At 69.9% G+C, this 115,343-nt stretch carries 87 protein-coding genes (1 of these 87 running past the window's edge); 43 read left to right on the forward strand and 44 right to left on the reverse strand.

Translation table 11 applies throughout. The features are described from left to right. Positions 1 to 106: the end of a hypothetical protein gene (locus C8E96_RS29655; protein ID WP_091377557.1), read on the forward strand. Its footprint begins 3,746 nt before the window's first position; 106 of the gene's 3,852 nt are visible here — the last part of the coding sequence; its start codon lies beyond the left edge, outside the window; its stop codon occupies positions 104 to 106. A 3-nt stretch (positions 107 to 109) separates the two neighbouring features. Next, positions 110 to 4,666 (forward strand): hypothetical protein, encoded by a 4,557-nt coding sequence (locus C8E96_RS29660; RefSeq protein ID WP_091377553.1) that lies wholly within the window; start codon positions 110 to 112, stop codon positions 4,664 to 4,666. A 137-nt stretch (positions 4,667 to 4,803) separates the two neighbouring features. Here C8E96_RS29660 and C8E96_RS29665 read toward each other — a convergent pair whose 3' ends face one another. From C8E96_RS29665 to C8E96_RS29675, 3 genes are all read right to left on the reverse strand, one after another. Beyond that, complete coding sequence (locus C8E96_RS29665) at positions 4,804 to 5,355, reverse strand: M23 family metallopeptidase (RefSeq protein ID WP_091377549.1); 552 nt, start codon at positions 5,353 to 5,355, stop codon at positions 4,804 to 4,806. Positions 5,356 to 5,473: 118 nt separating this feature from the next. Next, positions 5,474 to 6,103 (reverse strand): response regulator, encoded by a 630-nt coding sequence (locus C8E96_RS29670; RefSeq protein ID WP_091377546.1) that lies wholly within the window; start codon positions 6,101 to 6,103, stop codon positions 5,474 to 5,476. After that, positions 6,100 to 7,299 (reverse strand): sensor histidine kinase, encoded by a 1,200-nt coding sequence (locus C8E96_RS29675; RefSeq protein ID WP_166658157.1) that lies wholly within the window; start codon positions 7,297 to 7,299, stop codon positions 6,100 to 6,102. Before C8E96_RS29675 ends, C8E96_RS29670 begins: the two co-directional genes overlap by 4 nt. A 139-nt stretch (positions 7,300 to 7,438) precedes the next feature. Between C8E96_RS29675 and C8E96_RS29680 the strand changes: the two genes are divergently transcribed. The 4 genes from C8E96_RS29680 (at position 7,439) to C8E96_RS29695 (ending at position 12,599) form a co-directional block, all read left to right on the forward strand. Further along, complete coding sequence (locus tag C8E96_RS29680) at positions 7,439 to 8,374, forward strand: SMP-30/gluconolactonase/LRE family protein (RefSeq protein ID WP_091377544.1); 936 nt, start codon at positions 7,439 to 7,441, stop codon at positions 8,372 to 8,374. Between the two features lie 131 nt (positions 8,375 to 8,505). Continuing rightward, entirely contained in the window at positions 8,506 to 8,925 is a 420-nt protein-coding gene (locus tag C8E96_RS29685) for a YciI family protein (RefSeq protein WP_091377540.1), read from the forward strand. A gap of 42 nt (positions 8,926 to 8,967) precedes the next feature. Continuing rightward, positions 8,968 to 10,212 carry an RNA polymerase sigma factor gene (locus C8E96_RS29690; protein ID WP_091377538.1) on the forward strand — a complete coding sequence of 415 codons (1,245 nt, stop codon included), beginning with the start codon at positions 8,968 to 8,970 and terminating at the stop codon, positions 10,210 to 10,212. Positions 10,213 to 10,283: 71 nt separating this feature from the next. Then, entirely contained in the window at positions 10,284 to 12,599 is a 2,316-nt protein-coding gene (locus C8E96_RS29695; protein WP_324187072.1) for an ATP-binding protein, read from the forward strand. A gap of 3 nt (positions 12,600 to 12,602) precedes the next feature. Here C8E96_RS29695 and C8E96_RS29700 read toward each other — a convergent pair whose 3' ends face one another. Continuing rightward, on the reverse strand, positions 12,603 to 13,151 hold the full coding sequence (locus C8E96_RS29700) for an MOSC domain-containing protein (RefSeq protein ID WP_091377531.1): 549 nt from the start codon (positions 13,149 to 13,151) through the stop codon (positions 12,603 to 12,605). Positions 13,152 to 13,337: 186 nt separating this feature from the next. Between C8E96_RS29700 and C8E96_RS33590 the strand changes: the two genes are divergently transcribed. Then, a complete protein-coding gene (locus C8E96_RS33590) occupies positions 13,338 to 13,478 on the forward strand; it encodes a hypothetical protein (RefSeq protein ID WP_166658158.1) in 141 nt (46 codons plus the stop codon). 56 nt (positions 13,479 to 13,534) lie between these two features. Continuing rightward, complete coding sequence (locus C8E96_RS29705) at positions 13,535 to 13,870, forward strand: STAS domain-containing protein (RefSeq protein WP_166658159.1); 336 nt, start codon at positions 13,535 to 13,537, stop codon at positions 13,868 to 13,870. A 332-nt stretch (positions 13,871 to 14,202) separates the two neighbouring features. On the opposite strand, the gene C8E96_RS29710 is transcribed toward C8E96_RS29705, so the two are convergent. The 7 genes from C8E96_RS29710 to C8E96_RS29740 all read right to left on the reverse strand — a co-directional run bounded on the left by C8E96_RS29710 (position 14,203) and on the right by C8E96_RS29740 (position 23,104). Beyond that, complete coding sequence (locus C8E96_RS29710) at positions 14,203 to 16,758, reverse strand: phosphocholine-specific phospholipase C (RefSeq protein ID WP_091377524.1); 2,556 nt, start codon at positions 16,756 to 16,758, stop codon at positions 14,203 to 14,205. Positions 16,759 to 16,799: 41 nt separating this feature from the next. Then, the gene (locus C8E96_RS29715; protein ID WP_091377521.1) at positions 16,800 to 18,047 is read right to left on the reverse strand and encodes a haloacid dehalogenase-like hydrolase; all 1,248 of its coding nucleotides are present in this window, start codon (positions 18,045 to 18,047) and stop codon (positions 16,800 to 16,802) included. A gap of 141 nt (positions 18,048 to 18,188) precedes the next feature. Then, on the reverse strand, positions 18,189 to 18,896 hold the full coding sequence (locus tag C8E96_RS29720) for a FadR/GntR family transcriptional regulator (protein ID WP_091377518.1): 708 nt from the start codon (positions 18,894 to 18,896) through the stop codon (positions 18,189 to 18,191). Between the two features lie 8 nt (positions 18,897 to 18,904). Continuing rightward, positions 18,905 to 19,669 carry a 3-oxoacyl-ACP reductase gene (locus C8E96_RS29725; RefSeq protein WP_091377516.1) on the reverse strand — a complete coding sequence of 255 codons (765 nt, stop codon included), beginning with the start codon at positions 19,667 to 19,669 and terminating at the stop codon, positions 18,905 to 18,907. Positions 19,670 to 19,675: 6 nt separating this feature from the next. Continuing rightward, positions 19,676 to 21,043, reverse strand: coding sequence for an aldehyde dehydrogenase family protein (locus C8E96_RS29730; protein ID WP_091377513.1), 1,368 nt, complete (start codon positions 21,041 to 21,043; stop codon positions 19,676 to 19,678). Further along, positions 21,040 to 21,759, reverse strand: a complete 720-nt coding sequence (locus C8E96_RS29735; protein WP_091377511.1) for a gamma-glutamyl-gamma-aminobutyrate hydrolase family protein — start codon at positions 21,757 to 21,759, stop codon at positions 21,040 to 21,042. Before C8E96_RS29735 ends, C8E96_RS29730 begins: the two co-directional genes overlap by 4 nt. Further along, entirely contained in the window at positions 21,740 to 23,104 is a 1,365-nt protein-coding gene (locus tag C8E96_RS29740) for a glutamine synthetase family protein (protein ID WP_228770003.1), read from the reverse strand. The genes C8E96_RS29735 and C8E96_RS29740 overlap by 20 nt, the downstream gene beginning before the upstream one ends. 182 nt (positions 23,105 to 23,286) lie before the next feature. Here C8E96_RS29740 and eat point away from each other — a divergent pair, with 182 nt between their 5' ends. Continuing rightward, on the forward strand, positions 23,287 to 24,750 hold the full coding sequence (gene eat / locus C8E96_RS29745; RefSeq protein ID WP_228770002.1) for an ethanolamine permease: 1,464 nt from the start codon (positions 23,287 to 23,289) through the stop codon (positions 24,748 to 24,750). 5 nt (positions 24,751 to 24,755) lie between these two features. Here eat and C8E96_RS29750 read toward each other — a convergent pair whose 3' ends face one another. Then, positions 24,756 to 25,298 carry a hypothetical protein gene (locus C8E96_RS29750; protein WP_133794872.1) on the reverse strand — a complete coding sequence of 181 codons (543 nt, stop codon included), beginning with the start codon at positions 25,296 to 25,298 and terminating at the stop codon, positions 24,756 to 24,758. A 258-nt stretch (positions 25,299 to 25,556) separates the two neighbouring features. Here C8E96_RS29750 and C8E96_RS29755 point away from each other — a divergent pair, with 258 nt between their 5' ends. Next, positions 25,557 to 26,297 (forward strand): carbonic anhydrase family protein, encoded by a 741-nt coding sequence (locus C8E96_RS29755; RefSeq protein WP_133794874.1) that lies wholly within the window; start codon positions 25,557 to 25,559, stop codon positions 26,295 to 26,297. Between the two features lie 140 nt (positions 26,298 to 26,437). Continuing rightward, positions 26,438 to 27,154 carry a hypothetical protein gene (locus C8E96_RS29760; RefSeq protein ID WP_133794876.1) on the forward strand — a complete coding sequence of 239 codons (717 nt, stop codon included), beginning with the start codon at positions 26,438 to 26,440 and terminating at the stop codon, positions 27,152 to 27,154. A gap of 4 nt (positions 27,155 to 27,158) precedes the next feature. On the opposite strand, the gene C8E96_RS29765 is transcribed toward C8E96_RS29760, so the two are convergent. Further along, positions 27,159 to 27,569 (reverse strand): nuclear transport factor 2 family protein, encoded by a 411-nt coding sequence (locus C8E96_RS29765; RefSeq protein WP_091377498.1) that lies wholly within the window; start codon positions 27,567 to 27,569, stop codon positions 27,159 to 27,161. A 93-nt stretch (positions 27,570 to 27,662) separates the two neighbouring features. Continuing rightward, positions 27,663 to 28,076 (reverse strand): VOC family protein, encoded by a 414-nt coding sequence (locus C8E96_RS29770; RefSeq protein ID WP_091377495.1) that lies wholly within the window; start codon positions 28,074 to 28,076, stop codon positions 27,663 to 27,665. A gap of 59 nt (positions 28,077 to 28,135) precedes the next feature. On the opposite strand from C8E96_RS29770, the gene C8E96_RS29775 reads away from it, so the two are divergent. After that, positions 28,136 to 28,783: a TetR/AcrR family transcriptional regulator gene (locus C8E96_RS29775; protein ID WP_166658160.1), complete on the forward strand. Its 648-nt coding sequence runs from the start codon at positions 28,136 to 28,138 to the stop codon at positions 28,781 to 28,783. Here the strand turns inward: C8E96_RS29775 and C8E96_RS29780 are convergent. Then, a complete protein-coding gene (locus C8E96_RS29780; RefSeq protein WP_091377488.1) occupies positions 28,780 to 29,790 on the reverse strand; it encodes an AraC family transcriptional regulator in 1,011 nt (336 codons plus the stop codon). The genes C8E96_RS29775 and C8E96_RS29780 overlap by 4 nt on opposite strands. 44 nt (positions 29,791 to 29,834) lie before the next feature. Between C8E96_RS29780 and C8E96_RS29785 the strand changes: the two genes are divergently transcribed. After that, the gene (locus tag C8E96_RS29785) at positions 29,835 to 30,089 is read left to right on the forward strand and encodes a DUF4242 domain-containing protein (protein ID WP_133794877.1); all 255 of its coding nucleotides are present in this window, start codon (positions 29,835 to 29,837) and stop codon (positions 30,087 to 30,089) included. Between the two features lie 62 nt (positions 30,090 to 30,151). Here C8E96_RS29785 and C8E96_RS29790 read toward each other — a convergent pair whose 3' ends face one another. Beyond that, positions 30,152 to 31,261, reverse strand: a complete 1,110-nt coding sequence (locus C8E96_RS29790) for a PIG-L family deacetylase (protein WP_091377485.1) — start codon at positions 31,259 to 31,261, stop codon at positions 30,152 to 30,154. 87 nt (positions 31,262 to 31,348) lie between these two features. Between C8E96_RS29790 and C8E96_RS29795 the strand changes: the two genes are divergently transcribed. Next, a complete protein-coding gene (locus C8E96_RS29795) occupies positions 31,349 to 32,287 on the forward strand; it encodes a flavoprotein (protein ID WP_091377482.1) in 939 nt (312 codons plus the stop codon). 289 nt (positions 32,288 to 32,576) lie between these two features. Here the strand turns inward: C8E96_RS29795 and C8E96_RS29800 are convergent, their stop codons facing one another. Next, positions 32,577 to 34,202: a patatin-like phospholipase family protein gene (locus tag C8E96_RS29800; RefSeq protein ID WP_166658161.1), complete on the reverse strand. Its 1,626-nt coding sequence runs from the start codon at positions 34,200 to 34,202 to the stop codon at positions 32,577 to 32,579. A 29-nt stretch (positions 34,203 to 34,231) separates the two neighbouring features. On the opposite strand from C8E96_RS29800, the gene C8E96_RS29805 reads away from it, so the two are divergent. The 4 genes from C8E96_RS29805 to C8E96_RS29820 all read left to right on the forward strand — a co-directional run bounded on the left by C8E96_RS29805 (position 34,232) and on the right by C8E96_RS29820 (position 41,647). Then, positions 34,232 to 38,215 carry a non-ribosomal peptide synthetase gene (locus C8E96_RS29805; RefSeq protein WP_091377476.1) on the forward strand — a complete coding sequence of 1,328 codons (3,984 nt, stop codon included), beginning with the start codon at positions 34,232 to 34,234 and terminating at the stop codon, positions 38,213 to 38,215. Between the two features lie 424 nt (positions 38,216 to 38,639). Then, positions 38,640 to 40,664: an adenylate/guanylate cyclase domain-containing protein gene (locus C8E96_RS29810; RefSeq protein ID WP_228770001.1), complete on the forward strand. Its 2,025-nt coding sequence runs from the start codon at positions 38,640 to 38,642 to the stop codon at positions 40,662 to 40,664. 81 nt (positions 40,665 to 40,745) lie between these two features. Then, positions 40,746 to 41,135, forward strand: coding sequence for a DoxX family protein (locus C8E96_RS29815; RefSeq protein WP_091377472.1), 390 nt, complete (start codon positions 40,746 to 40,748; stop codon positions 41,133 to 41,135). A 200-nt stretch (positions 41,136 to 41,335) separates the two neighbouring features. After that, entirely contained in the window at positions 41,336 to 41,647 is a 312-nt protein-coding gene (locus tag C8E96_RS29820; RefSeq protein WP_133794880.1) for a hypothetical protein, read from the forward strand. A 32-nt stretch (positions 41,648 to 41,679) separates the two neighbouring features. Here the strand turns inward: C8E96_RS29820 and C8E96_RS29825 are convergent, their stop codons facing one another. The 4 genes from C8E96_RS29825 to C8E96_RS29840 all read right to left on the reverse strand — a co-directional run bounded on the left by C8E96_RS29825 (position 41,680) and on the right by C8E96_RS29840 (position 46,788). Further along, positions 41,680 to 41,946 carry a DUF1876 domain-containing protein gene (locus C8E96_RS29825; protein ID WP_091377465.1) on the reverse strand — a complete coding sequence of 89 codons (267 nt, stop codon included), beginning with the start codon at positions 41,944 to 41,946 and terminating at the stop codon, positions 41,680 to 41,682. A gap of 182 nt (positions 41,947 to 42,128) precedes the next feature. Beyond that, positions 42,129 to 43,232 carry a serine hydrolase domain-containing protein gene (locus C8E96_RS29830; protein WP_091377462.1) on the reverse strand — a complete coding sequence of 368 codons (1,104 nt, stop codon included), beginning with the start codon at positions 43,230 to 43,232 and terminating at the stop codon, positions 42,129 to 42,131. A gap of 124 nt (positions 43,233 to 43,356) precedes the next feature. Next, positions 43,357 to 44,211, reverse strand: a complete 855-nt coding sequence (locus C8E96_RS29835) for an NAD(P)-binding domain-containing protein (RefSeq protein WP_091377459.1) — start codon at positions 44,209 to 44,211, stop codon at positions 43,357 to 43,359. Between the two features lie 33 nt (positions 44,212 to 44,244). Next, the gene (locus tag C8E96_RS29840; RefSeq protein ID WP_091377456.1) at positions 44,245 to 46,788 is read right to left on the reverse strand and encodes a tetratricopeptide repeat protein; all 2,544 of its coding nucleotides are present in this window, start codon (positions 46,786 to 46,788) and stop codon (positions 44,245 to 44,247) included. Between the two features lie 249 nt (positions 46,789 to 47,037). Between C8E96_RS29840 and C8E96_RS29845 the strand changes: the two genes are divergently transcribed. Next, complete coding sequence (locus tag C8E96_RS29845; RefSeq protein WP_133794882.1) at positions 47,038 to 48,999, forward strand: ABC transporter ATP-binding protein; 1,962 nt, start codon at positions 47,038 to 47,040, stop codon at positions 48,997 to 48,999. 71 nt (positions 49,000 to 49,070) lie between these two features. Here C8E96_RS29845 and C8E96_RS29850 read toward each other — a convergent pair whose 3' ends face one another. Further along, positions 49,071 to 50,039 carry a TauD/TfdA dioxygenase family protein gene (locus tag C8E96_RS29850; protein WP_091377449.1) on the reverse strand — a complete coding sequence of 323 codons (969 nt, stop codon included), beginning with the start codon at positions 50,037 to 50,039 and terminating at the stop codon, positions 49,071 to 49,073. A 448-nt stretch (positions 50,040 to 50,487) separates the two neighbouring features. On the opposite strand from C8E96_RS29850, the gene C8E96_RS29855 reads away from it, so the two are divergent. The 8 genes from C8E96_RS29855 (at position 50,488) to C8E96_RS29890 (ending at position 62,079) form a co-directional block, all read left to right on the forward strand. Continuing rightward, positions 50,488 to 51,654, forward strand: coding sequence for an MFS transporter (locus C8E96_RS29855; RefSeq protein WP_228769999.1), 1,167 nt, complete (start codon positions 50,488 to 50,490; stop codon positions 51,652 to 51,654). Between the two features lie 199 nt (positions 51,655 to 51,853). Next, a complete protein-coding gene (locus C8E96_RS29860) occupies positions 51,854 to 55,408 on the forward strand; it encodes an amino acid adenylation domain-containing protein (RefSeq protein ID WP_228769998.1) in 3,555 nt (1,184 codons plus the stop codon). Next, complete coding sequence (locus C8E96_RS29865; RefSeq protein WP_091377443.1) at positions 55,405 to 56,658, forward strand: ATP-grasp domain-containing protein; 1,254 nt, start codon at positions 55,405 to 55,407, stop codon at positions 56,656 to 56,658. The genes C8E96_RS29860 and C8E96_RS29865 overlap by 4 nt, the downstream gene beginning before the upstream one ends. A gap of 11 nt (positions 56,659 to 56,669) precedes the next feature. Then, positions 56,670 to 57,605 carry a U32 family peptidase gene (locus C8E96_RS29870; RefSeq protein ID WP_228769997.1) on the forward strand — a complete coding sequence of 312 codons (936 nt, stop codon included), beginning with the start codon at positions 56,670 to 56,672 and terminating at the stop codon, positions 57,603 to 57,605. Further along, a complete protein-coding gene (gene asnB, locus C8E96_RS29875; RefSeq protein ID WP_091377436.1) occupies positions 57,605 to 59,422 on the forward strand; it encodes an asparagine synthase (glutamine-hydrolyzing) in 1,818 nt (605 codons plus the stop codon). The genes C8E96_RS29870 and asnB overlap by 1 nt, the downstream gene beginning before the upstream one ends. Before the next feature lie 13 nt (positions 59,423 to 59,435). Further along, positions 59,436 to 60,251 (forward strand): hypothetical protein, encoded by an 816-nt coding sequence (locus C8E96_RS29880; RefSeq protein WP_091377433.1) that lies wholly within the window; start codon positions 59,436 to 59,438, stop codon positions 60,249 to 60,251. A 5-nt stretch (positions 60,252 to 60,256) separates the two neighbouring features. Then, positions 60,257 to 61,141 carry a branched-chain-amino-acid transaminase gene (ilvE, locus tag C8E96_RS29885; protein WP_091377430.1) on the forward strand — a complete coding sequence of 295 codons (885 nt, stop codon included), beginning with the start codon at positions 60,257 to 60,259 and terminating at the stop codon, positions 61,139 to 61,141. Further along, positions 61,141 to 62,079: an AEC family transporter gene (locus tag C8E96_RS29890; protein ID WP_091377426.1), complete on the forward strand. Its 939-nt coding sequence runs from the start codon at positions 61,141 to 61,143 to the stop codon at positions 62,077 to 62,079. The genes ilvE and C8E96_RS29890 overlap by 1 nt, the downstream gene beginning before the upstream one ends. A 31-nt stretch (positions 62,080 to 62,110) precedes the next feature. Here the strand turns inward: C8E96_RS29890 and C8E96_RS29895 are convergent, their stop codons facing one another. Further along, on the reverse strand, positions 62,111 to 62,551 hold the full coding sequence (locus tag C8E96_RS29895; protein WP_228769996.1) for a histidine triad (HIT) protein: 441 nt from the start codon (positions 62,549 to 62,551) through the stop codon (positions 62,111 to 62,113). Positions 62,552 to 62,611: 60 nt separating this feature from the next. Continuing rightward, positions 62,612 to 63,052: a hypothetical protein gene (locus C8E96_RS29900; RefSeq protein WP_091377421.1), complete on the reverse strand. Its 441-nt coding sequence runs from the start codon at positions 63,050 to 63,052 to the stop codon at positions 62,612 to 62,614. Positions 63,053 to 63,144: 92 nt separating this feature from the next. On the opposite strand from C8E96_RS29900, the gene C8E96_RS29905 reads away from it, so the two are divergent. Beyond that, positions 63,145 to 65,880, forward strand: coding sequence for an ATP-binding protein (locus C8E96_RS29905; protein WP_091378189.1), 2,736 nt, complete (start codon positions 63,145 to 63,147; stop codon positions 65,878 to 65,880). Positions 65,881 to 66,007: 127 nt separating this feature from the next. Continuing rightward, entirely contained in the window at positions 66,008 to 66,376 is a 369-nt protein-coding gene (locus tag C8E96_RS29910; RefSeq protein WP_091377417.1) for a YciI family protein, read from the forward strand. 45 nt (positions 66,377 to 66,421) lie between these two features. Here C8E96_RS29910 and C8E96_RS29915 read toward each other — a convergent pair whose 3' ends face one another. Further along, positions 66,422 to 68,761, reverse strand: a complete 2,340-nt coding sequence (locus C8E96_RS29915) for an ATP-binding protein (protein WP_228769995.1) — start codon at positions 68,759 to 68,761, stop codon at positions 66,422 to 66,424. Between the two features lie 4 nt (positions 68,762 to 68,765). Next, positions 68,766 to 69,308, reverse strand: coding sequence for a cupin domain-containing protein (locus C8E96_RS33595; protein WP_166658162.1), 543 nt, complete (start codon positions 69,306 to 69,308; stop codon positions 68,766 to 68,768). 126 nt (positions 69,309 to 69,434) lie between these two features. Between C8E96_RS33595 and C8E96_RS29925 the strand changes: the two genes are divergently transcribed. Beyond that, the gene (locus C8E96_RS29925) at positions 69,435 to 70,496 is read left to right on the forward strand and encodes a response regulator transcription factor (protein ID WP_166658163.1); all 1,062 of its coding nucleotides are present in this window, start codon (positions 69,435 to 69,437) and stop codon (positions 70,494 to 70,496) included. 20 nt (positions 70,497 to 70,516) lie between these two features. On the opposite strand, the gene C8E96_RS29930 is transcribed toward C8E96_RS29925, so the two are convergent. Continuing rightward, positions 70,517 to 71,398 carry a hypothetical protein gene (locus C8E96_RS29930; RefSeq protein WP_133794886.1) on the reverse strand — a complete coding sequence of 294 codons (882 nt, stop codon included), beginning with the start codon at positions 71,396 to 71,398 and terminating at the stop codon, positions 70,517 to 70,519. A gap of 427 nt (positions 71,399 to 71,825) precedes the next feature. Here C8E96_RS29930 and C8E96_RS29935 point away from each other — a divergent pair, with 427 nt between their 5' ends. Then, on the forward strand, positions 71,826 to 72,119 hold the full coding sequence (locus C8E96_RS29935) for a hypothetical protein (protein WP_091377403.1): 294 nt from the start codon (positions 71,826 to 71,828) through the stop codon (positions 72,117 to 72,119). Positions 72,120 to 72,231: 112 nt separating this feature from the next. On the opposite strand, the gene C8E96_RS29940 is transcribed toward C8E96_RS29935, so the two are convergent. The 6 genes from C8E96_RS29940 to C8E96_RS29965 form a co-directional block, all read right to left on the reverse strand. Then, positions 72,232 to 74,451: an alpha-amylase family glycosyl hydrolase gene (locus C8E96_RS29940; protein WP_091377399.1), complete on the reverse strand. Its 2,220-nt coding sequence runs from the start codon at positions 74,449 to 74,451 to the stop codon at positions 72,232 to 72,234. Positions 74,452 to 74,467: 16 nt separating this feature from the next. Next, entirely contained in the window at positions 74,468 to 76,951 is a 2,484-nt protein-coding gene (locus tag C8E96_RS29945; protein ID WP_166658164.1) for a glycoside hydrolase family 31 protein, read from the reverse strand. Between the two features lie 225 nt (positions 76,952 to 77,176). Beyond that, entirely contained in the window at positions 77,177 to 78,214 is a 1,038-nt protein-coding gene (locus C8E96_RS29950; RefSeq protein WP_166658165.1) for a LacI family DNA-binding transcriptional regulator, read from the reverse strand. Next, a complete protein-coding gene (locus tag C8E96_RS29955) occupies positions 78,211 to 79,284 on the reverse strand; it encodes an ABC transporter ATP-binding protein (RefSeq protein WP_091377387.1) in 1,074 nt (357 codons plus the stop codon). The genes C8E96_RS29950 and C8E96_RS29955 overlap by 4 nt, the downstream gene beginning before the upstream one ends. A 10-nt stretch (positions 79,285 to 79,294) precedes the next feature. Next, positions 79,295 to 82,912 (reverse strand): TIM-barrel domain-containing protein, encoded by a 3,618-nt coding sequence (locus C8E96_RS29960; RefSeq protein ID WP_133794888.1) that lies wholly within the window; start codon positions 82,910 to 82,912, stop codon positions 79,295 to 79,297. Positions 82,913 to 82,924: 12 nt separating this feature from the next. After that, positions 82,925 to 85,561, reverse strand: a complete 2,637-nt coding sequence (locus C8E96_RS29965; protein ID WP_091377384.1) for a glycoside hydrolase family 66 protein — start codon at positions 85,559 to 85,561, stop codon at positions 82,925 to 82,927. Positions 85,562 to 85,726: 165 nt separating this feature from the next. Here C8E96_RS29965 and C8E96_RS29970 point away from each other — a divergent pair, with 165 nt between their 5' ends. From C8E96_RS29970 to C8E96_RS30000, 7 genes are all read left to right on the forward strand, one after another. After that, positions 85,727 to 87,010, forward strand: coding sequence for an ROK family transcriptional regulator (locus C8E96_RS29970; RefSeq protein ID WP_166658166.1), 1,284 nt, complete (start codon positions 85,727 to 85,729; stop codon positions 87,008 to 87,010). Between the two features lie 38 nt (positions 87,011 to 87,048). After that, the gene (locus C8E96_RS29975) at positions 87,049 to 88,305 is read left to right on the forward strand and encodes an extracellular solute-binding protein (RefSeq protein WP_091377378.1); all 1,257 of its coding nucleotides are present in this window, start codon (positions 87,049 to 87,051) and stop codon (positions 88,303 to 88,305) included. A gap of 4 nt (positions 88,306 to 88,309) precedes the next feature. Then, positions 88,310 to 89,275 (forward strand): carbohydrate ABC transporter permease, encoded by a 966-nt coding sequence (locus C8E96_RS29980; protein WP_133794890.1) that lies wholly within the window; start codon positions 88,310 to 88,312, stop codon positions 89,273 to 89,275. A gap of 1 nt (position 89,276) precedes the next feature. Continuing rightward, positions 89,277 to 90,119: a carbohydrate ABC transporter permease gene (locus tag C8E96_RS29985; protein WP_228769994.1), complete on the forward strand. Its 843-nt coding sequence runs from the start codon at positions 89,277 to 89,279 to the stop codon at positions 90,117 to 90,119. A 9-nt stretch (positions 90,120 to 90,128) separates the two neighbouring features. Further along, the gene (locus C8E96_RS29990; RefSeq protein ID WP_091377368.1) at positions 90,129 to 91,217 is read left to right on the forward strand and encodes a glycoside hydrolase family 15 protein; all 1,089 of its coding nucleotides are present in this window, start codon (positions 90,129 to 90,131) and stop codon (positions 91,215 to 91,217) included. A 2-nt stretch (positions 91,218 to 91,219) separates the two neighbouring features. Beyond that, positions 91,220 to 92,800, forward strand: a complete 1,581-nt coding sequence (locus C8E96_RS29995; RefSeq protein WP_091377364.1) for a glycoside hydrolase family 66 protein — start codon at positions 91,220 to 91,222, stop codon at positions 92,798 to 92,800. Positions 92,801 to 92,945: 145 nt separating this feature from the next. Then, complete coding sequence (locus C8E96_RS30000) at positions 92,946 to 95,243, forward strand: ATP-binding protein (RefSeq protein ID WP_228769993.1); 2,298 nt, start codon at positions 92,946 to 92,948, stop codon at positions 95,241 to 95,243. A 15-nt stretch (positions 95,244 to 95,258) separates the two neighbouring features. On the opposite strand, the gene C8E96_RS30005 is transcribed toward C8E96_RS30000, so the two are convergent. From C8E96_RS30005 to C8E96_RS30020, 4 genes are all read right to left on the reverse strand, one after another. Further along, a complete protein-coding gene (locus C8E96_RS30005; protein ID WP_133794892.1) occupies positions 95,259 to 96,983 on the reverse strand; it encodes a hypothetical protein in 1,725 nt (574 codons plus the stop codon). A gap of 53 nt (positions 96,984 to 97,036) precedes the next feature. Then, the gene (locus C8E96_RS30010) at positions 97,037 to 97,432 is read right to left on the reverse strand and encodes a hypothetical protein (RefSeq protein WP_091377355.1); all 396 of its coding nucleotides are present in this window, start codon (positions 97,430 to 97,432) and stop codon (positions 97,037 to 97,039) included. After that, positions 97,429 to 97,863 (reverse strand): hypothetical protein, encoded by a 435-nt coding sequence (locus tag C8E96_RS30015; RefSeq protein WP_091377353.1) that lies wholly within the window; start codon positions 97,861 to 97,863, stop codon positions 97,429 to 97,431. The genes C8E96_RS30010 and C8E96_RS30015 overlap by 4 nt, the downstream gene beginning before the upstream one ends. 437 nt (positions 97,864 to 98,300) lie before the next feature. Then, entirely contained in the window at positions 98,301 to 99,263 is a 963-nt protein-coding gene (locus C8E96_RS30020) for a LuxR C-terminal-related transcriptional regulator (RefSeq protein WP_091377350.1), read from the reverse strand. A 47-nt stretch (positions 99,264 to 99,310) separates the two neighbouring features. On the opposite strand from C8E96_RS30020, the gene C8E96_RS34290 reads away from it, so the two are divergent. Next, positions 99,311 to 99,517, forward strand: coding sequence for a hypothetical protein (locus C8E96_RS34290; RefSeq protein WP_091377348.1), 207 nt, complete (start codon positions 99,311 to 99,313; stop codon positions 99,515 to 99,517). A gap of 85 nt (positions 99,518 to 99,602) precedes the next feature. After that, positions 99,603 to 100,466, forward strand: a complete 864-nt coding sequence (locus tag C8E96_RS30030) for a CPBP family intramembrane glutamic endopeptidase (RefSeq protein WP_091377345.1) — start codon at positions 99,603 to 99,605, stop codon at positions 100,464 to 100,466. Between the two features lie 12 nt (positions 100,467 to 100,478). Here C8E96_RS30030 and C8E96_RS30035 read toward each other — a convergent pair whose 3' ends face one another. From C8E96_RS30035 to C8E96_RS30060, 6 genes are all read right to left on the reverse strand, one after another. Next, entirely contained in the window at positions 100,479 to 101,114 is a 636-nt protein-coding gene (locus tag C8E96_RS30035) for an NUDIX domain-containing protein (protein ID WP_091377341.1), read from the reverse strand. A 19-nt stretch (positions 101,115 to 101,133) separates the two neighbouring features. After that, on the reverse strand, positions 101,134 to 102,363 hold the full coding sequence (locus C8E96_RS30040) for an adenylosuccinate synthetase (RefSeq protein WP_091377339.1): 1,230 nt from the start codon (positions 102,361 to 102,363) through the stop codon (positions 101,134 to 101,136). Further along, positions 102,363 to 103,343, reverse strand: a complete 981-nt coding sequence (locus tag C8E96_RS30045; protein ID WP_091377336.1) for a hypothetical protein — start codon at positions 103,341 to 103,343, stop codon at positions 102,363 to 102,365. The genes C8E96_RS30040 and C8E96_RS30045 overlap by 1 nt, the downstream gene beginning before the upstream one ends. A gap of 1 nt (position 103,344) precedes the next feature. Further along, positions 103,345 to 104,346, reverse strand: a complete 1,002-nt coding sequence (locus C8E96_RS30050) for a protein kinase family protein (RefSeq protein ID WP_091377334.1) — start codon at positions 104,344 to 104,346, stop codon at positions 103,345 to 103,347. A 789-nt stretch (positions 104,347 to 105,135) separates the two neighbouring features. After that, a complete protein-coding gene (locus C8E96_RS30055; protein WP_091377332.1) occupies positions 105,136 to 108,207 on the reverse strand; it encodes an ATP-binding protein in 3,072 nt (1,023 codons plus the stop codon). After that, a complete protein-coding gene (locus tag C8E96_RS30060; RefSeq protein WP_228769992.1) occupies positions 108,204 to 108,842 on the reverse strand; it encodes a hypothetical protein in 639 nt (212 codons plus the stop codon). The genes C8E96_RS30055 and C8E96_RS30060 overlap by 4 nt, the downstream gene beginning before the upstream one ends. A gap of 272 nt (positions 108,843 to 109,114) precedes the next feature. Between C8E96_RS30060 and C8E96_RS30065 the strand changes: the two genes are divergently transcribed. Continuing rightward, positions 109,115 to 110,116, forward strand: coding sequence for an SEFIR domain-containing protein (locus tag C8E96_RS30065; RefSeq protein WP_166658167.1), 1,002 nt, complete (start codon positions 109,115 to 109,117; stop codon positions 110,114 to 110,116). Here C8E96_RS30065 and C8E96_RS30070 read toward each other — a convergent pair. Continuing rightward, complete coding sequence (locus C8E96_RS30070; RefSeq protein WP_091377328.1) at positions 110,113 to 111,087, reverse strand: hypothetical protein; 975 nt, start codon at positions 111,085 to 111,087, stop codon at positions 110,113 to 110,115. The two genes, C8E96_RS30065 and C8E96_RS30070, sit on opposite strands and share 4 nt — an antisense overlap. A gap of 411 nt (positions 111,088 to 111,498) precedes the next feature. Here C8E96_RS30070 and C8E96_RS30075 point away from each other — a divergent pair, with 411 nt between their 5' ends. Next, entirely contained in the window at positions 111,499 to 113,676 is a 2,178-nt protein-coding gene (locus C8E96_RS30075; protein WP_091377325.1) for a helix-turn-helix domain-containing protein, read from the forward strand. Positions 113,677 to 113,681: 5 nt separating this feature from the next. Next, a complete protein-coding gene (locus C8E96_RS30080; protein WP_091377321.1) occupies positions 113,682 to 115,331 on the forward strand; it encodes a DUF6119 family protein in 1,650 nt (549 codons plus the stop codon). Positions 115,332 to 115,343: the final 12 nt, after the last annotated feature.

Raw genomic sequence — 115,343 nt, forward strand, 5'->3', positions numbered from 1 at the left:
CGCGGGCTCCAACGGGGATCCGACCTTCAAGCAGATCATGGGCGTGGCCGGGGACGGGTCGTCGCCCGCCTGGTCGGCCTACTGCCTCGCCTTCGCCGAGGAGTGACCGATGGAGACCGAGCTCTTCATGCTGTGCGCGCTGCCCCACTCGGTGTCCGCGCTGAACCACTTCCACGTCTCGCTGTTCGTCGCGCCCAAGATCAGCCCGGCGGACGACCGCGTGCTCGGCGACTTCCGGATCTTCCCGGACTGGGCCCAGACGGCGAAGACGGCGCTGCGGATCGAGCTGTTCGACCAGGCGGGCGTGATCGAGGCCGAGCCGCTGCTCGACCCGATCCAGCCCCAGGTGTGGCGGGCGGCGTTCCCGGCGGATACGCCGGTCAAGGGCAACCGGGTGCCCGAGTGGGACGACCGGCGCTGGCGCAGCTTCTCCGCCCGCGCCACCCACGACATCGCCAAGGCCCTGCACATGGCGACCATCTACGCCGACCCGACCAGTCCGCCCGCGCCGTCCGCGCACCCCCTCGCCGGTCCGCTCACGGAGCTGGCGGCGAAGTACCACCGGGTCAAGAAGTTCGGCAGCGAGCGGCGTCAGGTGTACGACGAGTCGCTGATGACGGCGGACCTCGACGGCCTGATCGAGAGCCCCGAGCGGCTGGCCGTCATCGAGCGGCTCGTCGCGGCCGAGGGCAACTGGCTGCGCAAGATCGCCTTGGAACTGCACCGCTGCCGCCGGTTCTACGAGCGTCCCGAGTCGCAGGACGACTACCGGGAACGGCCGGTCCCCGGCGCGGTGTCGCCCACGCTTCCGCAGCAGCAGCCGGAGTTCCACGAGCGCTGCGCGATGGCGGGCGACCACCCGGCGCTGCTACGCGCGCTCGGACTCGTGATCGACCTGAAGGTCGCCGACCCGGACCGGTTGCGCCGGTCGCGCTGGCTGTCCGCGCGGGCGGCGATCGACGACGACTTCAGCCACGGCCGGAGCAACGAGGTGCGGTGCCAGGTCACCGCCGAGGACGCGTTCGTCACCGTCGCCGGAACTCCCGACTGGTCAGACGGCGCGCTGCGGCTCGGCGACGAGGACCGGTTCGCGGTGCTGGAACTCGACACCGACGGCAGCGCGATCAAGACCGAGCGCTTCCTCTGGACGCTGCCGCGGCTGCTGGCGTCGCAGGCGAACGGTGACCCGGTGAACGCGGCCACCCCGGCCCACCGGTCGGGCGGGTTCACCGTCGCCCGGACCGGCCAGGCGCTCAACACCCAGGACCGGTTGGCGCGTCAGCTGGAAGTGCAGTCCTCGCTCGCGGGCGGCGACCCGCCGCGGCTGCTGACCGAGGACGTGTGCCGGGGCCTGCGGATCGAGGTGTGGGACGACACGGTGCGCCGGTGGCGGTCGCTGCACCAGCGGCTCACCGACGTGACCGTGCTGGGCCACGGCATGCTGCTCGACGACCTGGAGGAGGACGGGTTCATCCAGGGCACGTCCGCGCACGAGACCCCGGGCAAGGCGAAGTCGCCTATCCACGTGCACGAGGCGATGTTCGGCTGGGAGGGATGGAGCCTGTCGGCGGGCAGGCCGGGCAAGCGGGTGCGCAACGAGGGCGCGGACGAGATCGTCGAGGACACCCCCTCGGCGCCGGACGTGTCGCCGACGCACCCGATCCTGATCACCAACGAGGTCCGGCCGGGATCACTGCCCCGGCTGCGGTTCGGCCGGTCGTACGCGTTCCGGGCCTGGGCGGTCGACCTGGCAGGCAACTCCCGGCCGCACGAGCTCGACCCGCCGCCCGCGGCGCCCGCGGACGCCGTCGCCGCCGCGCTCGCCGGGACGCTCGGCGTCGAGGACCCGGCGCGGGACGCGTCGGCTCGACTGGGGGTCGGGTTGCGCGTGGCCACCAACGCCGCGCTGCAGGCGAACCGGTTCACCGAGGAAACCGTTGAGGGCCAAGGGGATCTCGGGCATCCCGAGCTTGAACCGATCCTGGCGGGCAGGCTGCGCGAACGCCGCGCCGCCGTCGACCCGACGCGGGCACCGCTGCTGTCCCGGCGGGCTTTGGTCGCCGAGGCGGTGGCCGCGGCGGTCAACGACCCGCACGAGCCGTTCGTCACCGACGTGGCCGTGCGGTCCGCGGCGGGACTCGCGCACCTGATCTCCACCCACCTCACCCCGGGCGCGCCGTTGGCCGAGGCCGCGGCCGCCGCACTGGACACCGTCACCGCGCTGCGCCCGTACCTGCGCTGGGACCCGGTGCCGAGCCCGGCGCTGGTCCCCCGCGACCGCTACACCGAGGGCGAGTCCCTGCGCGTGCTCGTCGTGCGCTCCGGCGTCACCCAGGACCTCACCACGCTGGCCATCACGGTCACCGATCCGGCGGCCTACGCCGCGGCCGTCGCGACCGCGCATCCCGGCCTGGACCTGCGCTACCACGATCGCTCCGAGCGGCATCTCGCGCCGCCGAAGACCAGCCAGAGCCAGGCCGAGCAGCACGGCATGTTCGACCTCGCCATCGGCAGCACGACGCCTGCCGACCATCTCAAGATGCTCGGTTGGGCGCTGCGGGAGGACGGGTCGTTCCTGGACCTCGACATCGCCGACGTGGACAACCCGCCGAGCCGGGTCGACCAGCTGAACGTGCGACTCGAACACCAAGCCGGTCCCCCGCACGCGGACCGCACGACGCTGCCGCTCGCCAAGCCCGGGGATCCGCTGCCGCCCGGCCAGTATGTCGTGCACGACGTCGACGACCTGGTGCTGCCGTACCTGCCGGACCCGCTCGCCCGCGGGATCTCGCTGGTGTTCCCCGAAGCGGGCCGCGACCGGCCGATCCCGTTCCCGTTCGGCACCGAGGGATTCACCGCGCGCTACAGCGGCCAGTGGCCGGTGGTGGAGCCGTTCCGGCTGGTGCTCGACGGCGGCGGCGAACTGAACGGCGCGGTGTCCGGTCGGGTGCTGACGCTGAGCCTGCCGCCCGGTGACCTGCAGCGGTTCCGGCTCGCCAGTTCGCTGGACCGGGCCGACCTCGACCTGTTCGGCCCGTGGCGCGGCCTGCCGCCGTCGGTGCGGGCCAACCCGGACGTCGCCGAGGCCGCGGCCGACGGCTGGCTGTGGGGGCTGACGCCGTTCGAGGACGTTCTGCTGGTGCACGCGGTGCCGAGGCCGCTGGAAGCGCCGCGGCCGACGAAGATCCTCCCCGTGCGGGGCATCGGCACGACGTCGGTGGTGCTGTTCGGCGGGCTGGACGTGCACGGGCCGAGCACCGACAGCGTCGCCGCCGAGGCGCGCTGGGTCGACCGGGTCGACGACCTGACGCTGCCCCGCGACGAGGAGCGCCGGGCCAACGGGGTCGCGTTCACCACGCCCGTCCAGTCCTATGAGGACATCGCCGTGCTGTCGTCGACGGACGGCGAGGTCACCGTGCCGAACCTCGGGAAAGTACGGCTGCACAAGGCTTCGCACGAGTTCGGCGACACCCGGCACCGAGTGGTCACCTACCGGTTCCGGGCGTCGACCCGGTTCCGCGAGTACTTCCACCCGGAGCTGCTGAAGCCCACCGACGGTGACCCGATCGACGACGGGCGCAGCGTGGTCGGGCCCGAGGTGGTCGTGTCGGTGCCGTCGTCGGCCCCGCCCGCGGCGCCGGTCGTGCACTCGGTCATCCCGCTGTTCCGCTGGTCGGACGGCACCGAGCCGGAGCAGCCGATGGCGCGGCGGCACGGCAGGCGGGCCGGTGTGCGGATCTACCTGGAGCGGCCGTGGTGGAGCAGCGGCGACGGCGAACTGCTCGGCGTCCTGCTCGCGACCGGCGGCTCCGACGAGTTCGGCCCGCCCGCGCCGGACGACTCGGGATTCCCGTTCGTCAGCAAGTGGGGCCAGGACCCGGCGTGGATCAGCGCGCCCGTCCGGCGTCGCGCGCTGGAACTGGTCACCTTGGACAACCTGTTGCACACCAGTGGTTTCGACGACCGCCCGGCACCTGGCAGGCCGGTGACCGCGCCGGTGCGGCTGCCGCTCGCCACGCTGCCGGACCGGCCGGAGGTGACCGTGGTCGGCTACAAGCCGCGGTTCAACCTCGACCGCGGGCTCTGGTACGTCGACGTGGCGCTGGACCCGGGGAACGCGTTCTGGCCGTTCGTCCGCCTCGCGGTGTGCCGGTACCAGCCGAACAGCGTCGACGGCTGCCACCTGTCCGCGCCGGTGCGCTGCGACTACGTGCAGCTGCCCGCCGAGCGGACCACCAGCGTGAGCCGCACCGACGAGACGCACGTGCGGGTCGTGGTCAGCGGCCCGATCGGCCTGCGCCGCCAGCCAGGACGCGGCGGCATCGACACCTTGGCCGCGGCGGTCGACGAGAACCGCCGGGTGATCGCCCGCCTGCAGCGCCGCGACCCTGCCATCGACACCGACCTCGGCTGGTCGACCGTGGCGGCGGACCGGCTGACTGTCCGCGGCGCCGGCGACGGCGAGGTCGCCTGGGTCGGCGAACTCGACGCGGGCGCCAAGCTCCCGCTGCGCCGCCCGGGGACCGCGTCGGACTGGCGGATCATGGTGGAGGAATGGGAGATGCTGCCCGGCGACCCACCCGCCCCCGCCGACACCGGCCCAGTGATCGGCGTCTTCCCGATCTGGGAACGCCGCCTCACCTACGCCGACGAAATCCCCCTATAACCCGCGAGTCCCACGTTCAGAACAGTGAGTTCCCCGTTCCCGACACCGAGTTCGTCGTTCCCGACACTGAGTTCTCAGTTCGAGAGCGCGGCCCCGCGCACGGCCTGGCACAGGACCGTGCGCGGGGACGCCGGGACTCAGGCGTAGTAGTTCACACTGACCGGCCAGGACCCCGTGGGCGGGCTCCAGCCCTGCAGGGACGCCGGGATGCCGACCCGGTTGTAGCAGTTGATCACCTGGAAGTGCAGGTGCGGCGCGGTGGCGGCCCCGGTGCCGCCCGACCAGCCGATGACCCGGCCCTGCGGAACCCAGGTGCCCGCGTTGTAGATGGCCCGGTTCAGGTGCGCGTAGTGGGTGCAGGTGCCGTTGGAGTGCCGGATGATCACCTCAATGCCGTTCTGCCAGTACTGCGACCAGTTCGACACGAGGATCTGGCCGCCCTGCGCGGCGGAGACCTCGTAGTTCGCGGGAAGCCCGAAGTCCCACGCGTACTCGTTGTACGGGCCGACGTGGGAGTAGGTGCCCTCCGGCCCCTGGGTCACCCGGTACGCCTCACCCGCCGGGTACGGCAGTTCGTAGTAGTAGTTCGCGGCCGAGGCCTGACCCGCCCCGGCGACCAGCATTCCCGCCGCCAGCAGCGCGCTCACCATGGTCAGGATCGTGCGCCGCGGCCTGGCTAATCGGTTCATCGAACGTCCTCTCGTCGCGAAGTCCCTGCTGCGGCAGGGTTATCGAGAGTCGCAGGCCGATTCACGAAGCGTCAACGGATGCGGTGAAATAATCACCGCGGCCGCGACCCTTGAGGGGTCACGTGGCCCGGATGATCCGGCGGTCGATCGCCGCCGCCACCGCGCCCGCCCGGGTGTCGACGCCGAGCTTCGTGTAGATGTGCGACAGGTGCGACTTCACCGTCGCCTCGGACACGAACAGCTCGCGGGCCATCTCCTTGTTTCCCAAGCCGCGCGAGAGCAGTTCGAGGACTTCGACCTCGCGCTCGGTGATCGTCGGCCCCGGCCGGGCGGTCCGGCGGACCAGGGTGGCCGCGACGGACGGGGCCAGCACCGTCTCCCCGCGCGCCGTCGCCCGGATGCCCGCGAACAACTCCGGGGGCGGGGCGTCCTTGAGCAGGTAGCCGCGGGCGCCTGCGTCGAGTGCGCGCAGGATGTCGGACTCGGTGTCGTAAGTGGTCAGCACCAGCACTTCCGGCGGCTCGGGCAGACCCCGCAGCCGCGCGGTGATCTCGGCGCCCCCGGCGGCGGCCGCACCGAGGCTGAGGTCCATCAGCACCACGTCCGGCCGCTGCGATGCCACCGCGCCCAGCGCCGCGTCGAGCCCGTCGGCCTCGCCGACGACGGACAGGTCGTCCTGCCCGTCGATGAGCGCGCGCAGGCCTGCCCGCACGACGGGATGGTCGTCCACCAGCACGATCCTGATCACCTGGCCACCTCCAGCGGGAACCGCACCGACACCGTGGTGCCCTCCCCCATCGCGCTCTCCACGTCCGCCCGCCCGCCGAGTTGCTCGGCCCGCTCGCGGATGCCGCGCAGCCCGCGACCACGCAGCGGGCCGGACGGCGGCTGCCCGGGCTGGAAGCCGCGCCCGTCGTCGCGGATGTCGAGCAGCACCTCGTCGTCGTGGTAGGTCAGGGTGACCGCCACCCGCGCCGCGCCCGCGTGCTCGCGGACGTTGGCGAGCGCGCCCCGGGCGGTGCTCACCAGCGCGGCGGCGACCTCGGGCCGCAGCGGCACCGGCGTGCCGTGAACCCGTACCTCGACGTCGAGTCCGGGCGCGGCCTGGGCGGCGGCCCGGCGCAGCGCGGCGGGAAGCGCGGTCCCGGAGCTGTCCCCGGTCAGCTCGGCCGGGGCCAAGTCCCGCACGACGCGGCGGACCTCGTCGAGACCGTCGCGCGCGGTCGCGGCCGCGGTGCGGACATGGTCGCGCGCCGTCGCGGGTTCCCTGGTCCAGGACTGCTCGGCGGCCTGCAGCAGCAGGTTGATGCTGGACAACCCCTGTCCGACGGAGTCGTGGATGTCCCGCGAGAGCCGGGTCCGCTCGGCGAGCGCGCCGGAGCGGCGCTGCTCCTCAGCGAGTTCGGCCTGCGCCTCGGTGAGGTCGTCGAGCAGCCGCTGCCGGGCCCGCGACTCGCGCTCCAAAGTCCGGTAGGCGATCACGGTGACCAACGCGATCCCGACCGGCCCGGCGACCAGGGTCGGGTCCGGCGCCTCGACGACCCGCCACCACGCCCCGGCGACGACCAGGGTCATCAGCACCGTCGTGGCGGCCGCCCATCCGAACGGCAGCACCCGCAGCACGGCGAACGCGACCGGCACCGCGCACCAGGCGAACGACGGCGCGACCAGGGTGAGCGCGGTCCAAATCGCCACCATCCCGGCAACCCAGGCCGTCGGCCACCACGAGCGGCCGGGCAACAGCGTGCGGGTGGCGTACGCGAGAGCCAGCACCGCGGCGCCGAGCAGGACGAGCACACCGGTGACGCCCAGGCCGTGCCGGTCGACGTAGCGCACCGCGCCGGTCGCCACCAGGACGACCAGCACCACCTGCAGCCAGCGGTCGAGCCTGGCCGCGGGGGCGAGGATGCCGTGTATCCCGTGCGTCGCGCTCTGAGCAGCCATGATCCGGCCAGCGTAAGGACTGCGGCGGCTGTCGGCATCATCCGATCGGCTATCCGGGAGTGGCCCGCTGCCCGACGCCGGACGCCCGCGGGCACAGCAGGCTGGAGGCACACCTTCCCCGAGTCGAGGAGAACTGACGATGAAGCGTCCGGTCCTGATCGCCACCACCCTGCTCCTGCTGACCGGAGCAGGCGTCGCCGACGCCGACGCCCGGCCGGACCGCTACCAGCTGCCGGGCGACGCGGGCGGCTCCAAATTCGAGGGCATCGGCGCCGACGAGCGGCGCGGGCTGTTCTACGTCAGCGAGGTCACCGGCGGCGAGATCCACCGCGGCTCGTCCGGGTCCGCGCAGGCCGCCGAGTGGCTGACCGGCGACGGCACCGACGGCCGCTTCACCGCCCGCGGGATCACCGTCGACGCCTTGGGCCGGGTGTACGTCGCCGGCGGCCCGAACGGCATCGGCACCGGCAGGCCGGACCTGTGGGTGTACTCCCCCGACGGCGTCCTGCTGGCCGCCCTGCGCGCGCCGGGCGCGGACGTGTTCCTCAACGACGTCGCGATCGGCCCGGACGGCGCCGCGTACTTCACCAACTCCAATGACCCCCAGATCTACCGCGTCGCGGACGACGGCACCGGCTGGACTGCGACCCGCTGGGCCGACGCGTCCGGTGTGGTCGAGCGGCAGCCGGGATTCAACCTCGGCGGCATCGTGCTCACCGCAGACCGCGGCGCGTTTGTGGTGGCCCAGGGCAACACGGGCAAGCTGTGGCGGTTCGACGCGGCCACCGGCGCGGTGAGCGCGATCGCGACCGGCGCCGACCTCGTCAACGCCGACGGCCTGCTCCGCCAGGGCGAGACCCTGACCGTGGTGCGGAACTTCTCCCGGATGCTCGCGACCCTGCGCCTGTCCGCCGACGGCCGGTCCGCGACCCTGGTGCGCCAGCAGGCGACCGACCCGACCCGGGTGCTCACCACCGCGAAGGCATTGCGCGGGCAGGTGCTTTACGTCGACAGCAAGTTCGACGAGCCCACCGCGACGCCGCCGTACGAGATCGTCACCGAGCCGGTCAGCTGACCTGGGTCGACCTCCCGGTCGGAAGGTCTGGAAAAACTTTGGAGCGCGTGTCGATCCGAGGGTCGGCTCGATCGTCGCTTCAGTACAGGCCAGGATGGACCCGGCCGAAGGACCCGAACCGGGAGAACACAATGCGTTTCATGGTGCTCGTGAAGGCGACCGCGGAATCCGAAGCAGGCGTGCAGCCCAGCGACGAGATGCTGCGCGAGATGATGGCGTTCAACGAGGAGCTGGTCAAGGCGGGTGTGCTGCTCGCCGGTGAGGGGCTGCACCCGAGCGCGAAGGGCGCCCGGGTCCAGTTCTCCGGGGACAAGCGCACCGTGGTGGACGGCCCGTTCGCCGAGACCAAGGAGCTGATCGGCGGGTTCTGGCTGCTGGAGGTCAAGTCGCTGGAGGAAGCCGTCGAGTGGGTCAAGCGGGTGCCGAACACCGACGGCGGCGAGTCGGAGATCGAGATCCGCCAGGTGTTCACCGTCGAGGACTTCGAGAACGCGTCGCCCGAGGTCAAGGCGCACGAGCAGGAGCTGCGGGCGGTCATCGGGAACGGCTGACCTGCCTTGCTCGCGCGCATCGGTAGCTGATTTGATCCCGGAGTGACGGCTACCGACGCGCGGCGGGCAGTGGAAGCGGTGTGGCGGATCGAATCCGCCCGCCTGATCGCCGGGCTGGCACGGCAGGTGCGCGACATCGGGCTGGCCGAGGAACTCGCCCAGGACGCCTTGGTCACCGCCCTGGAGAAGTGGCCGGACACGGGAATCCCGCGCAATCCCGGCGCGTGGCTGATGACCACGGCGAAGAACCGCGCGGTCGACCTGAGCAGGCGCGACCAGAACTACCAGCGCAAGCTCGAACAGATCGGCCGCGACACCGATAACGACCACACGCCCGACGCGAGCACGGGTGTCGGCGATATCAACGATGACCTGCTGCGCCTGGTCTTCACCGCCTGCCACCCGGTGCTGAGCACCGAGGCCCAGGTCGCGTTGACGCTGCGGATGCTCGGCGGGCTCACCACCGACGAGATCGCCCGGGCGTTCCTGGTCGCCGAGTCGACCATCGCCCAGCGGATCGTGCGGGCCAAGAAGACCCTCGCCAAGGCGGGTGTCCCGTTCGAAGTCCCGCCCGAGGACGAACGCGACGCCCGCCTGGCGGCCGTGCTCGGCGTGATCTACCTGATCTTCAACGAGGGGTACTCCGCCACCGCGGGCCAGGACCTGATGCGGCCCGCGCTCTGCGCGGACGCGCTGCGCCTGGCCAGGGTCCTCGCCGGTCTCATGCCGCGCGAGGCCGAGGTGCACGGGTTGGTGGCACTGCTGGAGATCCAGGCGTCGCGCGCGAAGTCCCGGGTCGGCTCCGACGGCGAGCCCGTGCTGCTGCTGGCGCAGGACCGCGCCCGCTGGGACCAGCTGCTGATCCGGCGCGGCCTCGCCGCGCTGAAGACCGCCGAAACCCTCGGCGGCCTGGGCCGCCCGTACACGCTGCAGGCGTCGATCGCCGCCTGCCACGCCAACGCCCGCACCCCCGAGGACACCAACTGGCTGCGGATCGCCGGCCTCTACGAAGCGTTGGCCTTGGTCGCGCCGTCACCCATCGTGGAGCTCAACCACGCCGTCGCGATCGGCATGGCCTTCGGCCCGGCCGTCGGGCTCGAGCTGCTCGACGAGCTGCGGGACGAGCCCACCCTGAAGGACTACCACCTGCTGCCCAGCACCCGCGGCGACCTGCTGGCCAAACTCGGCCGCACCGACGAGGCCCGCGCCGAATTCGAACGCGCCGCCGGGCTCACCCGCAACGAACGCGAGCGCGCGCTCCTGCTCAGCCGAGTCGCCGCGCAGTGACCCAGCCAGACCGCTTGTGACCTGGGTTACACTGCGTGACTCTCATCGAGTCGACGGGCCACGGTGGAATATTGAGCGCAGCGATGGTGGTTGAGGGCGTGCCGGCGGGCAGACCCGTCGACCTCACCAGCTATTTCGGCAGGCGGCACGAGATCGCCGAGGCACGGCGGCTGCTGGGCACGGTCCGGCTGGTCACGCTCACCGGTCCGGGCGGCGTGGGCAAGACCCGGCTGGCGGGCCGGATCGCCGCGGGCGCCCAGAAACAGTTCCGCGACGGGGTCACCTTCGTCGAGCTGGCCGAGCTGCGCGATCCCGCCCTGCTGGCCAACCTGGTCGCCGACCGGCTCGGCCTGCGCGACCAGTCGGCGCGGGCGGCGGCCGACACCCTCATCGAGCATCTGCGCACCCGGTCCACGCTGCTGGTGCTGGACAACTGCGAACACCTGGTGGGCGCCTGCGCCGATCTCGTCGACAAGCTGATCGTGTCCTGCCCGAAGCTGGTGATCCTGGCGACCAGCAGGCAGTCGCTCAGCGTCGAGGGCGAACACCTGCTGATGGTGCCGCCGCTCTCGGTGCCGCGCGGCGAGGATGTGCGCTCCCCCGACGAACTGGCGAAATACGACGCCGCGCGGCTGTTCGTCGACCGGGCGACCGCGGTGCTGCCATCGTTCGCGGTCACCGACGAGAACTGCGCCGACCTCGCGCGATTATGCGAGCGCCTCGAGGGCCTGCCGCTGGCCATCGAGCTGGCCGCCGTGCGGTGCCGGTCGATGTCGGTGCGCCAGATGGTCGAGCGGCTCTCGAAGCGACTTTCCCTGCTCACCGTGGGCACGCGCACGGCCCCTCGCCGCCAGCAGACGTTGCGCGCCATGATCGACTGGAGCTACTCGCTCTGCTCCCGCCCCGAGCAACTGGTATGGGAGCGCGCCTCGGTTTTCTCCGGGACCTTCGACCTCGAAGCGGCCGAGCACGTGTGCGGCGGTCCGGGGGTCGAGCGGACCCAGGTGCTCGACCTGGTCGACGGGCTGCTGGACAAGTCGGTGCTGGTCCGCGACGAGCACGGCGGGGTCGCCCGCTTCCGGATGTTGGAAACGCTGCGGGAGTACGCCCAGGACTGCCTCGACCGCGCGGGCGACCGGGCACGGGTGTCGCGGCTGCACCGCGACTGGTACGCCGGGCTGACCGCGAGGTTCGAGGCCGAGTGGCACGGCCCGCGGCAGGTGGCCTGGGTGGACCGGCTGCGCCAGGATCACGCGAACCTGCGCGTGGCGCTCGACTTCTGCGTCAACGACCCCGCCGACGCGGTGGTGGGCCTGCGAATGGCCACCCGCGTCGACGACTACTGGGGCATCCGCGGCTTCCACACCGAGGCCCGCCTGTGGCTCGACCGCGCACTGGCCGCGGCGGCCCCTGACGCACCGCAACGCGTTGCGGCGCTTCGGATGTCCGGCTGGTTCGCGCTCCTGCAGGGCGACATCCCGACCGGGATCGACCGGCTGACACAGGCGGGCGAACTCGTGGCGGCCACCGGCGACCCGGTCCAGGAGGCGTACCTGGCCCACGCCTGGGGCATGGCGGCGCTGTTCAGCGGCGACCTGACCAAGGCCGCCGAGGCGTTCGCGCGGGTGCTGCCCACCTTCCGCGAACACGGCGAACTGCGCGGTGAGCTGTTCACGCTGTTCATCTACGGGTACACGCTCGGCCTCGCAGGCGACCCGGCCGCGGGTCGGACGATGCTCCAGGAGGCCATCGACCGCAGCACGGCGATCGGCGAGAGTTTCTGGCGGGCCTGGGCGCTGTGGGGCCTGTCGCAGGTCGAGATCACCTATGGCGACGTGGAGGCGGCGGACCAGGCGGCCAAGGAGGCGCTGCGGCTGGAACGGGAGTTCGGCAACCGCCTCGGCGAGGCGTTCAGCACCGACCTGCTCGCCTGGGTCGCGCAGCGGCAGGGCAGGCCGGTGCGGGCCGCGATGCTGCTGGGCGCGGCCAGCGCGATCTGGTCGGCGATCGGCAGTTCACCGAGCCTGTCCGCGGTGTTCGACCAGCCGCACCGCGAGTACCTGGAACTGAACCGGCAGTGCCTCGGCGCACCCGCGTTCCAGAAGGCGTTCGCCGAGGGGAGCGCACTGCCCAGCGACCTCGCGATGCACTACGCGCTGGAAGAGGACACGAGCGAGCCCACGGCCGACTCCGACCGGTCGACCCTGTTGACCAAGCGTGAGGTCGAGATCGCCCGGCTGGTCGCGGAGGGCCTGACCAACCGGGAGATCGCCGCGCGGCTCACCATCGCCCAGCGCACCGCCGAATCGCATGTCGCGCACATCCTGACCAAACTCGAATTCACCACCCGCACCCAGATCGCCGTGTGGGTCGCGAGCGGCGGCTGAGGGCTACACCCGTTCGAGCGGCAGATGCGGCGGCGGGGGCGGCTCGACCTGGATCGGGTCGCCCGCCTCGATCCGGCCGCCGTGCCGCACGATGGCCATGATCCCCGATTTGCGCACCAGGCGACCGTCGGCGCCCAGGTAGGCGACCTGCTTGAGCAGTCCGGGCTGGAATACGTTGATCTGGGCGCACGGGTTGCGCAACCCGGTCACCTCGACCACGGCGTCGGCGCCGAGCCGCAGGATCGTGTGCCGGGGCAGGCCCAGCAGATCGATCCCACGGGTGGTGACGTTCTCCCCGAGCTGCCCGGGGTCGACCCGAAAGCCGTCGCGGGCCAACTCCTCGAACAGTTCCTCGTGGATGAGGTGGACTTGGCGCAGGTTGGGCTGGGTCGGATCGACGGCGACCCGCGATCGGTGTTGGACCGTCACTCCCGCGTGCGCGTCACCCTCGACCCCGAGCCCGGCGAGCAGGGTGATAGATGGGATGACCGGCTTGCTGAAGCGGTGCCCACCATCCCGACAGACAGCGACGACCGTGCCGAGGTCAGACACCCGAGTGACTCCTTTGGTCGCTTCACCGTGGACCTCCAGGATGCCCGACCCGACGAACCGGTCGGGTTAACCCATTCGGCCTAATTCAGGAGAGGCGTGGCAGAACCGCGTCACAGTCGCGGGGTTCGCGACTTCCACAGGTGAGACCGGGAGTAACACCCGGACCTGACGAAGGGGTGAACCCTGATGACCTCGACCGAGCTGCTGACCAGCCCTGAAGCGCCCACCGCCGAAACCGCACCCAGCGGACGAGACGAGTCGGGGTGGACCCCCCTGTTCGACGCACTGTGCGCCGAACTGGGCCATCCGATCGGAACTCCCGCATGACGCCCACGCGGTCAGCGTGGCCCACCCGGGGGCGAACGGCAGGAAGGACGCGACAGGTGGACGTACAGACCTGGCGACACCCCGGTGGCGTCGTCCTCGTGGTGACCGGCGAACTCGACCTGGGCACCGCCCCGCGCTTCGAGGAAGCACTCGAACAGGCGCAGCGAGCCGAGTCCGACCGGGTGGTGCTGGACCTGACGGCGGTGACGTTCCTGGGCTCGTCCGGGCTGAGCGCTCTGGTGCGCGCGAACGCGCGGAGCGCGGGGAACGGCCTGGGTGTGGTGATGACCGCGGACACCTCGATCCGCAGACCACTGGAGGTGACCGGCCTGGACACCGTGCTGCCGCTGTACGAAACGGTCGACGCGGCATTCGACGCAAGGCCACTATGACTTGGGCACCCACTCACCCACCCACCCACCCAAGATGAGCCCATCAACACCACTGCAGCTTCGGGTGGTTGGGCTTTATTCGGGGCGGAGATGGCCCTACCCTCGCGGGGGCGGGGCTTCCCTTTCCCCACGCTCTTGACCCGCAGGGCCATCTCAGGGGTCCCCGAATCAAGCCCAACCACCCGAAGGTGCACACCACCCAAGCCCGGTGTGGATCAGCCCAACCACCCGAAGGTGCACCACCCACAAAGCCCTGGGTCCGGAAGGCGAACGGGGTGCACACCGAAGCGCGCACCCCGTCCACAGCGGTCGTCAGTATCCGAAGGGAAAGCTCAGTATCCGAGAGGGAACAGCTCAGCCGCCGAAGCCCACGGCCCCCGCCCACCCGCCTCACTCAACACCCGTACCCGCACATACCGAGCCGACGTCGGCCAGAACCGCACAGTTTTGGTAGTCGCGTCGTCCGGGAAAGAACCTGAGGTGACCTTGGACCAGACCGTCCCATCCGTGCTGAGCTCGACCTCGTAGCCACCGAAGCGCCCGTTTGCGCCGCCATCCTGACGGGGCACGTAGGTCAGTCCGGTGACGGTCCGCGCGCTGCCGATGTCCAGCCGGATCTCGTGTGGCGGCTGCGCGGGCGACGCCGACCACCGCGTGTGCCAGATCGTCGACGTGGTGCCGTCCACGGCGTTGCGGGCCGCGCCGTTCTCCCCCGCCGTCTCCTCGCTGCTGACGTAGGAGACCACTGTGGACAGTCGGCCGGAGCCCATCACCGGGTCGCTCTTGCTCGCCGTCCCCGTCTCCACGTGTCCCGCGAACCTCCGCAGGAAGCCGTCGGTGGTGTCCGCGGTGGCCGTCAGGTCGTACCAGTAGTCGGTTCCGGCCACCGAGAAGAAGTCCTCGACCACAGCGTTCACCGCGACCGGGTAGGTCCACGGCCCGCCCGACCGGTTGCCCGCGACGACCTTGACCACGCACGCCGCGGAACCGGTGTTGGTCATCCGCAGGTACACCCGGCCCTCGGCGGGCGCGTACCGCAAGGTGACCTCCGGGTTGGCCTTGCCCGCCGACGTCGCGGTGACCCGGTTGCCCGCGAACCGCCGGACGAACCCGTTCGGGCCGTACGCCGTCAGGTCGTAGGCCCCCGTCGGCGTGCCCGCGGTGAACGAGTCGGACAGCGACTTGCCCGCCTCCACCGTGTACCGCCAGGGTCCATCGGTGCGGAACCGGTTGGCATAGACGGAGAAGTGCGCGCCCGCGGTCCCGTTGTTGACGAAAGCGAAGGCCACCGAGCCCGCGGTCACCGTCGAGTTGACGGCAAGGTTGTAGGGCAGCGGCCGGGCTGGCCGGACGCCGGGCTCCTGCAACGGGAACGCCTGCGTCGACGGCGGGGTGCGGAACGTGCCGCGCGGTCCGCTGGACGGCGCGGGCACCGGCAGTGTCGGGTAGGTGGGCACGGCGGTGTTCAAGTCCAAAGTGGACGTGAGGTCACCGCACACCGCGCGCCGCCACGGGGTGATGTTCGGCTCGGCCACGCCGGTGATCCGCTCCAGGAACTTGAGCACCGAGGTGTGGTCGAACACCTCGGAACACACGTAGCCGCCCCGACTCCACGGCGAGACGACGAGCAACGGCACCCGCGCGCCGAGGCCGATCGGGGCGCCCAGCGCGATCTCGTCGGCGAACGCCACAGTCGACTTGCCGTCCGAGCCGTCGCCGACCACCGGCGGCGCGGGCGCGGGCATGTGGTCGAAGAAGCCGTCGTTCTCGTCGTAGTTCAGGATGAAGACGGTCTTGTTCCACATCGTCTGGTTCGACGCGAGGACGTCGAGCAGCTTGCTGGTGAGCACGGCCCCGTTGGCGGGCCCGTTGGTCGAGTGCTCGCTTTCAGCGGTATTGGGCACGAGCCAGGAGACCTTGGGCAGTGTGCCGCGGTCGACGTCGGCCTTGAACGCCGCGAGCAGGCCGCCGCTGCGTTCGCGCCGCAACGCGCCGTCGTAGAGCGCGCGCTCGGTGGGCGTCAGCGTGGCCACACCTTCCGCCAGCTGGGCGAGCATGGTGTTCTGGGTCGTGCTCGACGCCGCGCGGAGCGCGTCGTAGAACGCCTCCACCTTCTTGTAGCCGGTCTTGGCCAGCGCCTTCAGCGCGACGTCCACAAAGGTCTTGAAGTATTCCAAGGAGTTGTCGGTGAAGTTGTCCCACTCCTGGTAGACCCGCCAGGAGATGCCCGCGGTCCGCAGCCGCTCGGCGTAGGTGGTCCAGGTGTAGCCGGTGTGGTTCGCGTTGCCGTAGGGCGCGTTGCCGGTCGCCCGCGTGGTGGAGCCGGGTTCGTAGCCGATCATCCCGCTGAACAGGTGGTTGCGGTTGGGGTTGGTCGGGCCCATCTCCGAGCAGTGGTAGGCGTCGCAGATGGTGAACGCCTCGGAGAGCGCGTAGTAGAACGGCAGGTGCTCACGCCGGTAACCCGACATCGTGTTGGTCTGCTTGTGGGGCACCCAGGCGTCGTTGCGGCCCTTGTTCCACGCGGCGTGGCCGTCCGACCAGTTGTGCGGGGTTCCGGCCATGTGGTAGTCGCTGACCGCGTAGGGCAGGACGTATCCGTTGGGATGGCCCACTTTCAGGTCGGTGGTCACCGCGGCGGGCTGGTGGAAAACCGAGCGGCCGGTCGAGAGCGTGAGGGCGTTAGGGTCGTTGAAGCCGCGGATACCGCGCAGCGAACCGTAGTAGTGGTCGAACGAGCGGTTCTCCTGCATCAGGATCACCACGTGTTCGATCAGTTCGAGCCCGCCGGTCGGCGCGGCGGCGGCCATCGCGGTGCGCACGCTCAGCGGCAGCAGGGAGAATGCCGCTGCGCCCGCGCCCAGTCCTAAGAAACTACGGCGATCCATGATCTTCCTATCTGCAGGGGTGACAGGGAAGAAGACCGTCCCTAGTGGACGGTGTCGAGCTGGTCGGGGATCACGTGTCCGGCGTCGTCGACAACCGGCACAGGAGTGCCCGCGGCGTCGGTCGCACCCGTGGTGGCACAGGGATAGGGCTTCGCCTGCGCGGGTTTGGACTGGATGAACATCGGGTTGACGATCCAGCGGCCGTCGAGGTCGTGGTAGGCGTGGCACATCAGCTCGGTCTTGTTCCGGTTGATCACCAGGCGCAGCGCGGTGGCGTCGCGGACGAACGTGAGGTCGGTCGTCGAGTCGCCCGCGGCGAACACCGGCCGCTTGTCGTCGGCCTGTCGCTCGAACGCCTTGGCGCCGCGCACGCCGTAGATCTCCTGGTTGACCCAGCAGCGTTTGCCGTCAAGGTAGGTGATCACACTGTCCGCGCCGTCGGGCACGTCGCCGCACCCGGTCAGCCGGTGGGTGAGCACGCCCGCCCGCGTGACCGAGCGGATGCCGACGACCCGGTTCGCCGCGACGCCGACGCCCGCGGCCCACACCTCGACCACGTCCTGCGGTGACGCGGAGACAACCCAGACGTCGAAACCGTTGCGCCGCAACGTCCGGAGCAGATCACGCTGCTGGTCGTAGTAGCGCACCCAGCCCGTCACCCGCTGGGTGCCGACAAGCTGGGTGGCCCCCACCGGAGCCGCCAGATTCTCCCGCCGCGCGGCCGCGGCGAACCCACGGACCTGGGCGGGCGTCCACCCGGCCAGCAGCTGAGGGAGCCAGGCGTAGGCCGGTTCCATCCGCCGGTGGTCGAAGCCCGCGAACGCGGACGCGCCCGCGGTGGTCGCCGCCGTGGAGTAGACGGCCAGGATCTCGTCGGCGCACCGCGTGTCAGTGCTGGTGGGCAATGGCTTGCCGGGCGCGACGGTGCCACACGCCGCCCGCAGAGCTGTCGCGGCGGCGGGTGTCAGGTACCGGCTGGTGGCGGCCCAGTCGGCGGGTTGGCGCACGACGTCGTTGCGCAGCGCCCAGAACAGGGTGGCGTCGCCGACGTCGTTGCGGATCACGGTGTTGTCCCAGTCGAACACGGCGACCGGAGGCCGCCCAGGGCTGCCGCAACGGCCGTGCTCGGCGATCATGGCGTCGAGCCGCTGGCGGTTCTCGCCGTACCAGGCCTGGCCCGGGTCGAGGGTGGCGCACGCGGGGGGCGCGGCGGCGACGGACGGGGTCGGCGCCCAGCTCAGCGCACCGACCACAAGGGCCGTAATGGGGATGAGGAGCGGTACTCGCATGAGCAGTCCTTCCAGGGTTTAATGGATCAAATGTGACCCATTAGACTCGCCTGGACAGGAAGCTTGACGCACAAAGATGAGCGCGTCAAGGCTCAAATAGCCGAAAACCAACCATTACACGCAACTTCGCGCACTCGACACTCAGCGGAGGAAACCGCGCAGCAGCGACGCCGTGCCCTCGGTGTGCTCGGCCATCGCCTGGCGCGCGGTCGCCGGGTCGCCGCCGAGGATGGCGTCGACGATCGTCGCGTGCTGGGTGTTGGAGTGGTCCAGGTTCGGCTGCAGCAGGGGGATGCGGTCGAGGAGGGCGTCCACCCGCATCCGCACGTCGGCCACCGCGCTGGTGAGCGACGTCGAGCCGCTGGACTCCGCGATCGCCAGGTGCAGCCGGGCGTCGCGGCGGCGGTAGTCGTCCAGGTCGGCCACCGAGGCCTCGGTGAGCGCGTCCTTGAGGTGGCGCCGCTCGTCGGGCGTGAGCGAGCGCATCGCGGCCTGTTCGGCGGTCCCGGTCTCGAGCACGTGCCGCAGGCAGAGCACGTCCTCCAGCTCTTCGGCGTCGATGATCCCGTCGCCGGCGGGTTTCGGGGGCAGCACCGCGTTGACGAAGGTGCCGCCGTAGCGACCGCGGCGCGACTCGACGTAGCCCGCGTCGGACAGCGCGCGGATCGCCTCGCGCACGGTCACCCGGCTGACCCCGAGGCGTTCGGACAGCTCGCGCTCGGGCGGGAGCCGGCCGCCTGCCTCGACGACGCCGAGGCGGACGGCCTGGAGCAGGCGTTCCACGGTCTCTTCGAACGCGTTCCCCGCACGGACCGGTCGGAAGAGTGCCGCACTCGCCTGCACACTCATCTGCTCTCCTACACCGGGGTCACGTATGCGCCTGAGATCCCACCATCCACAAGGAACTGGGACGCGGTGATGAACGACGCGTCGTCACTGGCAAGGAATGCTACCGCAGCGGCGATCTCGCCGGGTTCGGCGAAGCGCCCGACCGGCACGTGCACCAGCCTGCGCGCGGCCCGCTCCGGGTCCTTGGCGAACAGTTCCCGCAGCAGCGGCGTGTTCACCGGACCCGGACACAGGGCGTTGACCCGGATGCCCTCGCGGGCGAACTGCACACCCAACTCCCGGCTCATCGCCAGCACCCCGCCCTTGGACGCGGTGTAGGAGATCTGCGAGGTGGCCGCGCCCATCACCGCCACGAACGACGCGGTGTTGACGATGGACCCCTTCCCCTGCCGCTGCATGTGCGGGATCGCGTACTTGCAGCACAGGTACACCGAGGTCAGATTGACCTGCTGGACCCGCTGCCAGGCGTCGAGCCCGGTAGTGAGGATCGAGTCGTCGTCGGGCGGGGAGATGCCCGCGTTGTTGAACGCCACGTCGACCGAGCCGAACTCAGCGACCGCCGTGTCGAACAGCGACCGCACCTGCTCCTCGTCGGTCACGTCCGTGTGCACGAACAGGCCGCCGACCTCGTCGGCCACCGCCTTGCCCGCCGCGTCGGACACATCCGCCACCACGATCGTGGCGCCCTCGTCGGCCAGCCGGTGCGCCGTGGCCAGTCCCACGCCGCTCGCGCCGCCGGTGATGACCGCCACCCTGCCCTCGAAACGTCGCATAGCCGATCATCCCTCCGTGTCGATGAAGACGTTCTTGGTCTCGGTGAACGCCGCGAGGGCGTCCGGGCCGAGTTCCCGGCCGAGGCCGGACTGCTTGAAGCCGCCGAACGGTGTCCAGTACCGCACCGACGAATGCGAGTTGACCGACAGGTTCCCGGCCTCGACCGCCCGGGACACCCGCAGCGCGCGGCCGACATCGCGGGTCCAGATCGAGGCGGACAGGCCGTAGTCGGTGTCGTTGGCCATGGCGATCGCGTCGGCCTCGTCGGCGAACGGGAGCACGGCGACGATGGGCCCGAAGATCTCGTCCGCGGCCAGCGGGTCGCGCACGCCCGACGGGGTGACCACGGTCGGCGGGAACCAGTAGCCCGGCCCGTCGGGGGCCTTGCCCTGGAAGGCGATCGGGGCGCCTTCGGGCAGGTATGACCGCACCTTCGCCCGGTGCCCGTGGGAGATCAGCGGGCCCATCTCGGTCTTCTCGTCGCCGGGGTCGCCGACGACGACGCCGAGCACGGCGGGTTCGAGCAGTTCCATGAACCGGTCGTAGACCGACTTCTGCACCAGGATGCGCGACCGGGCGCAGCAGTCCTGGCCCGCGTTGTCGAACACCCCGTACGGCGCCGCCGCCGCGGCCTTCTCCAGGTCGGCGTCGGCGAAGACGATGTTCGCGTTCTTCCCGCCCAGTTCCAGCGTCACCCGCTTCACCTGGTCCGCGCAGCCCGCCATGATCTGCTTTCCGACCTCTGTGGACCCGGTGAAGACCACCTTGCGCACCAACGGATGCGTGACGAACCGCTGCCCGACCACCGAACCCTTGCCGGGCAAGACCTGGAACACGTCCTCAGGAATCCCGGCTTGGTGCGCCAACTCCGCCAGTCGCACCGCGGTCAGCGGGGTGAGTTCGGCGGGCTTGAGCACGACTGTGTTGCCCGCCGCGAGCGCTGGCGCGAAACCCCAGGACGCAATCGGCATCGGGAAGTTCCACGGCACGATCACGCCGACCACGCCCAGCGGCTCGGCGAAGGTGAGGTCCACTCCCCCGGGCACCGGGATCTGCCTGCCGGTGAGCCGCTCCGGGGCCGCCGCGTAGTAGTGCAGCACGTCGCGAACGTTGCCCGCCTCCCAGCGCGCGTTGCCGATCGTGTGCCCGGCGTTCAACACCTCTAGCCGGGCAAGGTTCTCCAGGTCGGCGTCGACCGCGTCGGCGAAGCGACGCAGCAACCGCGCCCGGTCTCCCGGCGCGACCGCCCGCCAGGCCGGGAACGCTTTGGCCGCGCGGGCGATCGCGGCGTCGGTCTCCTCGGCCGTGACCAGCCGGACCGAGTCCACGACCTGTTCGGTGGCCGGGTTGATCACGTCGAACGTGGCTGTCATGCCCTCTCCTCGCGGTGGCGGCGCGCGGCGGCGACCAGGGCCGCGAAGAGCCGCACATCATCGGACTGTTGCTCGGGGTGCCACTGCACGCCGAGGACGAACTGGTCGCCGGGTCGCTCGACAGCCTCGACCGTGCCGTCCTCGGCCCAACCGGCCGCGCGCAGTTCCGGGCCGAGCGTGGCGATCGCCTGGTGGTGGTAGCAGTGCGCGGTCGTGTGCGCGCCGAGGATCGCGGCGGCCCGGCTGCCCTCGGCGAGCCGGACCTCGCACTTGCCGAAGGTCGCGGTCGCGGGCTGGTGGTCGGCCGTGCCGGTCACCTCCGGCAGGTGCTGGGTCAGCGTCCCGCCGAGCGCGACGTTGAGCACCTGCATGCCCCGGCAGACGCCGAGGACGGGCACGCCCGCCGCCATCGCGGCGTCGAGCAGGGCGAACTCGAAGGCGTCGCGGCCCGGCCTGCTGACGGTCGTCCCGTGCGGGGACGCGCCGTAGCGCGCCGGGTCGACGTCGGCGCCACCGGTGAGGACGAGGCCGTCGACGATCCCGGCCAGGTCCGGCACACCGATGGGCGGCAACAGGACCGGCACGCCGCACGCCGCCACCGTCGCGTCGACATACTCGCGGTGCAGGACGGCGGACTCGGTGTCCCACACGCCGAACCGGGCAGGCTCAAGGTATGCGGTGAGCCCGATGACGGGCCTAGAGGCGTTCGAAGGCACGGACCTTCTCCCAGTCGGTCACCGCGGCGTCGTAGGCGGTCACTTCGACCTTGGCCGCGTTGAGGTAGTGCTCGACCACATCGTCGCCGAAGGCGAGCCGGGCGGCTTTGCTGTTCGCCAGCACCTCGGCCGCTTCCCGCAGCGTCGTGGGCACAGTGGGCCTGCCCGAGGTGTAGGCGTTGCCGGTCAGCGCGGGCTCCAGCGGCAGTTCGTTGTCGATGCCGTGCAGCCCGGCCGCGATCATCGCCGCCACCGCGAGATACGGGTTGACGTCGCCGCCCGGCACCCGGTTCTCCACCCGCAGCGACTCGCCGTGCCCGACCACGCGCAGCGCGCAGGTGCGGTTGTCCACCCCCCAGGCGATCGCGGTGGGCGCGAAACTCCCCGGCACATAACGCTTGTAGGAGTTGATGTTGGGCGCGTAGAAGTAGGTGAACTCGCGCAGGCAGGCCAGTTGGCCTGCGAGGAAGTGCTCCATCAGCGGCGAGAAGCCCGCTTCGGACTCACCGGCGAGTACGGCCTCGCCGTCGGTGGCGCGCAGGCTCAGGTGGATATGACAGGAGTTGCCTTCGCGCTGGTCGTACTTGGCCATGAAGGTCAGGCTCTTGCCCTCCTGGGCCGCGATCTCCTTCGCGCCGGTCTTGTAGATGCTGTGATTGTCGCAAGTGGACAGCGCGTCGGTGTAGCGGAACGCGATCTCGTGCTGGCCGGGCGCGCATTCGCCCTTGGCCGACTCCACATACATCCCGGCGGCGGTCATCTCGTTGCGGATGCGGCGCAGCAGCGGCTCGACGCGGCCGGTCCCGATCATCGAGTAGTCGACGTTGTACTGGTTCGACGGCGTCAGGTCGCGGTAGCCGCGCTGCCAGGCCTGCTCGTAGGTGTCGTCGAAGACGACGAACTCCAGTTCGGTGCCGACATAGGCGCCCAGGCCGCGCTCGGCGAGCCGGTCGAGCTGGCGGCGCAGCACCTGCCGGGGCGACGGCGCGACGTCGCCGCCGCCGACCCACTCGACGTCGGCGAGGACCAGGGCGGTGCCCTCCTGCCAGGGAACCAGGCGCAGGGTGTCCAGGTCGGGCCGCAGGACGCAGTCGCCGTATCCCCTTTCCCACGAGGAGATCTCGAAACCGTCGACGGTGTTCATGTCGACGTCCACCGCCAGCAGGTAGTTGCAGGCCTCGGTGGCGTGCGGGACGACCTCGGCGAGGAAGTACTCCGCCCCGCACCGCTTGCCCTGCAGTCGGCCCTGCATGTCGGTGATCGCCACCAGCACGGTGTCGACCGTGCCCGCGTCGACCAGCGCCCGCAGCTCCGCCACGGTGAGCATGCCCTTGCGTCGCCCCATCGCCGTCCACCTCCCGCTCGTTCAATGGAGCATTTGTAGCCCATTAAACCTTGGGTGTCCACAGCCGGTTCTGGTCAAAACGGGTTCGCGCAGTAACACTTGACAAGAACGTGAGAGCGGCGGAACCTCTAGCACACTTTAAAGGACCGCCCACGGCCCATTGACCCATCTCGGGAGGCACCGTGTCCGTGCACCGGAACCGCGAGCACGTCGAATACAGCGAAGTCGACGCGGACTATCTGCGGCAGCGGCAGCTCAAACGGGGAGCCGCGGGGTGGCTGCTGCTGGCCGGACTCGGGGTCTCCTATGTCATCTCCGGCGACTTCGCCGGCTGGAACTTCGGCCTGGCCAAGGGCGGCTGGGGCGGGCTGCTCATCGCGACCGTGCTGATGGCGGTCATGTACGGCTGCATGGTGTTCGGGCTCGCGGAGATGTCCTCGGCCCTGCCCGTCGCGGGCGCGGGATACGGCTTCGCGCGCCGCGCGCTCGGCCCGCTCGGCGGGTTCGCGACTGGTGTGGCCATTCTGATCGAGTACTCGATAGCCCCGGCCGCCATCGCGGTGTTCATCGGCGGCTACGTCGAGGCGCTCGGGTTGTTCGGGCTGACGAACAGCTGGCCGGTGTACCTGGCGTGCTACCTGATCTTCATCGGCATCCACCTGCGTGGCGTCGGCGAGGCGCTGCGGGTGATGTTCGCGATCACCGCGGTCGCGGTTGTGGCGCTGGTGGCCTTCGTGGTCGGCATGGTGCCGAAGTTCGACGCGGGCAAGCTGCTCGACATCCCCGCCACCGACGCGTTCGGCGCCAGCGCCTTCCTGCCGTTCGGTATCACCGGTGTGCTGGCCGCGCTCGTCTACGGCATCTGGTTCTTCCTTGCGGTGGAAGGGGTCCCGCTCGCCGCGGAGGAGGCGCGCGACCCGAAGCGGGACATGCCGCGCGGCATCATCGCCGCGATGGGCGCGCTGACCGTGTTCGCCGCGCTGATCCTGCTGGTCGCCCCCGGCGGCTCCGGCTCGGCCGCGATCGCCAACTCGAACAACCCGTTGGTGGACTCGGTGAAGCTCGCCTACGGCGGGCAGAACGCGCTGAGCCAGATCATCAACTACGTCGGCCTCGCGGGCCTGGTCGCCAGCTTCTTCTCCATCATCTACGCGTACTCACGCCAGCTGTTCGCCCTGTCCCGGGCGGGTTACGTGCCGCGCTGGCTGTCGAAGACGGGCTCGCGCAAGACCCCGGTGCTCGCCCTGATCGTTCCCGGCACCATCGGCTTCGTCCTGGCCACCGTCCTGGCCGCGAAGGACCCGGCGGCCGCGGGCGCGCTGCTCATCAACATCGCCGTCTTCGGCGCCACGGTGTCCTATGTCCTGCTGAACCTGTCCCACATCGTCCTGCGCAAGCGCGAACCGGACCTGGAGCGGCCGTACCGCACGCCCGGCGGCGCCATCACCACCGGCGTGGCCTTGGTGCTCGCGGTGGCCGCGGTGGTCGCCACCTTCCTGGTCGACCTGGTCGCCGCCGCGATCACCGGCGGCATCTTCCTCGCCGCCCTTGCTTACTTCTGGTTCTACAGCCGCCACCGCCTGGTCGCGAACGCACCCGAGGAGGAGTTCGCCGCGATCAAGCGCGCCGAAGCCGAACTGAGCTGAGCTAGTCAGCAAGCTGGGGGTAGCCAGGCCGGGTCGGTGACGACCTGGTCTGGCGCCACCGTCATGACGTTGGGGTCCTGTGGCGTTCCCACGCCGAAGCTGAACCCGACCAGGGCGCCCGCGCACGTGCGCACCGCGCCCGGTCCGCCGTCGGTCATCGCGCCGCGCCAGGAGAGCGGGTCGACGCCGACCCGCCACACCTTCCAGTACGGCTGACCGTCGGCGTGCCCGGCACACGGGTCGGACGCCGGCAGCCCGTCGACACGGCAGACGTAGTCGTTGTCCTGATACGCGCCGAGCTGCTGACCGGCGTGCACCGGCACTCCCGCGCCTTCGAGGGCGGCTCGCGCGTCGCCATGGTGGCCGTGGGCGCAGCGGACGACGACCTCCGGGCGACCCGCGCCGGTGAGGTCGACCGCGACGGTGACCCCATCACTCCCGTCGCACGGTCCCGGTGTCCACACCGGACCCGCCGTCGCCGCCTGGGTCGTCGAGGCGACCGCGGACACGGCAAGGGCGAGGGCGGCGAGATGACTACGTAGGGACACGGTCCGAACGTATGGGCATCGTCCCCGTGGCGCAGGCCCAGCGGCGTGATCAACCGGAAAGTAGTCCAAATCACCCTATATAGCGGCGCGAATTCAGCCTGTTTGCCGGATTCGACGGCATATGCCCGTTTCCAGGAACTTGCGAATGGGTTAACACAGGTCAAAGATCGAGCTCATTCTCTTGTGCGTCATCCACCTGGGTGATCACTCCGGACGGGCGTATCGACGCCCGTCCGGGACCCGAAAGGTTCTGAGCCCGTGGCACGTCGTGGCCTCATCATCGTTCCTCTCGTGCTCGCCGCAACCATGGTCACCGCCACCGGCGGGGCCGCGCACTCGCGGGAGCCAACCCAAAGCCCGATCGACGTCACCTTCGACGCGATCAGATTCGACCCCGCCCAGCCCAAGCTCTCGGTCTCCTACGGGCGCACGGATGTGGAGCTGGAGTACGTCCGCAAGGACCTGTCCAGCCCGACCGGATGCGCCACGCGCCATGCGGAGGAGACCGAGGAAGCCGCGGTCGAACCGGGTTCGGGACACGTCACGCTGGCAGGCGTGCGCTACGACCTGGTCCAGTTCCACTTCCACACGCCCGCCGAGCACCGCGTCGGCGGACGAGCGGATCCGCTCGAGATGCACCTGGTCCACCGCTCCGCCGATGGCAAGCTGGTGGTCATCGGGGTGCCGCTGCGCCCGGGCGCGCGGTCCACTGTCGACACGGTGTTGTCCAGACTGGCGCCGGAATGCGGCGAACCGGTCGACGTGCCCGACATCGATCTCGCAACCCTGCTGCCCGCCAACCGCCTCATGCTGGGCTACACCGGTTCGCTCACCACCGCGCCGTTCACCGAAGGGGTGCGGTGGTACCTGACGACGCCCCTGACCGTGTCGCCGGCGACGATCGCGCGCTTTCAGGGGATGTTCACCAGTGGCAACGCCCGGTCGGTGCAGCCGCTCAATGGCCGAAACCTGGTGCTGACTCCGCGACTCGGCGGCTGAGCGGCACTTGGCCGTTCCGCCGACGCGTCCCGCGTTCGGCCGGTACGCTCGCCTCCGCGTCGATGCCGCTATGTCGGTCGCTGGGGATGACACGCGCAGCTGGGATGTCTCCACGTCCGGTCACCAGATTGGAGCTGTTCGTGGGTTTCCCTCGATCCGTGTTGTCCCTGGCCGTGATCGCCTCGACCGTGCTGGTGGCGGGCTGCCAAAGCGGCGGCGACACCGGAACAGGCGCCACACCCGAGCAGCGGGCTGACCAGTCCACTGGGAAGCCCGCCGAGCCCGCCGAGCCCGCCGCGGACATCGAGGTGGTCGAGACGGGTGCGGCGACCGGCCGGATGTTCGCCGTGGTGCGCAACAACGAGTCCCGCGTCGTGGTGGCCCGACTCGAGTTCCACCCGGTGGACGCGGCGGGCGCTCCCGTTTCCGCGATCGGGGATTCCGCGGTCGTGGTGCTGCCCGCGTCGAGCACGATCCCGGTGGCCATGGATCTCGGCTCGAAGGTGCCCGCCAAGGTCACCGTCGACCTCAAACCGACCGACGCGAAGGTGAAGCCCGCGGGCGACGGCGATTTCGCGGACAAGTCGGCGACGCTCACCGGCGACGGCACCCGGACGCCGTGGCAGGTGAAGACCTCGTTCACGAACGGCTACGCCGAAGCCATCGAGAACCATTTCTCCGTGCTGATCTGCCGAGACGCAGCGAGCAAAGTGGTCGCGGCGGTGACCTGGGGCTTTTCCGCTGCCCCTGGTGAAACGGTCACCAAGGACCACGACTTCCAGTACGGCGTGATGGAAATCAAGGGGACGCCCACGAAGTGCGAGGTGTTTCCCCGGCTCGCGGCCGACTTCGAGTAACCACTCAGGTTGCTTGCCGGGGTGTGTCGAGCGCGTCGCCGTGTCGGTGCACGACTTTCCACTCGCCGTCTTCCCGGCGGTAGATCTGGGTGGCGCGGAGCGTGTACTTGGAGAGTTCGCCGTTGGTGAGGCACTCGATGTGCTCGTACCCGACGGTGTACGCCAGATCGCCGACCACGTCGGCGGCGAGCAGCTCGAACTCATAGGACTGGGCTCCCGAGAAGCGCTCGGCGAGCCAGTCGAACGTGGCGTCCACCTCCGCGCGACCGACGGCCACCCACGCGGCCCCGAGAATGCTGACCGGCTCCCGGCGCGACCAGATCTCGCGCCGGGGGTCCGCGTCGCCGTCGTGGACGGCGATCTCGGCGGCGCGCAGCCGCGTGTTCACCCACTTGAGGAATTCCGGATCGTCCATTGTGGCCTCTCAGGGGAGCCGATCGGGTGATTCAGGACCCACAACCAGGGTAGCGACGCTGAGCCTGCCGGGCAGCGCGTCGGCGTGGACAGCTCAGGCGCCATTCGGCAGTTCGAGGGGCACGGTGTAGAACCGGATCTCGTGTCCGTCCGGGTCGTGCGCACCCAGAAGGACCCAGCCGACCGGCGTGCGGTGCACGCCGTCGTGCGTCTCCCCCATCGACGTCAGATGGTCCGCCAGCGCGTCGATGGCGTCTTTGCCGGGGACGCCGATCGCGAAGTAGTCGAACCCCGCAGCCGCCGCGGCTCGCGCCGGGTCGAGTCGGATCGCCATGCCAGGCCCGCCGTTGGGGTGGCCCATGGCGATTCCCATGAGGACGCCGTCCTCCACGAACTCGGTCATCGTCGCGTAGCCGAGGCGGCTCTCGTACCACGCCAGCGACCGCTGGATGTCGGTGACGGGCAGCTTGAGGTGGTGAATGCCGTCGAGCAGCGGGGCCTGCGCCATGGTCGCCTCCTTGGACCTAAATGCAGTGACACTGCACTTATGCAGTTATGCTGCATCTCATGGCTGAGACTGTCAAGAAGGACCTCCGGGCGGCCCGCCGGGCCGAGACCGAGGCCCGGGTGGTGGCGGCGGCGACCGAGCTGTTCCTCGAACAGGGCTACGCGGCGACCACCCTGGCGGAGGTGACGCGGCGAGCCGGACTCGCCGAGCGCACGGTCTACGTCCGGTTCGCGACCAAGGCCGCGGTGCTCGTCCGCTGCCTTGAGGTGGCGATCGCGGGCGGGCCCGAGCGGGTCGCGGTCGCCGAGAGCGACTCGTTCGCCGCGGCGATGTCCGCGCCGAGCGTCGAGAAGCGGGTCCGGGCGATGGCCGAGCTCAGCGGCGAGCTGATGGAGCGCACCGGGCCGCTGTTGGCGGTCGCGCGGCAGGCCGAGGCCACCGAGGCCGTCATCGCCGAGATGGCGCGCGCCGGACGCGACGACACCCGCCGCGCGCTGACCGGCTTCGTCCGGGCGATGGCCGCCGACGGCTTGCTGCCCCCCGACCGCGACCTCGACTGGCTCGCCGAAACGGTCGCGGTCACCGGCCAGGCCGAGACCTACCTCCTCCTCGCGGGCACGACCGGCTGGACCGCCGCCGCCTACCGCGACTGGCTCACCACGACCTGGTCCCATCTCCTCGGCCAACCCTCGACACCGCGGGGCTAACCGCTCGTGCGCCACACACTCGGGGCGTAGCCGTGCCTGCGCTTGAAGGCGCGGCTGAACGCCTCCTCCGACTCGTATCCGACGCGCCGGGCGATCGTCGCGACCCCGAGGTCGGACCCGGCGAGCAGGTCCTCGGCGACGTGCATCCGCCAGCCGGTGAGGTACCGGATCGGCGCGATGCCAAGAACCTCCCGGAACCGCTCGTCGAGCACAGTGGCCGACACGCGGGCGATCCGGGCAAGGTCGGCGACCGTCCACTTGCGCTCAGGTGACTCGTGGATCGCGGCCAGCGGCGGCGCGAGCACCGGGTCGCGCAGGGCCGCCATCCAGCCGGTCGGGGCCGCGGGCGCGCCCGCCAGGTGCAGTTTCAGCACCTCGCGCAACAACACCTCGGGCAGCTCCGGCGGCGCCGCGATGCGGTGCGCCGTGACCGGGGAGGTCTGGTCGGCGGCGTACTCGATGCTCGCGCGCACCCAGTCCCGGGCCCGCCCCTGCGGCGGGCGGACCACGAACACCGGCGGGAAAGCGCGCAGCCGCGGGTCGAACAGGGGGTCGTCGCAGGCGAGGTACCCGCACACCAGGTCGGTGCGCTCACCGCCGCGCCCGTGTCGGATCACCGGCATGCTCGCCCACGGCGGCGGGTCGATCAGGGTCAGCACCGAGACCGGCTCGACCTCGGTGGCCCCACCCATCCGGTGCTCGTCGCCGTAGGGCAGCACGATCACGTCGCCCGCCTCGGCCCAGTGCCGGTCGTGCCCGGCCTCGATCCAGCACCGCCCGCGGGCGACGACGTGGAACAGGATCACCCGCGGACTCCCCGGGTGCAGCAGCGACGCGGCGTCGCGGGCGGGCAGCGATTCGTAGCTCCAGCCCTCGGTGTACTCCCCGCGCAGGAAAATCGCGCCCCGCAGCCGCAGCCGAGCGAGCGCGTCGGCCGAAGCCACCACGGCGGCGTCCCGGTCAGGTACGGCGGGCGCGCGGTCATGGGTCTGGGTGCGACCCCGCATGAGACTCATGGTGACAGAACGGCATCCCGACACAAGGAGGAGAAATGCCCCTCTTCATGGACGTCCACGAACAGCTCCCCGACGGCGCCTCGGCGTCCGACGTGGCGGGCGCGCACAAGGCCGATCTCGAGACCCAGGCCCAGTACGGCGTCAACTACAAGAGCTACTGGGTCGACGACGTGAACGGCAAGGTGTTCTGCCTCGTCGAGGCGCCGGACGCGGAATCCGCGGTCCGGGTGCACCGTGAGGCCCACGGCCTGGTGGCCGACCACATCTACGAGGTGGTCGAGGGCAGCTGACCCGCCCGACCACGACTGCGGCGGCCACGAGCGAACGGGCCGCCGCTGTCGTATCGCGATTCCTAGCCTGCGAAGAGATCGGTCTCCGGCTCGACCGGCGGGTGCACCCGGATGAAGTACTCGCGGCCCAGCATCTCCCGCGCGATCGCGGGCGGAAACATCCCGGGCTCGATCGGGTATTGCGTGCGGTGCGCCGCGATGGCGGCGAGTTTGCGGTCGACGTGGTCGGAGACGTCGATGACCGTGGTGGCCCCGGAGAGGTCGAGTCCGTTCCCACCGGCGAAGGCAGGCAAGCCCGCCCCCGCGCCGCGACCGCCGAACAGGGTCGGGGAGCCGGGTGAGAACACCAGGCAGGTGACGCTGTCCTTGGCGACCACTGTCGCCGTGCGGGCGCTTCCCTGCGCGAGCGCGACCTCGCCGAAGAACTGGCCCTGCCGCATGGCGCGCAGGTGCTCGACAACCCCGTCGGGTTGCTCCTGCAGCACGTCGACCTCACCGGAGAGGATCAGGTAGAGGCTGCTCGGCTGCTCTCCCTGCTCCACGATCGCCGTGCCCGCCGGGAACCACCCCACCTCGATGTGGTCGCCCGCGAAGCCCATCGTCGTCGATTCACGGGTGAACAGGGAGAACGCGCGGACGAAGTCGCCTTGGCCCTGGAACCGGAAGTCGAACTCCCGCAGCCAGTGCGCGAGCCGGTCGAGCAGCAACAGCCTGCTGCGCGGGAAGTGGCTGTGGAACAGCCGTGGCGCGGCACCACCCAACCGGGCCACCGCCTCGGTGGTTGCGACGCCGATCGCCTGGTGGTCCGGGTGCCCGTAGCCGCCGTCGGCGCCGAAGGTGATGACCGCGTCCGGGGCGAACTCGGAGATCAGGCCGGACACCTCGCCGGTCAGCTGCTCGGCGTCGACGTCCGCCAGCGTTCCGTCCACATAGTCCAGCAGGCGCACCCGCCCGACACCGAGTTCGGCGCACGCGGCCCGCAGTTCACGTTCCCGGGCCTCGGCGATCGTGCGCCGGGTGGCCGCGGCGGCGTCGCGGATCTGGCCCGCCTCGCCGCGGGTGGCGGACACGACGACGGCGTCGCCACCCGCCGCGGTGTGTCGGGCGAACGTGCCGCCCGCGCAGAACACCTCGTCGTCGGGGTGGGCGAACACGCCGAGCAGCCGCCTCATCCGCACCCACCTCAGCTCGACTCGGGGTTTGACCGTCCCGGGCGTATCGTCACCCAACAGCAGTCACCTCGCTCGCGGGAGGCACCCGTGGATCCCGAGAAGTTCTATCTGCGCCATCCGGCGACGGCCGCGGTCGGCTCGAAGAACACCTTCCTGCTCCGCGACGCCACCACCCAATCAGTGGTCACCACCGACGACCCACCCGCGCTCTCACGGATGCTGCAACTGCTCGCCACCCCGCTCTCGGGCCGAGACCTGCTGAACCACCTCGACGGCGAGGCCCAAGGCGCGCGCTCGGCGGTGGAGGCCCTGCTGGCTGACGGAATGCTGCACGAGGCCGACACCCCGGAAACCCTGCTGGCCCTACGCGACGAGGTGTTCGGCGACAACCAGGGCTACTGCTTCCAACCCGGCCCGGTGCGCTGCCGCCACCTCGTCCTCGCGATGACCGGCAGCGTGGTCGCCGGGCTGATGGGGCCGGTGATCCTGAGCCTGGCGTACTCCCGGTTCCACGAGCGGATCGACCTGATCGTCACCGAGTCGGCGAAGGCGTTCGTCCAGCCGGAGATGTACGAGTACTACGGCATCCGAACCTTCACCGACCCCTTCGAACGGCGTGAGGGAATGACCGTCCCGCATATCGGCTTGGCGAAGTCGGCCGACCTGATCGCCGTAGTCCCGGCAAGCGCGCGGTCAATAGCACGACTGGCAGCGGCGGAATGCTCCGACCTGCTTTCCTTGGTGGCGGCGGCGACGACCGCACCCATCGTGGTCGCCCCGACGATGAACACCGCGATGTGGGACAACCAGGGCGTCCGCCGCAACGTCGACCGCCTACGCGCGGACGGCATCTACGTCATCGAACCAACGATCTTCTTCGAGGCAGCCGAACTGGCCAAAGGAGTACCCCCGGCCTACGGCATGGCAGGCACCTTCTGGGGCGGCCCAGAAGGCCTGATGCGCACCCTCACAGCAGTCCTGGACCTGCACAAAGCACCGAACCATGCGATCGAGCAGCCCGTGTAACCCCCCACAGAACGCAACGAGCCAAGACCAACGGCCTGTTTGGGTGTGACGACCCGTCATCCCGACCACCCCCGACCACCCCGATTCGTGAGGGGCCCATCCCGACGGCCTGTTTGGGTGGTTCGCCTTGATTTGGGGTTGAAATGGGCCAAACTCGCGGCGCGGGTGGGCCCTTCATGCCCCACCTTTTTGACCCGCGCGGCCCATTTCAAAGGGGTCCCCAAATCAAGGCGAACCACCCAAACAGGCACCCGCCCACAAGCCCGCCACAGCCGGCGAACAGGCCCAGCTAAAGCAGCCCAGCCAACCCGGGCAAAGCCGATTCAGCAGAACGCCGCCCAGCATCGACAATCTCCCCCATCCGCCGAAAGTCGAACATCCCCATCGTGTCCAACCCCGGCGTGATCAACGTATGCGCGAGAAGCCGCCCAGAAGCGGCCCGCTGCCAACTCGCCAACACCATCGCCCGAGCGATCGTGTCCACCGCGGTCGGCACCGTCTCATCACCAGGAACAGGCTGGAACGGCCGCATCACGTCCACCGCCACCACCGGCCCCTCCCCATCCGAAGCCATCACCCCGATGGGCAGGTTGTCCAGCACCCCACCGTCGATATGCAGCCGCCCATCCACCCACGCGGGCGGCGCCACCCCAGGCAGCCGCACCGACAACCCGATCGCGTCCACGAACCGCCCCCGCCGGTGCACCACCACCTCCGCCCCCACCAGATCGACGCTGACAGCGAAGAACGACCGCCGCTGCGCCTCGATCGCCAAATCCCCGAACACCCGCTCCAGCATCGCGGCCCCCCGCTTCGCCCGGATCAGCCCGTAACGCGAAACCGTGTAGTCGCTGAACGGCTTCCGCTCGACCAACTCATGCCGAACCACCCGCAGCATCTCGTCGATGTCGAGCCCCACCGCCACCAACCCGGCCATGAGCGCGCCCATGCTGGTCCCGCCGACCCGGTCGATTCGCGCCCCCGCCCGCAGCAACACGTCGATCACCCCGAGGTGGGCGAGACCGCGGGCGCCGCCACCGGACAGCACGAGCCCAAGAGCACGTCCCGACACCCGTCGGGCAAGCCGTGCGATGTCCGAATGCGACGCCGGGTCCACCAGGTGGTGCGCGGCCGGCTCGATGGCGTCCAACCAGCCCGCCAGCCCGGCGGTCCCGAGGGCCACCAGGTGCGCCCCGGGCAGCGTGGTGGGCACCGGATCGGACGCCGCCGGATCGACCACGACCAGCGCTCGATCGGTCTGTCGAGCGCAGAACTCCCACCACGGGCCCGCACGCCGGGCCGCGACCAGCAGCACCACCTCGTGCGCGGCTTCCAGCGCGTCCAGCCGCTCGCCCCAGGACTCCCGCGGTTCGCCGCCGTCGACGCGGGCGACCGTGGCGTGCCGGGCCAGCTCCACCGTCAGCCGGTCGGCGAGGCCGAGCACGACGGACTCGGGAAGCTCCTGCACCGTCAGCAGCGACAGCACGGTGCTCGACTGTGGCCTGGCGACCGGCACGTCCCCGCGCCGCAGCCGGGCGCCGAGCTCATGGATGAGCGCGCGGGAGAACGCGGGTTCGGTGTCGAGCAGGCGGTCGAACTCCGCGCGGTGCAGGGCCAGCAGGTCGCTGTCGCGGCGGGCCCGCACGGAGGCGGTCCGCACGCCGCCCGAGAGCAGGGCCAGTTCGCCGAACGCCTCGCCGCGGCCGTGAACCCGGACGATCTCGTCGTCCACCAGGACTTCCAGCCTGCCCGACCGTACGATGTAGAGCGTTTCACCGCGGTCGCCCTGCCGGAAGAGCAGCTCGCCCGCCCCGACCGCGACCGTCTCCGCGGCCTGCGCCACCTGGGTCAGCAGGTCGACGGGGAGAGCGCCGAACAGCGGTACGCCGCCCAGTAACGCGACATCGTCGTCCATCGACTTCATAGTGCCGGAAGGGACGCACTATGGCCTCGTTTCCGCTCTCGCACAACCAGCTGTCGGTCTGGTATCTCCACGCTTTCGCGCCCGACAGCTCGGCCTACCACGTCCAGTTCTGCGCCCGCATCACCTCGCCGCTCGACGTCGACCGGCTGGCCGCCGCACTGGACACACTGGTCGAGCACTCACCGATGCTGCGCACGACCATCAGCGCCGAATCGGGCACGCCGCTGCAGACCGTCCACGAACACTGGCCGGTGACCCTGGAACGGCACGACACGGCGGGACTGTCCGATGAGGAACTGCGGGAGCGGCTCAACGCCGACTACGAGCGCCCGTTCGACCTCGCCGCGCACCCCGGCTTCCGCGCGTCGCTCTACGAGCGGGGTCCTGGTGACAACACGCTGCTGCTGACGTGGCACCACGCGTTCATGGACGGCGGGTCGCTGCACCCGCTGCTCGACCGGCTCACCCGGGCCTACGCCGGGCAGCCGCTCGCCCCCGCGTCCGGGGAGTACACCGACTTCGTCGGCTGGCAACGCGACCTGATGGACAGTGCGGAGGGACAGCGGCAGCGGGCGTTCTGGGAGGAGACGCTCGGCGCCGCCCCGCCGGTGCTGGACCTGCCGCCGGACAAGCAGCGGCCCCCGGTGCAGTCGCTGCGCGGCGACTCGGTGCCGTTCACCGTCGACGCCGAGACCACCCGGGCGCTGTCCGCGCTGGCCCGGGCCGAGGGCTCCAGCATGTTCCGGGTGGTCCTCGCGGCCTGTCACCTGGCGCTGTTCCGGGCCACCGAGCAGCAGGACATCCTCATCGGCGCACCGGTCGCGGGCCGCACCAGCCCCGAGTTCGCCGACGTCATCGGGCACTTCGTCAACATGATCGTGGTGCGCGGCGACCTGTCCGGCGAGCCCACCTTCCGTGAGCTGCTGCGCCGGGTGGACGCCGCGGTGCGCGCGGCGATGTCCAACCAGGACTACCCGTTCGCCGCCCTGGTCGAGCGGCTGCAGCCGACCCGCGACGCCAGCCGGTCGCCGCTGTTCCAGGTCGCCCTGGTCTTCCAGCGGATGCCGATCGAGGAACTGGCGCACTTCGCGCTGCGCGCGCCCGGCCGGGCCGGGTTCGAGCTCAACGGCACGCGCTTCGAGCCGACCGGGCTGAGCCAGCAGCAGGGGGCGTTCGACATCTCCCTGGTCATGGCCCGCTCCGGCGAGGAACTGATCGGGGAGCTGAAGTACGGCTCCGACCTGTTCGAGCGGCGCACCGGGGAGCGGATGGCCTTCCTGCTGGGCAGCATGCTGCGCCAGATCGTCGCCGACCCGGACCGGCCGGTGAACCGGATCCCGCTGCTCGACGCCGCGCAGCAGCACCAGCTGGTCGAGGGCTGGAATGACACCGTCCGACCGGTCCGCACCGACGCCTGCCTGCACCAGCTCTTCGAGGAGCAGGTCGTGCGGACCCCGGACGCTCCCGCCGTGGTGTGCGGCGACCGGCAGCTGAGCTACGCCGAGCTGGACGCCGAGGCGAACCGGATCGCCCACCACCTGCGTTCGCGGGGCGTGGGCAGGCACGGTCTGGTGGGTGTCTATTTGGAACGGTCACTGGAGATGGTGGCCGCACTGCTCGGGGTGCTCAAGGCGGGGGCGGGGTACATCCCGCTGGAGACCTCGCACCCGTTGGCGCGCACCGACGTCATCCTGTCCTCGTTGCCGGTGTCGTGCACCCTCACCCAGGCCCGGCTGGTGCCGAAACTGCAGGACCTCGCCGCCCCTGCGCTCAAACACCTCATCTGCGTCGACGCCCCGGCGCCCTCGTCGGACGGGCCGCGCACGGTCGCCGGGACCGACGACCTGGCCTTGTCGGACCCTGGAGCTTTGGCGAACGTGTCCGAGCCGGGGGACACGGCGTACATCATCTTCACCTCCGGCTCGACCGGGACGCCGAAGGGCGTGGAGGTGGCGCACCAGCCGGGGGTGAACCTGATCGACTGGGTCAACCGCACCTACGAAGTCGGCGGGGACGACCGGATCCTGCAGGTGACCTCGCTGTGCTTCGACTTGTCGGTCTACGACATCTTCGGCGGGTTGGCGGCGGGCGCGTCCCTGCTGATCGCGACGTCGGACGACCTGCGGGACCCGCGCAGGCTCCTCGCGCTGCTCACCGAGCAGCCGGTGACGTTCTGGAACTCCGCGCCGCCCGCGTTGCAGCAACTGGTGTCGTTCCTGCCGGACCGCGCGCCCGAGGCGAAGCTGCGACTCGTGTTCCTCTCCGGCGACTGGATTCCGCTGCCGCTGCCCGACGGGATCCGCGCGGTGTTCCCGCGGGCGCACGTGGTGAGCCTGGGCGGGGCGACCGAGGCGACGGTGTGGTCGAACTACTACGACATCGGCGAGATCGAGCGGCGCTGGGTGTCCATTCCGTACGGCAGACCCATTCAGAACGCGCGCTACTACGTCCTCGACGCGCAGGGAATCCCTTGCCCGGTAGGCATTCCGGGTGAGCTGTACATCGGCGGCGACGTCTTGGCGAAGGGGTACGTCAACGATCCCGTGCTGACCGCGGGCAAATTCGTGCCCGACCCCTTCCGCCCGGGCGGGCGGATGTACCGCACCGGAGACCGGGCCCGGTTCTACAGCGACAGCAACATCGAGTTCCTGGGGCGCAAGGACTTCCAGGTCAAGATCCGCGGCTACCGGATCGAACTCGGCGAGATCGAGTCGGTCCTGCTGCAACACGACGGCATCGCCGAGTGTCTCGTCCTCGCCCGCGACGACGCCGGACCGGAGCGGGTGCTCGTCGCCTACGCCGTGGCCGCCGGGCCGTTGAACCCCAGCGAGGTGCGCGCGTTCGTCGCCGAGAAACTGCCGAGTTACATGGTCCCCGCTCACGTCGTGGTCCTCGACGCGATGCCGATGACCGCCAACGGCAAGATCGACCGCAAAGCCCTACCCCCACCCGACCGCAAACGCGAGGCGTCCGCGGCGTTCGTCGAACCCCGCGACGAGGCCGAGCGGCTGATCGCCCGAACCTGGGCCGCGGTGCTCGGCCTCGACCGCATCGGCGCTTCGGACAACTTCTTCGAACTCGGCGGCCACTCGCTGCAGGCGGTCGAGATCGCGCGGGCGTTGGAGGAGGCGTTGGGGATGCGGTTGCCGCTGTCGGTGCTGTTGACCGCGCCCACAGTCGCCGAACTGGCCGCGCAACTGGCGGGCCCGCGGACGGCGTCGCTGGTGGTGCCGCTGCGGGAGGGGTCGGGGAAGACCCTGTTCTGCTTCCACCCGGCAGGCGGTGAGGTGCTGCCGTACCGGGCGGCTGTCGACCAGCTGCCCGCCGAATGGTCGGTCCTCGGCATCCAGTCTCAGGCGCTCACCGGAATCCCGGAACACCCGACCTTGGACGCGATGGCCGATGCGTACGCGGAGGTCCTGGTGGCGGCTCAGCCCAGCGGGGCATTCGTGCTCGCGGGCTGGTCGATGGGCGGAGTCATCGCGCACGCCGTCGCCGCCCGCCTCCGCGCGACGGAACGTGACGTCGCGTTCGTCGCCCTGATCGACGCCACCCTGCCCGGCAGTCACCCGGAACTCAAGCGGCATCCGATGTGGCTGTTGTCCACCGCCTTCGGGCCGCTCGCACCGGTGTTCGCGGAGACCGGCTCGTGGGAGGCGGCTGTCGAGGAGGTGCTGTCCCTTCCGGCGGAGGAACGCCCCGGGGCGGCGTTGCGGATGGCGGTGGAGCGGGGGCTGGTTCCGGAGGGCAGCACGTTGTCGGCGTTCGATGTTGCCCGGGAGGTGGGGGAAGTCCATACGCGGTTGTTGTTGGCACACAAGCCTTCTGTTGTTGATGTGCCGCTAAGTGTGTTGTGGGCTCAGGACTCTCTTGTCGACGGCGAACCTCCTACGGACTGGGGATGCTGGACGACGGCGGCTGTGGAGACGCGGGTCGTGCCGGGTAACCATTACACCGTGCTGCGATCGCCGTTGGCTCTGTCGGTCGTTGGGATGGGGCCGTGATGGCGGGCCGCGGGTGGGTGCCTGTTTGGGTGGTTCGCCTTGATTTGGGGCCCCTCGAAATGGGGCTGCGCGGGCAAAGAGGGTGGGGAGGTGAAGCCCACCCGCGCCGAAAGTTTAGCCCCATTTCCCCCAAATCAAGGCGAACCACCCAAACAGGCCGTTGGGATCTGCCCGTCACCTTCCGGCCGAAGACGGTCACTCTCCCAAGCCGACCGCCCCAACCCACCACCACCAACCGTTGGGACCCACCCGTCACCTTCCAGCCGAAGACGGTCACTCTCCCAAGCCGCCCGCCCCAACCCACCACCACCAACCGTTGGGACCCACCCGCCGAATGCGGCCCACGAACCACTCCACCCCAACCGGTGGTGGCCCAGCACTCCCCCGAGTCGATCACCGGGCCGATCAACAGGCGGATCCGCTGATGGCCCGCGCCGAGCAGCTCCGCCGGCCCGTGCTGTTGCCGTTCGCCGTGTGGCTGCTGCACATGGCCCTCCCCTTGCTCGGCCTCTGGCTGCTCATCGCGAAGCCGTCCATCGATGTGAAGTGGGAGAACCACCAAGCCCACTTCTGGCTGGTCGTCGGCGCGGCGGCCATCAACGTCGGGCTTGCGGCGCGGGTCAATGAGGATGCTCGGCGGCGGGCCGACGCGCGGCTTTTCCTGGTTTCACTGGCGTTCGTGACCGCCGCGGGGTTTCTCGGGCTGCACGCCCTCGCCACGCCCGGGGTGTTGCTCGCGGGCAAGAACACCGGGTTCGTCATCGCCACCCCGGTGGGGCTGTTCGTCGCGGGCGCGCTGGCCTTGCTGTCCTCTTTGGACTACTCACCGGCCGCGGCGAGCTGGGTGATCGCCCACCAGCGCCTCGGCAGGCTCATGGTGGTGGCGATCCTGGGCGGCTGGGCGGCCGTGTCACTGTCCGGGGCATCGCTGCTGGGACGTGACCTGCCGCCCACCGAGGCGCAAGGTCCGCTGTTGCTGGCCGCCGCGGCGGGCTCGCTGCTCTATGTCATGGCCGCGGTTCGCTACTACCTGCTGCACCGGCGCAGGCCCGCCGCCGTGCTGCTGAGCGTGATCACCTCGTTCGTCCTGCTCGCCGAGTCCATGGTGGCCATCGCCTACGCCCGCAACTGGCAGACGTCGTGGTGGGAATGGCACGTGCTCATGGTCCTGGCCTTCGGTTTCGTCGCCTACAGCGCACACCAGCAGTACCGCAGGGAAGGCACCCGTTCCGGCCTGTTCACCAGCATCGCCCTGGAGCAGACCCTGGCCGAGGTCCGCCAGGAACACACCGCGGCGCTGGAGGCGCTGGTCGACGCGATGGAACACGGCGAGCGGACCGGGCCGGTCACCGCCCGGCTGGCCGACCGGTTCGACCTCACCGAACGCCAGGTCCAGGTCCTCGAACGCGGCGCCGAGGCGCTCGCCCACGAACGCGAACAGCTCCGCAGGCTCGGCGCCCTGGTCGCCATCGGCCGCGAGGCGAGCGTCATCCGCGCCGAAGACGACCTTCTCGACAAGGCGACACACGTCATCCGGCAGGCTTTCGGCCGCGAGTCGATCCGCCTGGGTGTGGTGCGCTCCGGCGCCCTCGTCTTCCCCGAAGGCGACACGGACTCGACGCACCAGCGGGCGCTCGACCCGGGCGAGCCAGTCGAAACCGGCGGAACCCTCCTGCTGCCCCTGGCCGTGAAAGGCCACCCGGCAGGCCTCCTGGAAGTGCGCTCCCCCACCGGCGGCTTCGCCGAACGCGACCGCTCGGTTCTGCTGTCGTTGGCGGCCCAACTGTCGATCGCGATCGAGAACGCCCGTCTCTACCAACAACTCGACGGCCTCTTCCGCTCCTACATGTCCCCCGACGTCGCGACCTCCCTGCTCGCCGACCCCACCCAGGCCCGCCTGGGCGGAGCCGTCGCGGAGGTCACCGTGCTGATGGCCGACCTGCAGGGCTTCACCCCGTTCGCCGAACGCACCGACCCGGCCGCCGTGGTCTCCATGCTCAACGCCTACTACGGCCAGGTCGTCCCGCAAATCCTCGACAGCGGCGGCACCGTCGTCCAGTTCGTCGGCGACGCCGTCATGGCCCTGTTCAACGCCCCAGTCCCGCAGCCCGACCACGCCCTGCGCGCCTGCCGCGCCGGCCTGGCCATCCAAGCCACCACGAAAGCGATAGCGCAGCCGGACTGGCCCCCGTTCCGCGTCGGCGTCAACACCGGCCCCGCCCTCGTCGGCAACATCGGCAGCGAGCACATGCGCAACTTCACCGCCATCGGCGACACCACAAACCTGGCCGCGCGCCTGCAAACCGCCGCCCCACCCGGCGAAGTCGTCATCAGTGCGACAACCCACCGGGCCCTGGGCTCGACCGGCCACGTGCGACCGCTCGGCCACCTGACGGTCAAAGGCAAGGCCGACCCCGTCGACGCTTTCATCCTGACTGCCTTGGCGTAGCTCCAGGCGACCGGCGGGTCCAACGGCGGGTCGGAGATGATGATGCCGCCGACACGCGACCCTCGATCCTGGAGTGACTCCATGCACGACGATGAGTCCGCCCGCCCGGCCGCCGCTCTGGCGCTGTTCCTGGGCGTCGCCGGGATGGCGCACTTCCTCCAGCCGCGCTTCTTCGACAGCATGATCCCCCGCGAACTGCCCGGCGAGCCGCGCCTGTGGACCTACGGGTCCGGCGCCGCCGAACTGGGCGTGGCGGCCGCCGTCGCCATTCCACGCACGCGGAGGGTCGGCGGCCTGCTCGCCGCGCTGCTGTTCGTCGCGGTGTTGCCCGGCAACATCAAGATGGCTGTCGACTACCACCGGTCAGGCAAGCCACTCCACCTGCGGGTCGGCGCCGTTCTGCGGTTGCCCGCGCAGCTGCCGCTGATCGCCTGGGCCCTGCGCGTGCGTTCCAAGAGCCCGGCCAAGTAGGGACTCACCAGGTCCCGTCGGCCGCTCCCGAACCACACGTCGTCGCCCACGACCGTGTCGACTCCAGGTCGGATCGGCTCAAGGCTCGCGCGCCGCGAACGACGTCAAGGTCCACTTTATCGAACCGAAATGGACACGTTCGGCTTACGCGGGCGTGAACCCGTCGTTTCCGGGTATTGCCGGATTTCCGGAGGTGTCGGGTGGGACCACATCGGCAAGCGCGCGCCCGGTTCATCGTCTGCGGACGACGGCCCCGCCGCTCCCGGGCGCCCACCCGACGCCGAGTCCTGGCCGAACTGCAAGTGATCGTGTCCGAACGTTGGCCCGCCACCATCCTCACCGCCTACGCCCTGTCCCCCGACCTGGTCCTCCTCAGCCTCGACATCGCCGTCGACCTGTCCTGCCCTGGCTGCGGCACGGACCGGGAAGCCACCCTGCTCGCGATCCGCGACCACACACCGATCTGCGTCGCGTGCGCGCGCGGAGCGGGCGGGTCATTCAGCGACGCATGAGCATGATGGCGATGGGCAGGCGCAACCGAGCGTCAGCGAGTGAGCTGGGCCGGGAGGTGCGTGATCCCCTCGATGTCGGAGGCGGACTTCTCCAACAGCTGGTGCGCCAGATCGGCCAACGCCCGGGAGACGCTGAGTTCATCGCCGATCTCGGGGACATTAGTGTCATCCGGACTGAGCCGGGCGAGCCCGATCCCCACCAGCGTCGTCTCGGGCGTGGTGAGCCTGGCCTTGGCCCGAGTCCGTTCGGTGTGCTCGTCGATGACGACCTCGATGTGCCAGAGCTTGACCTCGGTCATCGCGCACCTCCCCGCGAATGGTTCCCGTCTCCACCTGGCTGCCCGACGTCCTGCAGCCCGACTTCCCAGTATCCGCCACCCGCGCCGTTTCGACCGCCTGGATCACGCGGCGACAACGGCCACACCGACCTGCCGTAGCCCCAGACCGGGGTCGGCGCCGTGCGCCGACCCCGGCCCCCTGGTTACGGGCAGAACACCTCGTCGATCACCTCGCCGATACCGGAGAACTCGCCTGCGACCGGTCCGGTGGTGATCGAGAGTTCCAGCCGGGTCTTGGTGTCCTTGGTGCTCACCGCGACGCTGGCGTAGCCGGGGATGCCGCCGTCATGGCCGTACACCGTCACCCCGCACGGCAGCGGGATCTCCGCGATACCGAGGCCGTACCCCTGCGTGAACGGCAGGCTCTTGGTCAGCTCGGCGAGCTGCGCGGGTGCGAGCAGCTTCCCTTGCAGCAGAGCGGACATGAACCGGTCCAGGTCCGCCGTGGTGGAGATCATCTCGCCCGCGGCCCAGCCCCAGGACGGGTTGAGCGCCGTGACGTCCACCGGCGGGCTGGTCGGCTGCAGGTAACCGTGCGCGTGCGGGTGGGGCACGGTCACCCGGTCGCCGGGCAGGCTGGTGTGCGAGAGGTGCAGCGGGCGCAGAATGCGATCCCGCACCGCCTGCTCGTACGGCGCGCCCGTGACCTGCTCGATCAGCAGGCCGATCACGATGTAGTTGGTGTTGGAGTAGTTCCACTTGGTGCCCGGCGGAAAGTCCAGCGGGCGTGAGGTGGCCATCGCGACCAGTTCACGCGGCTCGTAGTGCTTGAACCGGATGGTCTCGAAACCGGCGGGATCCAGTGGCATCGCGTTCGTGTAGTTGTAGAGCCCGCTGGTGTGCTGCAGCAGGTGTCGCACCGTGATGGCGTCGCCGTCGGGCAGCAGGCCGGGCAGGTAGGTGGACACCGGTGTGTCCAGTCCGACCTTGCCCTCACCGACCAGTTGCAGGGTCACCGTGGAGACGAAGGTCTTGGTGATGCTGCCGATCCGGAAGTGCCCGTTGGTCGGCACCGGCCGGTGCCCGCCGACTTCGACCACCCCACCCCGGGCGGTGAAGGACTCCCCGCGGCCGGTGACCCGGGCCTGCACCCCCGTGGCGCCGTCAGCGGCGATCTTGTCCAGCCCGGCCTGCACCACCCCCCGGTCGATCCCCGAAACCTGCGCGGTCGCGCTCGCCGCGCCGGTGACGGTGAGCGCCATGACGGCCGCCAGTACCCCGGCGGACCGCATTCCCCTGATCGTCATGTGTTTCCTCCCGAAACTGTCACTGACAGCTCGAGTCTCCTCAAGATCCTTTGATCGCGCCTCATCCTCAGGTAGGGGGCCGGATCACTCCCTGGGTCCGGGTTTCCCCCTAGGGGCCCCGATCTCAGCCGATCGTCGCGGTCAGCCCCTCACCACCGCGCCCGGCGTCGACGAGGGCCGAGATCCGCGTGCCCACTTCGGCGAGGCCGCCGTCGCCGAGCCGGGTACCCGCCCGCTGGCCGCCGAGCTTGCGGAGGAGCGTCAAGTGCTCGGTCAGCGTCGCCGGTCCCGCCGGGTACTCGCCGTCTCGCAGTTCCGCGACGGTGGCCGGGACGCCTGCGACGACGTGGCCGATTTGCGGGCCCGCGGTGGCCGCGAACTCGGCGACGTCGACCCCGGCCGCCCGCACCACGTCCAGCGCGCGCAGCAGGCCGAGCTGCGCGTCGTACCAGACGCCGAACAGGGCGAGGTCCCACACGGCGGCGGCACCGGGTTCCTCCCCCGCGAACCGGGGCGTGCTCAGCGAGCCGAGAACCTCGCGGTACCGGTCGAACGCCGACCGCGAACCGCTGTAGAGAATCGTCGCCGTCCCCGTGCCGATCATGTCCGGCGACGCCTGGATTCCGGCGTCGAGGTAGTCCGCGCCCAAGGCGGTGACCCGCTTCGCGGTCCGCTCGGCCTCGTCGGCGGTCCCGGTGCACATCGTGACGACCGTGCGGCCGGACAGGTCCACGTCGATCGCGTCCAGGCACTGCCCCACGGCGTCATGGTCGGTGAGGGTGAGCAGCACCAACTCCCCCGCCAGTACCGCGTCGGTCAGCGAGCCCGCCACCCGCGCTCCCGCCTCGGCCAGGGCCGCCGCCCGCTCCGGGGTCCGGTTCCACACCACGACGTCGTGTCCGTCGGCCAGCAGCCCGCGCGCCACCGCGGCACCGATCGCGCCGACGCCCACCACCGCGATTCGCTTGTTGATCTCCATGCCACGATCCTGCAACCTCAAGCAAGGTGGAGGTCAAGACGGTTCTTCACGATCCACGGGACGCCGACGACGCCACCAACGGGTCGCGGCCGTGTCCTGGGCTTCCCGTGCCCGTCGAAGGTCGCCGAGGGCGAGGGTCTTGTTGTGGTCGTCGCCGAGCACGCCGAAAAGCTGGGCCGCGTCCTGGCAGGCGACGGCGGCTTCGTCGAACCCGCGCACCTCGTGCAGTGCCATGCCGAGGCCATGGAGCGCCGCGGCCTCGTAGAAGCGATCGCCGAGTTCGCGACAGATCCGGATCGTGTCGTGGTGCACGGCGATGGCTTGGTCGAACCTGCCTGCCTGACGCAGTGCGATGCCGAGGTTGTGCATAGCGGAGCTTTCACCGTGGCGGTCGCCGGTCTCCCGGTAGAGCTGGACAGCTCGCTCGTGGGCGGCGACCGCTTCGGTGAACCGCCGCGCCTTGCCAAGGGCCCCACCCAGGTTGTCGAGTGTCATGGCCTCGCTGTTGTGGTCGTCAGTCTCGTGGTGGAGCCGGGCCGCGTCCTGGTAGGCGGCGATGGCCTCGTCGACCTTGCGGCAGGCGGCGAGGGCGGTGCCGAGGTTGTTCAGCGCTATCGCCTCGCCGTGGGGCTCGCCGACCTCGCGGTACAAGCGGGCGGCCTCCAGGTGGGCGGTGATGGCTTCGTCGGGCCGGTCCAGGCTGCGGAAGTCGCTGCCGAGACTGTCGAGTGCCATCGCTTCGCCGTGGCGATCACCTAGTTCGCGATAGATCCGCACGGCCTCGGTGTGGTTGGCGGCGGCCTCCACGAACCGTCGAATCGTGCGCTGGACGATGCCGAGGTTCTGCAGCGCCATGGCCTGGTGCAGGAGATCCCCGGCGCGCTGGAACGTCTCCACGGCGCCGGCGAGCACGGTCGCCGCCCGATCGGACAGCCGGTTCTGCTCCAGCGCGGCTCCGAGGTTGATCAGCGCCTTGCCTTCGCCGTGGCGGTTGCCGACCTCCCGGTAGAGCTCGACGGCGTCGGTGTGGGCGGTGATGGCCTCCTCATACCGCCGCATGGTCTGCAGGGCACTGCCGAGACCGTTGAGCGCGGTGGCCTCGGCGTCGCGGTCGGCAAGGGTGCGGGACGCGGCGACAGCGGTGCCGGACAGGGCCACCCAGTCGTTGAGATGCCTGCGCCTGCGGAGGAAATGCCACATCGCCTGCGGCAGATCGCGGGCGATGGCCGGATGGTCGGCGGCCGCGGCGGCAACGGTGGCCGCGGTCAGATTCGGGTACTCGGTGTCCAGCCAGTCCATCGCCCGCGCCTGGTCGGGGAATCCGAGCCGCGCCGGGTCCGTGACCCGCGGGTCGATGTGGGCGTTGGCGGCCGCGGTGGTGGTGAGGTAGTACTCCAGCAGCCGGGAGAGCGCCTGACCGCGCCGGTCCGGTTCGGCTTGGGCGTCGCCATGGCGGGCGGAGTGCAGGCGCAGCAGGTCGTGCACCCGCCACCTGCCGTAGGTGACACCGGGTTCGATCAGATGAGCCTGGGCCAGTGCCTCCAGGCCACGACCCGCGTCGCCCTCGGCCAGGCCGGTGAGGGATGCCGCGGCGGCCGTGGAGATGTCGGGGCCGGGATTGAGCGACAGCAAGCGGAACAGCCGCGCCTCGGCGTCGCCGAGCTGGTGGTATGAGGAGTCGAAGACGGCCCGCACGGCCCGGTCGGCGAACGTCATGCCCTCCAGCCGCGACGCGGCGTCATCGAGGGCGGCCGTCATCGCGGCCAGTGGCTTGGCCGGGTTGGCGGCAAGCTGCGCGGCGACGATCTGCAACGCCAGCGGCAGCCCCGCGCACAGGTCGGCTAGGCGCTCGGCCGCACCGGGCTGGTCGCCGACGCGGGAGTCGGCGGGGTCGCGCAGCCGCAACGCCTTGTCGAGCAGGTCGGTGGCCGGGGCGGCGGGCAGGGTGTCGAGGTTGAGCAGCCGGGCGTCGAGGTCCGCCAGCACATGGCGCGAGGTGACGATCGCCGCGCAGGCCCCGTCGGAGGGCAGCAGCGGCAAGGCCTGCGCGCCCGCGGCGACGTTGTCGACCACCACCAGCACCCGTCGGCCCTGGGCCGCGTAGGTGGCCAGCACCGACCGCAGCAGCCGGGACCGGTCCTGCACGTCCGCGGGGATGTGCTCGCCGGGCACACCGACCGCGCGCAGCAGACCCTCAAGCGCCTGGCCGGGTTCCCGGCGAACAGCGTCGTCCGAGTCGTAACCGCGCATGTCGGTGAACAAGATGCCGCCGGGGAACCAGCCGCGGGCCAGGGCGATGCGGGCCGCCTGCAGCGCCAGCTCCGTCTTGCCGACCCCACCCATGCCGCCGACGGCCGCCGTGCGAACCGTCGCCGGAACCCGGTTCTCGACCGGGGCGAGCGTGTCCAGCAGGGCGGCCAGGTCCGAGTCACGACCCGTGAAGGTCGGAGTCGTCGGCGGCAGGCCGGTCATCGCGGGGAAGATCTGTGGCGGCAGCACCACGGTGATATCGCGCCCCTGGATGACCGTGCTGAGGAAGACCCCGCCCGTGACTGTGTTGTTGATGTCGTTGTTCACCGGGTCGGTACCTCGTGGGAGCGGTGCGGGCCCCCGCCTGCTTGGCGCATGACCACCCCCAGGGTCACGGAATGCGTACACAAGACCACACGAGGGTAGCGCGGAGCATCGGCGGCGGAAGGGTGCGAGTTCACCTGATCGGGCTCACCCAGCGCCCTCGCGCCAAGCGGATGTGTCGTACCCACACGACATTCTCGTGACCGACCGACGCGCCGACCCGTCGTGCGAGAGCACCTTGAGAGGATGCCGATGACCGCGACCACCACCCGCGACCCCGATAAGGAAGCCGCGACCGGGCAGCGCCGTACCCGGCGCGGTGAACCCGCGGCGGCGCTGCCGCAGCTGTCCACGGCGGCCTGGCACAGCCTGTCCGGGGACCTGACCAGGATCAGCCTGTGGCGCATGACCCGGGCGCTGCCCGCGACGCTGCGGCTGGTGGCCACCACGGCGTGGACCGCGCACCGGGGCGCCGTGGTGGCGGGCGGGGTCGCCCACGTCGTCTCCGGGGTGGTGACCGGGTTCGGGCTGTTCGCGATCACCGGGGTGCTGACCACCCTGCTCACGGCGGGGCCGACACCGCAGCGGGTGGTGGCGGCAGTGCCGTCGCTGCTCGCGCTCGCCGGGGCCTACGCGCTGCGCGGGTTCGCCGACACCGTGGTGTCCGGTGCCACGGCGCGGTTGCGGCCGCGGGTGCGCCGCCAGGTGGAGAACGACCTCGCGGCCGCGATCTCGCGCGTGGAGTTGATCGCCTTCGAGCAGCCCACCTTCCACGACGACCTGGACCGGGCCCGCTATGCCGGGATGGACGCGGTGGACACCTCGATCAACCAGGGCAGTGTGCTGCTCGGCTCGCTGATCTCACTGGCCGCCACCGCCACCACCGTGGCGCTGCTGCACCCGCTGCTCCTGCCGGTGCTGGTGTTGTCGGTGCTGCCCGAGGCGTGGTCGACGCTACAGAACGCCCGGCTGGAGTACCAGTTCCTGGCGCAGTGGATCGAGACCAGACGCCGGATGGCGGTGTACCTGGACCTGTTGGTGCACAAGCACTCCGCCGCCGAGCTGCGGGCCTTCGCCGCGCAACCGCGGCTGCTCGGTGAGCACGACCGCGCGGCCACGGCGATGATGGACGGGCATGTGCGGCTCGGCGACCGGCAGACCCGCGTCGGGTTGACCGGGCGGTCGCTGACCGGTGTCGGCATCGCGGCGGCCTACGCGATGCTTGGGTGGCTGCTCTACACCGCCGCGATGCCGCTGGCGGTGGCGGGCGCGGCCGTGCTGGCCATCCGGACCGTGCGGTCCTCGCTCACCCAGGCCGTGGTCGCGACCAACCGGCTGTTCGAGAAGTCGTTGTACGTCAACGACTTGCGCACGTTCCTGGCCGCGGTCGGCGCGAACGCCCGGCCAGCCGAGCTGCCCGCGCCCACCGACCCCGCGACGATCGAGCTCCGCGGTCTCGGGTTCACCTACCCCGGCAAGGACGCCCCCGCGTTGTCCGATGTGGACCTGACGATCCGGCGCGGCCAGGTGATCGCCCTGGTCGGCGAGAACGGTTCCGGCAAGTCCACCCTGGCCAAGCTGCTCGCCGGGCTGTACCTGCCCGGCCAAGGCGCCATCCTCTGGGACGGCCACGACCTGACCGGCCTGGACCCCACGACCCTGCCGATCGCTGTGGTGATGCAGGAACCCACCCGGTGGCCGCTGACCGCACGGGATGCCGTCACCCTCGGCCGCCCGGACCGCGCCGACCCCGACGAGGAGATCCTGCACAAGGTCGCCGCCGACTCCGGCGCCGACACCGTCGTCGCCGACCTCGCCCATGGGTGGGACGCGCTGCTCACCACCCGTTTCCGCGACGGCAACGACCTGTCCGGCGGGCAGTGGCAGCGACTGGCGGTCGCCCGCGCCCTCTACCGCGACGCCGCCGTGCTCATCTGCGACGAACCGACCGCCGCGCTCGACGCCCGCGCCGAGGCCGCCGTCTACGAGTCGCTGCGCACCCTGCAGGCAGGGCGCACCGTCGTGCTGATCACCCACCGGCTCGCCTCGGTCCGCCACGCCGACCTCATCGTCGTGCTCCACCACGGGCGCGTCATCGAGACCGGCACCCACCACCAGCTGCACGCCGCGGGCGGCCGCTACGCCGAGCTGTACGACCTGCAGGCCCGCTCATACCGTGAGGACCCCGACACACCGCTGCCTGCCGCGACCTGATCCGGGCCGGGGCCGCGATGAGGTGCCCGCCCGGTCCACTGTGGACTGCCGTGGACCGAGCGGGCGACGCTTCACCAGGCGGCCATCGGCTCCCCGCTGACGAGTTCGGAGACCGAGCCGTCGACGCCGACCGGCACGTCACCGAGGATGGTCACCCGGTGCATGACACGCTCGTTGTCGTAGTGGGCGAAGTCGGTCGGCGCGAAGTGGCACGTGGACCTGTTGTCCCAGAAGGCGATGCTGCCCGGCTCCCAGCGGAACCGCACGGTGTACTCGGCGCTGGTGAGGTGCTCGAAGAGCAGGTCGAGCACGCGGCGGCTCTCGACCTGGCTCAGGCCCATGATCCGGGTGGTCGACCCGGGGCTGACGAACAGCGCGCGCTCACCGGTCTCGGGGTGCACCCGCACCACCGGGTGGATCGCGACCTGCGGCAGGTCGCAGTACATCTTCAGGATCTCGCGGTCTTCCGGGTCCGTGTGCAGCAGGTTGACCGCGGTGAAGAACGCGTGCTCGGCGCGCAGGGTGTCGACGAAGTCGCGCAGTGGCTTGGACAGGCCCTCGTACGCGGCGACCATGTTCGTCCACTGGGTGTCGCCGCCGTAGGGCGGCGTCTTCTCCGCGCGCAGGATCGACATCGACGGCGGGTTGACCGCGGGGGTCAGGTCGCTGTGCCACCCCGCGAGCGCCGAGACCCACTTGCGGCGGAACCGCTCCTCGTAGTCCTTGCCGTAGCGCTCGTGCTCGGCGTTGCGGTCGACGGAGAGGACCTCCGGGAACCCTTCCGGCGCGATGCCGTGCTGCTTGCCGGGACGCCGGGTCAGGTCGCCGAAGTGGCGGCCGAACGCGATGTGCTGCGCGTGGTCGATGTCCTGGTCGCGGAAGAAAAGCACGCGGTGGACGAGCAGCTCCCGGCGGATCGCGGACACGGTGGCGTCGTCGAGTTCGGCGGAGAGATCGATCCCGCTCACGTCCGCGCCGATGCGCCCGGCCACCCGGCGGACGGTGATCTCCGTTGCCGTGGCCTCTTTTGTCTGCACCATTACGAGCGCGACCTCTTTCCATTGGAAAATAGGGCGAAGGCCATTTTTGCACTGACGGCATTCCCCCGAGTTGACGCTTTCGAGTATGCACGCCGACCCGGTTCGGGCAAGTTTTTCCCGAGCAGAGCGACGTGTGACGCCCGCCACTGAATCGAAGCCGGATTTTCTGCCGTTCGGCTACCGAACAGGCGGAAAAAGTAGTGCCAAGCGTCACAAATCTCCGCAAAACCAGCGGGTAGGATCGCCAGTAGCACCCGAACGGTCAACGTTACCGGCGCGTACAGTCCATGTTGTTGGGCTGAATCGCGCCCGACGCAGTGCGGTCACCTATTCGTTGCTATTAAAAATGTCGATGTTCTGTTTGCTGAGCGGGCTCGGCGCTGTCTATCGTTCGCGCGTGCTCAGCCGTCTGCTCCCCCCTCCCGGTCCATCGCGGACGCTCACTGTGGTGACCGTGGTGAATACGGCCGGGATCGGTCTGTGGATGGCGCTCAATGTCATTTACGCGATCACCGTCATCGGCCTCACTCCTGGCGAGCTCGGCATCGGCCTCGGCGTCGCGTCCGGGCTGCGGCTGGTCCTCAGCGCACCCACCGGCCACCTCGCGGACCGGTGCGGGCCGCGCGTCGTGCAGGTCTGGTCGTTCGCCGCGCTGGTCCCGCTGACCCTGCTGCTGACCGTCGTCCACGGCTTCGCCCAGTACGTCGTGGTCGTCTCGGCGCACGCCATCGCCTACGGCACCAACCGGGCCGCGCAGATGGCGATGGTGGCGGGCGTGGTCCCGGCGGACGACCGGGTCCGTATCCGCGGCTACCTGCGCGCGGCGACGAACGTCAGCATCTCGGTGGGTGCGGGGCTCGCGGGCCTGCTGCTGGTGATCGGCACGCCGGCGGCGTTCCGCTGGGCCATCGTGGGCAACGCCGTCACCTACGCGCTGGCCGGTCTGCTGACCGCCCGGCTGCCCACGGTGGCGCCGCAGCCCGCGCGGCGCGGACCTCGGCTGGTAGCCCTGCGCGACCGGCCGTTCTTGGTGTTTGTGCTGCTGGACGGCCTGTTGTCCATGCACTACCTGCTGCTCGACGTCGTGCTGCCGCTGTGGATCGTGCGGCACACGGAGGCGCCCAAGTGGATGGTGGCGGCGCTGCTGCTGGCCAACACCGTCCTCGTCGTGCTTCTGCAGGTGCGGGCCACCCGCGGCACCGACGACCTGCGCGGGGCGGCGCGCGCGGCGCGGTGGGGCGGGGTGTGCGTCGCGATCGCCTGCGTCGTGTTCTCGATGACCGGGAAGGTCTCGGCCCTGGCGGCGTGCGCGCTGCTCGGGCTCGGCGCCCTCGTGCACGTGCTCGGGGAGGTGCGGCAGGCGGCGGGCAGCTGGGGGATCTCGTTCGGCCTGGCGCCCGACCACGCGCAGGGGCAGTACCAGGGCGCGTACTCGATGGGCATCGACCTCGGCCGGATGCTCGCTCCGGTCGTGCTGGTGTGGCTGGCGCTCGAGCACGGCGTCGCCGGATGGCTGGTCATGGCGGGCGTGTTCGGCGCCGTCGGACTCGCCATGCCGCCGGTCGTGGCGTGGGCGCGCACCCGCCGACCGGAAACCGCTCCTGTTCTCGTGTGAAAAGCGGAAATGTACCACGGGTAAACAAACGGGGAATACCACCACAGTGGGGGAATTGATGGCAGCAACGGCGCTGCAGTTTCCGACCAGCTATACCCGATCAGCGGCGAGCGGGAACGCTTCGACGCCGGGTGATCTTTGTTGGCGGGCCGATGTCGCCCGGCTCGGAAAACTGGCCGAAATCCATTCCGTCGACGAAGTGCTGAATGCCGCTTTTGTCGCTCTCGTCCACCGCTACACCGGTCAGGACGACATTGTCGTCGGCCGGACCGAAAAGGGGGCAGGACTGACCGGGGTCCAGTCCCGGATCAGTGCCGACACCTCGTTCGCCGAGTTGGTCGGTCAACTCGAATCGGCGCAGGCGGTGTCGATTCAGGACTCGATTCAGGTCGCTTTCGCCGGAGCCGGGTTCGGCTCGCCTGACGGTGTCGAACTTGTCCTCGAAGTCCGAATCGAGGGTGACAAGGCCGACTTCGCCCTGCGCTACGACGGCGCCCTGTTCGCCCCCGAGTTCATCGCCCGGCTCGCCGCGAACTACCAGACGCTGGTGGCCGACGCCGTCGACCGACCCGGCGAGCCGGTGCATGGCCTGCGGCTGCTGGCAGACGAGGAGCAGCGCTACCTGCTCGAGACCGTCAACGCCACGGACTGGTCCTACCTGCGCGACACCCCGGTCCACGCGATGGTCGAGTTCCAGGCCACCCAGACCCCGGATGCGCCCGCGCTGGAGCACCTCGGCCAGACCACGACCTACCGCGAGCTCAACGAGCGCGCCAACGCGCTGGCCCGCGCCCTGCTCGCGGCGGGCGTCAACCCCGGCGACCGGATCGGCGTCTCGCTGCCGCGCTCGGCGCGGCTGGTGTGCCTGCTGCTGGCAGTCCACAAGGCGGGCTGCGCGTACGTTCCGCTCGACCCGGCGTACCCGGGTGACCGGCTCAAGGCGATCGCCGACACCGCCGCCATGTCGGCCGTGGTGGTGGACAGCGCTCCGAGCTGGCTCGCGGACCTCGACGTCACCGCGATCGACGAGACCGCGCTGTGGACGCGGGCGGCCGAGCAGGAGGTCACGAACGTCGACCTCGTGGTGGATGCCGCCGCCGCGTCGCACCTGATCTACACCTCCGGCTCGACCGGCCTGCCCAAGGGCGTGGTCATCCACCACCGCAACGTCGCCGCGCTGCTCGCCTGGGCCTGGGAGACCTACACCTGTGACGACGTGGCCCGGGTGCTGTTCAGCACGTCGCTGAACTTCGACCTGTCGGTGTTCGAGCTGTGGTGCCCGCTCACCATGGGCGGCTGCGTGGTCGTCGTCGACAACGTCCTGGCCCTGACCGAACCGGGAGACCTGAACCCCTCCCTGGTCAACACCGTGCCCAGCGCGCTCACCGTGCTGGTGCAGCGTGACGCGGTCCCGGCGTCGACCACGGTCATGAACGTCGCGGGCGAGCCCCTCCCCCGCGAACTCGTCAACTCCGTGTTCGACTCCTCGCCGGTCCAGCGGGTCTACAACCTCTACGGGCCGTCGGAGGACACGACGTACTCGACGTACAAGTGCTTCACCGATCCGACCGCGGACGTGCCCACCATCGGCGTCCCGATCCACAACACCAAGGCGTACCTGCTCGACGCGCGCGGCGCGCTCGTCCCGCACGGCGTCGTGGGTGAACTGCACCTTGGTGGCGACGGGCTGTCCTCCGGCTACATCAACGACGCCGAGCGCACGGCCGCCGTGTTCGTCGACGCCCCGGCCGTGATCGGCCGCCGCACCCTGTACCGCACCGGCGACCTGGCCCGGTGGACCGAGAACGGCGAGCTGTTCTTCATGGGGCGCAAGGACAACCAGGTCAAGATCCGCGGCTATCGGATCGAGCTGGGCGAGATCGAGTCGGTCCTGCGCGAAGTCGAGGGTGTGCGCGACGTGGCCGCGCTCGCGGTGCGGACCGGCACGGACACCCGGCTGGTCTGCTACGTCGGCACCGGGCTGGCCGAGGCCGCGATCGGTGAGCACCTGCGCGGCAGGCTGCCGCACTACATGCAGCCCGCCAAGATCGTCATCGAGCCGGAGCTCCCACTGCTGCCCAACGGCAAGGTCGACCGCAAAGCGCTCGCCGCCCGGACCGTCGACTGGGGGACGGCGCACCTCGGTGAGTCCACACTGAACGCCGCGCAGAGCGAGATCGCCGCGGTCTGGTCGGAAGTGCTCGGGCTCGACGGAATCCCGGCCGATCTCGACTTCTTCTCCATCGGCGGGCACTCGCTGCTGGCCAACCTGCTCGCCGCGCGGCTCAGCGAACGCTGCGCGGTCGGGGTCCGCGTGTCGGAGATCTACGAGTTCCGCACGGTCGCGGCGCAGGCCGACATGGTGCGGGACAAGCGCGCCGCGGCGCCCGAAACCCTCGCCGACGACGACGTCGACGGTCGCCTCGCACTGGCGGACCGGACCCTGCGCGAATCCGCCAAGAGCCACGGCGTGCCCGGCGCCGCGTCGGTGGTGGTCATCGACGGCCGGTCGCACGCCACCTACTACGGCCTCGACGACCTCGCGGCCGGGACCGCGCGCGACGAGACCTCACGCCAGCGCGTCACCTGCGTGACCAAGGTGCTCGTCGCCTATGTCGCGCTGATGCTGGTGGACCAGGGTCGACTGACCCTCGACGACCCGCTGGGCGATCTCGTCCCCGAGGCGGCGCGCAGGCGGGGCGGGCCGGTCGACTTCACCCTGCGCCAGCTCCTGTCGCACACCAGCGGCATCGATGACTCCTATGAGGTCTGGAACACCACCGACTTCCCGGATCTCGCGAGCTATGTGGCGTCCTTCCAGCACTACCCGCAGGTGGCCGATCCGGGCGAGATCTTCGCCTACTCGGCGTGTGGCACCTCGATCGCCGCGCTGGCGATCGAGCGGGTGCTGGGCATGTCGTGGCGGCGGGCGGTGAACACCATGCTGCTGCAACCGCTGGGAATCGAGACCATCGCCGAGAGCCTCGCGGCGGGAGACCACTACGGCAGTTCGGTCGCCACCGGATACCTGTGGAACGAGCCGGAGAACGCCTACGCGCCGTTCGTCCCGGGGCCGCAGACGATGGCCAACGACGCGGCGGACTCGTTCTCGGTCTGCTTCACCACCGAGGAAGTCGCGACCCTGGCGCTGTTCGCGCTCGACGACGGTGTCACCCGCGACGGGAAGCGGCTGCTGTCGGCTGAGCTGGCCAGGCAGATGCGGACACCGCAGATCGACATCCCGGGCCACCACTTCATGCACTCGTGGGGGCTGGGCTGGCTGCACTTCGACGAGAACGTCTTCGGCTTCAACTCCAACGGCAGCGGGCACCACAACTTCGTCCAGGTCTTCGCCGAGACGCGCACGGTGCTGGTCATGCTGGCCAACGCCTACCCCACGTTCGGGCTGTACGAGGACCTGGTCAAGTCGGTGACGGGCGAGGGGCTGATCCGCCCCGGACGCGGCGGCGAGGTCGACATCGACGTCTGCGTCGGCGAGTACGCCTCCGACGGCTACCGGCTGGAGGTGACCCGCGGCCCGGACCGGCTGCGCTACGTGTTCTTCCAGCGCGAGTCCCAAGAGGACTGGACGCGGCTCGACGAAGGCGACCTCGTCGCCTCCGGGACCGGCGGGTTCACCTCCATGTCGGAGAAGAACGTCCTCGCCGGTTCGATCTCCTTCATCTGGTCGACGGACCCGGCGCGGCCGAAGTTCGTCCGACTGGGCCAGCGTGTCGCCAGGAGGGTCGGATGAACAAGCACGTCGTGTTCGTGACCTGGAAGACCGGAAACGCGCCCGCTTTTGAGGCGGCGAAACGGCTGGGCCACGAGGTCACGCTCATCCGGTCACGGGCCATGGAGCGGATGCAACACGTCGATTTCGACACCACGCCGTTCGGCCGGTTCGTGGACACCGTGCACACCCTCGACGACGCGACCGAGCTCGACGCGCTTCGGGCCTGTGTCACCGAGATCCACGCGCGCAGGCCGATCGACGGTTTCCTCGCGACGGTCGACGCCCTGGTCGTCCCGGTCGCCCGGATCGCCGACGAGCTGGGCATCCCGTTCACCTCGAGCCACGGCGCCGAGACGGCGAAGGCGAAGAACCGGTGCCGGGAAACGCTTGCGGCGGCGGGTATCGACGGCACCCGACACGAGATCGTCCGCGACCTCGGCCAGGCGCTCGCGTTCGCCGCCACCACCGGTTACCCGGTCGTGGTGAAGCCCGCCAGCGGGTCCGGCAGCCAGGGCGCCCATGTCCTGGCCGACGCGGACGCTTTGGCTGCCTTCTTCAGCGAGGTGCTCGACGCTGAGCTGTACCAGGCGGGCCTGCTGGTCGAGGAGTACCTGTCGGGCCGGTTCGTCTCCGCCGAGATCGGACTCGCGCGCGGCGAGACCGTGCGGCTCGCGGTGAGCGAACGCGAGACGTGGGACCGGCACGAGGCACTGGAAGTCGGGACCACGATCCCGGCGGCCATCGACGCCGAGCACTACGAGATCGTGATGGACTTCGCCGAGCGGGTGATCAAGGCCGTCGACCTGCGGATGGGCATCTTCCACGTGGAGGTGATGCTGACCGCGGACGGTCCGCGGCTCATCGAGCTGAACCCGCGGATCATGGGGTCCTGCCTGCCCAACCTGTTCTGCCTGGCGGGCGGCGGCGACCTGTTCGAACTGCTGGTGCGGATCTACCTCGACGAGCCGGTCGACGTCGGCACGGTCGAGTTCGACAAGTACGCCACGGTCCGCTGGTTCGGCGCCGCCGAGGAAACATCGATTCCGGCCGAGGTGCCCGATCTGTCCTGGGTGGACGGTTACGGCGAAGCGGTGCACTCGCTCAGCGTGCGGTTCCCCGAGGCCGGGCCGCTCGTCGCGTGCCGGGGGAATCTGGACAACTTCGGCGAGGTGCAGGTCGCGCACGCCGATCACGGCGCCTCGATCGGGATCGCGGAAGAGATCGTGCAGAAGATCGAAGCGCAGCTCGGCATCGAGCTGACCAAATGACGGGGACCGTGGTGAACCGATTTTTCGACGAGACGCGGGCGCAGCTCAGCTCGTTGGGCCTACCGGAAGGGGAAGGCTACAACGGCGAGTCGTCCACGCGGACCTTCGCCGACGGCAGCCAGTTCCGCATCGAGGTGCCCACGATCAACTCCGCGAAGACCGCGGAGACGCTGCTGGCGGAGAGCGTGCGGCGCGGATTCACGATCAACCGGGTGACCGAAACGCTCGGCATGTTCCGGCACACCACCGCCGAAGTGCGCCGCTACGCCGAATTGGGCCGTGAGTACGGCGCGGAGATCCTGATGTCGGTCGGCCCACGCGCCAACTACGACATCGGCGCTGGCGTGCAGACCCCGGAGGGCAGCCGCATCGGCTACCGGCTGCGCGGGCAGGAACAGGTGGTGCGCGCCGTCGAGGACGTCAAGCGCGCGATCGACCTGGGCATCACCGGTTTCGTCGTCTACGACGAAGGTCTGCTCTGGGTGCTCAACGAGCTGCGCGGCCTGGGCCACCTTCCCGCGGACATCCATCTCAAGGTGTCCGCCCACTGCGGACACGCGAACCCAGCGTCCGCGCGGCTGCTGCAGACCCTGGGCGCCAACAGCTTCAACCCGGTGCGCGACCTGACCCTGCCGATGATCGCCGCGATCCGGCGGACCGTGCGCATCCCGCTCGACATCCACGTCGACAACCCGAAGGACTCCGGCGGGTTCATCCGCACCTACGACGCGCCGGAGTTCGTGCGCATCGCCGCGCCGGTGTACCTCAAGACCGGCAACAGCGCGCTGGAGAAGCACGGGACCACCCCGTCGCCGACGCAGATCGAGGCGATCCTCACCCAGATCGAGGTCGTCACCGAGTTCCTGGGGCGGCACTACCCGCAGGCCAAGCAGTCGCCGGGAATCGTCTCCCTGGTGCCCGACGACGAACTCGCGGGAGTGCGCTGATGTGCCGGATCCACGGGTCCTTCGGCGGCGCGCCGATGGACCGCTCCACTTTGGACGCGGTCGCGCTGGCCCAGCTGCACGGGGGTCCCGACGCGCAGAGCGTGCGGATCGACGACAGCTGGTCACTGGGCAACAACCGCCTCGCCATCCAGGGCATCTACGCCGGTGAGCAGCCGTTCCGGCGCAACGGCATGACGTGCGTCTTCAACGGCGAGATCTACAACCACCGGGCGCTGCGCCGGGAACTGGAGTCGCACGGCTACCGGTTCCCCGGCGACCGCGACGGCACCCAGTGCGACGGCGACGTGCTGCTGCCGCTCTACGAGCTGCACGGCGACGACTTCGTCTCGAAGCTCGAAGGCATGTACGCGATCGCGATCGTGGACACCCGCGACGAGCCACGGCTGACCCTGTTCACCGACCAAGCCGGGATGAAGTCGCTCTACTACTACCTCTCAGCCGACGGCAGGCGGCTGTGCTTCGCCTCGGAACTGCAAGCGCTGTCGCGGTTCCCGGACTTCCCCTCGCGGATCGACCCGCTCGCGGTCGACCGCTACCTCGGCGGCAAAGCCGTGTGGGGACCGGAAACCGTGTACGCCGAGGTCCGCACGCTCGTGCCGGGCAGCGTGCTGCGCTTCACCTCCGGGGGCAGGCTCACCGAGCGGCAGGTCGACCTCGCCCCGGCGTCGTTCGACTGGCCGGGCGGCGTGCCGACCCGGGAGGCGGCCGGGGAGATCCTCGACGGGCTGCTGCACGACGAGCTGACCCGCATGCTCGACGCCGACGTCCCGGTGTGCGTGATCACCAGCGGCGGCCTGGATTCCAGCTACCTCACCGCCATGGCGAAGTCGATGGTGCCCGACCTCGCGTCGTTCAACGTCGCGTACGCGGGCACCTGGCCCAGCGACGAGCGGCACTTCGCCGAGGAGGTGGCCCGGCACTGCGGCACCAGCCACCACCAGGTGCTGCTCGACCCGGCCGGGTTCCCGTCGCTGATCGACCGGTTCCTGGCCCACCTCGACCAGCCGAACAACGCCCCGCACAGCCTGAGCACCTTCGGGCTGTTCGAGGCCATCCACCAGGCGGGCTTCAAGGTCGCGCTGACCGGCGACGGCGCGGACGAGCTGTTCGGCGGGTACGCCCGCTACGTCAAGGCGAGCCGCGACGACAGCGCGACCTGGCACCGGTCCTATCAGGACACCATGGCCGCGGCGGGCCCGGTCACCCTGTCCACCCTTTACAGCACGGCGTTCCGCGCCGAGGTCGACCGCGCCGGAGGCTTCTTCGCCGACCGCAGCGGGGACGAACTCGCGGCACGGGTGGCGGCGAGCGGGCAGGACAAGCTGGAGACCCTGCTGCGCTACGACCAGTTCGAGCGCTTCCCGTACTACATCCTGCGGCGCGTCGACCACCTGAGCATGGCGCACTCGGTCGAGGCCCGCATCCCCTTCCTGCAGCCCAGGATCATGAGCTTCTCGCGGGAGCTGCCGACCGCGCTGAAGGTCGTGGGCGACACCGTCAAGACACCGGTCGCCGACGCGGCCCGGCGCTGGATCCCGCGCAGCGTCATCGACCGACCCAAGCAGCCCTTCACCCTGCCCATCGCCGCGATGATCAGACCCGGTGAAGCGCTCTACGACCTCATCGGCGACGCCCTGCTCGGTCCGGCGTTCCGGTGCAAGGACTACTTCGACCAGCGCGCGCTGCGCGAGCTGTTCCGGCTTCAGACCGAGAACCCGAGCGGGCACGCCGCGGAGGTCCTGTGGTCGGTGCTGATGCTGGAGCAGTGGCTCGCCGTGCGAAACCTGACCCCGTAAAGGAGAAACCCCCGTGAGCACGCCCGAAATCCAGTCGATCCTGGCCAATGTCACCAAGGCCGACATCAAGCGCGACCCGTTCCCGCACATCGTGATCCGCGACGTGCTGAACGACGAGCTGTACCAGGCGCTGGCGGAGACCATGCCGACCGCCGAGTACATCTCGGAGAAGATCGGCAAGAAGATCGTCTCCAACGAGCGCTACAACTACATGTCCGAGCTGATCCGCAAGGACGACACGATCGCCCAGGTGTGGAAGGACTTCGTCGCCTACCACGCGTCGCCGGAGTTCTACGAGCAGTTCCTCGACCTGTTCTACGACGATCTCCTCGCCTCGCACCCGGAGGTCGAGGAGAAGTACGGCAAGCTGCGCGACCTGCGCGTCGGCCGCCGCGGCTTCGACACCCACGAGACCCACGACATCCTGATGGACTGCACCGCGGTCATCGGCTCGCCGGTCGTCGGCACGCCCACGTCCTACCGCGGCCCGCACGTCGACAAGCCGTACAAGCTCTTCGGCGGCCTGTTCTACATGCGGCTGCCGGAGGACGACGCGGTCGGCGGCGACCTGGTGCTCTACAAGTACCGCAGCGACGACCACAAGTTCTACGCGTCGAAGTCGGAGTACGGCGACAGCCGCTTCGACATCGACCCGCAGTACGTCGAGGAAGTCACCACGATTCCCTACTCCAGCAACGTCCTGGTGATGTACCCGATCAACCGCTACGCGCTGCACGGCGTCTCGGTGCGCGAGATCACCGACCACCAGCGCCGCTTCGTCGCCTTCGTCGGCGACATGCAGGACATGCTGTTCGACCTGGAGGTCTGACCGCGATGGTGCCATTCGACCAGCGCACCGGGCACATCTGGCTCGACGGCGGGTTCGTCGACTGGGCGGAAGCGAAGATCCATGTCCTCACCCACGGGCTGCACTACGCGAGCAGCATCTTCGAGGGCGTCCGGGTCTACGGCGGCAAGCCGTTCCTGCTGCGCGAGCACGTGGAACGGCTGCGCGTCTCGGCGCACATCCTGGACTTCGACCTGCCGCACACCGACGACGAACTGTGCGCGGCGACGGTGGAGGTGGTGGCCAAGGCGGGCTTCGCCGACGGCTACATCCGGATGAACGCCTGGCGCGGCTCGGAGGTCATCCAGACCGCGGCGCCGAAGACGTCGGTCCACCTGTCGGTCGCCGCCTGGGAGATCCCGAGCGGCTACTACGCGGCGGCGGACGCGCTGGAGAAGGGGATCTCCCTGCAGACCGGGCAGTACCGGCGTCCGTCGGCGGACTCGGCGCCGGTCAAGAGCAAGGCCGCGGGCAACTACATGATCGGCACCGTGAGCAAGAACCTGGCGCTGCGCGCCGGGTTCGACGACGCGATGCTGCTCGACACCGACGGCATGATCGCGGAATCCACCGGCGCGCACATCTTCTTCACCAAGGACGGCACGCTGCACACGCCGACCACGAAGTGCACGATCGAGGGGATCACGCGGGCCACCGTCCTCGACCTCGCCGCCCGGCAGGGCATCGAGTGCGTGGAGGCGGAACTCGCGCCGGAGTTCGTCGCCGAGGCCGACGGCGCGTTCATCTGCGGCACGGCCTGCGAGATCCTGCCGGTGTCGCGGATCGACGACCACACCTACGACCTCGCGGGCAACAAGGTCATCGCCACGCTGATCACCGAGTACGCGTCGCTGACCCGTAGCGCGAACTGATGGACGCGATCGCCGCGCTCGGCAAGCTGGTGCCGGTGGCACTGGCCTTCGGGTTCGGCGCGTTCTTCGCCAAGCGCAAGATCATCCCGAGCGAGGCGGCGAGCGTCTTCACCGACTTCGCGTTCCTGTTCGCGATCCCGTGCTACCTGTTCGGCAAGATCTACACCAGCGACCTCGGGCACCTGTTCGACATCCGGGCCATCTCGGCGTACGCGGCGAGCGCGGCGCTGTGCGTGGTGGCCGTAGGCGTGCTGGCGCACATGTTCACGCAGGGCGGTGCCCGCGGCATCGCCCTGCGGATCATGGCCGGGGTGCAGGTGAACACCGCGTACTTCGCGGTCCCGGTGTTCATCATGCTCTTCGGCGACGCCGCGCCGATCTTCCCGATCCTGCTGCTGCAGGTGTGCCTGCTGTCCACCGTGGTCATCTCGATCATGGAGTTCGGCGGCGCGGGGCGCACGAGCGTCAAACTCGCCCGCGCGGTGTGGGCGTCGCTGAACACGCCGGTGGTGCTGGCGTGCAACCTCGCGATCGCGTTCAACCTGTTGTCGTGGAACGTTCCCAGCGTTCTGTTGGACGGGTTGGCGTTCGTCGGCGACAGCGCGTCGCCGGTCGCCCTGTTCGCCCTGGGTCTCTACCTCGGCGGCGCGGGAATCGCGATCCGGGGCACCACCCGCGAGGAGATCGCGCTCATCGCGATGAAGTGCGTGGTGTTCCCGCTCGTGACGCTCGTGGTGTGCGCCCACGTCTTCGGCGTCACCGGCGACTGGCTCAAGTACCTGGTACTGATCGCGGCGATGCCGTCGCCGCAGAACCTGTTCATCTTCGCCCAGCGCTACGACACCGAGGTCGACATGGCCGCGGCGGTGGTGGTGAAGAGTTCGGTGGTCACGCTGCTGCTGCTGCCGCTGTGGGTGCAGTGGGCGCACACGGCCTAGGCGGTGGGCACCCGGATGGCCTTGGACGCGGTCAGTCCAGGTGAAGGGCCAACCGGACGCACAGTTCGGCCACCTCACCGACACCCCCGCGCTTCGCGCCCGGCCACTGCGCGCTTTCCATCCACGGGTACGGCTCCGGCGTGCCCCGGTAGCGGGCGAACAGGTGCTGGTGGAAGTGCGCGACAGCGCGGCCGACGATCGCGGAGAAGACGAACTCGGGGTCAAGCTCAGCGCGGAGGCCCCGGGCCGCCCGCCAGGCCGCTCTGGCGACGGCCCCGGCCTCGACTTCGGTCAGCGCGTCCAGCGACGGGGCGTGGCGGCGGCTTTCCACGAACAGGTACCCCAGCACGGTTGTGCCGTCGTCGCCTACCGGTCGGTGCGACACGATCACGTGTTCGTCAGCCCAGACCCGGTGACCGACCAGCGGGCCTTCCCCGCGGTGCTTGGCACAGATCAGACACCCCTCAGCCACGCCTCCACACTAGGCGCCACGGCTGCCACAGCACGACCGAAACGTGCCGGACTATCCCGGTCAGCGCCTGCCGGTGGCCAGGATGACGAGGAACTGGCCGCCGCCCGCCTCCACGGCCGCGGTCACCGGCAGCCCAGGTACCAGCCGGGAGAACCGGTCCACCAGCCAGTCCGCCGCCTCCTGCGCGTCCTGCTTGGTCGGACACCGGGCGACCATCTCCCGGCCTCCCTTGCGCTCCAACCGCCCGGCGACGGTGATCAGTGGCGCGGGCTCGACCACGTGCAGGCGGTCCGGCCAGGGGATGACCACCTTGACCGCGCCCTTGCGCGTGTTGCACCCCCGGTGCGCGAGCCGCTCCGCGACCTTCGCCTTGCGGTCGGCGGTCCGGCTGTCGACGCTGGGCCCCCGCGAGTCATTCACCGACATGTCGGCGTCGACCGGCTCGTCGCACACCCAGCACCGCCAGCCATCGCGCTCGGCCACTTCATCCAGGGAGCTCACCCGGGCAAACTAGCCTGCTCGGCCGCCGCCCCATTCACCGCGCCCGGGTGAACCACCCATCCCCCGTATCGCTACGGATTAGGGTGACCGCCATGTCGCTGGTGGGAAGGGACGCCGAGCAGGCGCGGATTCGACGCCTGCTGGCAGACGCGTGCGAAGAACGCAGCGGCGCGCTGGGGCTGCGGGGTGCGGCGGGCATCGGGAAATCGGTCCTTCTCGACCACGCTGTGTCGATCGCCGAAGCCGAGGGCGGCATGCGCGTGGTCCGCGGGGCCGGGGTCGAGTCCGACTCCGAGCTGGCCTACGGCGGCCTGCATCAACTGCTGTTTCCGCACCTGGACCGGTTGGACGCCCTCCCCACTCCCCAGGCCACGGCCCTGCGTTGCGCTTTCGGCCTGGCCGAGGGAGACGACGCCAACCGGTTCCTGATCTCCGCGGGCACCCTGTCGCTGCTCGCCGACCTGGCCGAGGACGCGCCGCTGCTGTGCGTGATCGACGACCTGCAATGGCTCGACCAGGGTTCGGTGGAGGCGCTGTTGTTCGCGGCCCGCCGCTTCGTCGCCGACCCGATCGCGATGCTGTTCGCGGTGCGTGAGACGTCGGTGCCGTTCGTCATCGCGGGTGTCGAGGTCGTGGACCTGTCCGGCCTCGCCGCGCCCGATGCCGCCCGACTGCTCGACGGCCACGCGCCGGAACTGAACGAACCGGTGCGGACCCGGGTCCTCGCGGAGTCCAGCGGCAATCCACTGGCGATCATCGAGCTCGGGTCGGCGCGGCTCGCGGCACCCGATGTCGACGAGTCCGACCCAGCCGAGCAGGTCGGCCCGCTGCCGGTGACCCGCCGCGTGCAGGAGGCGTTCCGCCACCAGATCGTGGAGCTTCCCGAGCCCACCCAACGGGCGCTTCTGGTGGCGGCGGCCGACACGGCGGCGCCCCTCGCGACGATCCTGCACGTGATCGAATCCCTCGGTGGCGCCCCCGGCGACCTGGCGCCCGCCGAACGCGACCGGCTGGTCCGGATCGACAGCCGGATCACGTTCCGCCACCCCCTGGTGCGCGCGGCCGCCTACCAGGACGCGCCGCTGCACCGGCGGATCGAGGTCCACCGCGCGTACGCCGAGGCGCTGCGCGCGGACGCCGACGCCGACCGTCGGGCCTGGCACCTCGCCGCTGCCACGACCACCCCCGACGAGGTCGTGGCCGCCGAACTCGAAGCCGTGGCGGAGCGGGCCTGGCACCGGGGCGGCGCGATGGCCGTGTGCGCCGCCTACGAACGCGCCGGTCGGCTCAGTGCCGACCGGGAGCGCAAGGCCCGGCGGATCGCCCGGGCCAGCCAGGCCGCGTTCGACGCGGGCAAGGCCGACCGCGCCGCCCGGCTGGCGGCCGAGGCGCTCGCGCTCACCGCCGACCCCGGCATCCGGGCCGACGCCATCTACACCCGCGGCGCCGTGGAGTACGAGCGCACGTCGCCGCGGGCCGACGCGGAGCTGGCGCTCGGGGCCACCGAGTTGGTGCGCGACACCGATCCGGAGCGCATGGCGCTCACGCTTTTCGAGGCCGTGCACGCCGCCCGCCACGGTGCGGCGCACGACCTCCTGCAGCGGGCGGCGGAGCTGCTGCGCGGGTTCACCCCGCCGCAACACTGGGCAGCTGTTGTCACCGCCCTTATCGGGTGGGCGGAGCTCTTCGCCGGACGCCCGGAGCGGGCCGTCGGCCCGATGCGCGATCTCCACACCGCCACCAGCGTCGACGGGAACGACCTGATGTGTCGCATCACGGTCGGGTTCGGCGGGCTCATGATCGCCGACGACGACGTCGTGGCCGCCGGGACCGAGGACATGCTGGCCAAGGTGCGGGCCACCGGGGCGTTGGGGTGGGTTCCGTACACCCTGAACGTGCTCGCCGTGGCGCGGCTGCTCCGCGGCGAGTTCGCGGACGCCCGCGCGTGTGTGGCCGAAGGCGCTGCCGTGAGCGCCGAATTCGGGAACACGACCGAGAACCTGGCCCACCGGTCGGTGGAGGTGTGGCTGCACGCCGTGTCGGGTGACGAGGCACGCTGCCGAGCTCTCGCCGAGGAGGTGCTCCCCCGCGCCCGAGCCCGGCACCGGGTCAACGCCGAGATCGCGGCCTGGGGCCTCGGGATGCTCGACCTCTCCGCGCGGCGGTTCGGGGAAGCGCTCGACCGACTCGAGCAAGTGTCCCAAGGGCCTGCGAGCCGCGACCTCCTGGTGCGGGCGGTCCCGGACCTGGTGGAAGCAGCCGTGCGCGGCGGCATGCCGGATCGCGCCCACGGACCACTGGCGGCGTTCCGACACTGGGCCGAGCACGTCGACCGCCCGGTCGCCACCGGGCTCCTCCTGCGCTGCCAGGCCCTGCTGGCCAGCAGCGACGACACAGGCGACGCCGACGCGCTGTACGCCGAGGCGCTGCGGCTCCACGAGCGGCACGGCGGCCCCTACGAGCTCGCCCGCACCCAGCTGGTCTACGGCGAGTGGCTGCGCCGCAGGCGCCGCCGCACCGAGGCGCGCGGCAGGCTCGCGGCGGCGGTGTCCGCGTTCGAGCGCCTCGGCGCGGAGCTCTGGGCCGAGCGCGCGCGCGGCGAGCTGGCCGCCTTCGGCGAGCGGGGCGACGAGCCGCAGCGCAGCGGCCCGCTCACGCTGTTGACCCCGCAGGAGCTGCAGGTCGTGCGGCTGGCCGCCGACGGTCGTACCAACAAGGAGATCGCCGCACAGCTGTTCCTCAGCCCCCGGACCGTCGGCCACCACCTCTACAAGGCGTATCCGAAGCTCGGCGTCACCGGTCGCAATGAGCTGGCCCACCTCGTCTGATGGCCAAGGCCGGTCATCGGTGCCCGGACACCGGTAACGATGACCGATGCCGCACCCTGGAGTACCGCCTAACGTTTCCGACATCAGCAGGCGGCCGCCCGGCCGCACCGCTCGAATGGAGACGACGATGACGCAGTACTTCCTGAGCCTCCCCCACGACTCCGCCGAGGAGCCGACGATGGAGGGCATGGACCCCGCGGAGCTGCAGGAGATGATGGCCGCCGTCGAGGCGTTCAACACCGCCGTCAACGAAGCGGGCGCGTTCGTGACCGCGGGCGGCCTGCAGCCGCCGTCGAGCGCGACCACGGTGGACTACTCCGGTGACAGCCCCGTCCTCACCCCCGGCCCGTTCGTCGAGGCCGCGGAGTACCTCGGTGGCTTCTGGATCATCGAGGCCGAAAACGACGACGTCGCGATCGAGTGGGCCAAGCAGGCCTCGCGGGCGCTGCGCAGCAAGATCGAGGTGCGCGCCCTCCAGGAGGCGCCCGCCGGCTGAGGACCGCCTGGCGCTGGGGGTGGCAACCGCACGCAGGTGCCTGGGTCAGTCGCGTTCCGCCGGGGGCCTGCGGGCGGCGACCCAGGACGCGATCTGCGCGCGGTTGTGCACTTCCAGCTTGGTCAGGATGTGGTCGACGTGGGTCTCGGCGGTGCGGCGGGAGATCACCAGGCGGTCGGCGATCTCCTGGTTCGTCAGGCCCTCCGCGACGAGGTCGGCGATCTCGGCCTCCCGCTTGGTGAGCGGGCCGGTTTTGGGTCGCACGCCCGGCTGGGCGGCGGATTTCTCGTCGAGCGCGAAGGCGATGGCCTCGGCGGGCGAAAGCAGGCGGCCCCGGCTGATCTCCTCGACGATGGTGTCCTGGTCGAGCCGCTCGGTGACGATCCGGGTGTTGACGGCGACATGGTCGGCGAAGATCCCGTAGGACGTCGGATCCCCACCGACTTCCTGCCACACGGTGCCCGCCGCACCGGCCAGGCGGACGGCGTCAGTCAGCCTGCCGGTGCGCACCTGGCAGGCGGTGATGATGTTGAAGATGAGTCCGATCAGCACTCTGATGCCATCCGGGCCCTGCGTCCGCAACGCCTGGCGGCTCAGTTCCAGGGCGCGCCGGTAGTCGCCGACCAGGTATTCGGTCGCGCTCCACATGTAGAGCACCCAGGACCGCCACATGACCTCGCCCTGGTCGGCGTGTCGCCGCTCGACCGCCGCCAACACCTGCCTGCCGCGGTCGAGGTCACCGCTGACGCCGAGGGCGAGGCCGTGGTGCCGCAGCGCCCACAACTCGCCGTAGACCTCGCCCGCGGCCCCGAAGTCACGCGCCACGGCACCGAACAGCTCGGCCGCGAGCGGCAGGTCGTTGTCGAAGAAGGGGACGTGGGCCCGCACCAGGCGGACGTAGGTCATCGCCATCGGCTCACCGGACGCCTCAGCGGCCGCCTCGGCCTGCTCGATCAACTCGTCGTAGGCGGGCCGGTCCTGGTGCAGCAGCGCCAGGAACGCCGACATCCACAAGCCTCCCGCCCGGTCGGGAGCGTCGTCGGGCGCGGCCTTGAAAAGCACGGCGAACCGGTGCCGCGCCTCGACGAGCAGGCCCCGGGTGAACCAGTACTGCGTGATCGCGTTGAGCAGCCGCAGACCCAGAGTCGCCTCGTCCGGAGAGGTCGCGGAGAAATCCATCGCCGCGCCGAGGTTCGCGTGCTCCGTCCGCAACCGCGCGAGCCAGGCGTGCTGCCGCGGACCGAACCAGTCGGCCTCGAACCGCTGCGCGACCGACAGGTAGAAGTCCCGATGCCCGCGGCGAAGACGGTCCAGCTCTCCGGTGGACAACTGGTCCTGGCCGTACTGCCGCACCATTTCCAGCATCCGGTACCGGGCCGTGCCGTCGTGCTCCTCACGCTGCAGGATCGACTTGTCCAGCAGCCCGTCGAGTGTGTCCAGCACGTCGGCGGCGGACAGACCTGCTCCGGCGCAGACCGCCTCGGCGGCGCGCAGGTCGAAACTGCCCGCGAACACCGTGGCCCTGGCCCACAGCAGACGCTCCTGCTCGGTGCACAGCTCATGGCTCCAGCCAAGCAGCGCGCGCAGCGTGCCGTGCCGTTCGGGGCCCGCCCGCCTGCCCGCGCTCAGCAGCGTGAACCGCTCGTGGAGCCGGTCGGCAAGCTGACCCACCGACAACGATCGCAGCCGGACCGCGGCCAGTTCGATGGCCAGCGGCACGCCCTCCACCGCCTGGCACACGCGTCGCACGTCGTCGGCGTTCACCGGTGTGACGGCGAACCCGGGCACCACCGCTACCGCCCGCTCCACGAGCAGCCGCACGGAGTCGGAGTCGGTCAGATTCCGCGTGTCGGCGGGCACGTCCAGTGGCGGCACGGTCAGCACCCGTTCACCGTCGACCCCGAGCGACTGCCTGCTGGTGGCCAGCAGCACCAGCTTCGGGCAGCCGACGATCAGCGCGTGCGCCAGGGCCGCGCACGCGGGCTGAAGGTGCTCGCAGTTGTCCAGCACCACCAGCATCCGGCGTCGCCGCAACTGCTCGACCAGCAGGTCGACCGGCGGACGCGTGGACTGGTTGCCCAACCCCAGTGCCGCGGAGACCGCGCTGACCAGGAGCTCCGGGTCCGCCAACTCGGCCAGGCCGACGAACGCCGCCCCATCGGCGAAGGCGCCGCGCGCCGCGCGCGCGGCCTGCGTGGCCAACCGGGTCTTGCCGACCCCACCCGGGCCGGTCAGCGTCACCAGCCGGGACTGGCCCAGCAGCCGCCTGACCTCCTGGGTCTCCGCCCGACGGCCGACATAGGAGCTTGGCTGCTCGGGAAGCGAGCCCGCCGAACGCGTCACTTGACCAGCGGTATCCCCGGCGAGCGTCTCCGTCGGCTGCACGGCCTCAGCGTAATGGCGCAGCGTCGACCGAGCGCGCGTCGACCGAGGTGCTGAAGCGGACGCCCGCGGCGGAGTACGCGGCGAGGACGGTGGCCATGAGGTCGGCGGGCGGTGGCCCGTCCGGGATCTCGGGCGGGATCAACGCCTGGGCCGGTTCGCTGAGTTCGTCGAATGTCGTCTCCAGCCCGGCGGGGCTGATGATCAGCAGGAAGTGCGCTTCCGGGCTGGTGATGGTGAAGCCGTGCTCGACGCCGCGTGGCAGATACACGAGCTGGCCCGCGGAGGTGGGCATGGCCTGTTCGCCCGCGCGGAACGTGATCTCGCCGCTGATCACGAGCATGGCCTCGTCCTCGTGGGTGTGGGTGTGCGGCGGCGGCTCGGAGCCCGGTCGGGCGTGCACGTCGGCCAGGGCGAACGCACCGCCGGTGTCCTCGGCGCGGGCGAGCCAGGTGAACAGCGCGCCCAGGTACCACTGCGACACGCCGAGGGCGGGGCCGCGCTGGTACGGGTTGGTCAGGATCTCGGATGAATCGTTCACGGTGGTCATCGCTGGAACCTCCTGTGGCCTCGGGTGATGCCTGGTGCGAACCGACGCTAGGTTCGGGTCAGGACACGGTGCTATCCCAAGAACTCGGGGTTCCGGATGGTTCGTGGCGCGCGGATGATGGATTCCGTGCGAACCGACCAGATCGACCGGGCTCGGGCCAGGCTTCGCGACCTCGCCCGCTCTGCGCAGGACTCCTCGGGCTACCGCCGAGGGGTCCTCGAGGTGATCGAGACGTTGGTGCCGTGGGACGGCGCGGTGTTCGTCGAGTTCGACCCGGCCAGCCATCTGGCCACCGCGGCGACGTGCGTGGACCTCGATGCCGACCAGTGCGCGACGGCCTTCGACATCGAGCTCGGCGCGCGCGACAGCGACGGATACGAGCAGATGGCCGACGCGGGCACCGCGGTGGCCACGCTCAGCCGCAGGCTGGGCGATCAGCGCGGCCATAGCGCGCGCTACCGCGAGCTATACCAGCCGTTCGGGTTGCACGACGAACTGCGGGCGGTCGCACAGTCCGCCGGGTCCTGCTGGGGCGGCCTGTCCCTGGCTCGCGAACCCGGACGCGACTTCACCGACGACGACGCGGCCGCCATCGGCGCCATCCAGGGCGTGATCGCCGAGGGCCTGCGGGCGATGCTGGTGCGTGGCGCGGTCACACAGCCGCCGCCCACCGGGCCCGCCGTGATCATCCTCGGACCCGATGGCGCAGTGGAAAGCGGCACAGACCAGGCCCTGGCGCTGCTGGCCCGACCCGACCAGTCCGAGCCCGCCGCCTTCGCACCGGCCGTCCACGCCGTCGCCGCACGGGTACGCGCCAGCTCCACCGGCATCGCCCGAGCCCGGTTGCGCGGCGCCGACGGGACCTGGCTCGTGCTGCACGCCGCACCCCTGCGCACCGACGGCCCTGGGCGCGTCGTGGTGACGATCGAACCCGCCCGGCCCCCCGAGATCGTCACGATCGTCGCCGCGGTCATCGGCCTGAGCCCGCGCGAAACCGAGGTGCTCGAACACCTCCTCGCCGGCCGAACCAGCGTGGAGATCGCCCGCAAACTGTTCCTCAGCCCGCACACCGTGAACGACCACGTGCGGCACATCTTCGAGAAGACCGGCGTGCACACCCGCCAAGAACTGATGACCTGGCTCTTCTTCAGCCACTACGTCGACAGACTGAACACCGAGCCGAGTTAGTCCACGGCGATCGCCGCCGCTCAGCCTGTCGTGGCCTTGGCGACCAAGGTGTTGCCGCCGCCCGCGACCAACGCGTTCACCAGGGAGGTGAACGGGCCGCAGTTCGCGAGGGCCGAGATCGCGTACGCGCCGGTCACCGTTCCCCCTCCGGTGAGGCTGAATCCCTGACCGGACAAGCTCAACGTGGTGTTCGATCCGCACGCCGCACTGCCGGACACGATCGGAATCCCGGCGAAGGAGAAGTCGGTGACCGTGACCGCCAACGGGGCCTGAGCCGTGAGCACGCCGCCGTCGAGCGTTCCGGTCACGGCACCCGGGGTGAACCTGACCGTCGCCGTCGCGGGCACGGAACCGAAGAGCCGGAACGGAATCGTCGCCGTCGTGGCGCCCAGTGTCCCGGTGACCGCGTCGGTGCGCCGATCATGGTCGATGGCGAACGGGGCCGGGCCGATCGGCGCGTCCACGCCCAGCTTGGCGATGCGCGTCGTGCCGGTGGCCGACAAGTCGGCGTGCTGGACGGCGGGCAGGACGGTGTACTCGCCGATCTTCGGGAGGTTGGGAGACGCGAGACACCCGATCGACACCTCGCCGTGCCTGGTCAGCGACCCATCGGCTTTCCTGGCCGTGATCCCGGACCCGGCCAGGCCGGAGTACATCGCGTGTTTGCCGAGAGTCGTCGTGGGCAGGACGAACTTGGCCTTGCCCGACCACGACGCCCCTGGGCCGTAGGACCCCTGGGTAATGGGCAGCCCCGGTACGTCGATGCTCGCCCGGACAGGACCACGCATGTCGGGGTAGATCGTCATACTCGTACTGCCGTCGAGCGTGGTGGCTCCGGCGTCGATCAGCCGCCCGATCGCCACTCCGGAGACCCCACCCGAGAGGGAGGCCTCGATCTCCACGTGTTCACCTTCGTACACCGTCTCCGGCAAGTCGAACGTGGCACCGCCGTACGAGCTGACCTCAGCCTGCGGAAAGTCGGTGCCCGAGAGATAGCACGGGCCCGTTGCGTCTCCCACACTGACGGGTATCGCCGCGGCGGTCGGCGCGGTGAGCGCTCCGACAACGAGGACTGCCGTGGAGACAGCCGCGGCTCTTCTGGCTGATACGAACATGGTCTTTGACCCCCAAGTCACGTCGGTCACAATTCATTTCGAAACGTATCCGAAAGAGCCGACGCGACCCAGCCTCAATTCACGACAGTTTTCAGTGCGACTTCCATTGCGAACAGACAATTTGGGTAAGTCCTATTTCACCGCCCCTGGAGCAGGTGACCCTGCCCGACTTGTCGCGGCCGAGGAACCGTTCGTCGGATCCGAGCGTCGCAGGGTGGTGAACAGGCAACTCAAGCTCCTGATCGGCGGCCTCGTGTGCGCGCTGCTCCCGTATGTGCTCTTCATCGGGGCCAGCCAGGAGGTCGTGATCAACGGTGTGAAGACGGTCGACAACCGACTGAACATCGCCGGCGTCGTCGGCGGGCTCGCCGCGATCGCCATCGGGTGGCGAATGGCCATGCAGTGGGAAACCGAGTCCGACAAGGCACCGAAGTGGCGGATCGCCGCGGCGGCCATCGCACTGGCGGGCGCCGCACAGGTCGTATACAGCCTGGATCTGTTCCAGTGATGATGTCCGACAAACGTCTACTGGTTCTTCTGAACGACTCGAACGCGCCACGGCCCGCCGGGTGACCGGCGGGCCGTGGGTCGCGCGTTGTTCGGGTTGTCGATCCCGCTGTCTACGGCTGTTCGAAGACGTTGGGCGCGGGCGCGGTGCGGTCGACGGTGTGGACGACCTTGTCGGACACCGACACCCTTCCCGAGCTGTCGGTGGTGATGGCCTGGAAGGTCACCTCGGTGCCGTCGGCAAGCCCCTTGGTGTCATAGAGCACCTTGTAGTCCGGGTTGTCGTCGGTTCCGACGTGCGTCCACTTGCCGTTCTTGCCGACCTTGACAGCGAAGCTGACCTCGTGGAAACCCTGGCCGTGCACGGTCGCCCGGATGAACGGCCGCCCGTTGAGCTTGCCGCCCTGGGTGAGGTCCAGCGTGGTCGCGGCCGCCTTGCCGCCGTTGACGTCGGCCAGTGGCACGGCCGCCCGGTACACGACCGCCGACAGCGGCGGGACGGTCACGGTGAGCTTGCCCGCCGCGTCGGTGTTGTGCGTGCCGTCCGGGGTCGGGTACAGGCGGACGAACGGCGCGTTCGGCGAGTACGTCGGGACACTGGCGGTCTTCTCGGTCTCGCTGTTGTTCAGCGCGACCACGTACTCCACCTTCTCGTCGCGGTCGATGCGGGAGAAGGCGTAGACGCCGGGACCGTTGTCGGCGTGCCGGTGGACCTGCGCACCGTCGCGCAGGGCGGGGTGCTCAGCGGTGAGCTGGTTGAGCCGCTGCAGGTACCGGTACATCGGGTGGTTCTTGTCGAAGTTGGACGTCGCGGTGGTCGCGTCCGTGCCCAGCAGGTCGTTGTCGTTGTAGCTGCTTACCTTGCTGGGGAACATGTCCTCGCGGGCGTCCTGGTCGTTGCCGTCGCCGGTGAAGCCCTGCTCGTCGCCGTAGTACACCACCGGGTTGCCCCGGGCGAAGTACATCAGCTCGTGCGCCAGTTGCGACCGCCGTAGCGTCTCGGAGTTCGCGATGCCCGGGTTGTCGGCCTGGATCATCCAGCCGATGCGCCCGCGGTCGTGGTTGTCGACGAACGTGGGCAACTGGTAGGCGTTGGAGTCGCTGTCGGTGTACATGTCGTCGGTCTGGAAGAAGGTGGCGAGGTCCGCCGCCGACGCCGACTTGGACGCGAAGTTCCGCGCGTTGGCCTGGAAGGTGAAGTCCAGCACGGACTGGTACTTGCCCTCACCGGTGTAGGCCGACAGCTCGACGGGGTCCTCCACCGCGGCCTCGCCGAACATGTAGAAGTCCGGCCTGCCGTTGGCCCTGGCGTAGTCCAGCACCCCGGTGATGAACTGCTGCCAGAACGCCATGTTGACGTGGCGGGTGGTGTCGATCCGGTACCCGTCGATGTTGTACTGGGTGATCCAGTCCTGGAAGATCTTCGTCATCCCGGCGACGACCTCGGGCCGCTCGGTGAACACGTCGTCGAGGCCGAAGAAGTCGCCGTAGAGCGAGTCCTCGCCTTGGAACGTGGTCTCGCCGCGGTTGTGGTACATCGTCGGGTCGTTGAGCCACGCGGGCGACTTGACCGTCTTGTCCGCCTCGGTGCGGAACGTCGGGTTGTAGGGGAAGCTGGTTTCGGGGTCCAGCTTCGGGAAGACCGCCGCGGTCTCGTAGTCGCGGTCGTCGAACACCTTGCCGTCGGCGTCCTTGTACGGCTGGTCGGTCTTGGACCGGTAGGGCTGCTGCTCCCCTTCCTCGTAGCTGATGACGTCGCCGGTGTGGTTCACCACGATGTCGAAGAAGACCTTCATCCCGCGGGCGTGCGCCTGGCGGACCAGTTCCTTGAGGTCCTCCGCGGTGCCGACGTGCGGGTCGACCTGGTCGAACTTGGTGATCCAGTACCCGTGGTAGGACGCGGTGGTGTTGGTTTCGCCGGTGGGCAGCTTGCCCTCGAACAGCCAGTCGTTGTACATCGGCGGGGTGATCCAGATGGCGGTCTGGCCGAGGTCCTTGATGTAGTCGAGCCTGCTGGTCAGTCCTTTGAGGTCACCGCCGTGGTAGAAGCCCTTGTGCGTGGGGTCGTACTCGTTGACCGCCTCGCTGCTGGCCTGGTCGTCGTTGGTCGGGTCGCCGTTCTCGAACCGGTCGGTCATCAGGGAGTAGATGCGCTCCCTGGTGAGCGGGCTGCGCAGGCTCGGCTGGGCGAGTTGCTTGGCGTTGCCCACCTCGTCGGGCCCGGGGGCCGCGGCGGCGCCGGAGGGCGCCAGGGCCAGGGTCGCGCCGCACGTCCCGGCGAGGGCGGCGGCCGCCCAGCGCCGCCGGGCGCGGGTGTCTCTGTGTTTGGTCATGGTCTCCGCCTACCCGTCAGAAGTGGACCTTGACCGCGGTCGCGGCCGCTGGCGCGGTCACCGTCGCGATCTTGGTGTTGGGGTCGTAGGACACGGTGGCCGCCGTCGCGCCCTTGGGCGCGGGAACGTCGTGCAGGCGCCAGGTCACGGTCGTGACCGTCGAGTCGTACCCGTCGTGGGCCATCCGCTTCTCCAGGGTGATGTCCTGCCCGGAGCGGGTCGCCGAGAACTCGGTCTCGTCGAACTCGCCCTTCTGGTGGTCCTTGGTGGCGCCGTCGTCCTCGTAGACGGTCGACTTCGCCGCGGTGTCCACCCACGCGTCGAGCACCAGGTCGGTCAGCGGCTTCTCGTCGTGGAACTGCTGCACCGCGCGGTTGGCCACGATCGAGTTCGACTGGACGTAGATCGGCAGCACGTCGAGCGGGGCCGCGGCGGTGATCGTCTGGCCACCCTCGAAGCTCTTGCCGGTCCACCAGTCCGTCCACTTGGAACCCGCGGGCAGGTACACCTCGCGGCTGGTGGCGCCCTGCTGCACGACCGGCGCGACGAGCAGGTCGTCGCCCCACATGAACTCGTGGTCGAGGTCGCGGACCTTGGGGTCGTTCTGGAACTCGTAGACCAGCGGCCGCTGCACGGGCGCACCGGTCACCGAGGCCTCGTGGAAGGCGGTGACGAGGTACGGCATCAGCTGGTACCGCAGGCTGATGTACTTCTTGGCGATCGCCTCGACCTCGGGGCCGAACGACCACGGCTCCTGCGAGTAGCCCTCGTTGCCGTGTCCCTGGTAGTGGACGCGGGCGTGCGGGTAGAACGCGCCCGCCTGCAGCCAGCGGGCCATCAGCTCCGGTGTGGCCTGCCCGGCGAAGCCACCGATGTCGCTGCCGACGTGCGGCACGCCGGAGAGGCCGATGTTCATCTGCATCGGCAGGGACATGGCCAGGTGGTCCCAGGTGCTGACGTTGTCGCCGGTCCACAGCGCGGCGTCGCGCTGCGAGCCCGCGTACATGTCGCGGGTCAGGATGAACGGCCGCTGGTTGGGCTGGAACTGCTCGAAGCCCTGCGTGGTCGCGTGGGTCTCCAGCATCCCGTACAGGTTGTGGATCTCGGTGGCCTGCTGGGTGCCGTGGTTGAACTCGGTGTCGTTGGGGATCGTGTGGTACTCGTTGTCGAACACGGCGGGCTCGTTCATGTCGAGCCAGATGCCTTCGACACCGCGGTCGAGCAGGGTGCCGTGGTGGTCCGCCCACCAGTTGCGCACGTCCTGGCGGGTGAAGTCGGGGAACTTCGACGGGCCGGGCCAGACCGAGCCGACGTAGTCCGAGCCGTCGGGGTTGGTCGCCCACGCGCCGATGTCGTTGCCCGAGTCGTAGACGCTGTAGCCGTCGTCGACCTTCACCGCCGGGTCGTTGATGGTCACCGTGCTGATGCCCATCGACTCCAGTTGCGCGTCGAGAGCCTCGGGGTTCTCGAACCCCTCGCCCCAGGTGAACACGCGGAACTCGTCCATGTAGTCGATGTCGAGGTTCATCGTGTCCAGCGGGATGCCGCGGTCGCGGTAGCCCTTGGCGACGTCGACGATCTTCTGGGCGGGCTCGTAGCCCCACGAGCTCTGCTGCCAGCCCAGCGACCAGTTCGGCGGCTGCTGGTAGCGGCCGGTGAGCTCGGTGTAGCTCTCCAGCACGTTCGGGATGTCGGGGCCGTTGAAGAAGTAGTAGTTCAGGTCGCCGCCGTCGGCGTAGAAGTAGTAGTAGTCGTCGCGCTCACTGGCCATCTCGAAGTACGACCGGTGCGTGTTGTCGAAGAAGACGCCGTACGCGTGGCCGTTGGGCTTGAGGCCCATGAAGAACGGGATGCTGGCGTAGAGGTACTTCTCCGTGGGCGAGTAGGCGTAGTTGTCGGTGTTCCACATGCGGATGCTGTCGCCCCGCTTGTTCAGGCCCCTGGTCTGCTCACCGAAGCCGTAGAAGTCCTCGCCCGGCTCGGTCTTCTTGAACACATAGGGCTTGCCCGCCTCGTAGCCCGATCCGTACGCCATGTCGTCGGCGTTGATCACATTTCCCTGGGGGTCGAGAACGCGGACGCCGAATCGGTCCATGGAAATCTCGACGGTGATCTTGTCGGTCTTGAGGGTGTAGTTCTTCTTCGACCGGTTGTGCTTGAACTTCGGAGTGCCCCAGTCCTTTTTCTGAATCGCGGGCGAAAAGTATTCGGCTTTACCCTTGGGCTGCACCGAGATCTTCAGGACGTCCTCGGAATAGAGCCGGACCAGGCCGAGGTAGCCGCCGAGGTCGAAGGTGGCGCCGTCCGCGGTCGGGGTCACACCCTGGACCGTGAGGGTTTGCAGGTTGTTCTTGTCCAGCGGGATTTCCGGATGCGGAGTGACCGCGTGCGCGAGGCCCGCGGTGAGCACGGAGGCGCCGAGCAGGGCGACGGTGGCCGCGGCGATGGTCCGCCGCTTTCGCCGCGCGGCTGGGCGCGTCCCTTGGAGTGTGAGATTCATGAGCATGCTCCTGCATGATCGGCGGCGCCGCGACCGCCCCGCGCGCGACGCCTGATAAACACGCCAGAATTCCTGGGCGGAATTCCTCGGGGCGAGAAGACTATGCGTGCGCGAAAGTAGCCGAGTCAAGGCGAAGTCGCCATTTTCCCAATTGCGCAAATAGCGGCCGTACAGTTGCGCAAATGGGCGCGGAAACAATGCGGAAATGCCTGGGAGAATACGGGGTCATACCGCCAAAGGCGCAAGGGCGCGCGGCAGACCGCAGCCGCAGCTCGACCGGTGCATGATCTCGGCGGGGTACCGGTTGACCTGCCACGGCGCGGCGTCGTCGTCGAGGCGCCGCAGCAGCAGCTGGGCGGCCCTGGCCCCGATCGTCCCGGCGGGCTGGGCGACGGTGGTCAAACCGGGGTCGAAGTAGTCCGCCCACGGGAAGTCGTCGAACCCGACCACCGCCATTTCCTGCGGCACGTGCACACCGGCGGCGCGCAGCGCGGCGATCGCGCCGATGACCATGTTGTTGTTCGCGGCGAAGACCGCCGTGGGCGGCGGGTTCATCTCCAGCAGGTCCAGCATCGCCTTGCGCCCGCCCTCGTAGCTGGACTCGCCGCAGGCCAGCAGCGCGACGTCGGTCGGCACCTGCCGGATCTTGTGGGCCAGTTCGTAGCCGCGCACGCGTTCCTCGCTCGTGGACAGCCCGCGCAGTCCCGCGATCATGGCGATCCTGGTGTGCCCGATGGCGAGCAGGTGGTCGACCACCGCGGCCGCCGACGCCTCGTTCTCGACACCGACCTGGTCGACCGGCAGCTCGCAGAACCGGTCGACCACGACGAACGGCACCGGCACGTCGCGCAGGACCGGGCACGGCAGGTCCCGCCAGCCGTGCGCGGGCGCGACGATCAGCCCGTCGACGCCACGGTCGAGCAGGGTCGCCACCGCCGACGCCTCGTGCCGGGGGTCGTCCCGGGTGTCGACCACGACCAGGCCGAGTCCCGCCGCCTCGGCGGCGGCGCTCGCGCCGCGGATCAGGTCGACCCAGTACGCGTCCGACGCGGTCGCCGTCATTGCCAGGCCGATGGCCCTGGTCGCCGCCCTGGCGGGCCGGGCGCCGACGTCACGGGCGTAGCCGAGCAGCCGCATCGACTCGTGCACCCTGGCCCGGGTGGCGGGCGCGACGGACCTGGTCCCGTTGACCACATGCGAGACAGTCGTGATCGACACCCCGGCGGCGCGGGCGATGTCGGCCATCCTGATCGAGAGGGTCATCGCCATCGTTCCCCACTGACGGTGTCGAAGAAGTGCGCCGAGCCCGGCCGAAGTGCCAGCCACACCTTGGATCCCGGCCGCGGCGGGGTGCGCGGGTCGACCCGGGCGACGACCTGCGGGCCGCCCGCGGTGGCACGGCCGTAGAGGAACGCGTCCGCGCCGAGTTCCTCCACGAGCTCGACGGTGACGGGGAACGCCTGCCGGGTGGCGCCGGTGACCAGGTCCAGTGATTCCGGGCGGAAACCGATGGTCACCGTCCCCGCGCGGCCCGGCGAACGCGGCACCGGGATCTCGGCGGTTCCCGCGATGACCGCGCGGCCGTCGATGACCGGGCACTCGCACAGGTTCATCGCGGGCGAGCCGATGAACCCCGCCACGAACACGTTCGCCGGGGTGTCGTAGAGCTCGCGCGGCGCGCCGCACTGCTGCAGGACGCCCTCCCGCAGGACCGCGACGCGGTCGCCCATGGTCATCGCCTCGACTTGGTCATGGGTGACGTACACCGTGGTCACCGCGAGCCTGCGCTGCAGCGCGGCGATCTGCGCGCGGGTCTGCACGCGCAGCTTCGCGTCCAGATTGGACAGTGGCTCGTCCATGCAGAACACCTTGGGCGAGCGGACGATGGCGCGCCCCATGGCCACCCGCTGGCGCTGTCCGCCGGACAGGGCCTTGGGTTTGCGGTGCAGGTAGTCGGTCAGGTCGAGCAGCCGCGCCGCCTCGGCGACCCGCTGGTCGCGCTCGGCGCGCGGCACGCCCGCGATGCGCAGCGCGAAACCCATGTTCTCCGCGACGGTCATGTGCGGGTAGAGCGCGTAGTTCTGGAACACCATGGCGATGTCCCGGTCCTTGGCCGCCAGCCCGGTCACCTCGCGGCCGTCGATGCGGATGCTGCCGGAGCGCACCGGCTCCAGCCCGGCGAGCATCCGCAGCGAGGTGGACTTGCCGCACCCGGACGGGCCGACCATGACCAGGAACTCACCGTCCTGGATCGCCAGGTCCAGCGCGTCCACCGCGGGCTGGTCGGCGCTGTCGTACTGGCAGGTGGCTGCCTCATAGGTCACGGTCGCCATGGCGGGCCCTTCAGAAGTCGACGACCAGGTGGTCGAGGTTGACGTTGCCGGAATCGGTTGGGCCGTAGGAGAAGGAGATCGTGTTGGCGCCCGCGGTGAGCGCGACCTGGCTGGTCTGGCTGATCCAGGTGTCCCAGTCGGCCATGGCCGGGACGGTGAGTGGGACGGGCGTGCCGTTGACGGTCCTGGTGAGCGTGCGGGCGCCGCCGGTGGCGTTGGCGAAGCGCGCGGTGAGCGGGTAGGTGCCCGCGGCGGGGGCGTGCACGGTGAACGTCGCCGTCGCGCCGACGGCGGTGAACCGGTCGACGAAGCCGCTGCCGGAGTAGCCGACGTGGTCGGCGACGCGCTGCGCGCCACCGGTCAGCGCCCCGGTCTCCGCCTCGACCACCAGCCGGCACGGCGCCGCACCTGGCGCCACGTCCAGGTGATCGAGGTTGACGTCGCCGTCGGGCCCGTGCTTGTACGCCACGGTGTTGGCGCCCGCGGCAAGCGGGAGCTGGACCGTGTGCTCGCCCCAGGTGTCCCAGTTGGGCAAGGCGGGCAGGGTGATCTCGGAGTGGGTGCCGTTCACGGCGAGGGTCAGCCGCTTCGCCGACCCGGTCGCGTTGGCGTAGCGCAGCGTCGCGGCGTGCGGTCCCGCCGTCGCCGCGTCGACGGTGAAGGTGGTCGTGGCGCCCGTGTTCCAGTAGCCGTCGACGAAACCCCCGCCCGAATAGCCGACGTGGTTGGACGCGCTGCGCGCCCCGCCCGAGTGGGCCGCCGCCTCCGCCTGGTGTCTGGCGCCGCAGCGGGGCGCGTCCGCCGAGAGCGTCAGCGAGTCGAGGTTGACGTCGCCGCTGTCGGCGGGACCGCGCGCGTAGGTGATCGTGTTGGCGCCCGGTCGGAGGGAGACCTGGGTGGTCTGGGTGCCCCAGGTGTCCCAGTTCGCCAGCGGCGGCAGGGTGAGCTGGTCCCGTACCCCGTTGACCGTGACGCTGAGCGTGCGCGGCGCGCCGGTGGCGTTGGCGTAGCGCAGGGTCGCGGCGTGGCGGCCCGCGTTCGCCGCGGTGACGGTGAACGCGGTGGTGGCGCCGACGTTCCAGTAGCCGTCAACGAACCCGGCGCCCGAGTGTCCCGCGTGGTTCGTGGCCTGCCCAGCGCCGCCGGACAGGGCGGCGTTCTCCGCCTCCACGGTCGACGTGGTGGCGGTTCCCGGCGCCGATCCGGCGACGACGACCTGCTTGGCCGTGCCCACGGCGACGCGCACCGCCGTGTACGGGCCGTACTGGTCGGTGCCGGTCGCCCAGCCCTCGCCGGGCGCGGCCTTCAGGGCGGCCAGGCTGTCGTACCGCTGCGCTCCCGTCCCGTCGATCGTCGCCCCGGTGCCCGACCACTTGTTGACCTTCACGACGTGATGGGTCAGCGGCGTGGCATAGGTTCCCGTCCTCGGATCGGTCGTCACCGTGACGGAGTCCGCCGACCGGCGCGCGGTCACCCGCTGCTTGAAGTACGACCCGTTCTCATACCCGTTGGTGACCCCATCGTCGTCGTACACAGTGGCCTGAGAGGTCGCCGAGCCGGGGAACACGTTGAGTTCCTGCTGCCGCACGACGCTCTCCCCGACGTGCTGCTGGACGTCCTGGGTGGCCACGATCCCGCCCTCCCGCACGAACAGCGGGATGTCACGCCACGTGGAAGCGTTCACCGGGTAGTCGATCGTCACCGGGCCGGTGTAGCTGGTCCCGCGGAACCAGTCGGTCCATGTCCCCTCCGGCAGGTACACCCGCTTGCTCGCCACATCCTGCTCGACCACCGGGGCGACCAGCAGGGAGTCGCCGAACATCCACTCGCTGGTCAGGTTCGCCGCGGTCGGGTCGTCGGGGAACTCGGCGAACAGGGGCCGCACCAGGCCGATCCCGGTCTCGTGGTTGGCCCGGTCGTGGGCGTAGATGTACGGCATCAACTTGCTGCGCAGTTCGATGGCCTCCTTGGCGGCCAGCTCCGCGGTCGGACCGAACACCCACGGCTGCCGCTGCTTGTTGTGCGTGCCATGGACCCGGTAGAGCGGGACGAACGCGCCGAACTGCATCCACCGCGCGTAGGTCTGCGCGGTCGGGTCGCCGGAGAAGCCACCGATGTCCATGCCCCACTTGGTCTCGCCGAGATTGACCGCGGTCAGCATTCGGGTCCGCTGGTTCGCCATCGTCGTCGCGTCGGAGTCGATGTCGCCGGACCACATGCCGTAGCCGTAGCGCTGCCCGCCGAGGTAGAAGTTTCGGTTGAGCGACATGACTCGCTTGTCCGTGTGCAGCCGCTGCCCCTCATACAGGGACCGCTGCATGTTGACGTGCTGCAGGCTGTTGAACACATACCCGCCTGCCTCGTCGGCCTCGTCGTTCCACCAGCCCGCGATGCCGGTGTCGGCCAACGGCTTGGAGTGCTGCCAGAACCACTCCCGGCAGTGCTGCTTGGCGAAGTCGACGTCGTTCGCCAGCCGGTGGGAGAAGTACTCCGGGTAGTCGGCGCGGCCGGGGTAGAAGCAGTGGTTGTCCTTGCCCCACTGGCCTTGCACGGTGTTCCCGCCGCCCGCCTTCTCCACGATGACCCGCGGTTTCATGATGCCCATGAGCTTCACGCCCGCCGCGGCCATGGTCGCCGCGAACGCCCCCGACGCGCCGTCGGGGAACTTGTTCGGATGGACGTTGCCAGCACCGGACGTGGAGTTCCAGCGGAACTCGCCGTGGTCGTCCTCACCCCAGGCCTTGAAGTCGAAGTCCAGGGTGAACGCGTCGAGCGGGATGCCGCGGCTGCGGTAGCCCCGCACGATCGCCTCGACCTCGGCCTGGTCGCTGCCCCACTCGCTGTTGTTGAACCCGAACGCCCACTTCGGTGACATGGCGGGCTTTCCGGAGATCTCCGCGACCGCGCCCATGGTGTTCTTGGGCGCGCCGACCGTCACGTAGTACGCGACGTTCACCTTCGACACCCCGCTGTACTCCAGCGCGGTGTCGGTGATCGCGAAGTCGCCGTCGACCGAGTCGACCAGCAGCCCGTACCGGTTCGTGTAAGCCAGCGGAGCACCGGCGTCGCCCTGTTGGTTGGCGCTGACCCGGCCGCCGTCGTTGCGCTGCATGCCCTCGGCGAGGTTCTGCTTCGGGTCGTTCTCCGCCCACGGCACCGGGCTGCTGGTGATGCCGTAGAACCGGTCACCCGCGGCGTGGGTGAACTTCACGCCGTCCGGGTGCACGCCTTCGGCGGCCTGCTCCCGCAGGACCAGCGCGCCCACGGAGTCGTAAATGGACAGTCGGGCCGGGTTCTTGTCGATCTTGACCGTCAGCCGTGCGGTGGTGACGACCATCGGGTCGGACGCGGTGTCGATCGAGGCGGTGTTGCCGCTCCCCCACGTCTTGGCCGGGTCGATCACCTGCGTGGGCGCCTCGAAGTCGCCGCCCGGCCGGTAGTCGACCTTGACGATGTCGGGCCGGAGCACCTGGACGATCAGGTTGTCGGCGCCCACGGAGATGTCGAGGGTGTCGCCGGTGACGGTCACCCCGGTGACCGCGCCGAGTCCCGCCGCGTGCGCGGGAACGGTCGCTATCGCTGTGGTGGCAAGGGCAATGGCGGTGGCGAGCAGCGCTGCTCGGCGCATCGGAGACTCCGCTCAGCTCGGGGTGACGGTCAGGTGGTCGACGTTGATCGCGTTGGTGTCCTGTGGACCGCGCCAGAGCACGACGGTGTGCAGCCCGGCCGAGAGCTGGACGGTCACCGCCACGTCGGACCACGTGTCCCAGTTGCCCAGGCCACCGAAGGTGGGTCTGGACTGGATCGCCCCGTCGACCGCCACTGTGCGCACCGCGGGCGCGCCGCCGTTGCCGTAGCGGAACTTCAGTGTGTAGCTGCCGCTCGTGGGGGCCTGGACGACGAAGGAGACGCCGCTGTCGGACGGCCCGAAGTTGTCCACGAACCCGGTGCCGGTGTAGCCGGCGTGGTCGGTGCCGACCGTGACCGCCGTCTTGGTCGCCGTCTCGGCCTCGTACCGGTCGGCGGCGGGCGGGGAGAAGCCGCGCGGGATGTAGACCATGTCCCAGTACCGCAGCGACGGCAGGGTGAACTGAAGGTACCGGCCCGAGGAGTCCGTGCCCGTGGTGTACGGGAGTGACGCGCTGACACCGTTGTTGGTGTCCGGGGAGGCGACGTAGACGCCGGTGGGATTCATGTCCGGGCCGATGTAGTACTTGACCGGGATGTTGTTCAGCGTCGGCGCGGTGCTCGCCGCGTTGCGCCACACGTCGTCGTTGCCGATGAGGTTGACCAGGTTGATCACGTCGTGCGTCGAGGTCCGCGACAGGTTGGTCCACACCGTGTTGCCGGTGGCGTCCGGGCTGGTGGCGACGCCGCTGAGCTTGACGAACTGCGCCCCGGAGTCGGTGTTGACCGCGTCGAACAGCAGGTTCTCGTACGCGGTGGTGAAGTCGTAGTAGTCCTTCATCCACGCCGAGAGCGAGTTCGGCATCTGCTTGTAGTGGTTCGGGAAGTACGGGTGGGTGAGCATCTGCCCGCCCTCCCCCATCTCGATGTGGCTCGCGCCCATCGCCGCGAAGGCCGCGTTGGTCAGGCGCACCGACGCCTCGTCGAACGTGCCGAGCGTCAGGTTGTCGAGGTTGACCCAGCCCGCCGTGTCGACCCGCAGCCGCAGCGTGTGGGTGCCCGGGGTCAGGTGGACGACCTTGTACGCGTCGTAGTCCCAGGTGTCCCAGCTGTTGTGCGTCGGCTTGAACGGGAACCGGACCGTCCCGGCGTCGACGCCGTCCACGAGCAGAGTGCGCGAGACGGGGGCGCCGGTGGCGTTGGCGTGGCTGAAGTTCAGCGAGTAGTCGCGCTCCTCGGGGACGGTCACGCTGAACTCGACCCAGTCGCCGACGTCACCGTAGCCGTCGACGAACCCGGTGCCGGTGTAGCCGGTGTGGTTGGTGTTGACGCCGACCCCGTTGCGCGTGGCGTTCTCCGCCTCGTAGCGCGGGCCGAGGTTCTCGCCGTAGTTCATGTACGCGGCCAGCACCATGGCCTTGCTCGCGCCGTCGACCTTGGGCGCGTCGCGGCGCGCGGCGTGCACGTAGTTCTTCAGCGACTGGTAGGTGGGCGCCGCGTCCCAGATCTCGGAGTACAGGAAGTCGACGTCGGCGTTGGCGGTCACGTCGGCGACGCCGAACCCGCCGTCCGCGCCGTCGACCAGGTTGAACGCGGTCACCGCGCGGTTCGGGTCGTTCGCGGTGAGCGCCGCCTTGGCCGCGTCCACGATCCCGGAGAAGCTGCTGGTCAGCGGCACCGGACTGCCGTCGTGGGTGTGGTAGGTGCCCTGCCACGCGCCGAGCTGGTCCATGTGGACGCCGTCGAAGCCCATGGTGTCGACCTGGTCGACGTACTCGCCGACGATGTGGTCACGCCAGTTCGGGTCCTGCGGGTTGAACATCCACAGGTTGGTCTGCGGGTCCATGTCGCCGAAGTCGAACTGCCACTGCTGGGCGTGGGCGGTGTCGTTGAACAAACCCCAGGTCGGGGAGACGCCGGAGACCTGCTCGTAGTCCTGCAGACCCGCGTAGGTCATCGCGTACGGCATCGCGGCCACGCCCGCGTCGTGGGCGGCGTCGATCTGGTTGACCACCGACTGCCGCGCGATCGGGATGCCGGACCAGTCGTCCCAGGTGTCGGCGACGACCCCATTGACCCGCTTGATCGGCTTCTCGTGCCGCCACATCCAGTCGTAGAGCTGCACGGCGTTGAGGTGGTAGTCGCGCACGAGCTGCTGGACCTTGGCCCGCGCCTGCTCGGTCGTCTCACCGACCGGGAAGTCGTGCAGGTAGCCGTAGCGCGGATAGCGGGTCCACGTGCTGGAGACGTCGACCGCGGTGACGTCCTTGGAGCCGTCGGCGGTGACCTCGGCGAGGTAGCCGCGGAAGTCGGTCGAGGGGGCGGTCCAGTTCAGGGTGACCGCGACCTGCTGTCCGGCGGGGACGCTCGCCTGCTGCGAGACCGAGCCCGCCCCCTGGGCGAGGTGGGTCATCGACAGCTGCACCGGACCGGTCCACCCGGACCCGGAGTTGTTCTTCAACACGGCCACGACAGGCACTTGGGCGCCGGGTGCGTAGCGCGCCTTGTCGACGTACACGTCGGTGACGAAAACGTCGCCGACGGCGAGCGCGGTGGGCGGCGTGGTGAGTGCGACGAGGGCCGCGGTGGAGAGGAGAGTGAGGCCAGTACGCGATAACCGGCGACGAACGACGGACGAGGTGGCTGGCATTGGGCGCCTCCGAGTCGGGAGTCCCGGAAGCGTGACACCGTGAATTTCGTGTGTCAAGAAAGTGACGGAACGTGCGGGGGATTTCCGCCGAATTTCTTGACACACGAAATTTGAGACCTGATGATGGCTCCACTCCGGACGGAGCGGAGGGACCGAGAGGCAGCGATGAACACCGACAGCCCCACCCCCGGCGGCCAATCCCGCGGCCGGAGCACAGCACAGGCGACAACCTCGCCCACGCTCACCTTCCCCACCTACGGCAGGCCCGGCGGCGCTGCCGACGTCATCGGCGAGCAGACCCGGGCGCAGGTGTTCGCGGCGCTGCTCAGCGGCGGACCGCTCTCCCGCACCCAGCTGGCCCAGCGCACCGGGCTGTCCGCGTCCAGCGTCACCAAGGTCGTCACCCCGCTGCTGGAGTCCGACTACGTGCTCGAAGTGGGCGTCGCACCCGCCGAGGGCGGAGCGGGCAGGCCGCAGCGGATGCTCGCGGTCAACCCGGAGCGGCACGCGGTCGTCGGGGTCAAGCTGCACCCGGCGCACGTGACGGCGGTGGTCACCGACATGGCCGCCAGGGTCACCGCCCGCGGAAGCCGCAAGCTGCGCAGCTCGCGGCCGGAGCTGGTGCTCGCCGCCGCGACGGAACTGGTCGGCGAGCTGCTGTCCGGCCGCGGACCCGAGGTCCCCACCGTCCTGGGACTCGGCGTCGGCGTCGGCGGGCACGTCGACACCGCGGCCGGTGTCTGCGTCCGCTCCGGCGTGCTCGGCTGGGAATCGGTCGACATCGCGGGCCCGCTGGCGAAGTCGACGGGACTGGGCACGGTCGTCAGCAACGACATGAGCACGCTCGTCATCGCCGAGCACTGGTTCGGCAAGGGCCGCGACACCGCCTCCTTCGCGGTCGTCTCGGTCGGCGCGGGCATCGGCTGCGGGCTGATGATCGGCGGGAACCTGCACACCGGCACGTCCGGGACGGCGGGCGAACTCGGGCACATCCCGCTCTCGCCGCGCGGTCCCAAGTGCACCTGCGGCAACCGGGGCTGCCTGGAGGCGGTCGCCTCGACCGGCGCGATCCTGCGCGGGATCGAGGAGCGCGGCGGCCCGAAGTGCAAGACGCTGGCCCAGGCCATGCGGCTGGCGCACGACGACCATGGCACGGGCGGGGCCGCCGCCAAGGCCACGTTCGAGAACACCGGTGAGGCGCTCGGCCGCGGCCTCGCCACGCTCTGCAACCTGCTCAACCTGGAAAAGATCATCCTGTCCGGCGAGGGCGCGGTCGCCTACGACCTGTTCGGCCCCTCGCTGCAGGCCGCCTGGCGCGCGCACAGCTTCTCCACCGCCGCGCAGGACTGCGAACTGATCATCGACGTCGTCGATGACGACCTCTGGGCACGTGGTGCGGCCTGCCTGGTCATCCAGGCCGCCGTCGGGGTGTCGCCCGCGAGCCGCTGAATCCCGGCCTGTCTTGGCCGGTACTGAAAGGACATGCCATGACAGGCACGAAGGTGCTGGCGATGCTGGCCGCGACGGCGTTGGCCACCGCGGGCTGCGGCTCGTCGGGAGAGCAGCCGAGCAGTGGTCCGGTGACCGTCACCTACTGGCACGGGTACAACGAGACCGGCGAGGAACTGCAGACACTGCGTGACGTCGTGATCCCCGCGTTCGAGAAGGCCCACCCGAACATCAAGGTCAAGCAGGTCCCCTTCCCGGACGAGGCCCTGCGGCAGAAGGTGCTCGGCGCCGCGGCGGGCGGGGAGCTGCCCTGCCTGCTGCGCAGCGACATCGTCTGGGTGCCGGAACTGGCCAAGCTCGGTGTGCTGGAACCGCTCGACGCCAAGCTCAAGGACTTCGACGCGCTGGCCAAGCGGACCTTCCCCGGCCCGCTGGAGACGAACAAGTACCGCGACAAGTACTACGGCCTGCCGCTCGACACCAACACCCGGGTGCTGATGTACACCCCCGCCGCGCTCAAGGCCGCGGGCCTGGAGAAGGCGCCGGAGACGTTCGAGGACGTGCGGGCGGCGGCGGCCAAGCTCAAGGGCTCCCCCGTCAAGGCGTTCGCCGACGGTGGCACCGACGGCTGGAACCTGCTGCCGTGGATCTGGTCCGCGGGCGGCGACCTGCTCAATCCTGAGCTGACCAAGGCCTCCGGATATCTCGACTCGCCGGAGAGCGTCGCGGCGGTGCAGCTGCTCGTCGACCTCCGCAACGAGGGCCAGCTGCCCGACATCATGCTCGGCGGCACCGGCGGCACACCGACCGACGAGGGCATCGCCAAGGGCGAGTACCTGTCCACACTGGACGGTCCGTGGACGTTCCCGATCTACGAGAAGCAGTTCCCCGGTGTCACCGTGGCCACCTCGAAGATGCCCGCGGGTCCCGGCGGCAGTGTCTCCGTCGTCGGCGGTGAGGACATCGTGATGACGAAGTCCTGCCCGGACAAGGAAGCGGGCGGCGAGTTCATCCGCTACCTGCTCTCCGACGAGGCACAGCTGGAGATGGCCAAGGTCGGCCAGATGCCCGTGCTCGCCGACCTCGGCGCGCGGCTCACCTCGATCAAGCCCTACTACGGGATCTTCGTCGAGCAGCTCAAGACCGCCCGCCCGCGCCCGCCGGTGCCGCAGTACAAGAAGATCGAAAGCCTGCTCTCCCAGCACGTGGCGGAGGCCCTCAAGGGCACCGTCAGCCCGCAGCAGGCGCTGACCGACGCCGCCCGGGCCATCGACGCCGTGCTGGCGCAGGACTGACACCGTGTCGGTCCTGGCTTCCGAAGCCACCGCGCGACCCGCTTCCGTTCCCGTACGCGGGAGCGGGCCGCGCGGCCCACGGCTGAGCACCAGACTGCGCGCCGCGCGCGTGCCCTACCTGTTCCTGCTGCCGGGGTTCGCCGTGTTCGTCCTGGTCATGGCCTACCCCATGGCGCAGGCGTTCCGGATCAGCCTGCACGAGTGGAACATCCTGCCCGGCGCCGAGAGCACGTTCGTCGGCGTCGCGAACTACCTGCGGGCGCTCGAAGACCCGGTGTTCTGGAAAGCGCTGGTCAACACCGGCGTCTACATGCTCGCCACGGTGCCCGCGCAGCTCGCGCTGGGCATGCTGGTCGCGCTGATGCTCAACCGGGCCATCAAGGGGCGCACCTGGTTCCGGGCGCTGTACTACCTGCCCGTGGTGACCAGCTGGGTTGTGGTGTCGCTGCTGTTCCGCTACCTGTTCGTCACCGACGCCGGGCTGGTCAACTACGTGCTGGTCGACCTCCTGCACGTGACCGACACACGCATCGCCTGGCTGCAGAACCGGTGGACCGCGATGGTGGCGATCTGCGCGCTGGGCATCTGGAAGGGCGTCGGCTGGTCGATGATCATCTTCCTGGCGGCGCTGCAGAACGTGCCCAAGGAGCTGACCGAGGCGGCCGAACTCGACGGGGCCTCCCCCACCCGGCGGTTCTTCTCGGTGGTGCTGCCGATGTTGCGCGCGGCTGTCGCGTTCGTGACGATCATGCTGGTGATCGGCGGGTTCAACGCGTTCACCTCGATCTACCTGATGACCGGCGGCGGGCCGGGCAACGACACCCAGGTGCTGCTCACCTACATGTACGAGCAGGCGTTCGACTTCCTCGACTTCGGCTACGGCTCGTCGATCGCCTACCTCCTCACGCTGATCGTGTTCGCGCTGAGCGTCGTGCAGTTCCGCGTGTTCCGCTATTCCGAGGAGGACTAGCGTGTCTGTCCACAGTGACCGGACAGCCCGGCGCAACCCGTTGGTATACCTCGTGCTCGTGGCCGGGCTGCTGCTGACGATCACACCGTTCCTGGTGATGATCTCGACGTCGTTCACCGACCAGAGCCTCGTGCTGGAGCTGCCGCCCAAGCTGCTCCCGGCCGACCCGACGACCCGCAACTACACCGACGCGCTGAGCTCCAGCGGCTTCGCGCTGTACTTCGCCAACAGCGCGGTGGTCGCGGTGGCGACGGTGGCAGGAGTGCTGCTGCTGTCGTCGATGATGGCGTTCGCCTTCGCCCGCTTCACCTTCCCCGGCAAGTCCGTGCTGTTCGGCGCGTTGATGGCGGCGCTGATGATCCCGGGGATGATCCTGATTCTCCCGCAGTTCCTGGTGGCCAGGGACCTCGGCCTGATCGACAGCAGGCTCGGGCTGGTGCTGTTCTACGTCGGCGCCCAGCTCGCATTCATCACGTTCCTGCTGCGCGGCTTCTTCCAGTCCGTGCCCAGGGAACTGGAGGAGGCCATGGAACTCGACGGCGCCGGGCCGTGGCGGGTCTACTGGAACCTGATGCTGCCGCTGTCGCGCCCGGCTTTGGCGACCGCGGCGATCTTCACTTTCCTCGGCGCCTGGGACGAGTTCGCCTGGGCGCTGACCATCATCAACGACCCGGACAAGCGCACCCTGCCCATCGCCATCGCACTGTTCCAGGGCCAGTACTCGACCTCGTGGGGCCTGGTGTTCGCCGCGTCGGTGATCGCGGTGGTCCCGGTGATCGTCATCTTCGTCGTCTTCCAGAGGCACTTCGTATCCGGGCTCCGCTCTGGCGCCCTGAAAGGCTGAGACCACACCATGACCGCTCTTGGGGAGCACTCTCACACCGCCGCCGACCTGGTCGCCTCCAGCATCAGGGTGATCCGCGACGGCCAACACCCGGGCGGCGGCTACGTCGCCTGCCCGACCTACCCGACCTACGGGTTCGCCTGGCTGCGGGACGGGGCTTTCTGCGCCTACGCCATGGAGTTGCACGGCGAGCAGGACAGCGCCGCCGCGTTCCACCGGTTCGTCGCGAACACCGTGCTCGACCACGAGGACCGGTTCCGCGCGGCGATCAGGCGGGAATACGGCTCCGCCGACCACATGCCGCCCACCCGGTACACCCTGGCGGGCGAGATCGAGGCCGAGGGGACCGCCGACGAGGTCTGGCCGAACTTCCAGCTCGACGGGTACGGCACCTGGCTGTGGGTGCTCGCCGACCACGCCCACCGGGGCGGGGTCCTCGGCGAGCGGGTCCGGCAGGCCGCGGAGCTGGTCACCCGGTACCTGTGCGCCGCGGGCCATCTCGCCTGCTACGACTGCTGGGAGGAGTTCGGCGACCTGCGCCACACCGCGACACTGGGCGCGGTGATCGCCGGGCTGGAGGCGTTCGGCGATGAGATCGCGGTGCGTCGGGCGGCGGAACTGCGGGAGCTGCTGCACGCCCAGCACGTCCGGGACGGGTCGTTCGTCAAGCACGTGGGCAGCTCCGCCGTGGACGCCAGCCTGCTGTGGCTGGCGCTGCCGTTCGGGGTGGTGCCGGTCGACGACCCGGTGATGGCCCGCACGGCGGCGCGGGTGGCCGCGGAGCTGACCGGGCCGTCCGGCGGCACCCGGCGGTACCTGGGCGACACGTTCTACGGCGGCGGCGAGTGGGTGCTGCTCACCGCGTGGCTCGGCTGGTTCCACGCCGCGTCGGGCGATCGGGAGTCCGCGGCCCGGCTGCTGGCGTGGGTCGAGCGGCAGACCGTCGAGTCGGGCCACCTGCCGGAGCAGGTGATCACCGACCCGCAGGCGCCCGAGCGGGTCGCGGAGTGGGTGGACCGGTGGGGTCCGGTCGCGACTCCGCTGCTGTGGTCGCACGCCATGTACCTGGTGCTGGTCCATGCTCTGGACGAGGGGTGAGCATGGAGATCTGGCCCACTCAGGCGACCTTCACCTCCGGCAGGCAGGTTTCGCTGGCGGTTTCATCCGGGGTCGCGGCGACCCTTGAGGTCGTGGTGACCCGACTCGGAGAGCAGGTCGCCTCGTCGACCGCTTCGGTACCCGCCGGAATATCCACTGTGGAGCTGGGGGTGTTCGATGACGGCGGCTACGCGGTGACCGCCGGGGACGCGAGCACCGCGTTCGACGTGCTGGCCACGCCGATGCTGCGGCCCCGATACGGGTTCCTCACCGACTTCTCCCCCGGCCGCGCCGACGCCGAGGACGCCGTGCTGGGCGTGCTGCGGCTGCACCTGAACATCGTCCAGTTCTACGACTGGATGTACCGGCACGCCGACCTGCTCGGCACCGAGGACGAGTTCACCGACGCCTGCGACAGCCCCAAGTCGCACCGGACGACCGCCGACCTGGTCTCACGGGTGCGGGCCGCGGGCGCGCTGCCGATGGCCTACGCGGCGACCTACGGCGTGGGCAAGGAATACGCGGCACGGCAACCCGAACAGCTGCTCTACCACGCCGACGGCTCCCCCCGGATGCTGGCGGACCTGTTGTATATCGCCGATCTCTCCGGGCCCTGGACGCCGCACATCGTCGCCGAGTACCGCGCGGCGGTCGACCGGCTGGGCTTCGCGGGCCTGCACCTGGACACCTACGGCACCCCGAAGATCGCCTGGGACGCCACGGGGACGGCCGTCGACCTCGCCGAGCAGTTCCCGCCCTTCGTGCGCGCGGTGCGCGACGAGCTGCCGTCGTCGACGCTGATCGTCAACAACGTCAACGACTACCCGACGTTCGCGACCGGGACCACCCCGCAGGACGCGTGCTACATCGAGGTGTGGGATCCGCACCTCGAGTACAGCCACCTGGTCGGCCTGATCCAGCGGGCGCGGACGCTCGCTCCCGGCCTGCCGACCATCCTGGCGGCCTACCTCGTCCCGTTCGCCGTGGCCCCGGCGGCGGAGGCGGCGTGGGCCGCACGCCTGTCGCTGGCGACCGTCTTCGCCCACGGCGGCCACTACCTGCTGTGCGGCGAGGGCGACGGCGTGCTGGTGCACGCCTACTACCCGAAGTTCGTCCGAGTCGACGCGGACTCCCAGCTCGTACTGCGCCGGTACTTCGACTTCGCTGTGGCGCAAGGGGATCTGCTGTACGACCCGGAGTCGCACGAAGTCACCCGGTCGTATCTGGCGAGCGAGGAGAACGACGAACTGGCGGTGTCGGCGGACGTGCCGGTGAGCGCGGACCCGCTGCCAGGACACCTCTGGGTGATCGTGCGGCGCAGCGGGCGGGGGCTCACGGTGCACCTGATCGACCTGGGCGGACAGTCCGAAGTGGAGTGGAACCGCGCCAAGTCGGTCGGCGGACCGCTGGACGGTGTGCGGCTGCGGGTCCGGTGGCCAGTCGCACGCGCGCTGTTCGGCTCCCCAGAGGCCGGCCCGGCCCTGCGCGCGGCCACAGCCACCCGCGACGGCGACTATGTGGAGGTGACCGTTCCCGCGTTCACCGCCTGGGCGACAGTGCACCTGCCGACCGAGCCCGCATGACCCCGGAATGGGGGTTTAGCAGCGAATGCACACCGGGCGACTCGCGGAGTCTGCGGCAGCTGACAACCCATCCATCCCGGCCAAGCCTGAAGATCTTTCGCCGTTTGTCCGCGCGCGGGGAGTGGGGCACTCTAGGCCGGTGATGGTGACCGGGCAGGATCGCACGAGCTACATCGGCCGCGATGACGAGCTGGTCCTGGCCCAGCGGCTGCTGGCGGCCGGGCCGCTGGTCACCCTCGTCGGGCCGGGCGGGGTGGGCAAAACCCGCCTGGCCGGGCGGATCGCGGCGAGGGAGGAGGCTCGCTTTCCTGACGGGGTCGTCCTCGTCGAGCTCGCCGAGCTGCGCGACGCGCAACTACTGGCCAGCACGGTCGCCGGGCGACTCGGGCTGCACGACCAGTCGTCGCGCCCGACCGTGGACGTGCTGATCGAGCACCTGCGCGGCATGCGGATGCTGTTGCTGCTGGACAACTGCGAGCACCTGATCAGCGCCTGCGCGGATCTCGTCTCCGCGCTGATCGCGGCCTGCCCGCAGCTGGTGGTGCTCGCGACGAGCAGGCAGTCTCTCGGCGTCGCGGGTGAGCACCTCATCCAGGTGCCGCCGCTGCCGCTGCCGCCGGAGCCGGACCGGGCGCACTCAGCCGAGCGGGTGGCCGAATCCGATGCCGTGCGGCTGTTCGTCGACCGGGCGGTCGCGGTGTTGCCCTCGTTCACCATCACCGAGGACAACTATCGCGACGTCGCCCAGCTCTGTCGCGAGTTGGAGGGCCTGCCACTGGCGATCGAACTGGCCGCAGTCCGGCTGCGGTCGCTGTCGCTGTCGCAGATAACCGAGCGCCTGTCGCACAAGATGCGGCTGCTCACCGGCGGCCGCCGGACCGCCCCGCGACGTCAGCAGACGCTGCGCACGCTGATCGACTGGAGCCACCAACTGTGCTCACCGGCCGAACAACTCGTGTGGGCGCGGGCCTCGGTGTTCTCCGGGTCATTCGACCTGACGGCCGCCGAGCAGGTGTGCGGCGGCGACGGGGTCGAGGACAGTGAGGTGCTCGACCTGATCCACTCGCTGCTGGACAAGTCGATCCTCAGCCGGGAGGACCAGGATGGACAGGCCCGCTACCGGATGCTGGAAACCCTTCGGGAATACGGCCATGACCTGCTCGAACGGTCCGGCGACCGGCCGCGGGTGGCCCGGCTGCACCGCGACTTCTACGCCGAGCTGACCGCGCGCTGGCACGCCGAGTGGATCGGGCGCGACCAGGTGGCGTGGGTGGCCCGGCTGCGGGCCGAGCACGCCAACCTGCGGGTCGCGTTGGACTACTGCGTCACCGAACCCGGCGAGGCCACCGTCGCGCTGGAGATGATCACCCGCGTCGACCTCTACTGGGGTATCCGGGGCGCACTGACCGAGGCCCGGCTGTGGCTGGAACGCGCGGATGCCGCCGCCCCACCGCGAGCACCCGAGCGGGTCGCCGCGTACCGGCTGGACGGGTGGTTCGCCCTGCTGCAGGGCGACACCGAAGGTGGTGTCGCCCAACTGGTCAAAGCCGGTGACCTGGTGGCCGAGACCGGAGACGAGGTGCAGGACGCCCATGTGACGCTGGTCTGGGGCATGGCCGCGCTGTTCACCGGCAACGAGGCGCGATCCAGGGATCTCTTCGCCCAAGCGCTCACGGCGTTCGACGCGCACCAGGAGCGGATCGGCGGTTTGTACGCGTCGTTCACCTTCGGGCTCGCCACCGCGGTGAGCGGCGAAGTCGACCAAGGACGGAGCCGGCTGCGGAAGACGATCGCGGAGTGCGAGGAGATCGGCGAGATCTTCTGGCGCTCGTGGGCGCTGTGGGCGCTGAGCGCGGTCGAATTGCTCTACGGGGACAACGACGAAGCCGAGCTCTGCGCCAAGCAGGGGCTGCGGCTGACCCAGTTGATCAGCAACCGGCTCGCCGAGGCATTCCTGGTGACCATCCTGTCCGGCACCGCCATGCGCAAGAGCCGGTACACCCGAGCCATGACCCTGATCGGCGTCTCCGACGCCATGTGGGACGCCCTGGCCGCCGACCCCGATCGCTTCGGCATGTTCGGAACCGAACGCAGACAACGAATCGACGCGTCCCGCAACGCCCTCGGCGACGCGGCGTCGGATGCGGAGCGGGCCCGCGGCCGGGCCCTGCCCAAACCCGAAGCCGTACGCCACGCCTTGGAGGAACCGACGACCACAGAGTCGACGACGCGCTCGGGAAAGCCGCTGACGAAGCGGGAGACCGAGATCGCCGACCTCATCGCCGAAGGCCTCACGAACAAGGACATCGCCGCGAAGCTGTTCATCTCCCAGCGCACCGCCGAAACCCACGTCGACCACATCCTGACCAAACTCGGCTTCCACAACCGCGCACAAGTGGCCGCCTGGACCGCGACCACTCCCCGCGCGAGCGAGCCCGAGTAACAGCCATCTCCCGCGTCAGTTCCTGCCGGGATTGACCACATCGGGTGCGAGCTGCTGATCGTCCGGCTGTTCCACCTGCTGGTCGGACCGGCCGCCAGTGCCCTCCTCGCTGCCATTGAAATCGGGTTTGTCCGGGCTGTAGGGATTCTCCCCGCCCTTGCGCTCCCGCGCCTGGCCCGCTTCAAGTTGCGCTTCGTAGGCCGCCCAGTTGTCGGCTATCGCACGGTCCGTTCGATACGTCCTGTCGATCCCGTCCTTCGTCTGCAAGCCCGCCTCGTGGTAGCGCGCAATCGTCGTCCTGAGATAACCAAGGAGGACCTCCCTGATCTCGGCCACCTGCGCGTCCGCCCAGGTCTGCACACCATCGGCGTTTCGCAGGTGGGCGTCGGCCGGATCCGATCCCACCAGGGCGCTGATTGTGGACTCGTACTCTTCGGCGGCTCTGAAGCAATGCCGCGCGATCTCCAACGTATGCTCCGGGTCAATTTCGAACCCCTTCGCACCCTTCGCCCCGCGTGGATTGTTTTGGGTAAAGTCGTACAGGGCCCGGTGCGAAGCTTTCAACCCAAGAATGTCACTCTCCAGCGTGGCGACGAAAGAGGTGTACTTCAATTCGTCGTCGTACAGGATGTCATTAATCTGGTCGACTTCCGCATGAAGGTCGGCGATGATTCCTTCGCGTGATTGCTGGTACGCCAAGTCACTGCTGGCCTTGTCCATCATGCCGTCGCCCAGGAACGCGGCGATGGACAGGCTCGCCGCGGCGACACCGGCAGGCGGATACAGGGCTAGAAGCAGGCTGCCCGCGGCCACCACCGCGAAAATCGAGCTGGATTCCGAGGTCGTGTCCTGGAACTCGAACTGGTCGAGTCTGCCTGCCGCCGACGTGACGGCGTTCACCACGTTCTTGCGAGTGTTCAGGACGATGGTGGCGCGGACATTCAGCAGATTCGCGAGGCTCCCGGCGATCTGGGCATGGTAGTGGAGCGTGGGCGTGGTCGACTGGAAGAACGCGTCGCTGTCGGAGCCGCCGGCGAGGATTCCCGGAACCAGTCCGGTCCAATTCGCCCACCATCCGATATTCGTCCCGGCGCCGTTCCATTTCTGCAGGTCGTTACTGGTGATGCCGGTCAGATTCGAGTGGCCGGTAAGGCCGACGCTGTTGTCGAGGTCCAACCCGAGAATTGCGCACAATTTTACCAGCGAGCCGTGCGACTGTTCTATCTCGCCCAAGTCGTGCGCGTCGAAGAGAGGGATCTTCGGGAGTAGGTTTCCCCGTTCCCGGCGGGCGAGTTCCTCGATTTCCCGGAACACCTGGTTGCCGATCGGGCAGGAGTCGTACTCGAAATCCGACGGATCATCGGTGTTTCTGATATCGCCGAACCCCCCGCCCGGCGGCCCATGGTCGGAGACGTCGCTGAGCGAACCCTCTTGCCCGTTCTTGACCCATCGCACGTACGTGCAGAACTCGTCGGGGTCGGAGTTCGAACTGCCGATGAGGCTGCCGGTGCCCCTGGTGTGCGTCTTGATCTGGGACGCCCACCTGCCGTCATGGTCCGGCGCGGGGTCTTCGGTGCCCGGCAGAACGTACCCACTCATCTCGTTGCACTTGTAGATGTAGTCGACCACCTCCGCACGCCAGCGGCGGTTCAGGCTTTCCTCGAAAAGATCAAGAGCCGGATCGAGCTGCTCGGAAACGAAGTTCAGCGGGCGAAAGCCCGCATCACTGTCAGTACTCATGGTTTCCCCCACTGGCACCACTGGCCGCACGGCCGTTCGGCGCCAAACCGCGGTCAGTCCTGCGGAACGGCATAGCAGACGCCTAACGACCCGACGACCGATCCGGAGACCGGTAGGTGGAAGATCTTCAGCGCTACGCCCCTCCCACCCAGATCGGGAATCGGCAAGCAGGACCGAGCCTCGTCACCACCCTCGTCGTACTTGACGTAGGTGTTGCCGCCGATCACCTGCAGTTCGATCTTGGCTTTGGCGCCCGCGACAGAGTTGTACGCGCGGACGCAGATCTGGTCGTTCCAGTACTCGTGAATGCCGTAGGCCTTCCACTTGCCCGCGTCGTTGGTGATCAGCTGCGTCCACGGGCGGTCGTCCGCCGATGCCGGCGCGGCGGTGGCGACACTTGCGGACACCAGCCCGGCCGCCATGATCACAGTGGTGATGAACTTGTTCACAGTTGCTCCCGAGCGGCCTGGTTTCCGAACGGGCTGTCGTCGGGGACGACGAAGCACGGACCGAGGTCCTTCAGGGTGGAGCCGTCGGTCGCGAAGTGGGTCACTTCGAGCGTGATGCTCTCGCCCGACAGGTCGGGAAGCGGCAGACACCGCCGCACGTCGTCTCCGCCGTTGTCGGTCCACGAATAGCTGTCTCCGAGGCTGATGACCTTCATGGTGACCCGCGCGTAGGCGCTGGACACCGAGTTGTAGACCCGGACGCAGAGCTTGTCGTTCCAGTGCTCGTAGATGCCGAAGGCCTTCCACGTCCCGCCGGCGGTCTTCGCGACGACCTCCCACGGCGCGATGGTCGCCGAAGCGGGGGCGGCTCCCCCGATGCCCGCGGCGACGATGGTCAGCGACGCGATGGCCGTACCAACGATCTTCTTCACTTTCTCTCCCCTGAGGTGATCTCGAGCTAAGCGAGGAAATATGCGCCTCGGGTTTCTCCCTTGGCCGCGCCCACAGTCGGCGCCGACGGGGACATTAGGCGTGGCATTTCCGGCTCAACCAGTGTCGAAACCGGCCATCGGCCATATCCGGTCATCATTGAGACCGGCATCATGGTCGGATCCGGCCGATGTCCGGATCCGACACTGTCCCTCGAGCAGGCGACGTCCTAAGGTCCGGCGAGCACGACGACATGGGGAGACATCAATGAAGCGCACTGTGGCGGCGGCCTTCGCCGCGCTGGTCGCGGCTGGGGCGATCACGGTGGCGGCCAACTTGTCCGCGTCGGCGGGAGAACACCCACCGCCACCACCACCGCCGTCGCCCTGCACGGATCCGTCAAACGATTGCGGCGAGCCCTGGGAGTGGTGACCTCACGTCACCGCAGCCATCCAAGCCGGGTGGCCGCATAGACCGCGGCCACTCGATTGTCGGCCTGAAGGACTTCGAGTAGCGCCGTCAGGTGCCTGCGCACGGTGCGCTCGCTGATGTCCAGGTGCCGGGCGATCGCACCGTCGGTCATGCCGGTGGCCAGCAGGTCGAGCACCTTGGCCTGAGCCGGGGTCAGGCCGTTGGGGCTGCCCGCTTCCCGACCTCCGACCGGCACGGCCAGCCCCCAGACCAGCTCGAACAGCATCCGCAAGGCGGCGACCACGGTCGGGGTCCGGATCAGCATGGCCCCCGTGCTGCCACTCGGATCGATCGGCACCAGCGCCGTGTGCCGGTCGGCGATCACCATCTTCATCGGCAGCTCGGGTGCCACCCGCAGTTGCCAGCCGACATCGACACAGGCATCGACGATCGCTTTGGCGCCGTCGAACCCGAGGGCGGCACGCTCGTACACGGCGCGCAGGACAACGCCTCGGTCGGCCACGGCGGCCGGAAATGTCATCGCGGTCCGCGGATCCGGCGGCTTCTGGGACCGGACGGTGCTGAAGGAAACGAATTCCTCGTGGGCTGAGAGGCAGAGTTCGACGGAAAGGGCACCGATCCGCTTCGGATCGGTGATCAGTTCTATGCCGGCATCGTCGACACCATTGTTCGCCCGGTACGCCGCCTGCAGGGAATGGAGTTGTTCGCGCGCGGCGACGATCATTCGTTGCTGGTCGAGCGCCTGCTTCTGGGCAGCGAGAATCGCATTGTCGACGGCGTGCGCAGGCTCGACCGCGGCGATCACCGGATTGTCCGGATCGGCCCGATAGCTGCGCCGCGCGAAGCCCTTCTCGATCAACTCCGCCATCGCTTCGCCGGTCGCCCGCGGATCGTCCAGCGAGATGGCGCCCTCACGCACCAGCGCGTCATACAGGTCGCCGGCGGCCGCCGACAGCAAGCCTGCGAGCATCGAACCCCCTCCGACTGACTCCCCGGCTCGGCAGACTACCCGGCACGGTGGAGCCGCTGCTGTACTTCGGCCCAGGCAACCGGCGTCGTCGGCTGGTCCTGCGCCCCCGCTACGCCGTCACCGGCGCGACCGACCCGGCCGAGACGTTCACCCGCCTGGTCGGCTCGGTCGCCATCGCGATGCTCCGGCGCGAGGCCGGCATCAGTGCTCAAAGCCGGACAGTTTTCGCTGGAAAAGACGGCGCTCTCCGGTGAATCCGCCAAGTGGACGAGTCTCGTTTGAGTGATACCCGCAACCGGACCGCGCAGCGGGGATCGGCATTGCCCTATACATTTCCGCATGGCCACCCGTATCGGACAACTGCCCGGCACGCCCTATCACCTGCAGGCGAAGACGGCGGCGTACCGCTGGTGGAAACCCCTGCTCGCACTGGTGCTGGTGTCCGTGGTGTTTGCGCTCGGCCAGGCGCTCGGTCTGGTGCTCCAGGTGGTGTTCGATCTGCCGGAGGGGTCGTTGCCCTGGGGCATGCTGCCCCTGGTCGCCGGGCTGGCCGTGACCCTCGTCCCCGGCGTCATGCTGATCGCGCGAGTCGTCGACCGCCGTCCCGGCGGCACTGTCTCCAGCGTCCTCGGCCGGATTCGCCTGCCGTGGCTGGGCTGGTGCTTCCTGATCGCGGCACTGATGCTGGTCGCGGTCATCCTGCTCAGGGGCGAGACTCTCGCACTGTCGTCCGTCACGCCACTCAAGCTGGTCCCGGTGCTCGTGTACCTCCCGTTCATCGTGTTTCAGGCCGCCGGGGAGGAGTACGTCTTTCGCGGTCTGCTCGTGCAGTCCTTCGCCTCATGGTTCCGTACCCCCTGGATCGGTGCGCTGATCTCCACCGCGCTGTTCGGCCTCGCCCACGACTACAGCGATCCGATGATCATCGCGGAGTTCGTCGTGTTCTCCCTGGCCATGGTCTGGATCACGCTGCGCACCGGGGGCCTCGAAGCCACCGTCGCCTACCACTCGATCAACAACCTGCTCGCCCTCTCCGTGGAGCTGACGAGCGGCGTTCACACCGAGCAAGGCGCCGCCCAGTTCACGCCACGGGAAATGATCGTGACCATCGGCGGCCACCTCGCATTCGCCGCGCTCATCACCTGGCTCGCCGCCCGCAAGGACCTTGCTCGAACGGCTTCACCCGCCATCGAGCAGGAATAGCGGCCGCCTTCCTCACGGGCTCCAGCGCCACACCAGCGGCGGCCTGCCGCCCTTGGGTTGCGCGGCGGCGTGCCGCTCGGTGCGTTCCAGGCCGGGCACCCGCTCCATCGTGCGGCTGAGGTTGGCCGGATAGGGACGGTCGCCGGTGAGGGACTCGGTCACGTCCAGTGCCTGTGCGGTGGTGAACTCGCCGCCCAGCAGTCCGGCGGTGAACGCCGCGTCCCGCCACAGCCGGTCGGCGAGCATCGGGCGGCAGTCGCCGACGATGCGGTCGTGGTCGAAGGCCAACGGCGGCACATCGTCGAGCGGAGCCCACGTCGCGCGGTCGCCGTCCATCCGGCTCACGTCGAAGGTGCACCACAGCGCGATCGACAACGTCGGGCCGCGCGGGTCTCGGGAGGGCTCGTCGAACGTCGTCAGCTGACCCGTCGCCGAGATGGCCGCCGAGGGCACCCCGAGCTTGCCGGTCACCGCGCGCCGGGCCGCGTCGCGCAGCCGCTCGCCCTTGCCCAGAAGAACACCGGGCAGGGCCATCGCGCCCGCGAACGGGTCGAACGCGCGGGGAGCGACCCCGAGCAGGACCGCTCTGGAGTGCGGGTCGAAGCGCAACGCCAGCACGTCCACCGACACGAGGGTTGACTCGATCACGGGCGGATTCTCCCGCATCTCACCGGTGGACCGGCGCCCGCACCGCGTAGTCGGCGCGGTCCGGCCCCGCGCCCGTCACCACCACCGGAACGCCCAGGTGCTCCTGGAGCCACGCCACCGGGTCCGGCAGGGCGACCAACTCCGGTGTGCGGTCCGCGAGGAACTCGGTGAGCCCGGATTCCGGGAGCGGCGCGTCGTACGAGGTGGCCACGGAGAGCCCGTCGACGTCCAGGTGCGTCACCGCCAGGGCGTCCACGCCACCGCACGCCGCCACCGCGTAGCGCAACAGCACGGCGTCGAGATGCCCCGCGCGCCACGATCCCTGGTACTCGCCCGCGCCGTTGTGCCGCTCCGGGAACCGGGCCAGCACGCTCTGGTCCTCGGTCGGGAACGGCCCCGCGCCATGGCGGGTCTGGTACGTCCTCGTCACGCCGATCACCGTGGCCGCGCGGCCCCCGAGCAGGCCGACGGCGTTGTCGGGGGTCACCGTCGACCAGGTGGTGTGCGGGTGGAATCCGCGCCACTGGTCGAGCAGCACGCCCTGGGCGCCCTCGAACACCAGCCTGCCCCGATCGGCGAGCCTGCCGACCTCGTCGCCGGTGGTGACGCGGACCGCGCCCGCGAAGTCCCGGTACAGGGCCACCAGGTCGTCCACCGAGGTGCCCGCCCCGATCAGCGGCTCGTAGAAGCGGGCCAGCGCGTCGAGCTTCGCGCGCAGCACCGACGGTCGCCCGCAGTCGCCCACCACCGGCGGCGGACCGGGGACACCGAGCACCCGCTGGCTCTCCACCACATCGCCAGGGCTCGCCCCCGCGAGCAGCGAATACCAGACTGTCTCGCCGATCCCCTTGCCGCACGAGCCGTGCCGGCCACGGCCCCGGGCGTCCTCCCGCGCCCGGTTCGCGGCCACGTGAATCGGCGTGGTGAGCAGGGCGTCAGCGTCGATCGACAGCAGCCGCAGCGGGTCGGCGACGCCCAGCGCCGCCAGTTCCTCCGACTCGCGGGCCAGGGCGATCGGCTCGACCAGGACGTGCCGGGAGAGGTGGGTCGGCACGCCCGAGAGCGTGCCGGACCCGAACTGGCTGAACGTGTGGTGGCGGTCCCCGACGACCACGTTGTGCGCGGCTTGCGCGCCACCGTTGAACCGCACCACCGACACCACCGGGCTTTCGTGGCACAGCGCGTCGACCACCGCTCCCTTGCCTTCGTCGCCGAACCCGAGCCCGACGACGATGAGGTGCCCGTCCATCAGTTCAACGTCACGTCGTCGGGGCCGTCGAGCAGCGGGGGCGTGGGCGACGCGGCCACCGCCTTGCCGCCCGCGTGGACGAGTGCCTTGCCGACCGACACGCTCTCCGCCGCGGACCCGATCTCGGCCAGGTCCACCATCGCCTGATCCAGGTCGACCACCCGCTCCTCCATGCCGATGGTGGCCGCGATCAACTCGCACACCGCGCCCGGATCGTCCAGCTTGAGGAAGTTCTGGCCGAGCAGGCCGCGCCAGTGGTCGGCGATCTCCGGGTCGTCGTAGTACGACGACTGCTTGGGCAGCACGAAGTACACGTGCCACTTGCGTTCAAGTTCCCGGTATACCGACGCCGGGTCGATGTCCTCCCGCACGTCGTCCCCGATGATCCGGCGGATGTGCTGCGCCTCCAGCCGCGGCTTGTTCAGCTCGTCGCCGATCAGGAACAGGTAGCCCTTGCGCCCACGCTTCTGCCACGCGTCGGTCACCACGTGCCGGGCCACGAAGTAGGCCGCGAGCTCGTAGGACTCGCTCTTCTGCCCGCCGCCGTTGCCCTCCAGGAAGATGGTGCGCAGTTGCTCGTCCATCCGGTTGTCCGACTCGAACTGCCCGACCTGCAGCGGCACCCGGTCACTGTCGGCGTCGCCGATGCCGCCGAACATCAGCTGCGGATCAGCCAGGTAGCCCTTGCGCTGCAACAGGCCGTGCAGCCTGCCCAGCTTGCCTTGCATGATCTTCGGCACCGTTCCCATCGAGCCGGTGACGTCGAACAGCACCGCGATCGGCGTGGAGTCGGCGTGGTCGGCCGAGTCGCGGCACTCGCGCGCCACCACGCCTTTCGGGTCGAGCGCGGGGTCGGCCTTCCACTCGCTCCTGGCCCGCGACCGCAGCGCGGAGGTGTAGCCGAAGTCGTCCACTCCCTTGGCGGCGCGGAAGGTCCGGGCCGCCGCGTAGGCGTTGTCGTCCCATTTGCCGTGTCCCATGTCAGGCTCCTGTCCTGGGTAGCGCGAACGGGCGGAAGGTCCGTTCGCCATAGAGTTCTTCGAGCATTTCGTCGTACTCGGCGAGCAGGTCGACGGAGTCGGGCCGTCGACCGGGGTCGTCCTGCGTGCACCACCGCGCGAACGTCCGCTGCCGGTGTTCGCTGGCCGCCAACAGGTCCAGCATCAGCGTGTGTGCCATGTGGACGTCCGTGGCGGCGGTGACCGGGCGCCCGTCGCGAACCTCCGGCGGGTAGGAGATGGTCTTGTCCGTCGCCAGCAGCCGCTCCCCCGCCGTGACGCCGAACGTCCAGCCCGCGAGCACGATCCCGTGCCGCTCGGGGTGCACCAACACGTTCTCCGCGACAATCGCGCCGTGCACCAAGCCGATCCGGTGCGCGCCCGCGACCGCCCGCAGCAGCCTGCGGTGCATCCACGCGTAGTCGCGTCCGTCCAGCCCACTGGGGAACGCGCGGCGCACGTCCGCCAGCGTCACGAACCCGTCCAGCAACGCTTCCAGCACGGTGAAGGCGCGCTCGCCACGACCCACGTCGCCGGACTCGTCGATCAGTCGCGGGTAGTAGGGCCGCAGCCACGGGTGCTCGTCGGTGAGCCTGCCGAGCCGGCGCAACGCGTCCCACTCGGCACGCAGCAGCGGGTTGAGCGCCGGGGCGCGGACGACCTTGACCACGTGCGGCCCGTCGGTCCGATACACGTTGGCGACACTGCCCACCGCGTGCCGCCCGGTGATCGGATAGGTGGAGCGCGCGGTACGCATCACCACCTGGTCCGAGTGCAGCCACCTGCGATGGAACTGCGTCACCTTCACCGACGCCGCGTAGGCCCTCGCGTCGTCCGCACCCACCCGATCCGGGTGCAACACCAGCACCAAGGCCCGCATCAGCCCCTGCACCTCCTTCTTTCGAGCCGCGTCGAACGGCCCGAACAAGTCCGCGGGCGAACGGGCCCCCTCGACCCGTTCGAGCGCTTCCTCCCTGGTGAACATAGTTTGAGTCTAGACGACTCAAACCCTCGACGGGGAGAGATCCATGTGGCCTGCGCCACACCTCGCGCAAATGTGCGCCAGTCGGTCGAAACCGCCATCAGCAGAGCGTCGGCCCGGCCTGCCCCGCGACCGCCTGTACTGGATCGGCGGGTCGAGCGGCGGCGGATATCTGGGAATCACCAGCCGACCAGGTCGACGGTGGAGACCGGCAAGGAGGGCGTCTACGAACAGGACGGATGGCGGGCGGACGCAGCCGAGGTCAAGATCGAGAAGGGGGCGAACGTCGGCCAGTCATTCGACCTCGACCGTATCCGCTCTGCCCGCGCTGAAGATCACTGTTCCCGTTGGGGAACGGACAATCAGGGCCGTGGTCGGCGTCAGCGCCGACCACGGACCGGTATCCCTCGGCGTGAGCCTTCGCGGTAGGTGGGCGCTACCACACCGGGCGGAGGTTCCGCCTCGACCGGAACCAACAGGTACACCCACGTCGAGTCGCCGAACGCGACCGTCCGGGCGGGCGGGGTCCGCGCCCTCAACCGGATCACGCGCGACTCCGCGGCCAACCTCACCGGCTGCGGTCCGCACGGAATCACGCTGACAACAGCCGACCTCAGCGACGCGAACCTCAGCGATACCCGCTTGGCCGGCGCGCGACCGAGCCACCCTGTGCGACACAGAGGACGCCAGCGACACCCAGGTCCGCCAGTCGAAAGTGGACGCACAGACTCGCTGCCCGCCCACGTCGTTCACCCACTCGCCGGATAGCTGATCACCTGCCGACGGGCCCCCTCACCCGCTGCCACCCCTGCGCGCGCGTTCGATCACCTCCTCCGGGCGGAGCGGTGCGGCCGGGTGATGCGTCAGACACAGCGGTGTGGTGATCTTGTGAAAGCCGGATGCCTCGCCCGAGACGTAGAACTGCGCGCGTTCCAGCCGGGAGATGTCCGCGACCGGCGTCCCCTTCGCCCTGGCGAGGTCGTTCACCGCGTCGATCTGGACATTGCTGTTCAGGCGACCGTAGAACTGGGTCATGGCGTTGCCCACGACCTGATTGTGCAGACCCTTCGGCGCCTGGGTGGCGAACAGCAGGCCCAGACCGTACTTGCGGGCCTGGGAGGCCAGCACGATCGTGCTGCGGGTGCTGGCGGTCATCGAGCCCGAGGCGGCAAGGGACTGCGCCTCGTCCATCACGTACAGGGCGCCGAGGGGGCGGTCGCCCGCCGGATTGCGTTTGATCCAGGCGAACAGCTCCATCTGCAGCTGGTTGACGAAGTTGCGGCGCTGGTCGTCCGCGGGCAGGCCGACGAAACTGATTACCGACACCCTGGCGCGCTTGCCCTGGGGCGGTGTGAGAAGCACCCCTGGGTCGACCGGGTCGCCGCCGCCCGCCAACAGCGGATCGTTCACCATCGCGGCCTTCAGCGCCTCGGCGAGGTCAGCGCCGATGCGGCGGCCGTCGTTGAGGGTGCTGGCATCCTCCGGCAGATCCGACAGGAGCGTGACCAGGCCGGGCAGACCACTCGCTCCGCTCGTCGCGTAGTAGGTGATCGCCTCCCGCAGCACGGCTCGGCGGATGTTCGCCCGGTCCGTGGTTCGCGCGATCCGCAGCTGCGCCGCCAACGTCGCCGCAGCTATCTCGACGGCGACCTCGAACTCGTCGGCATCGCCGAGGACCTCGGCGAAGTCCGGCAGCGGCCGCAGCGTCAGCGGCCTGCCCGCGGTCCGGCCGGGTGTCCAGATCACGACGTCCGTCTCATCCAGGTAGCGCCGCGCCAGGTCGGCGTCGCCAGGAGCCCACGCGTCGGGAGGCTCCGGCCAGGCGTCGCCGAGCCGGGCGAGGTCGTTGTTCGGGTCCAGCACGATCGCCGACACCCCGTGCAGGGCGCACTCCTCCACGACGCGGCGCAGGAGCACGGTCTTGCCCGACCCTGATCCGGCGAACACCGCGGCGTGCTGCCGCAGCGCGGCGAGATGCACCGTCACCGCCCGGCCACCGGCCGCCGTCCCGAGCGGCACCGAGTCCGACGACGCGGCGTTGCGGGCGCCCTCACCTCCCTCGACCACGGTGGGCAACACCGTCGACAGCAGCTCCGACCGGCTCGCGGGCTTGCGATCGACCAGCCACGCGAGGAACTCCGCGCTCTCCGTCCAGATCTGCGACAGCGCCCAGAACGTGCGCAGGTCACCGTCCGAGACCCCGCGGCGCAGGCCACCGGCCGCTTCGAACGCCGAGATCTCCGCGGCGGTCATCGGCCCCGGGGACCAGTCGCCGTTGCGGATGACGACGAGGTGGTTGTCGCCGCCCATCTCGAGTCCCGCCGCGGACCTGGCCTTGCGCAGGCGGCTGAGCACGGCGTTGTGGTGTGGCGCCGAGATCATCCGGAACGCCCACTGCTCGGTCAGGTCGGACGTCTCGTCCACCGTGTGGATCAGCCGGGCGTGCAGGTCGCGCCCATCGGACCCGCGTTCCCACTCCATGCGGTGCCCGCCCAGCTCGGTGATCCACGAGAGCAGGGCGGCGGACAGGACATCGCGGACTTCGCGGTCCTCGGCGGCGGGGTCGAGGAGCAGGTCGACGTCCGCGGCCGACCGCAGCTTCTCGAACTCCTCGTCCAGTTCGACGAACCGGTCCGGCTCTACGGCCATGTCCACCGCCGAGTGCCCCCGGTCCACCGCGCGCCCGTCGTCGCCGGTGAACGTCGTCAGTTCACCGATCTCACCTTCGCGCAGGCTCGCGTCGATGTGTGCGCTGAGCCGTTTCCACAGTTCACGCGGTGTCTGCCGTTCCCATCCCCCCGCGAAGGCCTCGGGCGCGACCGGCCAGGTCGGGTGCGGCGGGTCGAAGCCCATCGCCTGGTAGGCGACCGACAGGCGCCGCTCGACCAGCTCCCGCCCGACCACGCCGTCGGCCACACGGCTCAGGATCAGCGACTCGCGGAACCGGTCGCCCACCGTGTCGGCGGCCGCGGCGCTGATACTCGACCAGGTTCCGGGCAGACACGCCAGCACGGTCACCGTGCGCCGGGTGATCTCCCGCAACCGCATCAGCCCGTCGGCGATTCGCGCCACCAGTAGGTCCTCGGCTGGAGCGGAGTCGCCGCTGTGCCGTCGGGACTTGGCGATCAGGCTGTCGAGCTGATCCACGCCGATCACCACCGGCCCGGTCAGCGCGAGCAGCCGGGTGATGTCCTGGACCCGGGTCAGGGCGGACTTGGGGGTGGCCCGGATGCCCCAGGGAGTCCGCTCGTCCGCGGTGACCCCGTCAACTCCAGTGAGGTGGCACTCGCCGACGTAGGCCACCTCGGAGCTGTGCCGCGCGTACAGAACCATGGCCCGCGCGGTGTCGGAGCACTCGGCCGCGACCTGCCGGTCGAGCGCGCGCAGGCCCGCGACGAACGCGTCGAGATCCGTCCGCGTCACCGGCCACCCGCCGACAATGCGGGCGGCCACATCCGGGTCGACCTGGCCGCGCTCGCAGGCGCGGCTGAGGAACCTGCTCAACTGGGTCGTGCCGTCGTCGGAGTCGCGGGCCAGACCGCGGCGCAGCGATTCGGCGGTGTTCTCCCAGAACGCGTCGCCCGCGGTGAGGTCGTCGAGGAAGAAATAGCCGCCCTGCTCGTGGGTCCGACGCCGGACCAGGCCCAGCAGGTGTGTCTTGCCCACCCCCTTCTGTCCCTGCAGGACCAGGCCGATCGGGCTGGGGCCGAAGCTGGCGCGCGCGTCGCCGACTGCGGCGTCGACGGCCGCCACCGCGTCGGCGTGCAGCGCGTCGACGTGGCACGGGGAGTCGTGCCAGACCTCGTCGGGGGTGTTGGCCCAGTTGATCCGCAGCGAGGCCAGCGCCGCACGTTGGTCGATCATGACGCCTCGATGGAGATCAGGTGGTTGTCCTCGCCACCGATTCGGATCGCGGCGGCATGGTCGGCCTCGGTGAGCACCTTCCGGTTGGACTCCGGGACCAAGTGAGCCTTGCCGGACCGGTCGAGTTCCTTCAGCACGGCGTCGACGTCCGGCCTGCGCGCGTGGACGAGCATCGAGCGCAGTTCGGTCAGCGACACCCACGCACGCGGCGCCCTGGCGAGCTTGCGGTAGGCGCTGTGGATCCGCTCAACGATCTCGGCCTCAGTCAGCTCGACGTCCGCGGTGAAGATCTCCTCGATCCGCAGCCCCTCACGTCGCCGGTACTGCTCCAGCGCGCCGAGCATGGCGTACAGGGCGATCGCCAGGCTGCTGCGTGGCCGCGGCGGCGCGGGCTCGTCGTGCTCCATCTCCGCCTGGCACCAGGCCAATCCCTTGTCGGTCAACCGGTGCACGAAGTGGTTTGTCGGCTTCTGCTTGGTGCTGTCCACGAGGTGCCTGCCGTTGAGGTCGCGCCGGTCCGCGCCGTCGAGGGTGAACCCGACGGTGTCGCGCAGCTCGGTGTTGGAGACCTCCCTGGCCCGCGCCATGAGGATGAACATGACCGCGGTTTGCTTGTGCCCCAGCCGGTTCGTCACTCCAGCTCCTTCCGCGCACGCGAGGGTTCGCGCACGCGCATCGATGGCGGTGAATGGGTCGTGGACTCGGATCGGCGGGACCCCAGCTGATCCGCCGACACGCACGCAATCGGACCGGGCCCGGCCTCCCGTCGCCGTTTCCGATCACCGCGATCGTAGGCGGCGTCGCTGAGCGTGGCCCAGCGGAAAAACACGACACATTCACGACAGTTTCCGGACAACTCCGTGTCTGGTCGCTCCGCCACGACCGCGGGGCAGGCACGATCTGCGACGTGACCAACGGGAACCACTCCGCTCGGGAACCCGAGGATGCGGCGCCACGCGTGTTCGTCAGCTATTCCCACGACACGCCCGAGCATCAGCAGCAAGTACACCGACTGGCGACATTTCTCCGCATGCGCATGGGCCTCGACGTGCACGTGGACCTCTGGTACGACAACGTCCGCCGCGACTGGTCCCTCTGGGCGGTCGAACAACTCTCCGAGGCCGACTTCATCCTGGTGATCGCCTCACCGAAGTTCAAACAGCGGGCGGACGGGATGGCGGCACCGCACGAGGGCCGGGGGGCTCAGTTCGAGGCCGCCATTCTGCGCGACAACCTCACCAGGAATCTCAAGGAGCAGACCGAGCGGATCCTCCCTGTGGTGCTCCCTGGCCGCTCGGTCGAGGAGATCCCCACCTTTCTCAACGCATATTCCACCACCAGGTACGAGATCCGGGAGTTCACCGAGGACGGCGTTGCCGACCTCATCGCGGCGATCACCGGAGAGGGCCGCCACAAGATGCCCGAGCGCGGCATCTGGCGCGGCAACGCCCAGGCGATAGCGGCGACACCGGTGACCGGAGCGTTGACCGTGGCGCGAATGCATTGGCTGCTCAGCACTCCGGACGTCCGGCTGGGCGACGCGGTCTTCGAAGGGGTGCGGTACGCCGACAGCATCGTGATGCGGCCGAGTTCGATGTCCACCGAGGCCATCGGGTTCCTCGACGTGGACCTCGGCGGCCGGTTCCAGACGATGCGCTCGGCGATCGGGGTGCTCGACGACGCCTCCGAGCGGTCGCAGGTCGGGCTCTTCCGGGTCCACGTCGACGGGGTGGTGCAGTTGCAGCGCCAGGTGTCCCACGGCAAACCGGACCTCATCAAGGTCGACGTCGCGGGCGCGCTGCGGCTGCGGCTGGAGATGTCAAGGCCCTGGATCACCGTCGCCGGCGACCTGGCCGAGCGATCGTCGCGGCTGCCGGAGTTGGCGTGGGGCACCCCGACCCTGCGCTAGGCCCAGAGCAGTCCGTAGGACCGGTACGGCGCGAGATCGCGGAATACGTGCCGTACCTCGCCGGCCCGGTCCAGCCCCACGGTCGCCCGCGGCACGGTCGGATCGCCTGCCTCGTGGGCGAAGGCGCCGTCCACAACCTGGACCCGGCTCGGCCCTCGTCGGCGGCCGAACCGGATCCGCAGGTCGAAGAGCTCGCAGGGGTAAGCCGGTGTGCAGAGGTAATACGGCGACATCTCCGGCACCCCGACCATGAACTCGATGTCGTGCTCCTCCTCGGCGTCCAGCACGCGGCTGAGCCGAAGGTCGAACTCCACGCGGGCGGCGGCGGCGCGCCTGCTGGCGATCACCTCGGCGCCGGAGAGCATGCGCAGTCGCAGCCGCCCCACGGCGCCGCGGTCGCCCTTCTCGGGCGGAGCGACCGTGAGGGAAAGCCGGATCACGCTCAGGCCGGCCACATGGCTGGCGATCCGGCGGGTCTCAATGGCCTCGATCTCCGGTTCGTCCAGCAGCACCCTCGTCCGCAGGATGCTGGTGTGCCAAGGCCCCTGGTTCCGGGCGGCCACTTCGGCCCGCTGCTCGGCGAGCGCCAGCTCGGCGAGCAGCCGCAACGCGTCGTCGCATCGGCGTTTCAGGGTCCGCTCACTCCGGTCCAGGTCGGGTGCCCGTGTCGCCACGGCCATCAGCCGCTCGGTGTAGCGGACCGTAGGCGGTGCGTCGAAGCCGAGGGCCGCGCGGGCGACGGTCCGGTGGAGCTCGGCCAAGCAGTCGGAGAGCCGGTCGAACGTGGCGCGGATCTTCGCTCTGGTCGTCCACTCGGTGTCGGCCGCGGTCACCCCGCTCGCCCTGCGTACCAACGGACCGAACTCACCGATGGGTCGGGAACCGTTGAGCCCGAATCCCTTGCGCAGAGACTTCAATTCGTCGAACAGGGCCTTGGCATTGTCACCCCGTCTGTCGCCAACTGTGTCCATCCGCCCACCCTCGGTGCGATGACCTGGTCACGCAGTGTACCGGCGCGCCACGCCGTCGCGGGTGCGCCAAATGGTTGCCGCATCGTTTCGGAAACGCCGAAACACCGCAGGTCGAAGCCCGGTCGCGGACGAAACCCGTTGTGCCGCAGGAAACCCCTTCACGTCGTTCGCCTGCCGCGATCATGATTGGGGTCGACCGATCGGCCGACCCCAATCACCAGCGGATTCGCCCCGTTGTACGTCGGCGCCCGCGAACGCTCCGTCGAAGGGAAACCCATGCACACGCACCTGTTCATCACCGTGCTGAGCGCCCTGATGTGCTTGATCGTCTAGTCACCGTGTCCGGTCCACGGCCTCGGGCCGTGGACCGGACCATCACCCCACCTCACCCCACCACAGGAGATTCCCCTGATGCGTCAATTCGGCCCGGAACTGCGCCAATGGCGAATCCGGCGCGGTCACTCGCTTTCCGAGTTCGCCAGGATGACCGGCTACACCAAAGGTCACCTGAGCAAGATCGAGAACAACAAGCACACCCCGTCATCCCAAGTGATCAACACCTACGACCGCGCGCTGCACGCCAACGGGGAGTTGATAGCCCAGTTCACCGCACACCGTGCTCAGCCCGCCCATCGCTCGACCCTTCCGACCGTCACCCGCCACTTCGTCGGCCATGGGCCAAAACTCGACCTGCTCGCCGGCGTCATCGTCGCCCCGCGGGACAGCCGCGTGCTCGTCATCACCGGACTCGGGGGCTCGGGCAAGACCACACTCGCGATCATGGCCGCGCGGCGCGTTCAGCCGAGCTTTCCCGACGGCACCCTGTTCGTCGACCTGCGGGGCTACTCGACCGAGGCCCCGCTGACGGCCGCCGACACGGCGTACCGGCTGCTCCGCCAGCTCGCAACCGACGTCAAGGTGATCCCGGCCGACCCGGACGACCGGACCCGGATGGTGCGACAGATCCTCTCCACACGCCAGGTTCTGGTCGTGCTGGACAACGCGAGGTCCACCGACCAGGTCAGTCCGCTGCTGCCCGAGGGCTCGTCCAGCCGGGTGATCGTGACCAGCCGCCACCACCTCGCCGCCCTCGATGAAGCGATCCGCGTGCCGCTCGGGATGCTCGACGACCCCGACGCGATCGCGCTGTTCCGCGCGATCTGCGGTGAGCGTCCCTCGGTTGACGACGACGCGGTGGTGCGGCTGGTGCGCAGGTGCGGCGGCCTCCCGCTGGCGATCCGGATCGCGGCGTCCAGGTTCGCCACCGGATCGTGGACCATGGCCCGATTCGTCGCGCTCCTCGACCACGGCGCCACTGTCCTGACCGCGCTGAACGACGGTGAACGCAGCGTCACGGGCGCGTTGGAGCTGTCCTACAGCACTCTGGCGCCCCGTGAGCGCAAGCTGTTGGCCCTGCTCACCATCCACCCGTATGGTCCGATCGCGCAATGGTCCGCCGAGGCCTGGCTCGACCTGGGCGGCGAACCGGTCGACGAAGTGCTCGACCGGCTGCACGACGCGAACCTGATCACCCGCGACGAGCACGGCGACATCGGCGTGCACGACCTGGTGCGGGCGTTCGCGGTGCGCCACGCCGCATCCGAGGTGAGCGAACAGGACCGCCAGACCGCGACGTCGCGGTTGATCGACCTCGCGTTGGGCACCGTGGTGGCCGCCGACCGCCTGATCGAGCCGCACCGCCATCTCTCGACCACACCGCCTCTTCCCGCGCGACTCCCGTTCCAGGACGCGGATACGGCGCGGACGTGGTTGCGGGCATGGTGGCCCATGGTCGCGGGCGTGGTAGAGCTGGCCGCCGGGGAATCCCGGTGCTGGCACCTCGCTCTCGCCTTGCGGGGGTTCTTCTTCGCCGACCGCCTCTTCGAGCCCTGGGTCAGCACCCACCGCACCGCCCTGTCCACCGCCGAGGCCACCGGCGACCAGACCGCCCAGGCGATGATCCTCAACAGCCTCGGGATGGCACATGTGGAGATAGGCGAGTTGGCCGAGGCCGCCGACGCGCACCAGCGCGCCCAGATCGCCTATGCGGCGATCGATGACCGGCGCGGGGAGATCGACGCACAGTCCAGCCTCGCCTGGGTGCGGCTGTACCAGGGCCGTGCCGACGAGGCGATCACCGACCTCGACATCGCGCTGGCCTACTACCGGTCGAACGATCTCATCCGCAACACCGTGATCGCCCTGCGCGGGCTGGCGTTCGCCTCGACGGCGGCGGGCAGGCACGAGGCTGCCGCCGACTACGCCCGCGAGGCGGCGGCTCGCGCCCAGCAACCGCTGGACGCCGCCATGGGGAAGAACTGCCTAGCCTGGGTCGACTTCCACGCCGACCGCCTGGACGACGCCGCCCGCCACTACAGCGAAGCCGTCGAACTCGCCTCGCGGGCGGACAGCCGCTACGAGATGACTCGCGCCTTCCTCGGTCTGGGCAACGTCGAGTCACGTCAGGGTCGCTCGTCCCGTGCCGACGATCTGTGGCGGCACGCGGACGACCAAGCGGTCTGGGTCAACCCGGCCACTGTCGTCGAGGCCACCGCCCGCCACGCCCTCGACCCCCGAAACAGCAGGTGACCGCCATGGAGAGCCACGCGCCCGCCCCCGAATCGACTCGAACGGCCAACCTCTACCGGCTGCGCACAGACGTCGCGTTCGCGAACTGCTGGGCTCGCCCGAAGGACAGCGCCGCCGACACCTACGTGGCCGAACCAGTCGACGCGCTCGGCGACGAAGCCATGCTCGTGGCGGGCAGCCCGGCGCCGACCAGGGTCGCGTGGGTACCACTGATCGCGGGTCTGACCGGCACATCACTCGACTTCTGGGGCGGCCAGTCCTCGGCGATCCTGTTCGTGCGCGTCGGCTCAAACGCCTTCGCGCTCACGTTCGGCGGCGGCTGGCGCATGCTGCGCTCCAGCGCGATCGACCACGACTTCGGGTTGAACCTGGCCCTGCGGGTGCTCGACTCGGCCGCCGTCCGAACCATCAGCCGGACCTACTTCAGCAGCAAAGCCCGCGTCGACCGGAACACGGTTCCCGGCGGCACCTCGCTCTGGTCGTTCGGCATCCGCGAACACGCCGAACTGGTGGGCCAGATCGCAGGAAGGATCAGGTCGCCGGAGTCACTGAGGATCAGCCAGGTCCGCAAAACGGAGCGTCGCATCACAATCGACTGCACCACACGCGTTCGGCTACCCATACCGTCGGACCGGGCGAACCTCATCGACGACCTCCGCGAGATCAGCCGGGTCCTGGGCTCGGCACCGTCGCCAGACCTGGAGCCGCTGACCTGGATCAGCCGCGTCCCGTCCGACGCCGATTTCCTCCCCGAGGCGTGGGCACAGGTGGGGCGCGACCTGCGCGACCACGCGGACTCGGTGAGCATCGCCTACCCCTCCGCGTACCACGCCGGGCCGGACATCGTTACCTACCGCGGCAAGGTCGGCCAGAACGCGATCGACACCCGCGAGCTGACTCTCGCCGACATCCGCGACGGGTTGGTGGGCAAGGACACCGACGCCTACACCCACGTACTCAAGTCCGGACACATCACCGGCTACTCCGAGGAAGACCACCCCCTCGGCGACGACGTCAACGCCCTGCACTGGCTCACCGCCCAGGTCGACCTGGCCGATGGCAAGCGCCTGGTCCTGCTCGACGGCCACTGGTACGACCTCACCGACCGGTACCGCGGCTACGTCGACCGCGTCATCGACGCCGCCTTCCGGCCCGACCCGCCGTGGCGGCTACCCGACTGGCGGGAAACAGCTGACACCGCGGCCACACGTGACGAGCAGGCGTACAACCTGCACGTCGGCACGTTGGAGGGCTTCCTGTGCCTGGACCGGAACCTGCTCCGTCCGACTGGGAGGCAAGGTTTCGAGGCCTGCGACCTGCTGGGGCCGAATCAGGAACTGATCCACGTCAAACGAGTGAGCTCTCGGACCGGGTCCGGCCCGCTGAGCCACCTGTTCGCCCAGGGCATCGTCGCCGTGGAGAACCTGGTCGAGAAATCCACGTGGGACATGTTCGTCGACCGGGTCACCGAGTTGGATCCCAGTCGGGCCAAGGCCCTCGGCGACCGCCCGAGCGCGGTCGTCTACGCCATCCACCGCGGCGACCGACCGCTGAGCAAGGATTCGCTGTTCTCCTTCGCCAAGGCCGAACTCGCCTCGGCGACGATGATCTTCCAGCGGCTCGGCATTCCGATGTGGATTTCCGTGATCCCGTAGCGCGATCCTGTC

The organism is Actinokineospora alba (assembly GCF_004362515.1).
Classification (GTDB): Bacteria; Actinomycetota; Actinomycetes; order Mycobacteriales; family Pseudonocardiaceae; genus Actinokineospora; species Actinokineospora alba.

What these genes read in the sequence shown, in the direction of transcription:
- C8E96_RS29660 (WP_091377553.1), top strand. Translation starts at nt 110, where the DNA reads ATGGAGACCGAGCTCTTCATGCTGTGCGCGCTGCCCCACTCGGTGTCC.
- C8E96_RS29665 (WP_091377549.1), bottom strand. Translation starts at nt 5,355, where the DNA reads ATGAACCGATTAGCCAGGCCGCGGCGCACGATCCTGACCATGGTGAGC.
- C8E96_RS29675 (WP_166658157.1), bottom strand. Translation starts at nt 7,299, where the DNA reads ATGGCTGCTCAGAGCGCGACGCACGGGATACACGGCATCCTCGCCCCC.
- C8E96_RS29680 (WP_091377544.1), top strand. Translation starts at nt 7,439, where the DNA reads ATGAAGCGTCCGGTCCTGATCGCCACCACCCTGCTCCTGCTGACCGGA.
- C8E96_RS29685 (WP_091377540.1), top strand. Translation starts at nt 8,506, where the DNA reads ATGCGTTTCATGGTGCTCGTGAAGGCGACCGCGGAATCCGAAGCAGGC.
- C8E96_RS33590 (WP_166658158.1), top strand. Translation starts at nt 13,338, where the DNA reads ATGACCTCGACCGAGCTGCTGACCAGCCCTGAAGCGCCCACCGCCGAA.
- C8E96_RS29710 (WP_091377524.1), bottom strand. Translation starts at nt 16,758, where the DNA reads ATGGATCGCCGTAGTTTCTTAGGACTGGGCGCGGGCGCAGCGGCATTC.
- C8E96_RS29715 (WP_091377521.1), bottom strand. Translation starts at nt 18,047, where the DNA reads ATGCGAGTACCGCTCCTCATCCCCATTACGGCCCTTGTGGTCGGTGCG.
- C8E96_RS29720 (WP_091377518.1), bottom strand. Translation starts at nt 18,896, where the DNA reads ATGAGTGTGCAGGCGAGTGCGGCACTCTTCCGACCGGTCCGTGCGGGG.
- C8E96_RS29725 (WP_091377516.1), bottom strand. Translation starts at nt 19,669, where the DNA reads ATGCGACGTTTCGAGGGCAGGGTGGCGGTCATCACCGGCGGCGCGAGC.
- C8E96_RS29730 (WP_091377513.1), bottom strand. Translation starts at nt 21,043, where the DNA reads ATGACAGCCACGTTCGACGTGATCAACCCGGCCACCGAACAGGTCGTG.
- C8E96_RS29740 (WP_228770003.1), bottom strand. Translation starts at nt 23,104, where the DNA reads ATGGGGCGACGCAAGGGCATGCTCACCGTGGCGGAGCTGCGGGCGCTG.
- C8E96_RS29765 (WP_091377498.1), bottom strand. Translation starts at nt 27,569, where the DNA reads ATGGACGATCCGGAATTCCTCAAGTGGGTGAACACGCGGCTGCGCGCC.
- C8E96_RS29770 (WP_091377495.1), bottom strand. Translation starts at nt 28,076, where the DNA reads ATGGCGCAGGCCCCGCTGCTCGACGGCATTCACCACCTCAAGCTGCCC.
- C8E96_RS29775 (WP_166658160.1), top strand. Translation starts at nt 28,136, where the DNA reads ATGGCTGAGACTGTCAAGAAGGACCTCCGGGCGGCCCGCCGGGCCGAG.
- C8E96_RS29780 (WP_091377488.1), bottom strand. Translation starts at nt 29,790, where the DNA reads ATGCGGGGTCGCACCCAGACCCATGACCGCGCGCCCGCCGTACCTGAC.
- C8E96_RS29785 (WP_133794877.1), top strand. Translation starts at nt 29,835, where the DNA reads ATGCCCCTCTTCATGGACGTCCACGAACAGCTCCCCGACGGCGCCTCG.
- C8E96_RS29790 (WP_091377485.1), bottom strand. Translation starts at nt 31,261, where the DNA reads ATGAGGCGGCTGCTCGGCGTGTTCGCCCACCCCGACGACGAGGTGTTC.
- C8E96_RS29800 (WP_166658161.1), bottom strand. Translation starts at nt 34,202, where the DNA reads ATGGACGACGATGTCGCGTTACTGGGCGGCGTACCGCTGTTCGGCGCT.
- C8E96_RS29805 (WP_091377476.1), top strand. Translation starts at nt 34,232, where the DNA reads ATGGCCTCGTTTCCGCTCTCGCACAACCAGCTGTCGGTCTGGTATCTC.
- C8E96_RS29810 (WP_228770001.1), top strand. Translation starts at nt 38,640, where the DNA reads ATGGCCCGCGCCGAGCAGCTCCGCCGGCCCGTGCTGTTGCCGTTCGCC.
- C8E96_RS29815 (WP_091377472.1), top strand. Translation starts at nt 40,746, where the DNA reads ATGCACGACGATGAGTCCGCCCGCCCGGCCGCCGCTCTGGCGCTGTTC.
- C8E96_RS29825 (WP_091377465.1), bottom strand. Translation starts at nt 41,946, where the DNA reads ATGACCGAGGTCAAGCTCTGGCACATCGAGGTCGTCATCGACGAGCAC.
- C8E96_RS29830 (WP_091377462.1), bottom strand. Translation starts at nt 43,232, where the DNA reads ATGACGATCAGGGGAATGCGGTCCGCCGGGGTACTGGCGGCCGTCATG.
- C8E96_RS29835 (WP_091377459.1), bottom strand. Translation starts at nt 44,211, where the DNA reads ATGGAGATCAACAAGCGAATCGCGGTGGTGGGCGTCGGCGCGATCGGT.
- C8E96_RS29845 (WP_133794882.1), top strand. Translation starts at nt 47,038, where the DNA reads ATGACCGCGACCACCACCCGCGACCCCGATAAGGAAGCCGCGACCGGG.
- C8E96_RS29850 (WP_091377449.1), bottom strand. Translation starts at nt 50,039, where the DNA reads ATGGTGCAGACAAAAGAGGCCACGGCAACGGAGATCACCGTCCGCCGG.
- C8E96_RS29865 (WP_091377443.1), top strand. Translation starts at nt 55,405, where the DNA reads ATGAACAAGCACGTCGTGTTCGTGACCTGGAAGACCGGAAACGCGCCC.
- asnB (WP_091377436.1), top strand. Translation starts at nt 57,605, where the DNA reads ATGTGCCGGATCCACGGGTCCTTCGGCGGCGCGCCGATGGACCGCTCC.
- ilvE (WP_091377430.1), top strand. Translation starts at nt 60,257, where the DNA reads ATGGTGCCATTCGACCAGCGCACCGGGCACATCTGGCTCGACGGCGGG.
- C8E96_RS29890 (WP_091377426.1), top strand. Translation starts at nt 61,141, where the DNA reads ATGGACGCGATCGCCGCGCTCGGCAAGCTGGTGCCGGTGGCACTGGCC.
- C8E96_RS29905 (WP_091378189.1), top strand. Translation starts at nt 63,145, where the DNA reads ATGTCGCTGGTGGGAAGGGACGCCGAGCAGGCGCGGATTCGACGCCTG.
- C8E96_RS29910 (WP_091377417.1), top strand. Translation starts at nt 66,008, where the DNA reads ATGACGCAGTACTTCCTGAGCCTCCCCCACGACTCCGCCGAGGAGCCG.
- C8E96_RS33595 (WP_166658162.1), bottom strand. Translation starts at nt 69,308, where the DNA reads ATGACCACCGTGAACGATTCATCCGAGATCCTGACCAACCCGTACCAG.
- C8E96_RS29940 (WP_091377399.1), bottom strand. Translation starts at nt 74,451, where the DNA reads ATGACCAAACACAGAGACACCCGCGCCCGGCGGCGCTGGGCGGCCGCC.
- C8E96_RS29945 (WP_166658164.1), bottom strand. Translation starts at nt 76,951, where the DNA reads ATGAATCTCACACTCCAAGGGACGCGCCCAGCCGCGCGGCGAAAGCGG.
- C8E96_RS29950 (WP_166658165.1), bottom strand. Translation starts at nt 78,214, where the DNA reads ATGACCCTCTCGATCAGGATGGCCGACATCGCCCGCGCCGCCGGGGTG.
- C8E96_RS29955 (WP_091377387.1), bottom strand. Translation starts at nt 79,284, where the DNA reads ATGGCGACCGTGACCTATGAGGCAGCCACCTGCCAGTACGACAGCGCC.
- C8E96_RS29960 (WP_133794888.1), bottom strand. Translation starts at nt 82,912, where the DNA reads ATGCGCCGAGCAGCGCTGCTCGCCACCGCCATTGCCCTTGCCACCACA.
- C8E96_RS29965 (WP_091377384.1), bottom strand. Translation starts at nt 85,561, where the DNA reads ATGCCAGCCACCTCGTCCGTCGTTCGTCGCCGGTTATCGCGTACTGGC.
- C8E96_RS29970 (WP_166658166.1), top strand. Translation starts at nt 85,727, where the DNA reads ATGAACACCGACAGCCCCACCCCCGGCGGCCAATCCCGCGGCCGGAGC.
- C8E96_RS29975 (WP_091377378.1), top strand. Translation starts at nt 87,049, where the DNA reads ATGACAGGCACGAAGGTGCTGGCGATGCTGGCCGCGACGGCGTTGGCC.
- C8E96_RS29990 (WP_091377368.1), top strand. Translation starts at nt 90,129, where the DNA reads ATGACCGCTCTTGGGGAGCACTCTCACACCGCCGCCGACCTGGTCGCC.
- C8E96_RS29995 (WP_091377364.1), top strand. Translation starts at nt 91,220, where the DNA reads ATGGAGATCTGGCCCACTCAGGCGACCTTCACCTCCGGCAGGCAGGTT.
- C8E96_RS30005 (WP_133794892.1), bottom strand. Translation starts at nt 96,983, where the DNA reads ATGAGTACTGACAGTGATGCGGGCTTTCGCCCGCTGAACTTCGTTTCC.
- C8E96_RS30020 (WP_091377350.1), bottom strand. Translation starts at nt 99,263, where the DNA reads ATGCTCGCAGGCTTGCTGTCGGCGGCCGCCGGCGACCTGTATGACGCG.
- C8E96_RS30030 (WP_091377345.1), top strand. Translation starts at nt 99,603, where the DNA reads ATGGCCACCCGTATCGGACAACTGCCCGGCACGCCCTATCACCTGCAG.
- C8E96_RS30040 (WP_091377339.1), bottom strand. Translation starts at nt 102,363, where the DNA reads ATGGACGGGCACCTCATCGTCGTCGGGCTCGGGTTCGGCGACGAAGGC.
- C8E96_RS30045 (WP_091377336.1), bottom strand. Translation starts at nt 103,343, where the DNA reads ATGGGACACGGCAAATGGGACGACAACGCCTACGCGGCGGCCCGGACC.
- C8E96_RS30050 (WP_091377334.1), bottom strand. Translation starts at nt 104,346, where the DNA reads ATGTTCACCAGGGAGGAAGCGCTCGAACGGGTCGAGGGGGCCCGTTCG.
- C8E96_RS30055 (WP_091377332.1), bottom strand. Translation starts at nt 108,207, where the DNA reads ATGATCGACCAACGTGCGGCGCTGGCCTCGCTGCGGATCAACTGGGCC.
- C8E96_RS30070 (WP_091377328.1), bottom strand. Translation starts at nt 111,087, where the DNA reads ATGGACACAGTTGGCGACAGACGGGGTGACAATGCCAAGGCCCTGTTC.
- C8E96_RS30075 (WP_091377325.1), top strand. Translation starts at nt 111,499, where the DNA reads ATGCGTCAATTCGGCCCGGAACTGCGCCAATGGCGAATCCGGCGCGGT.
- C8E96_RS30080 (WP_091377321.1), top strand. Translation starts at nt 113,682, where the DNA reads ATGGAGAGCCACGCGCCCGCCCCCGAATCGACTCGAACGGCCAACCTC.